Here is a 90,523-nt window from a genome sequence, read left to right on the forward strand (position 1 = left end):
GGGCGGCGAGGCCTGATCCCGCGCGCGGCGTGCCTCAGACGGGGCGCGTCTCCGCGTCGATGAGGATCTCGGCGGCGCGACGCGCGTGCAGGGCGGCCTCCGGGGTTCCGGCGATGGCCGCGGTGGTCTGGGCGCCCTCGGCGAGGATCGCGAGCTGCGCGGCGAGCTCGGCGCCGCCTCCCGCCTCCTCAGCAAGGGTCGCGAGGAAGCGCTGGAACGTCTCCTTGTGGTCGCGCGCCATCTCGGCGACCATCGGGTTCGACGAGCCGAGCTCCCCGAAGGCGTTGATGAAGCCGCAGCCGCGGAACGAGTCCTCGGAGAACCAGTCGAAGAGGAAGTCGTAGATCGCGAGCAGCTTGCCGCGAGGTCCGTCCGCCGCGGCGACCCGGGTGGTCACGCCGAGGGTCCACTGCTCGTGCCGGCCGTGCAGGACGGCGACCACCACCGACTCCTTGCTCGGGAACTCCGAGTAGAGGCGCTTCAGCGAGACGCCCGCGGCCGTGCGGAGCTCGTCCATCCCCACGGACTGGATGCCGCGCTCGTAGTAGAGCCGGTCGGCGGCCGCGAGGATCGCCTCGCGGGGAGGGCGCTCGTCGAGGATCGGGGACATCCCTCCATGGTAGGCGGTACCAGAACGGGCGTTCTCGGTCGGCTGCCGCGCTCTCCGCAGGGTGTCGGGGGGTCGGACGCTGCTGCTAGCGTCGCGCTCGGGTGCGCAGGCGCCCGGGGACGGGAGGCGGACGCATGGTCGTCGCGATGCAGGCCGAGGGATTCGACGGGCCGGAGGCGCTGCGCGCCGTCGAGGTCGATCCAGGGGAGCCGGCGCCCGGCAGGGTGCGGATCGCGGTGCGCGCAGCGGGCGTGAACCCGGCCGACGCGAAGCTCCTGCGCGGGATGTTCGGGCGCGGACGGGTGCCGGTCCGGCCGGGCAGCGAGGTCTCCGGAGTCGTGACCGCGGTCGGCGAGGGGGCCGAGGGGCCGCTCGGCCCGATCCGGGTGGGCGACGAGGTCGTGGCGTTCCGGGTCTCCGGCGGCTACTCCGCCGAGCTGGTCGCGCCCGCGAGCGCGGTCCTGCCCAAGCCCGCCGGGCTCGGCTGGGCGGCGGCCGCGGGCCTGCTGCTGGCCGGGACGACCGCCGAGCACCTCGTCGAGGCCACCCGCGTCTCCTCCGGGGACACCGTCCTGGTGCACGGGGCGAGCGGGGCCGTCGGCTCGCTCGCGGTGCAGCTCGCGGTCGCCCGCGGAGCACGGGTGCTGGGCACCACGAGCGAGCGCGGCGAGGAGGTCGTCCGCCGCTTCGGCGCGGAGCCGGTCCGCTACGGCGCCGGGCTGGAGGAGCGCGTGCGCGCCCTGGCCCCCGGCGGCGTCGACGTCGCGCTGGACACGGCGGGCACCGACGAGGCGCTGGACGCCTCGGTGGCTCTGGTCGCCGACCGCTCGCGCATCGCCACTGTGGCCGGCTTCGAGCACGCCGCCCGCCTCGGCGGCATCCTGCTGCTCGGCGGCGGACCGGGAGCCGATCCCGGCACCGCGCTCCGCGACGCCGCCCGGCCGGGCCTGCTCGACCGCGCCGGTCGCGGGGAGCTCGAGGTCGTGCTCGGGCCCTCCTTCCCGCTGACCGAGGCGGCCGCCGCGCTCGCCCTCGTCGAGTCGGGCCGCGCGCGCGGCAAGACGGTCCTGCTCCCCTGAACGAGACGTCCTCCCTCGACCTGCCGGCCCTCGGGCCCTTCGACTCAGCCGGCGCCGCGAGCCTCCTCCGCAACCACGCCCTCCCCGGAGTGGAGCGGGTCTCGGCCGACGGCCGACGCCTGGAGCGCCTGCTCACCCTCGACGGGGCGCCGCGGCCGATCGTGCTCGAGGTGACGGAGACCGGGCTGCGGGTGGAGGCGGAGCCGGACGTGCTGACGCCGGCGGCCGCGGTCGTCCGAGCCTGGTTCGACCTCGACTCCGACGTGGTGGCGATCGGCGCCGAGCTCTCGCGGGACCCGCTGCTCGCCCGCTCCGTCGCGGCCCGGCCGGGGCTGCGCGCGACGCAGTACCCGGAGGCGTTCGAGGCGGCGGTCATGGCGGTCCTCGGCCAGCAGGTGTCCGTCGCCGCGGCCCGGACCTTCGGCGGACGCACCGCCGCGGCCTTCGGCGCCCCGGGGGAGCGCGGTCTCCTGGCCTTCCCCGCACCCGCCGCCCTGCTCGCCCCGGAGTTCGAGGCGCTGCGCTCGGCGATCGGGATCACCAACGCCCGGGCGCGGACGGTCCGGGCCGTCGCCGAGGCCTTCGCCGCCGGACCCGTGCTCGACCGCGCGGGCGACCTGCCGGAGCAGCGGCGCGCGCTCCTCGCGATCCCGGGCATCGGGCCGTGGACGGCCGACTACCTCGCGCTCCGGTTCCTCGGCGATCCGGACGCCTTCCCCGCCGGCGACCTGGTGCTGCGGAAGGCGCTCGGCCGGGTGAGCACGGCGGAGGCGGAGGCGGCGTCGCAGGCGTGGCGGCCGCACCGGGCGCACGCGGCGTTCCACCTGTGGGCGAGCACCGGAGCGGTCTGAGCGGGTGGACGACCCGAGTCGAGAGCCGCGCCCGGACCGGCGGCCGGGACCGGCCGCCGACGGATCAGGTCAGGTACTCGACGTCGTCGTACAGGATCGGCGCGTCCTCGGCATCCGGATCCTCGACCGGGACGTCCTCGTGCTCGAGGATGACCGCGACGCCCGGGGAGACCAGCACGCAGACCTCGCGCTCGCCGGCGACCGTGAAGCTCACCATGTCGCCGCGGTTGCGCACGGCCTCGACCAGGCGCTTCTCGAGCTCCTCGGTGTCGAGGGAGACGGCGAGGAGGAAGCGGCGGCCGTCGATGCTGAGCGTGGTGCGCCGCATCGTCGCCTCGGGCTCGGGAGGCGTGCCGCGTCCGCCGCGGCCCGGCGTGACCGCCTTGACCCGCAGCGACGAGGCGTGCATCCGGATGACGGCGTTCACGAGCCCGCCTCCGGGCGCGACTCGTGGTGGCGGCGGCCGCCGGAGCGGCGGTCCTCCTTCATCTCGGACTCGAAGAGGTGGCGGCGTCCGCCGGCGAGCTCGTCGCGCGCGGCGCGCTCCTGCTCCCGGAACGCGGCGTAGTAGGTGTCGTCGTAGTCCTCGACGATCTGGAAGGTCCAGCGCCCCTCGATGACGTTGCGGCCGACGAGCTCGGCCTCGATCCGCTCGGCGGTCGCGGCGTGGCCGGCCTCGCGCAGCGCGTCGACGGCCTCGCCCAGAGCGAGGTCGGCCGCACCGGTGAGCCGGTGGAAGCCGTAGAGCAGACCGCGGGCGTGCTCGACCGTCTCGAGCGCCTCCGAGAGCTTCCCGAGCGCCGCCACGGTGGCGTCGTCGAGACCCTCCGGGCGCAGGTGCGCGGAGTCGGGGTGGTCGTGTGAGCTGCTCATCCAGGTGAGCTTAGGCCGACCTAAATGCTCTGTGACCCCCTTGCGCCGCCGCCGGGAAAGGTTCGTGCCCGGAGCGGCAGGGCGGTCAGGTGCACGTCGCGGAGCCCTCCGTCGTCGGCGACGGCGGTCAGGAAGGTGCAGGCCGGCTGGCGCCTCCGATCCGTCGGGGAGCCCGGATTGAGCAGGCGGAGACCCGCCGGGGAGACGGTGTCCCAGGGGATGTGGCTGTGCCCGAAGACGAGCACGTCGGCACCCGGATGAGCGGCGTCGGCGCGGGTCTCGCGGCCGGTCGCCGCTCCGGTCTCGTGCACCACGCGGACGTCGAGGCCGGCGACGCGGGCGCGCGCGACCTCGGGCAGGCGGGCGCGCAGCGGCTCCGGATCGTTGTTGCCCCACACGGCCAGCAGGAGCGCCGCCCGCTCCTCCAGCGCGTCCAGCGTCGCCTCGTCGACCCAGTCGCCCGCGTGCACGACCAGGTCGGCCTCGTCGACCGCGCGCCACACCTCGTCCGGGAGGGCCTTCGCCCGCTTCGGGAGGTGCGTGTCGGCGAGCAGGAGGAGGCGGACCGGACCGTCGACCTCGGGTGGAGAGCCGTCGGGGCCGGGCTGGAGCAGGGGCATCAGCGGGCGGGGCCGGGCGTCGGCTCCACTCCGCCGTCGGCGCCGGGCTCGTTCGCGGTCCCGGAGCTGCGGAGGCGGGCGTCGAGCGCCTCGAGGTCGGCGGCGAACCAGAGGTGGTCGCCGCGGTTCGACTCGATGACGAAGGCCTGCAGCGCGCTCGACTCCGCCACCGGCCCGCTGACGTCGCCGAGGATCACCAGCCGCTTGCCGTACGAGACGAACTTCTGCACGAACTCGCCGGCGATGCCGGAGCGCAGGCGGAGGAACTCGGGGTCGAGCCGGCCGACGGGCGCCACGATCGTCTCGACGTCGCCGCCGTAGGTCTCGCCGATCAGCGCGATCGCGTCGTCCGGGGTCGAGAGCGCGCCTCCGTCGTCGTCGACGAGCAGGAGGGGGACGCCCTGGCGGGTCTCGGTTCTCATCGGGCCAGCCAATCACGTCGGCCGGGGAGAGGCGAGCAGTGCCGTCCGGGCCTCCGCTCGGGGCGTCCCCTCCTGCGCCGGTCGTGCTTGCGGGGACACGCCGATCAGGCGTCCGGACGGGCTGCCCGCACCGCCGCTACGAGCCCGGCAGCTCGACGCGGCGCTTGAAGCCCACGTGCGAGTCGACGAAGCCCAGGCGCAGGTAGAAGCGGTGGGCGTCGGTGCGGGCGGCGTCCGAGGTCAGCTGGACGAGCGGCGTGCGGAGCTCGATCGCAGCGACGTCCAGCACCCAGCGCATCAGGGCCGTGCCGATCCCCGCCGACCGCTCGGCGCTCGCCACCCGGACCGCTTCGACGAGCAGGCGGGAGCTGCCGCGGCGCGCCATCCCGGGGATCACGGTCAGCTGCAGCGTGCCGACCACGGCTCCGGCGCCGTCCACCGCGACCACGAGATCGTTGCCCGGGTCCTGCGCGATGCTCCGGAAGGCGGCCTCGTAGGCGGCCCCGTCCTCCTCGGCGGCGACGTCTCCGCGCCCGGCGCTGATCGGGTCGTCGGAGAGGAGCCGGACGATCGCGGGGAGGTCGTGGAGCACCGCGCGGCGGAGGAGGAGGCTCCTCTCCCCGGGGCCGGCGTCGCAGGGGAGGGTCAGGTCGGCGATCATGCCCTCATCCTCCCTCTGCTCCACGGCGGGAGCGGTCGTCGGAGGCGGGCAGGACGCGGCTGAGAGCGGCAGGGGGATCCTGGTGCCCGGTCCGCACGTCCACGCGCCGCGTGCCGCAGCCGGCGCAGCGGACGTACACGACGACGCCCTCGCTGGTCCGGTGGGCCGACTCGGTCGTCCAGCCGTGCTCGTGCGGATCGACGGCGGGGGCGAGCGGCTCGGAGGGGTGCGGGGAGGGTGTGGAGGTGCGCATGGGAGCCACTGTGCTGTCATGGTCTTATGCAGCTCAACCCTTACGGCGAGTACGCGGTCCTGCTCGCCGCCTCCCTCGCGAACGACTGGCCGTCCGACCGCGCGGGCATCGAGGCTCGAACGCGCGAATACGGCATGACGATGGCCTTCGAGTCCGGCCCGGACGACCACGCCCGGACGCGCGACGTGATCGACGAGTGGCTGGAAGTGGTCGACGCGCCGACTCCGAGCGGCCGGGCGACGTCGCTGAACCGCCAGATGGCCGCGATCGCCGCGTATCCGCGCCTGACCGACCACGACGACGAGGGCTGGCACCTGCACTACCGCGACCAGGACCAGTCCCTGGCGCACGTCCTCCACGCCGTCATCGCGGTCGGCACGGCGCTGCACCTGACGACCCGGGGGATGAGCCGCCTCCTGCGGTGCGAGGCCGGTCGGGCGCCGGGCGACCACTGCAGGAACCTCGTCGTCGACGTGACGCGGAACGGCCGGCAGCGGTACTGCTCCGTCCGCTGCGCGAACCGGGCCGCGGTCCGGCGGCACCGCCTGCGGCACGCGGAGTGAGTCCGTGCGGCCCCGTCACTCCGCCGCGTCGCCGCCCGGCTTCATCCAGAACGGGGAGTAGTGGTAGCCGTCGAGGTCGTCGAACTGGCGCTGGTACATGAAGGAGTAGTCGTCGGTGTCGCCGATCCGGCCTCCCGCGGCGGCGGCCCGCTCGACGAGCTCGTCGACGGCCTCGCGGCTGTCGAGGTCGAACGAGACGGTCACCTTCGAGGGGGTGCCGGGGGCGCCGATCAGCTCCTCGGTGGCGCCGACGCTCTCGTACATCGCGCGGCTCGCCAGCATGACGGACGTGTCGGGACCGATCCCGAAGCAGGAGACGTCCTCGCGGGACATCTCGGAGTTCAGGGTCCAGCCGAGCGCGGTGTAGAAGGCGGTGGCGCGCTCGACGTCGTCGACCGGGCAGGTGATGAAGAGGCTCATGCGCTCACCCTCGCCACCTGCGGGCGGGCCGTCAAGAGCTCCGCGAGGGAACTCCGGACGGCCCGCCGGGACTCAGCGGAACGACCGCAGCCGCAGGCTGTTCAGCACGACGAAGACGCTCGAGAACGCCATCGCGGCGCCGGCCACGAGCGGCCCCAGGAGTCCGGCCATCGCGAGCGGGATCGCGGCCACGTTGTAGGCGAAGGCCCAGAAGAGGTTGCCCCGGATGACCGCGAGGGTGCGGCGCCCGAGGCGCAGGGCGTCGGGCACCCGGCCGAGGTCGTCGCCGACGAGGGTGATGTCGCTCGCCTCGATCGCCGCGTCCGATCCGGCGCCCATCGCGATCCCCACGTCCGCGGCGGCCAGCGCGGCGGCGTCGTTCACACCGTCGCCGACGAAGGCGACGTGGCGGCCCTCCGCACGGAGGCGCTCGATCACGGCGAGCTTCTCCTCCGGCAGCACCTCGGCGACGACCTCGTCGATGCCGACGGCCGAGGCGACGGCCTGCGCCGCCCGCCGGTTGTCGCCGGTCAGCACCATCACCCGCAGGCCCCGCTCGCGCAGGGCGCGGACGGTGCGGGACGCCTCCGGCCTCGGCTCGTCGCGGAGGACCGCGAAGCCGCGCAGCGCCCCCTCCCAGCCGACGCCGACGACGGTGCCGCCCTCGGCGGTCGCTCGCTCGGCGCGCTCGGCGAGACCGCCCGGCGCGAAGCCCCACTGCTCCTCCAGCCAGCGCAGCCGGCCGGCGACGACCAGGCGGCCCTCGACCCGGGCGCGCACGCCGAACCCGGTGCTGGAGCGGAATCCGGTCGCCTCGGGGACGTCGAGGTGCGCGGCCCCGGCCACGATCGCTGCGGCGAGCGGATGCTCCGACCCGCGCTCGACGGCGGCGAGCATCCGCAGGCTCTCGTCGCCGCTGGACTCGACGACCTGGAACGCGCCCGTGGTGAGCGTGCCGGTCTTGTCGAGCACGACCGTGTCGATCCGGCGCCCGGCCTCGAGCACCTCCGGCCCGCGGAGGAGGATCCCGAGCTGGGAGCCGCGGCCGGTGCCGACGAGGACGGCGGTCGGGGTGGCCAGGCCCAGCGCGCACGGGCACGCGACGACGAGGACGGCGACGGCGGGAGAGACGGCGGCGGCGAGGTCGGCGCCGGCGATCAGCCAGCCGGCGAGAGTTGCCAGGGCGAGAACCACCACGACCGGCACGAAGACGGAGGAGACGCGGTCGGCGAGCCGCTGGACGCGCGCCTTGCCGGCCTGCGCGTCCGAGACGAGGCGGCCCATCCGCGCGAGCGTGGTCTCGGAGCCGACGCGGTCGACGCGGACGGTGAGCAGGCCGTGCGCGTTGAGCACTCCGCCGGTCACGGTCGAGCCGGGGCCGACCTCGACCGGCACGCTCTCGCCGGTGAGCATGCTCGCGTCGATCGCGCTCGAGCCCTCGAGCACGGTGCCGTCGGCGGCGACGGTCTCGCCGGGGCGCACGCGGAGGAGGTCGCCGACGGCGAGCGAGGACGCGGGCACGCGCTCCTCCTGCCCGTCGGCGGCGATGCGCACGGCGTCCTTCGCGCCGAGGCGGAGGAGCGCCCGGAGCGCCGCACCTGCGTCGCGCTTCGACCGCGCCTCCAGGTAGCGGCCGGCCAGCACGAGGACGGGGACGGCGGCGGCGACCTCGAGGTAGATCTCGTCGTGGCCGGAGCGGCTGCCCAGCAGCTCGAACGGCATGCTCATGCCGGGCCGCCCGGCGTCGCCGAGGAACAGAGCCCAGACCGACCAGGCGAAGGAGGCGCTGACCCCGAGGCTGATCAGGGTGTCCATGGTGGTGGAGCCGTGCCGCAGCGCCCGCCAAGCGTTGCGGTGGAAGGGCAGCGCGCCCCAGACCGCGACCGGTGAGGCGAGGGCGAGGCACAGCCACTGCCAGTTCGCGAACTGCAGCGGCGGGATCATCGAGAGCAGGACCACCGGCACGGCGAGCAGCGCGGAGACGCGGAGCCGCGTGCGCAGGGCGCGCCGCTCGCGGTCGTCGTCGCTCTGCTCCTCCTGCTCCTCCGCGGGAGCCGCCTCGCCGGTGGAGGGGACCGTCGCGCTGTAGCCCGCGGCCTCGACGGCGGCGATCGCGTCGGCCGGAGTCGTGCCGGGCGGGAGGGTCAGCGTCGCGCGCTCGAGGGCGAGGTTGACGGTCGCGTGGACTCCGGGGAGCGCGTCGAGGCGCTTCTCGACCCGCGCGACGCAGGAGGCGCAGGTCATCCCTCCGATGGCGAGCTCGAGCGGGGTGCCGGTGGTCTCGGCCACGTCAGCTCAGGGGAGCGAGGCGGTAGCCCGCGTCGGCGACGGCGGCGGCGATCTCCTCGCGGCCGAGCGGCCGGGAGGAGCCGACCGTGACGGTCGAGACCCCGTCGGGGGCGAGGGACACGTCGACCGCCGAGACCTCGGGGTAGGCGGCGAGCTCCTCGGTGACGCTGCGGACGCAGTGCTCGCAGGTCATGCCCGCGACGCCGAAGCTCTGCACGGACGCGGCCGACAGGGAGCCCTGCGTCGCGTGGCCGGCATCGGAGCGGCCGGCGTCGCCGTGGCCGCCGCACGCGCAGGCGCCGCCTCCGCCGCAGCCGCACCCTCCCGTCGATCCGCTCGCGGTCAGGCCGAGGTCGATCCTGGTGCTCATGGGTCCTCCTGTGTGGTGCGTCCGGTCCGATCCGGTCGATCGGCCCGGTGGGCGTCCGGTCGGCACGCCGGTCGCGGCATACCCCCGGGGGGTACTCCATGGTAAGCCCGCCGAGCCCTCTCGGCAAGGCGGGAGGGCGGAGGAGGGATGATCTCAGGGGCGGCTCGGAGCCGCGCGAGGAGGGAGGGGCGCATGGATCCCGCATCGACGCCGCACTGGGGCGAGCCCCCGCCGCGCACGCCGCCGGCGGTCCCGCTGCCCCCGCGCACGCGGTTCGAGCCGACCGCGCTGCTCGCCGCGCCCCTGCCCGCCCCGGCCGCCGTCCGGGCCCGGGTCCGTCAGGCCGCCCCGGAGCGGCAGCGCCGGCTGGCGGCGCTCGCCGCCGTCACCGAGGGGTTCGCCGTCCTGCGCACTCCCGAGCTCGCCCGGGCGCTGCGCCGGATCGCGGCACCCGCCTCCGCCGCGCCGGCCGCCGCCGCCGCGGTGCTGGCCGTCGGCCGCGACGGACTCGAGCTCGCCGCCGAGCGCGCAGACGCCCTGCGCATCGCCGAGTGGGATCGGATCGTGTCGGTGGGCGTCGGCACCTCGCCCTCGGGTGCCCACCGGGTCCGCGCGCTGGTCCTGGCGGTCCTCGCCCCGCCGCCCGCCTCCGCCGTCCTGCGTGCGGCGAGGCGGCGCCCGCGCACCGTCCTCGTGCCCCTGGTCGTCGCCGCCCCGGCCGCCCTCGGCTGGCGCGTGGCCGACGACCGCACGTTCCTCCTCGCTCTCGACCGCCTCCAGCGCGCCCTCGAGGAGCGTGCCCGGTGAAGGCGCGGTTCCGCTTCGCCCTCGCGGCCGTCGCCGTGCTCGGCCTGGGCCTGGCGCTGCGGTTCGTGCTCACGGGGCTGCTCGCCGACCTCGCCGGCGGAGTGGCCTACGTCGTGCTGGTGGCGCTGCTGATCGCGGTGCTCCTGCCGCGCATCCCGGGCGTGACGGCTGCCGGGATCGCGCTGGCCTGGTCGATCGCGATGGAGCAGCTGCAGGCGATCGGAGTCGCGGCGCGCCTGGTCGAGCTGTGGGCGCCGCTCCGCCTCGTCGTCGGCACCACCTTCTCCTGGCTCGACATCGCGGCCTACGTCCTCGGCGCGGTCGTCGCCGCGGCCGTGCACCTCGCCGTCGCTCCGCGCGAGCAGTCCGCCTGACGGGAGGCCGCGCCCCCCGTCTTCCGTTCGCCCGTCGGCCGGGCTGCCGCGGGGCGTCCCGGCGTCCGCCGAGGCGCCGGCCTCGCCCACCGGACCGCCGAGGTGTTCGTGCGCTCCCCGAGGCGCCGCCGTCCCCGCGGTGCCTCGCCGGCGGACGCGGTGTCTCGCCGGAGGAGCGACGCCGGCCGCCGGAGCGGCGCGGTCCCTCCGCCCCCGCGCCCCTGATTAGGGTGAAGCCATGAGCGAGCCGGCACTCCCCGAGACGACGGCCCCGCGGGCCTCGGCCCCGCACGACCACCGCCGCGACCGGCGCATCCCCGAGCCGGTCGACCGGTTCGCCACCGGCGAGGAGTACCCCGAGTACCGCGTCGACCTGGAGCGGATCCGCTTCTCGCCGTACTTCGCCCGACTCTCCGCGGTGACCCAGGTCATCTCGCCCTCGGGCGTCGGCCAGGTCGTGCACAACCGGCTCACGCACTCGATCAAGGTCACCGCGGTCGCCCGCGCGATCGCGATGCAGCTGACCACCACCGATCCCGCCCAGCGCGAGCTGGTCGAGCGGCTCGGCGGCTGCGACCCGGTGGTCGTGCAGGCCGCGGCCAGCGCGCACGACCTCGGCCACCCTCCGTTCGGCCACCTCGGCGAGCAGGCGCTCGACCGCCTCGCGCGCGAGCGGCTGGGGCTCGCGGAGGGTTTCGAGGGCAACGCGCAGTCGTTCCGGATCCTCTCCGAGCTCGACGTCTGCGAGACGGTGGAGGTGGGGCTGAACCTCACCGCCGCCTCCCGAGCCGCCGTGCTCAAGTACCCGTGGGGGCGGACGGTCCACCGCCCCGGCATCGACTCCGCCGACCCGACCGAGCTGCCCCGCGGCTCGACCGCCAGCCGGTGGGAGACCGCGCCGCCGAAGTTCTCGGCGTACACCCTCGACCTCGACGACCTGCTCGACGCCCGCTCCGGCTTCGCCGCGATCGCCCCCTGGCAGCAGACCCTCGAGTGCTCGGTGATGGACGTCGCCGACGACATCGCCTACTCGCTGCACGACCTCGACGACTTCTACCGCGCGGGAGTGCTGCAGCAGGCGGCCGTCGCCGTGGAGTTCCGCGCGTTCCTCCGCGAGCAGAACGCGCTCGCCGCCCTCGACGCCGAGGAGCTGTGGGCGCGCGCCCCCGGGCACTCGCTCGAGATGCTCCGCCGGAGGCTCGTGGCCCGCGACCCGTGGATCGCGAGCGACGAGCACTTCCGCGCCTCCGTGGAGCGGGTGTCGACCGAGCTGGTCGAGGGGCTCCTCGCGCTCCCGTTCGACGGATCGACGCGCACCGAGCGCGCGATCGAGGCGTTCGTCTCCTCCTGGATCGGCCGTCTGCAGCGCTCCGTGGTGGTGCTCGCCGAGCCGAACGTGCGCTCGGGCCACCTCTCCCTCCTCCCGGACGCCTGGCACGACGTGGCCGTGCTGAAGTTCGTGCACACCCGCTTCGTGATCGACCGGCCGGACTTCGCCACCTACCAGCGCGGCCAGTCGCAGGTGCTCGAGACGCTGGTGACCCACCTCGACGCCTGGCTGGAGGATCCGCGCGACGGCTCGCGGGCTCCGCAGAAGCTGCTCGACCTGATCGAGCTCGCGACCGACGGCTACTTCCGCCTGCGCGCCGACCATCCCGACTGGCTCCCGTCGGACGAGCGCGGCCGGCCGACCTCCGACCCGGCCGCGCTGCAGCGGCTCGGCCGGGGGCGCGGTGTGGTCGACTACGTCGCGACCCTGACCGACGAGCAGGCGATGGCGCTCGCCGCCCGCCTCCGCGGCGATCGCGAGCCGTGGGCGATGGGGACCTGACGCCCCGGCGGGTGGGTTGACACCGCGCGTCGCGTGTGGCCTCGGCGGCTCCCCACCCGTCGTTCCGGGGGAGGAGCCTCCGCCGGGCCGCCGAGGACGCGTTCCGCGACCGCCCAGCGGGCGTCCAGGAAGCGCAGCCTGAACGACAGCGTAAAATCACGGAGGCACATGCCAGGATCGACAACTCGACAGGGAGTTCCGTTGGACGGAAACGCAACGACCACGCACCGCAACGTCGCATTGCTGTCCGTCGCGACCACGCTGGCTCCGCGCGTGACCACCTCGGCCGAGATCGAGGCGCGGCTCGCTCCGGCGCTCAAGCGCCTGCGGCTCCCCACCGGGCTCCTCCAGCGCGTCGCCGGAGTGCACGAGCGCCGCAACTGGGGCTCCGAGCAGGGCTTCGACGGAGCGGCGATCGACGCGGGCAAGCGCGCTCTCGCCGAGGCCGGCGTCCGCGCCGACCAGATCGGCCTGATCATCAACACGTCGGTGACCCGCAAGCACCTCGAGCCCTCGGTCGCCGTGCGCCTGCACCACGGGCTCGGCCTGCCCTCGTCGGCCATCAACTTCGACATCGCGAACGCGTGCCTCGGCTTCGTCAACGGCATGACCCTCGCCGCGCAGCTGATCGACTCCGGACAGATCCGCTACGCGCTCATCATCGACGGCGAGGACGCCGACGAGATCCAGGTCAACACCATCGAGCGCCTGAGCCGCGAGGGCGTCAAGCGCAAGGACTTCATGAGCGAGTTCGCGAGCCTGACCCTCGGCTCCGGCGCCGCCGCGGCCGTCCTCGGCCCGGCCGACGAGCACCCCAAGGGCCACCGCATCCTCGGCGGCATCACCCGCGCGGCCACGCAGTTCAACGAGCTCTGCGTCGGCAGCGTCGACGGCATGTTCACGGACGCGAAGGCGCTGCTCAAGGGCGGCATGGAGCTCGTCCTCTCGGCGTGGAAGGAGGCCACCCGCGACTGGAACTGGAGCGGGATGGACCGCTACATCACGCACCAGGTGTCGGACGTGCACACCGACGCCCTGGTGAAGGCCGTCGGCATCGACCGCAGACGCGTCCCCACGACCTACCCCACCCTCGGCAACGTCGGCCCGGCGTCGATCCCGATCACCCTGGCCCAGGAGGCCGAGACCCTGCAGCCCGGCAACCGGGTGCTGCTCATCGGAGTGGGCTCGGGCATCAACACCGCGATGCTCGAGATCGCCTGGTGACCGCGCCCCACCCGGCCGAGCGGATCCGCGGAGCGCTCGGCTCCACGGCCGCGGCGCAGCTGCCCCCGGCCGGGCTCGACGGGCTCGATCCTGCGTGGTCGCGCCTCGTTGACGCTCCGGACGCCCAGGGCGTTCCGCGCCGCTGGCACCTGCTCGACACGGGTGAGGCCCTCGGCACGGAGCCCGTCGGCACCGTCCTCTGCGTGCACGGCAACCCCACCTGGTCCTACCTCTGGCGCCGCCTCGCGGCCGCCACGCTCGAGTCGGCCCGCAGCGGAGGCCCCGCCTGGCGGGTGGTCGCTGTCGACCAGCTCGAGATGGGCTTCTCCGAGCGGACCGGCGCCCTGCACACGCTCGCCGACCGCGTGCGCGAGCTCTCGAACCTCACCGACGTGCTCGGCCTCGACGACGTGGTCACCCTCGGCCACGACTGGGGCGGAGTCGTCTCGCTGGGCTGGGCGGTCGACCACCCGGAGCAGCTGCGCGCCACGATGCTCCTGAACACCGCGATCCACCAGAGCGCCGACGAGCCGATCCCGGCCCCGCTCCGGCTCGCGCTCGCCTCGGGTGTGCTCGGCGCCTCGACGGTCGGCACGCCGGCCTTCCTCGAGACGACCCTCGCGCTGGGGCACCCGGCGCTGCCCTCCGCGGTGAAGGAGGGGTACCGCGCGCCCTACCGGTCCGCGTCGCGCCGCGGCGGAGTGGGCGGCTTCGTCGCCGACATCCCGGTCGACTCCGCCCACCCGAGCGACCCGGAGCTGCAGCGCATCGCCGAGGGCGTCAGCGCCCTGACGACGCCGGCCCTGATGCTCTGGGGCCCGCTGGACCCGATCTTCTCCGACCGCTACCTCGACGACCTCGTCGACCGCCTCCCGCACGCGCAGGTCCACCGCTACGAGGGAGCGGGCCACCTGGTGGCCGAGGACGTCGACTACTCGTCCGCCGTCCTCACCTGGCTGGGCGACCTCTCCGACGGCGAGGAGCCGTTCGGCGGCGACCCCGCCCCCGACGTCCGCCGCCCGACCGCGCCGGTCGAGCCGCTCTGGGCGCACCTCGACCGCAACGCGCAGGACGACTCGCTCGCTCTGGTCGAGATGGCGCCTCCCGGAGGCGGCGGGCCCCGCTCGGTCTCGTGGCGCCTGCTCTCGCAGCGGGTCCGCGAGCTCGCCGCCGGGCTCCGCGCCTCCGGCGTCTCCCCGGGCGACCGCGTCTCGCTCCTCGTGCCGCCCGGTGCCGACCTGACGGCGCTGCTCTACGCGTGCCTGCGCATCGGAGCCGTCGTGGTCGTCGCCGACGCGGGCCTGGGCCTGCGCGGTCTCACCCGCGCGGTCCGCGGTGCCTGGCCGGATCTGGTGGTCGGCGCCCTGCCCGGCCTCACCGTCGCGCGGGCCCTCCGCTGGCCCGGCGGCCGGGTCTCGACGCAGACCCTGCCCCGCGCCTCCGCCTCGGCCCTCGGGGTCGACACCTCGCTCGGGCAGCTGATCGAGCTCGGCCGCGCCGAGCTGGCCGCCGACCCGGAGGCGCTGGGCGAGGCTCCCGCCGCCGACGCCGTAGCCGCGATCCTGTTCACCTCCGGCTCGACCGGCCCCGCCAAGGGCGTCGTCTACACGCACCGCCAGCTCGCCGGCGTCCGCGACGCGCTCGCCCGCCAGTACGGGATCGGACCGGGCACAGGGCTCGTCGCGGGCTTCGCGCCGTTCGCTCTGCTGGGCCCCGCGCTGGGCACGCGCTCCGCGACTCCGGACATGGACGTCACCGCGCCCCGAACGCTCACCGCGGCCGCCGTCGCCGCGGCCGCCGCCCGGGTCGACGCGACCGTGCTGTTCCTCTCGCCGGCCGCACTGGCCAACGTCGTGGCCACCGCCGACGCGCTCGACGCCGACGACCACCGCGCCCTCGCCGGCGTTCGAACCTTCCTCTCGGCCGGCGCCCCCGTCTCGGCGGGACTGCTCGGCGAGGCGCAGGCGCTCATGCCGAACGCCTCCGCCCGCACTCCCTACGGCATGACCGAGGGGCTGCTGCTCACCGACGCGTCGCTGGAGGGTATCCGCGAGGCCGCCGCCGACGACGATCCGCGCGGAGGCGTCTGCGTGGGCGTGCCCGCCGCGGGCGTCCGGCTGCGGATCGCCCCGCTCGACGCCGACGGCCGCGCCGCGGACGAGCCGGAGGAGATCGCCGGCACGACCGGCGAGATCGTCGTCTCGGCAGGTCACGTCGAGGACCACTACGAGCGCCTCTGGCTCACCGACCGTGCCGCCCGCGTCGGCGCCGTCCCGGGCGAGCGCTGGCACCGCACCGGGGACGTCGGGCGGATCGACTCCGCCGGCCGCCTCTGGGTCGAGGGCCGCATGCCGCACGTCGTCGTCACTCCCGACGGCGTGGTCACGCCGGTCGGACCGGAGCAGCGGATCGAGGCGCGCGTGGCCTCGGTCGCCCGCGCCGCGATCGTCGGAGCCGGCCCGCGCGGAGTCGCGCAGCTGGTTGCCGTGGTCGAGTTGCGCTCGGGCGCGCGCCGCGTGGTGCTGGCCGAGGAGGCCCTCGCCGCCGAGGTGCGCGCGGCCGTCGGCCGGCCCGTCGCCGCGGTGCTCGTCGTCCCGGCGCTGCCCACCGACATCCGCCACAACTCCAAGATCGACCGGGCCGCGCTCTCGCGCTGGGCCGAGGGCGTGCTCGCCGGCGGCCGGATGGTGGCGCCGTGAGGGTCCTGGTCACCGGCGCGAGCGGCCTGCTCGGCGGTGCGGTGGCCGCGGGCCTCGTCGCCCAGGGGCACGAGGTCCGCACCTTCCAGCGCCGGCCCTCCGGGGTCGCGGGCGTCGAGGAGGCGCGGGGCTCGCTGACGGATCCGCGCGCGGTCGAGGAGGCCGTCGACGCGGCCGAGGGCGTCGTGCACCTCGCCGCGAAGGTCTCGCTCGCCGGCGATCCGGGCGACTTCGACCGCGTGAACGTCGACGGCACCCGGCGTCTGCTCGCCGCCGCCGCCCGCGCCGGCGTGAGCCGCTTCGTCCAGATCTCGTCGCCCTCCGTCGCCCACTCCGGCTCCTCGATCACCGGCGACGACGCCGAGCCCGCCGATCCGGACCGGGCCCGCGGCGACTACGCGCGCACCAAGGCCCGGGCCGAGCTGCTGGCCCTCGCGGCCGACGCCCCCGGCTTCGCGGTGGTCGCCGTGCGCCCGCACCTGGTCTGGGGCCCGGGCGACACCCAGCTCGTCGCCCGCATCGTCGAGCGGGCGCGCGCCGGCCGGCTGCCGCTCCTCGGGCACGGCCAGGCGCTGATCGACTCCACATACATCGACAACGCCGCCTCGGCGATCGTCGCCGCTCTCGGGCGGGCGGAGGAGGTGCACGGCCGCTCCTACGTCGTCACCAACGGCGAGCCGCGCCCGGTCGCCGAGCTGCTCGCCGGGATCTGCCGCGCCTCGGGCGTCGAGCCGCCGCGCTGGTCCGTCCCCGCCTCCGTCGCCCGCGTCGCGGGCTCGCTCGTCGAGCGCGCGTGGGCCGTGCGGCCCGGCGCCGACGAGCCGCCGATGACCCGCTTCCTCGCCGAGCAGCTCTCGACCGCGCACTGGTTCGACCAGCGCCGCACTCGCGCCGATCTGCAGTGGAGCCCGTCGGTCACCCTCGACGAGGGCCTGGCCCGTCTGTCCGCCGCGCGCTGAGGCGCCGGCTCCCGAGACGGAGGAACGGACGGGACTCCGTCGCCGAGGCGAGGGGGTCCCGTCCGTCCGGGGCTCCCGCGACGGATCGCGGGAGGGGAGCCGAGGTCAGTCGGCGAGGATGAGGTACAGCGCGCGACGGGTCTCGTCGAGCTTGGCGGAGGCGGCGGCGCGCTGCGCCTCGGTCGCTCCGCGGAACTGCTGCACGACGCCCATCAGCTTGCCGACGTTCTCCATGAAGGCGCGATCGGCGTCGCTCGCGCCGGGAGTGGCCTCCCAGGCCGCGTCGAGCTCGTCGGCGTGCTCGCGCACGTAGGTGCCGCCCGCGTCCGTGAGCTGGTACTCGGTGCCGCGGCCCTCGCCGACGGCCGTGATGAGGCCCTCGTCGACGAGCTGCTGGAGGGTGGGGTAGACGGAGCCGGGGCTGGGACGCCACGATCCGTTCGTCTTCTCGGCGATGGCCTTGATCAGGCCGTAGCCGTTCGAGGACTTCTCGGAGAGGAGGGAGAGGAGGGCCGCGCGGACGTCACCGCGTCGGGCGCGTCCTCCGCCGCGGCCGAAGGGGCCGCCGATGCCGGGGCCGAAGCCCGGGCCGAAGCCGAAGCCGGGCCCGAAGCCGCGGCCGTGACCGCCGGGTCCGCGGCGCTGTCCGCGGCCGGGGTGCTCGTGGCGGGAGGAGTGGTCGCCGTCGCAGGAGTCGCGGCGGTCGTCGGAGAAGAAGGTCCTGGAGTTCATGGGTGTGCTGCTCTCTGTCGTGAGGGGATCCCTTTCGATCGGATCCGGTCGCCCGTCGGGAGCGGCTGCTTCCGATCTGTCGGCGATGCAGTAACGATATATCGGTGAAGGATCGGATGTCAACACCTGGATTGCCCGTAGCCTGGGAGCTCCCCGTCGATCGAGAGGTCCCGCATGCCGCTTCCCGACTCCGAGCTCGAGGCGTACCTCGACTCCTCCCTCCTCGCCGGGGACGTCCTCACCGGCCGCGCGAGCAACCTCGGCAACCTCCGCGGCCTCGCCGCCCGCGAGCCCGCGCACCTCTACGGGGTGGACGTGGCGGAGGACTGGACGTTCGAGAGACTGCTCGCGCTGATGGGGGAGCGCGTGGGGATCAGCACCGACCCCTCCTTCGAGAGCGGGCAGGACCGGATCGACGCCCGCCTGACGGTCGCGGGGCTCGCCCGCTACCGCGAGCGGTTCGCCGCCGCTGTCCGCGAGGGGGCGCTCCTCCTGTTCGCCACCGCGCACCCCGCGACCCTGATGGACGTCTACCGCCGCTTCGCTGCTGCCGCGACGGAGCGGGGCGCCCGCGTGATCGACGTGAACGCGCTCCCGTTCGCCGCCCCCGACGGCATCCGCGTGCCTCTCGCGGACGAGCACCAGGCCCTGTGGTGCACCGGCGGGGTCACCTGCGTCTACCGCGGGGGAGGGCTGCAGCACACGCACTCGCCGGAGCCGATGGACGCGCTGCTCGACCGCCTCGACGAGCTCGGCGTCCGCCCCGACCTGGTCGTCGCCGACCACGGCTTCGCGGGCGCGGCCGGCCGGCGGGGGCTGCCGGTCATCGCGATCGCCGACTGCAACGACCCGGCGGTGTTCGTCGCCGAGGCGCAGGGCTCGATCGAGGTGGTCGTCCCGATCGACGACGGGCTGGCCGTCCACCTCTACGAGCCGGTGATCGACTTCGTCCTCCGCGCCCTCTCGGAGCCCGCGCGCACCTGACGGCTCGTAGAATCGCCTTCGGCTCGTCGCGATCCCGGATCCGACGGGCCGACCGTTTTCCCGAGTCCCCGCACTCGCCACCACTGCAGACGGAGCATCCGTGACCCAGCCCCACGACGGCCTCCTCCCGCGCTTCGCCGTCGGCGTCGACATCGGGGGGACGTCGATCAAGGCGTCCCTCGTCGACGTCACCACAGGCGAGCGGGCGGCTCGGCGCTTCGCGGTCGCGAACCCGCTGGGCAAGGAGCCCGAGGACTTCGCTGAGGCGATCGCCGGCATCGTCCGGGACGTCTCGCCGATCGCGGGCACGCCCGTGGGCGTCGGCTTCCCCGGGATCGTCCGCGGCGGCGTCGTCCGCCAGACCACCCACGTCTCGCAGCGCTGGGTCGGGCTCGACGCGCAGGCCCTCCTCTCGGAGGCGACCGGGGTCGACGTCGTCGTCGTCAACGACGCGGACGCGGCAGGAGTCGCCGAGCGCGAGTTCGGGGCCATGCGCGGACGCGAGGGCCTCCTCCTGCTGACCACCCTCGGCACCGGCATCGGGACGGCGCTCGTCCACGAGGGCGTGGTGATCCCCAACTCCGAGCTCGGTCACCTGCACATCGACGGTCCCGACTTCGAGCCGCAGGTCGGCTTCTCGGCCGTCCGCCGCGAGGGCATCACCCTCGAGGAGTGGGCGGGTCGCCTCAGCGTCTACTACCGACACCTCGAGATGCTGCTCTCGCCGCAGCTGTTCGTGATCGGCGGCGCGGCGGCGCACGTCTTCGACGAGTTCGCCCGCTTCCTCGACATCGGCACCGAGATCGTCCCCGCCCGCTTCGGCAACGACGCCGGATTCACGGGCGCCGCGATGGTCGCCGTCTCGCCCGACCGCCTCGCGCCCTGGTACCGCTCCACCCGCGGCGCCCGCCTCGACCCCGGGGCCCCCGCCATCGCAGACTGACCCCCTCCCTGCACTGAGGGAATCCCGACCCGTCGTGGCATTCCGAAGGCGCTGGGTCCCCCGACGGTCCGGAGTTCCCTCAGCGGGCCGTCAGGCCGCGATAGACGGCGTCCAGCCGGGCGGCGGCGGCCGGCCAGGAGTGGGCGGCCGCCCAGTCGACGCCGCCGCGGCCGAGACGCGCCAGCTCACCGCGCGAGCCCAGCAGGGTCTGGATCGCCTCGGCCCACGCCGCGGGGGAGTCGGAGTCGAGCAGCACGCCGCTCCCGCCGTCGCGCACCGCGTCCACCAGGCCGGTCGTCCTGCGCGCGAGCACGGGAGTGCCGCTGCCGGCCGCCTCGAGCGCGATGAGCCCGAAGGTCTCGGCCGCCGAGGGCACGAGCGCCAGCCGCGCGCTCCGGAGCCGCTCCGCCACCCGGTCGCGGTCGGCTGCCCCCTCGATCAGCACTCGATCTCCCATCGGAGCCGCCGCGGCGCGCACCGCGTCGAGGTAGGACTCCCGGCCCGGTGCCGCCCCGCCCACCAGCCGCAGCACCGGCCGCTCCGCCGGCGCCATCGCCGCGAGCGCCTCGACCGCCAGCAGCTGGCCCTTGAGCGGCTGCACCCGGCCGACCAGGACGACTCCGGAGCGCTCGCCGCCGCCCGGGCGGAACCGCGCGTCGACTCCGGGCGGCACCACGACGACCCGGTGCGGATCCGCGCCGTACCCGCTGACGACGTCCTCCCGCTCCGAGGCGCCCGCCACCACGATCGCGTCGGCGGAGGCGAGCACGGAGCGCTCCGCGTCGATCCGCTGCTGCGGCTCCGCGACGTCGCCCGGGGCGAGGCGGGCGTTCTTCGCGAGCGAGCCCGAGTGCATCGAGTGCACGTGCGGCCGGCCGGTGAGCGCCCCCGCGAGGCCCGACACCCAGTAGTGCGAGTGCACGACGTCGGCCCCCTCCGCGGCGCGCGCGAACTCCGGCGCCGCGGCCGCCAGCGCGTACTTGTCGCCCGCAGGCACCGGCACGCCGACCACTCGCACACCCGGCGCGAGCCTCCGGACGCCCTCGCCGCGGGTCAGCACCTCGATCTCCCAGCCGAGCGCCGCCAGCTCCGGGAGCACCGCCGCGAGGTACACGTTCATCCCGCCCGCGTCGCCCGTCGACGGCTGCTCGAGCGGGGAGGTGTGCGCCGAGACGACGGCCAGACGGGGCATCCCTCCATCGTAGGGACGGCCGTGCGTCCTCCACGGATCCCGGCCCGCGGCTCGCAGCGCCTCCGGAATCGGGTTGAATAGACGGATGCGCTCGTTCGAGCGCGGAGAGCGTGAGGTCCATGGCCCGCCAGAGTCCCCCCGGTGAGGTGCTGCCGTCGGCCGCACCCGGGCCGGTGACCGCCGGCCACGAGCCCTTCTCCGAGCAGGACATCCGCGCCCTCGTCGGAACCGCCGCCGTCGAGAAGGGCACCGCGTACGCGGACGAGGGCCGTGTGCGCGAGCTGCAGTGGTTCGGCGGCCGCACCCGCCTCTTCGGCCAGGTCCGCGGATCCGGGCGCTCGCCGTACGCCGTGAGCGTGCAGCTCCGCGACGAGGGCGAGCACTGGACCCTCCTCGGCGGCGCCTGCAGCTGCCCGGTCAAGCACGAGTGCAAGCACGTCGCCGCCGTTCTCATCGAGGCCCTGCGCCGCGAGCGCGAGGGCGGAGTGGCCGGTCCCTTCCCGGGCGAGGCCGCTGTCGACGCCGTCCCCGAGTGGCGCAGCGCGCTCGCCCCGCTCCTCGCCGGCGCGGAGCGCTCGCACACCGGCATCCCGCTCGGCCTGCAGTTCGAGCTGCTGCCCGGCGAGCCCGTGCGTCGCCCGCCCGGTCGCTACAACTCCTACCGGCCGCCGCCCGAGCCGCGCCCGCGCCTGGGCGTGCGCCCGGTGCGGATGGGCGACCGCGATCGCTGGGTCCGCACCGGCACCAGCTGGCGCGACCTCGGCTACCTGCACTACAGCCACGACTACGACGAGCGCCAGATCGACGTGATCCGCGAGATGCAGGGCCTGCTGTCCGGGCACAGCGCCTCCAGCTACTACTCGCCCGACACCTGGCTCTACCTCGACCAGTGCCGAAGCGAGGCGATCTGGGCGGCCCTGCACGGAGCCGTCCGCGCGGGCATCGGCCTGGTGATGGGCGACCGCGACCAGACGCCGCTGAAGATCCTCGACACGACGGCCACCGCCTCCATCGACGTCACGCGCACCGCCGCCGGCCTCGAGCTGCGCTCGCTCGTCGCGATCGGCGACCACCCGGCGCCCGAGGAGTTCGGCTTCATCGGCGACCCGGCCGTCGGCCTCTACACGTGGGAGGGCGGCGACGAGATGCGCGCCCGCCCGGTCACGCTCATCCCGTTCGCCGCGCCGCTGCTGTCCTCCGCGCGCACGTTCCTCTGGAGCCGCGAGGCCATCCGCATCCCGGTGGCCGAGGAGTCGGCGTTCCTCACCGAGCACTACCAGCGGCTGCACCGGCTGTTCGACATCGTCTCCCGCGACGGCTCCTTCGAGGCGCCCGCGGTGCCCGAGCCGCGCCTCGGCCTCACCCTCGAGCACACCGACGGCGCGGGCCTGCGCGGCTCGTGGTGGTGGCGCTACGGAGTGGAGGGAGCGCGCGGCGGCGTGGACGCCGAGCGGCTCCCGCTGCGGGTCGGCGAGGACGCGGGCTACCGCGACCCCGAGGCCGAGCAGCGGATCCTCGACTCCCTCGTGGGAGCGGGTCTCGACCCGGAGTCGACGCCCGCCCTGGTGTCCCCGTCGAGCAGGCGCCTGCGCCCCACCTTCGACCTGCGCGGCATGCAGACCGTCGGCTTCCTCACCGGCGAGGTCGAGCGGCTCCGCGAGCTCGGCACCGTCGAGATCGAGGAGATCGGCGAGCGCGTCGAGTACCGCGAGGCGCAGACCGCGCCCGTGGTCGCCGTGCAGACCGTCGCCCAGCCCGACAGCCGCGACTGGTTCAACCTCGAGATCTCCGTCACCGTCAACGACGAGGCGGTCCCGCTGGCCGAGATCTTCCTCGCGCTCGCCCGCGGCGACGAGTACATGGTGCTGCCGAGCGGCGTCTACTTCGCCCTCGACGACGAGCGGTTCGGCCGCCTCCGCGAGCTGATCGCCGAGGCCCGCGAGCTCTCGGACGACCCCGGCGAGACCCTGCGGATCAGCCGGTTCCAGTCCTCCCTCTGGGACGAGCTGGTCGAGCTGGGCGTCGTGGAGGCCCAGGCCGCCGCGTGGCGCCGCTCCGTGGAGGGGCTCTCCGGCTTCACCGCGACCGGTGCGCTGGAGTCGCGGGTCCTGCCCGAGGGCTTCGCCGTGGAGCTGCGGCCCTACCAGCAGCTCGGCTACGACTGGCTCTCGTTCCTCTACGACAACCAGCTCGGCGGCGTGCTCGCCGACGACATGGGCCTGGGCAAGACCGTGCAGTCCCTCGCCCTGGTCACCCGGGTGATGCAGGAGCAGCGCGCCGCGGCCGCGGAGGCGGGCACCTCGCCGCGCCCGTTCCTCGTCGTCGCGCCCACCAGCGTGGTGCCCAACTGGGTCGGCGAGGCCAAGCGCTTCGCCCCGGACCTCCGCGTCGTCGGGATCGACGAGACGTCGAAGAAGAAGCGGAAGGCGCTCTCCAGCGTCATCGGCGAGGCCGAGCTGGTCGTCACCTCCTACGCCCTGTTCCGGCTCGACTACGAGTCGTACTCGGGCATCCAGTGGTCGGGGCTCCTCCTCGACGAGGCGCAGTTCGTCAAGAACCGCCAGTCGGCGACGCACCAGCTCGCGCGCCGGCTCGACGTGCCCTTCAAGCTCGCCATCACGGGAACGCCGATGGAGAACAACGTGATGGAGCTCTGGTCGCTGCTGTCGATCGTCGCTCCGGGCCTGTTCCCCTCGCCCGCCGGGTTCGTCGAGTTCTACCAGAAGCCGATCGAGCGCGAGGCCGACAGTGAGAAGCTCTCGCAGCTGCGGCGGCGCATCCGCCCGCTGATGCTGCGGCGCACCAAGGAGCTCGTCGCCAAGGAGCTGCCGCCCAAGCAGGAGCAGACCCTCGAGGTCGAGCTCGGCCCGAAGCAGCGGAAGGTCTACGACACGTACCTGGCGCGGGAGCGGCAGCGCGTGCTGGGCCTGATCGGCGACTTCGAGAAGAACCGCTTCGCGATTTTCCGCGCGCTGACCGTGCTGCGCCAGGTCGCGCTCGACGCGGCACTGGTCGACGAGGCGCACGAGAGCGTGCCCTCCACCAAGCTCGACCTGCTCGACGAGCTGCTGGGCGACGCACTCGGCGAGGGGCACCGCGTGCTGGTGTTCAGCCAGTTCACGCGGTTCCTCGGCCGGGTCCGCGGGCGGCTGGACGCGGCGGGCATCGAGTACGCCTACCTCGACGGAGCGACGAAGAAGCGCGACGAGGTCATCGAGCGGTTCCGCTCGGGCGCGGCGGGCGTGTTCCTGATCTCGCTCAAGGCCGGCGGCTTCGGGCTCAACCTCACCGAGGCCGACTACTGCATCCTGCTCGACCCGTGGTGGAACCCCGCCACCGAGTCGCAGGCGGTCGACCGCGCGCACCGCATCGGCCAGACCCGCTCGGTCATGGTCTACCGCCTGGTCGCGAAGGACACGATCGAGGAGAAGGTGATGGCCCTCAAGGAGGCGAAGGCCGCGCTCTTCGCCGCGGTCATGTCGGACGACGGCGCGGCGGCCACCGGCGGGATCACCGCCGAGGACGTGCGCGAGCTGCTGGGCTGAGCGCCGCCGCTACTCGCGCACCTGCTCCAGCAGGGTCGTGACGGCGGCGCGGGTGTCGGCGGCGAGCCGTCCGAGGCGGTGCGCGGCACGGATCGACACCGGCCGGTACGGGTGCACGAGCCGCCGGGCCGCCGTGCAGGGCAGCGCGAACGCCGCGACGACGCCCGCGTCGATCCCGTCGAGTCCGCCGTCGTCCCGGCCGAAGACGAGCTCCCGGCCCTCGCGCGCGAGAGCCTCCGGCAGGTCGGCCTCGCCGATCGGGAGGCGCAGCACGGCGAGCAGGCCGGCCGCCTGCACCCGGCGCGGCAGCGGGCGTCCGAGGCGTCCCGCCGCGTGCACCGTGAAGAAGTCGGCCTGCCGCTCGAGGATGCCCGTGACCGTCTCGGCGAGGCGCTCCATCTCGGGGTGCAGCGAGAGCCGGGCGAGCCGGCGGTAGCCGTGCACCGCGACCCGGGCGTCCACCGCGAGGGCCAGCGCGACGGGGCCGGCGAGGGAGGCCGCGGCGCGGTCGAGGAGCGGGCGCGACCTCACCGTCGGCTCCGGCGGGCGGACGCCGATGCCGCGGATCTGCGGCGAGGCCGCGAGCACCTCGCCCAGGGCGTCGGCGATCCGGTGCCGCTCGGCGGCCCAGACGGACGCGAACGCGCGGACCTGCTCGTCGGGGTGGGCGCGCGCGAGGGGGAGCACGCGGGCCACGGTGGCGTGCTCGATCGCCCGCAGGTACGCGGTGGCGACGATGGCCTCGCGGTCCAGCGGCACCTCCTCGAACTCGCGCACTGAGAAGTGCTCGCGCAGGGCGCCGTGCGCGCTGCGGTGGTGGTCCTCGAGGTCGAACGGTTCCGCGATGCCCACGTCGTGCTCCTCCGCTAGTCCGGTCCCTCCATCCTGGGCCCCCGGTGCGAGAGGCGGAAGAGCACGCGCCCATCCCTGGGACACTGGGAGCCGGTCATCAGGCGGCCGGGGGAGCAGGGCGGGATGAGCGGGGCCCGGACCTCGGCGATCGGCGCCGTCCTCCTCGCCGCCGTCTGCTTCGGCACGACGGGGACCGCCCAGGCCCTCGGAGCGGCGGGCGTGGATCCGCTCCTCCTCGGGGCGGCGCGCATCGTCCTCGGCGGCGCCCTGCTGGCCGCTCTCCTCGGCGTGGAGGCTCTGCGCCGGCGGAGCCGCTCCCGCCCGACCCGCGCCGTCGTGCTGCTCGTCGTGCTCGGAGCGGTCGGCGTCGCCGCGTACCAGCCCGCCTTCTTCACCGGCACCGCGCAGAACGGCGTCGCGGTCGGTACGATCGTCGCCCTCGGCTCCGCTCCCGCCTTCACCGGCCTGCTGGAGTGGCTCGTCCTGCGGACGACCCCGGGCCCGCGCTGGTTCGCCTCGACCGCGCTCGCCGCGGTCGGCGTGGTGCTCCTCAGCGGCGGCGGATCCGGCGGCGTGACGCTCCCCGGCCTCGCCGCCTCGGCCGGCGCCGGTGCCTCCTACGCGCTCTACGCCGTCTGCGGCAAGCTGCTGCTCGAGCGCGGGCTCAGCCCCGTCGCCGCCATGGGAGCCCAGTTCGGAGCCGCGGCGCTGCTCGCGCTCCCGTTCCTGCTGCTGGGCGATCCGTCGCGACTCTCCGGCTCGATCCCGGCCGTGCTCTGGCTCGGAGTGGTGACGGTCGCCGTGGCCTACACCTTCTTCGCGCGCGGCCTGCGAGCGCTGCCCGCGGCGACCGTCTCGACGCTCACCCTCCTGGAGCCGGCGACCGCGACCCTCCTCGGCGTGGCGGTGCTGGGCGAGCGGCTGACCGCGGGAGCTGTCCTGGGCATCGCGGTGCTGGTGGCGGCGGTGCTGCTGCTGGGGGTGCGGGGGCGCGGCCGTTCCGGTGCGCGGAGAGAGGCGCCGGCGCGCTCCGCGGAGTAGCGTCGACTCCCACCGACCCGACGACGAGGCGGAGCGCATGACCAACCCGTGGCTGGCCCGCCCTGGCAGCGGTCGGCGGCGCGCGCTGGTCGAGGAGTCGTGGGAGCGCGCGCGGCGGCGGCGCCTCGATCCGGACCGGCTGACGGCACCGCTCTCGTTCTCGGGAGACGACCTCCGCGAATACCGCACCGGGCATCCGCTCGCCTCGGTCCTCCCGGTGATCCGCCGCCTGCTGGTGCGCGACGCCGACGAGGACAGCGGCGTGCTGGTCGCGGTGGGCGACGCGCTCGGGCGGCTGCTCTGGATCGACGGGGACCAGCACCTCAAGAGCCTCGCCGAGGGGATGTCGTTCGTCGAGGGCGCCGCGTGGGCCGAGCCCGACGTCGGGACGTCCGCGCCGGGGACGGCCCTCGTGCTCGATCACGGCGTGCAGATCCACGGCGCCGAGCACTTCGCCTCGCTCGTGCACCCGTGGAGCTGCACCGCCGTCCCCGTGCACGACCCCGAGACGCACGAGATCCTCGGAGTGATCGACATCACCGGAGGCGCCGACGTCGTCGCCCCGCAGACCCTCCCGCTGATGGAGGCGACCGCCGCCGCCGTCGAGAGCGAGCTGATGGTGCAGCGGCTCCTCCGCCCGCGGCGGCCCGCTGCACGGAGCACGGCGGCGGCCCGGGCGCCGAGCCTGCGGGTCCTCGGGCGCGAGACGGGCCTGGTGACGGCCGCCGGAGCGACGCTCGAGCTCAGCAGCCGGCACGCCGAGATCCTGACCCTGCTCGCCTGGCACCGGGCCGGGCTCTCGGCCGAGCAGCTCGCCCTCCTGCTCCACGGCCGGGACGACGCGGTGGTCACCGTCCGCGCCGAGATGGTGCGGCTGCGCCGCGCGCTCGAGCCGACCCTCCCGCGCCTGGTGCCCCTCTCGCGCCCCTACCGCCTGGCGAGCCCGGTCGACCTCGACGCCCGCCAGGTGCTCGGCCTGCTCGACCGCGGCTCCCACCGCCTCGCCCTGGACGCCTACCGGGGTGCGCCGCTGCCCTCGTCCGAGGCGCCGGGGATCCGGGCGATCGCCGGCGAGCTGCGCCTGCGGGTGCGGGCGAGCGTCCTCGCCGATGCGGCGCCCGCGACCCTCCTCGCCTGGGCGGAGGGCCCGGACGGCCGCGACGACGCGGAGGTGTGGCGGGAGCTCCTGCGCGTCCTCCCGCCCCGCTCGCCGCGGCGTGCCGGTGTCGCCGCGCACCTCGAGACGATCGAGGCGGAGCAGCGCTGAGCCGTTCCGGTCGCTCCCGGGAGTGCCGCCGGAGCCGTGAGGCCGCGGAGCCGTCTCGCTAGCCTCGACGCATGAGCACCCTCGCACCACCTCCCCGGGCCCTCGCGAGCGGAGTCGCGGGGGGCCTGCTCCTGATGGCGGTCTTCACGATGTGGTGGGCGAGCGACACCACGGTCGGCTGGCCGGCACCGGCGGCGACGACCGCCGTGACCGTCTGCGCGCTCGCGGCCGTGGTCTTCGCCGTGCAGGCCGTCCGCCTCCTCGTCGCCCGGCGGAGGATGGCGGTGGAGCTCACCGACGCCGATCGCGCGGCGAAGCCGAATGGCGTGCTCTTCGGGGCGGTCTTCGCCGCGGAGGGCGTGCTGATCGGTGTCGCGGTGGGAGTCCTCACCGGCACCGGGCTCGACCGGTTCCTCGTGCCGGCCATCGCCGTGATCGTGGGCCTGCACTTCTACCCGATGGCGAGGATCTTCGGCCGGACCCTCGACCTCTGGCTCGCCACCTGGACGACGCTGGTCGGAGCGATCGGAGTCGTCGTGGTCCTCGTCGACGGCTCCGCCTGGCCGCAGGTGTGGTCCTGGGTCGGCGCGGGAGCCGCAGCGGCCACGGTGACCTACGGCGTCTACATGAGCCGGATCGCCCAGCGCCTGCTCGCGAGCGTCTGAGGTCCGGGCCGCGGGGCCCTCCTCCTCGGGCGGCCGCGTCTCCGCCCGGCCGGTCCGGTCTCCGTCCTCGCCGCTCCCGCCGGTGCGTCGACCCGTGCAACGTCGTGCAACCCCCCGCGACGTAGCGTCAGGACCGGGCGCCCACCCCGCGCCCACGACAACGACGTCGATGGAGGTCCACATGACGCTGTACGCCGACCAGGTCGCCGAGCAGGCACCGCAGGAGCCGGGTTCCACGGTCTACGCGAATCCAGGCACGGAGGGATCCGTCGCCTCCTTCCGCTCGCGCTACGACCACTACATCGGAGGCGAGTACGTCGCCCCCGCGAGCGGCCAGTACTTCGAGAACATCACCCCGATCACCGGGAAGCCCTTCTGCGAGATCGCCCGCGGCACCGCCGCCGACGTCGACCGCGCCGTCGAGGCGGGCTGGAAGGCGTTCGCGAGCTGGGGGAAGACCAGCCCCGCCGAGCGCTCGAACATGCTCCTGAAGATCGCCGACCGCATGGAGGCGAACCTCGAGCTGCTCGCCGTCGCCGAGACGTGGGAGAACGGCAAGCCCGTGCGCGAGACCCTCGCCGCCGACATCCCCCTCGCGATCGACCACTTCCGCTACTTCGCCGGAGCGATCCGCGCGCAGGAGGGAGGCGTCTCCGAGATCGACCACGACACGATCGCGTACCACTTCCACGAGCCGCTGGGTGTGGTCGGGCAGATCATCCCCTGGAACTTCCCGATCCTGATGGCCGTGTGGAAGCTCGCGCCGGCGCTCGCCGCAGGCAACTGCGTAGTGCTGAAGCCGGCCGAGCAGACGCCGGCGTCCATCCACGTGCTGCTCGACCTGATCGGCGACCTCATCCCCGCCGGCGTGCTCAACGTCGTCAACGGATTCGGGTTCGAAGCGGGCGCCCCGCTCGCCTCCCAACCGCGCATCCGCAAGATCGCCTTCACCGGCGAGACGACCACCGGCCGCCTGATCATGCAGTACGCCAGCGAGAACCTCATCCCGGTGACGCTGGAGCTGGGCGGCAAGAGCCCCAACGTGTTCTTCGCCGACGTCGCCGCGGAACGCGACTCCTTCTACGACAAGGCGCTCGAGGGCTTCTCGTTCTTCGCCCTCAACCAGGGCGAGGTCTGCACCTGCCCGTCGCGGGCGCTCGTGCAGCGCTCGATCTACGACGACTTCGTCGGTGACGGCCTCGAGCGGGTCAAGCGGATCAAACAGGGCAACCCGCTCGACACCGCCACGATGATCGGCGCCCAGGCCTCGAACGACCAGCTCGAGAAGATCCTCTCCTACATGGACATCGGCAAGCAGGAGGGAGCGAAGCTGCTCATCGGCGGCGACCGCGCCGACCTCGGCGGCGAGCTCAGCGGCGGCTACTACGTCAACCCGACCGTGTTCGAGGGCCGCAACTCGATGCGCATCTTCCAGGAGGAGATCTTCGGACCCGTCCTCGCCCTCACCTCCTTCGACGACTTCGACGACGCGATCGGCATCGCCAACGACACCCTCTACGGCCTCGGCGCCGGCGTGTGGAGCCGCAACGGCGCCCAGCTCTACCGCGCCGGCCGGGCCATCGAAGCAGGCCGCGTCTGGTCGAACACCTACCACCAGTACCCCGCGCACGCGGCGTTCGGCGGCTACAAGCAGTCGGGCATCGGACGCGAGAACCACAAGGTGATGCTCGACCACTACCAGCAGACGAAGAACCTCCTCGTCTCCTACGCGGAAGGACCGATGGGCTTCTTCTGAGTCGGTTCGCACGGGCTCCTCGTTCCTCGTCGCCCGTGCCGCGGTCGGCTCGCCGACGTGGCCGGGTGGGGAGGAGCGGGGAGCGTCCGCACCGAGACGGATCCGCTGGCACGCGGATCCGCCGTTCGGTGCTCGGCCCTGCGGGCGAGGCACCTGGCGGCGCGCGGGAGGACGGTGCTCGGCCCTGCGGGCGAGGCACCTGACGGCGCGCGGGAGAACGGTGCTCGGCCCTTCGGGCGAGGCATCGGACGAGGGGGCGCCCCCTCATGTTGATCGAGTAGTCCGCGCAGCGGCGTATCGAGATGCCGCCCGGAGGAGCGTCCGCCGCCAGCGGTCGGGCGCATATAGACATTCCGCACAACGAGCGAAGGAGCACCACCCATGACCTCCACGAGGGTCGACGTCACTGCGGAGGCGGCAAGCATGCTCCACCGGATGACGGCGCTGCACGGGCCGCTCATGTTCCACCAGTCGGGCGGATGCTGCGACGGCAGCTCCCCGATGTGCTTCCCTGCCGGGATGTTCCGCACCGGCGCCTCGGACGTGCTCGTCGAATCGCTCCGGCTCGACGGCCTGGACCCGATCGACTTCTGGATGTCCCGCTCCCAGTTCGAGTACTGGAAGCACACCCACCTCACCGTCGACCTCGTCGACGGGCGGGGCAGCGGATTCAGCGTCGAAGCCCCCGAGGGAAAGCGCTTCATGATCTGCAGCCGACTGCTCACCGACGACGAGCTCGTCGAGTTCGGACTCCTCCCCGCCGGAGCCGTCGGGCCCTGAGCCGGCTTCCCTGACCCGTTCCCCCTGACCCGTTCCCCCTGACCCGTTCCCGTCGCAGATCCTCGCCGACCGGCGACATCCCGGTCCAGCGGTGTCAGCCGCCCGGAGCAGGAGCGGGCGGCGCCTTCCCCGTGCTCAGCTGCACGCCCACCACCGATCCCTTGTCCACGCGGGTGCCCACGGCCGGACCGGTGCCGGCCACGGTGTTCATCGGCTGCGTCGAGTCGACCTGCGACGTCGCTCCGGGAGTGAGCCCTGCTGCGGTCAGCGCCTGTGCGGCGGAGTCGCTGGTCCGGCCCGACAGGTCCGGCACGGTGACCTGCGGCGCCGCGACGAGCGACTGGTCGGCCTGCGGGAAGTCGGAGCCGCCGTAGCGGGAGTCGATCGCCGTCATCAACGGCTTCCAGATCCGGTGGCGTGCCGAGGGCGCCCAGCCGCTGTCGAAGTCGATCGAGTCGAGGTTCACCCTCGACCCGTCCGCGCGTGCCGAGATGCTGCCGACCCAGACCGCGAGGGAGGTCTCGGTCGAGGCCCCGATGGCCCAGGTGTCGGCGGAGTTGTCGGTGGTGCCCGTCTTGGTGATGTGCTGGATGCCGTTCTTCGGATCGTCCTCGACGCCCGTGCCCTCGGCGGTCACCTTGAGCATCGTGTACTGCATCGCCGAGGCGACCCTCGACGACACCGCCCGGCTGCAGGTCGTCTCCACCGGCTCGATCTCGCGGCCGTCGGCTCCGACGATCGCCGTGATCGCGACGGGGGTGCAGGTCGTGCCGTTCTCGGCGATGCCGGAGTAGGCGGTCGCCATGGTGAGCGGTGCGATCTCGTTGGTGCCGAGGACCGCTCCCGGCGACTGCACGAGCGCGGTCCCGTCCGCGCGGTGCACTCCGAAGGCCTCGGCCTGCTTGCGGATCTCGCACTGGTCGAGCAGGTGCGACATCCCGGTGAAGCCCGTGTTCAGCGAGTAGATCGTCGAGTACAGCGCCGTCTGGGTGTCGGTGTAGCCGCCGTCGCCGGCGTTCTTGGGGTTGTAGGAGTCGTAGTCCCAGGTGCCCTCGCAGCTGTCGGCGAAGCCGGTCCAGTTCTTCTGCTTCGAGTCGAACTGCTCGAGCAGGGTGTGCCCGCGGTCGAGCCACTCGGCGAGCGTGAACACCTTGTAGGCGGAGCCGGTCTGGAAGCCGTTGCCGCCGCCCGCGGACGCGTCGACGTTGAGGTTGATCGCCGAGAACTCCGGCCCGCTCGCGATCACGTCCGGGTCCTGGCTGTAGCGCTTGTTCTGCACCATCGTGAGGATGCGCCCGGTGCCGTTCTGGACGGCGACCGCCGTCGCCCCGACGTCGAAGCGCGGATCGGAGGAGGGGACCTGCTCGTCCATCAGCTCCTGCGCGGTCCTCTGCAGGTCGAGATCGATCGTCGTGTAGACCTTGATGCCGCCCTGCTTGATCGCCGCGTAGCGCTCGTCATCGGTCGCTCCGAGCGCCGGGTCGTCGCGGAGGACGTGGGTCACGTAGTCGCAGAAGTAGGCCGCGCTGCCGGCCGTCTGGCAGCCGGTGGACGGCGGGGTGATGTCGGGGGTGATCGCCTCGGCGGCCGCGGCGTCGTGCGCGGCCTGGTCGATGCTCCCCGTCTCGAGCATCCGGTCGAGGATGTAGTCGCGCCGCTCCCGGGTCTGCGCGTAGCCGTTCGCCTCGCCGTTGGCAGTGTCGTCCGGCCGGTCGAAGCGGAACTTCTCGGGGTTGTTCACGATCGCCAGGAGCGAGGCGGACTGCGCGAGGGAGAGGTCGGCCGCCGGGATGCCGTAGTAGTACTCCGCCGCGGCCTCGATGCCGTAGACGGTGCCTCCGAACAGCGCGATGTTGAGGTAGCCGAGGAGGATGTCGTCCTTCGAGGACACCTTCTCGAGCCCGATCGCGAGCCGCATCTCCTTGAGCTTGCGCTCGGCCGTGGTCGCCGTCGCCTCCGCGTACGCGCGGTCGCGGTCCGCCTCGTCCGGGATCGATTCGGCCTTCTGCACCAGCACGTTCTTCACGTACTGCTGCGTGATCGACGAGCCGCCCTGGGTGTCGCCGTCGAGGAGGTAGGTGCTGGCGATGGCGCGGAGGGTGCCCTGCAGGTCGATCCCGCCGTGGTCGTAGAAGCGCGGGTCCTCGCTCGCGACGAGCGCGTCCTTCACGGAGTCGGCGATCCGGTCGGCCGGCACCTCGATCCGGTTTTGGTCGTAGAAGGAGGCCAGCAGCGTCGGATCGTCCGGGTCGCCCGCGTAGACGTCGCTCTTCTGCATCAGGCGCCCGACCTCGAGGTAGCTCGGGAGGGACTGGAACGCCGAGATGGTGCCGGAGGTCGCCGCGCCGGTGAGCGCGGCGGCGGGGGCGACCACGAGCGAGGCGAGCAGACCCGCCAGGACGCTGACGATCACGAATCCGAACAGCGCGCCGAGAGCCCCGTGGACGGTTCGACGGGGCTGGAAGACGGGGACGTTCGGTCGCTTCAGGATGGATCCTCTCGCTGCACCAGCACCCTAGGCGAGGCCTGCGACATCCCCGACGAGGCGCGCCACGGCCGCGCCGGACGCCCGTCCGCCCGGAGTCGGCGCGACGGCGCCCGCGCACGCTCGGCGCCACGACAGCAGAGGGGGCCGACCCCCGGAGGGATCGGCCCCTTCACGGAACGGGCGACGTCTCTACTCGATCAGGTCGCCGTTCAGGTCCGAGATGTCGTTCGGATTGGCCGGAGCCTTGCCCGTGCTCACCTGGAGGGGGATCACCCCGCCGGCGACCGCCGTCTCCTCCGCGCTCGGCGTCGTCGACACGACGGAGCCCTCCGGGATCGTCGCGGAGTCGACCGACTCGTGCATCCCGACGACGAAACCGGCGGCGGTGAGGATCGCCGTGGCGCTCTCGACCGTCTCGCCCGTGACGTCGGGGACCTCGGAGTTCGCCGCCGATCGGGGCGAGTACGCGAGCATCGAGGCCGGCGGTGCCGTGAAGTCGTCGCCGCCGTACTTCTCGTCGAGCGCCGTCATGATCGGCTTCCAGATGGCGTGCCGGGCGTTGGAGGCGCGGATGGTGCCCTTCTCGCCCGTCAGGCTGATGAAGCGCAGGTTCTGCTTGGTGTTGTCGGCGAAGCCGTTGATGCTGCCGACCCAGACCGCCAGGGAGGCGGCCTTGCTGGCGCCCGCCGTCCACACGTCGGCGGCCTCGTCGGTGGTGCCCGTCTTGCCGATGTGCTCGATCCCGTCGAAGGGGTTCGAGGCGTAGGCCGTTCCGGAGGTCATCACCCGCTGCATCGCGTACTGCATCCCTCGGGCGACCTCGGGCGACACGGAGGGCGTGCACGCCGATGCCGGGGCGGCGACGGCGTTGCCCTCGCTGTCGGTGATCCGGTCGATGACGATCGCCGAGCAGGTCGTGCCGTCGTTCGCGATCCCCGCGTAGGCGTTGGCCACCGTCAGCGGCGCGATCTCGTTCGTCCCGAGGACCGAGGCCGGCCCGTTGGCGAGCTCGCGGCCGTCGGCGCGGTGCATCCCGAACGACTCGGCGGTGGTGCGGATGTCGCAGAGGTCGAGCTGCTGCGCCATTCCCATGAAGCCGGTGTTGATCGAGTTCGTGGTCGCGCCGAGCGCGCTCATCGAGCTCGCGTCCTCCGACGGGTCGTCGTTGCGAGGCGAGAACCTGCCGTAGTAGCCGCCGTCGCCCTCGACGTTGCACTTCTGGGGGTAGGAGCTGAAGCCGGAGGTGGGGGAGGCGAACGACTCGTTGACGGTGTGCCCCGCCTTCAGCCACTGCGCCAGCGTGAACACCTTGTAGGTCGATCCGGTCTGCACGCCGGAGCCGCCGCCCATGCTGAGGTCGACGTTGAGGTTGATCGCGCTGTAGCCGGGGTTCGCGGCGAGGAACTGCTCGTCCTGGCTGTACTGCGTGTTCTGCACCATGGAGAGCACGCGGCCCGTCTTCGCCTCGACGGAGGCGGCCGTCGCGCCGACCTGGAAGCGCGGGTCGACGGAGGGGATGTAGGCGTTGAGCGCCGCCTGCGAGACCTGCTGGATGTCGAGGTCGAGGGTCGTCACGACGTCGAAGCCGCCCTGGCGGATGCGCTGATAGCGCTCGTCGTCGGTCGCCCCGAAGACGGAGTCGTTGCGGAGGACGTTCAGCACGTAGTCGCAGAAGTACGCGGCGTTGCCGGCGGTGGTGCAGCCGGTCGAGGGCTCCGTGATGTTCGGGGTGATCGGCTCGGCGACGGCGGCGTCGTGCGCGGCCTGGTCGATCCGGCCGTGCTTGAGCTCCTCCGAGAGGATGTAGTCGCGGCGCTCCTTGGTGGCGGCGTAGCCGTTGGCGGCGCCGTTCGCCTCGTCGCCCGGGTTGTCGAAGCGGAACTTCGCCGGGTTGTTCACGATCGCCAGCAGCGCGGCCGCCTGCGAGGTCGAGAGCTGGCTCGCGGGGATGCCGTAGTAGTAGTTCGCCGCGGCCTCGATGCCGTAGACGGTGCCCCCGAAGAGGGCGATGTTGAGGTAGCCGAGCAGGATGTCGTCCTTCGACGCCTCCTTCTCGAGTCCGATCGCGAGGCGCATCTCCTTGAGCTTGCGCTCGGGGGTCGGGTCCGTCGCCTCCTGGTAGGCCTTGTCGCGCGCGGCCTCGTCGGTGATCGACTCCGCCTTCTGCACCAGGACGTTCTTGACGTACTGCTGCGTGATCGACGACCCGCCCTGCAGGTCGTCGCCCGTCAGCGTGACGGCGATGGCCCGGAGCGTGCCCTGGAGGTCGATGCCGCCGTGCTCGTAGAAGCGCGGGTCCTCGCCGGCGACGGCGGCGTCCTTCGCGGACTGCGCGACGTCGTCCCAGCCGACCTCCACGCGGTTCTGGTCGTAGACGGAGGCGAGGAGGGTCGTCCCGTCGCTCGCGTAGACGTTGGTGCGCTGCATCAGCTGGCCCACGTCGAGGTAGCCCGGCAGGTTCTGGAACATGCCGATCGTGTTGCTCGTCGCCAGGCCCGTCAGCGCGAGAGCCGGCGTGACGCCGACGGTGATCAGGACGCCCGCCACGGCGCTCATCCCGATGAACCCCATGACCGCCCGCAGCGACATCCCGAGCGGCCGGACGGAGCGGCGGGATGCAGTGGGAAGTGCCATGGAGCGGTCGTCCTTTCGACGCGGCGCCGGGCCGCGGAGATGTGAGGGAGGGTGGCGAGAAGCCTCGCGAGCAGTCGCGCGATCCCCCGAGTTCATGGTACGTGACGGGTGCGCCCGCGGGGCGTCCTCCTCCCGGTGGAGATGAGGAGCTGGCGGGTGATGCGCAGGAGCGGGCGCGTCCGGGGTGCTGACCTCGGGTCGATGCATCCGTATCGTGGGGGGAGCGCCGCTCCGAGGGGCGCTGCAGCACCCGTTCCACCCACCGCTCCGGGGCCCCGGGCGGCCGGCCCCGGCAGAAAGCGCACACCATGGCACGCATCCACGACGACGTGACCCAGCTCGTCGGCAGGACCCCTCTCGTCCGCATCAACCGGCTGGAGGGCGCCGACCAGGCGACGGTCCTCGCCAAGCTCGAGTTCTACAACCCTGCGAACAGCGTGAAGGACCGCATCGGCGTCGCCATCATCGACGCGGCCGAGGCCTCCGGCGAGCTGCACCCCGGCGGGACGATCGTCGAGGGCACGAGCGGCAACACCGGCATCGCGCTCGCGATGGTGGGTGCCGCCCGCGGCTACAAGGTCGTCCTCACGATGCCCGAGACGATGTCCGCCGAGCGCCGGGTCCTCCTCCGCGCCTACGGAGCCGAGATCGTGCTCACCCCCGGCAGCGAGGGCATGCGCGGAGCGGTCGAGCGCGCCCGCGCGATCGTCGACGAGACCCCCGGCGCGATCCTCGCCCGCCAGTTCGAGAACGCCGCCAACCCCGAGGTGCACCGCCGCACCACCGCGGAGGAGGTCTGGGAGGACACCGACGGCGAGGTCGACGTCTTCGTGGCCGGCATCGGCACCGGCGGCACCATCACCGGAGTCGGCCAGGTGCTCAAGGAGCGCAGGCCCGGTGTGCAGATCATCGGAGTGGAGCCGATCGACTCCCCGCTCCTCACCCAGGGCACCGCCGGTCCGCACAAGATCCAGGGCATCGGCGCCAACTTCGTCCCCGCGATCCTCGACCGCGAGGTCTACGACGAGATCATCGACGTGACGCTCGACGACTCCGTGCGGGTGGCCCGCGAGATGGCCGCGCAGGAGGGGATCCTCGGCGGCATCTCCTCCGGCTCGATCATGTGGGCCGCGCTCGAGGTCGCGAAGCGCCCCGAGAACGCGGGGAAGACCATCGTCGCCATCGTCTGCGACTTCGGCGAGCGGTACATCTCGACCGTCCTGTACGAGGACCTCCGCAGCTGAGCCCCTCGAGACGAGGCGGGACGCCCCGCTCCGGACGCGACGGTCGGCCGGAGCGCCGCGTCCCGTCCGGACCGGAGCGTCCCGGGCTCCTCGCCCTGCTCCGCGAGGACGTCCGCACCGCCCGGGAGCGCGACCCCGCCGCCCGGAGCGTGGTGGAGGTCGTCCTCTCCTACCCGGGAGTGCACGCGGTCTGGGTGCACCGCGTCGCGCACGCCTGGTGGCGGCGCGGCCTCCGCCTGCCCGCCCGGCTGCTCAGCCAGGCGGCGCGCGCGGCGACCGGAGTGGAGATCCACCCCGGTGCGACCATCGGCCGGCGCCTGTTCATCGACCACGGCATGGGCGTCGTCATCGGCGAGACCGCGAAGATCGGCGACGACTGCATGCTCTACCACTCCGTCACGCTGGGCGGGAGGTCGGCCAGGCGCGAGCGTCGGCACCCCACGCTCGGCGACCGGGTGGTCGTCGGCGCCGGCGCGGTCGTCCTGGGCCCGCTCGTGCTCGGATCCGACGTCAGCGTGGGCGCGAACGCCGTCGTGGTGAAGGACGCGCCCGACGGAGCGGTGCTCGTCGGCATCCCGGCCCGCGATCTGCGCGATCAGGGCGGGGAGGAGTACCCGCTCGCCGGGTCCGGCCGCTCCACCGGACCGGCGGGACGCGTCTAGCCGGCGACGCTCAGTCGTCGCCCCGTGGCGAGATGTCGCGCGGGGCGCTCTTGATCTGCGCGAAGGCGTCCAGTGCGTGCGCCCGCGTCTCCTTGAGGTCGACGAGGGGCGCCGGGTAGCCGTCCGCGCCTCCGGTCAGCGTGTCCCCGAGCGTCCACGGCTCGTGCACGGCGGCGCCCTCGACTCCGCCGAGCTCCGGCACGTTGTGGCGGATGTACTCGCCGGCCGGGTCGAACTTCCTCGACTGCGTGACCGGGTTGAAGACCCGGAAGAACGGCGACGCATCGGCTCCCGAGCCCGCGACCCACTGCCAGTTCGCGGCGTTGCTCGCCGGGTCCGCGTCGACCAGGGTGTCCCAGAACCACTCCTCGCCCACCCGCCAGTCGACCAGCAGGTTCTTGATCAGGAACGACGCGGTCACCATCCGGACCCGGTTGTGCATGTAGCCGGTGCTCCAGAGCTCGCGCATGCCTGCGTCCACCAGGGGGTAGCCGGTGCGCCCCTGGTGCCAGGCGTCGATCGCCTCCTGGCCGGGGCGTCCCCACGGGAAGGAGTCGAACCGGGTGTCGAAGTTCGCGGTCGCCAGATCCGGCCAGTGGAACAGCAGGTGGTAGCAGAACTCGCGCCAGAGCACCTCGGAGAGGAACCGGTCGCTGCCGTCGCCGCGGTGCAGGCCCTTCGCGTGCGCCTCCTCCAGGGCGTGCCACACCTGGAAGGGGCTGATCTCGCCCCACCTCAGGTGCGGGGAGAGGTTCGAGGTGGCGTCCTCCGCCGGCCGGTCGCGACCGTCGGCGTAGTCGTCGAGCTGCTCCGCGAGGAACGCGCGCAGCCGGTCGGCCGCCGCCTTCTCGCCGGGGACCCAGCGCTCGCGCAGCCCTCCCGCCCAGTCGGGACGCGTGGGCAGCAGCTCCCAGTCGTCGAGGGAGTCGGAGGCGATCTCTCCCGTGACGCCGTCGAGCGAGCGGGGGCGGGGGAGCGGCGTGCGCGGCGTCGGCTTGGCGCGGCAGGCGCGGGCGAAGGGCGTGTAGACGGAGTAGGGGCCGCCGGCGCCGGTCTGCACGGTCCACGGCTCGAACATCAGCGAGCCCTGGTGGCTCTCGGCCTCGAGGCCGCCGTTGCGGAGCGATTCCTTCACCGCCGCGTCGACGGTGCGCTCGGCCCTCCCGTAGCGGCGGTTCCAGTGCACGGCTCCGGCGCCGATCTCCTCGGCGAGCTGGAGGACGACGGCCTCGGCCGGCCCGCGGCGCAGGATCAGCGGGGCGCCGTGCTCGCGCAGGTCGGCGGCGAGGGCTGCGAGGCTGCCGTGCAGCCACCAGCGGGAGGCGCCCCCGAGCGGACGGATGCCCGCCGACTCCTCGTCGAGCACGTAGCAGACTGCGACGGGGCCGCCACGGTCGATCGCGGCGCGCAGAGCGGGGTTGTCGGCCAGGCGCAGGTCGTCGCGGAGCCAGACGAGGGTGGGGGAGGTGTCACTCATGGTGACCCCCATGATCCGCGAGTCCCGCGCCGCGGCGAAGACCTGGCCGGTCGCTGCGGCCCGTGCTAGCGGGGACGGATCAGGCGGAGGCGATGCCGTCGCGGAGCTTGTCGCAGAGCGCGGTCAGCTGCTTCAGCTCGTCCTCGTCGAGGACGCCGCCGACCTGCTCCGAGATGGTCCTCATGTGGGTGAGCGCGACGCGGCGGAAGAGCGCGTAGCCCTCGTCGGTGATCGCGATGATCGTGCCGCGGGCGTCCGCCGGATCCTCACTCTTCTCGACGCAGCCGCGGGCGGCGAGCCGGTCGATCAGCCTGCTGACGCTGGGCTGCGTCAGGAGGACGTGCCGGTTGAGGTCGCGCAGCCGCGCGCGCCGACCGGGCTGCCGGGTGAGGTTGAAGAGCACGTCGTACTCGTTCATCGAGATCTCCCGCGAGGGGAACTCGGTGCTCAGGGTGCGCATCACCTGGACCTGGGCGCGGAAGAGCGACTCCCAGGCGGCGACGGCCTCTCTCGACCCCACTGGTCCTCCTTCACGGCACTCAGGAAGCGGTTCCCTGACATCCAGACGCCGTACAGCCTACGCCGGGGTGCTGGGAGGAGGGGAGTCGGAGGAGGGGGGCCGGGGGAACGACAGAAGGCCGGCCGCTGAGGCGAGCGGCCGGCCTTCATTCCCTTGCACCAAGAGTGTCCTGCAATCACTTCTCGCGCTTCCCGCCACAGCAAACGGTCGACGCACTTGAACTATATAACGACCCGGTAACGACGCAACCCTCTCTTTCCTGAATCCTCCCTGAGCCGCCCCGCCCCGCCCGTCGCCGCGCCCGCCCGCGCTCTGCACGACTCTCTCCTGACCCAGGACGCCCCGTCTGCTGCCTCCGACGTCCGCACCGAACCGCAGCCCATCCCTGACCGCTGACGGACACGACGAGCACCCCCTGCCCTCGTCCCCCGCCGACGCGGCCCGGCCCCGTCGTCCTGCCCCGCGAGGCGCGCCCCGCCCCGCCACGGCTTCGACCACGCAGCGGGCCGTCGAGCAGCCCTCCACCTGTGAGGAGCGGTCGCGCACATCCGTCGAGGCCGAGAGGACGTCCCGCCCTCGAGGCGAACGCGGGAAACGCGTGTCAGCGCTTCCCGCTAGCCGGTCGCGACCCGCTCTCCGAATCGAGACAACGGGTGAAGCCGACCGCGGCGAGGAGAACGCAAGCGTTCTCCTCGCAATTCAGAACAGATCCGGCGACGGCGTCGACGCGTAGCGGATGGCGACGTCGGCGTGGCGGTCGAAGCGGTAGCCGACTCCGCGGACGGTGCGCACGATCTCCTCGTAGCGGCCGAGCTTGGCGCGGAGGCGGCGGACGTGGACGTCGATGGTGCGCTCGTTCGGCGCGTCGTCGTCCGCGGCGCCCCAGAGCGAGGCGATGAGCTCGGCGCGCTCGATGGTGCGGCCCTCGCGGAGCACGAGGTACTGGAGGAGCTCGAACTCCTTGTAGGTGAGGGGGGTGGTCTCCTCGTCGAGGATGACGCGCTTGCGGGAGATGTCGATGACGACGCCGCCGGGTGCACGGTCGGGGTCGGGCTCGGCGTCGGAGCGGCGCTTGGCGACGGCGGCCGGGTCCTGCAGCGCGAGGCGCACCACGTCCACGTCGCGGCCGCCGGCGCCCTGCGGGGCGAGGGCGACGGAGGCGTAGGTCTCGGCGTCGGGGGCGAGCTGCGCCGTGACGCGCTTGAGCTCCTCGACCAGGCGGCCGAGGTCGACTCCGGCGGCGCGGGCCTTGGCCTCGTCGATGCCGACGTAGAGGGCGAAGCCGCGGGCCTCGGTGCCCTGGGGGACGGCGCGGAGGCGGGGTGCTGCGGGCGCGGCGTCGGCGACCGGCTGGAGGCGGGGCGCCTCGGTGGAGGTGGCGGCGGTGACGGTGCGGGTGTGGAGGAGGGTCATGACGAGTCCTTGGCTGGTCGGATCCGGGACGAGTGTCCGAGGGAGCGGATCCGGGTGTGCGCGATCGAGCCGGCCCGCGGTGCACGGTGGCGGCAGAGACGGATGCGGGGCATCCAGGGGATCGTCCGCGCCTCGGACGCTCAGCCGATCGTGACGATCAGCGGGCGGAGGCGGTGCGGGGATCCGGCGAGGTCAGTTCCTCATGCACACATTCGACAGCACATGACGGGGCCACCGGCCATCATCATGCCGGCATTCCCGATGGCCTCGGGGGAGGTCGGGGCGTGCAGGGTGTCACTCATGTCCGTCAGTAAAGCGGAGGCCGGTGCACGGCGTCAACACTTCCGTGGGGATGGACGGCGCGTCGGGGGTGGTTCCGGTGCTCGGGAGGAGGCGCGCGCCGTGATTGGGGACCTCGATGCGCCCGCTGCGCGGGCTGCTCGATCCGCAGGACGGGCTTTGCCGGACGGTCGCGGTGGGGGCTGTCGAGACCCTCGCTGCGCCGGCCGACCGGCACGGCTCAGCGGGGCTCCCTGTTCCGGGGTGCGACGCGAGGCCCGCTCGTCCGGGGGCCGGCGGGCTCAGCCCGCGAGGCCGTAGAGGCGGTCGCCCGCGTCGCCGAGGCCGGGGACGATGTAGCCGAGCTCGTTGAGCTTCTCGTCGAGGGAGCCGAGGACGATGGTCACGTCGCGGTCGCCGAAGGCCTTCTCGACGGCGGCCAGGCCCTCGGGGGCGGCGAGCAGGCAGACGGCGGTGACGTCGACCGCTCCCCGGTCGAAGAGGAACTGGATGGCCGCGACGAGCGAGCCGCCGGTCGCGAGCATCGGGTCGAGGACGAAGCACTGGCGGTTCGACAGGTCGTCGGGCAGGCGCTCCGCGTACGTGGTCGGCTCGAGCGTCTCCTCGTTGCGTGCCATGCCCAGGAAGCCGACCTCGGCGGTCGGGATGAGCTTGACCATGCCCTCGAGCATCCCGAGGCCGGCCCGGAGGATCGGGACGACCAGCGGCTGCGGGTCGCTGAGCGCGAGGCCGGTGGTCTGCGTCACGGGGGTCTCGATGGTGACGGTGCGGGTGCGGACGCCGCGGGTGGCCTCGTAGGCGAGGAGCGTCATCAGCTCCTCGGCGAGCTGCCGGAAGGTGGGGGAGGGGGTGCGCTTGTCACGCAGCACGGTGAGCTTGTGGGTGATCAGCGGGTGGTCGGCTACGTGGACGCGCATAAGCTCAATCTACTGGCCGGAGCGGCGCCCCACCGGCCGCAGCGGGTCACCGCAGGAGGGGGAGCGATGCGCGACAGCGATCTCCGCGTCCCCCGCCGCTCCGAGGAGTGGATGGGCCTGGCGCTCGACGAGGCGCGGCGGGCCGCGGGCTGGGGCGACGTCCCCGTGGGCGCGGTGGTCCTCGACTCGGAGGGGGTCGTGCTCGGGCTCGGGCGCAACGAGCGCGAGCTGCGGCGGGATCCGACGGCGCACGCCGAGGTGGTCGCGATCCGCGCGGCGGCCGAGGCCCGCGGCGACTGGCATCTCGAGGGCTGCACGCTGGTGGTCACGCTCGAGCCGTGCGTGCTCTGCGCCGGAGCGATCCTGGCGGCGCGGATCGACCGCGTCGTCTTCGGCGCGTGGGACGAGAAGGCGGGCGCCTCCGGATCCGTGCACGACCTCCTCCGCGACCGCCGGCACAACCACGTGGTCGAGGTGTACCCCGGGGTCCGCGCCGCGGAGTGCTCGCGGCTCCTGCTCGACTTCTTCGCCGACCGCCGCTGACGCCGACCGCCGCTGACGCCGAGCGCCGCCGAACCCCTCAGCTCGGAGCGCCCAGCCACTCCGTCAGCGCGAGCCGCGTCGCCGCGTGCATCCGCTCGAAGCGCTCCGCCGCGACGTCGTCGGCGAGCACGGCGGCGTCGTAGCCCGCCGCTCCTGCCCACTCCCCGTCGCCCTCGAGCCACTGCGCGGCCATCGTGCCGGTCAGCTCGGGGTGGAACTGCACGCCGAGGAGCCAGTCCTCCACGGCGAACGCCTGCACCTCGCCCGCCGGCGACGACGCCAGCAGCGCCGCTCCGCTCGGCAGCGCGAAGGTGTCGCCGTGCCACTGCATCACGTCGACGCCGGCGAGGTGCCGGAGCGGGGAGCCGGCGCCCTCCTCCGTGAGCACGACCGGGCGGAAGCCGACCTCGCGGGCCGATCCGGGATGGACGGACTCGCCCAGGGCGGTCGCGATCAGCTGCGCTCCGAAGCAGACGCCGAGCGTGGGACGGCGGTGGTGCATCCGGTCCTGCAGGAGCGCGATCTCGGGGCTGATGAAGGGGTGCCGCGAGGTCTCGTAGACGCCGGCGCTGGAGCCGAGCGTGACGACGAGGTCGGGGGCGAGGATGTCGATCGCGTCGAGGTCCGTCCCTGCGACGGCGTCGACGGCGAACCCCCGCTCGGTCAGCATCGGCTCGAGCGCGCCGAGCCCGGCACCGCGCTCGTTGACGATCGCCAGGGCCCGGCGCATCTCAGGCGCTCCCGTGCGGCGCGGCCGGCGGGGAGGCGGCGGGCGGAGCGGAGGCGGCCGGAGCGACCGCAGCGGCCGTCCCTTCCGCCTCCGTCACGGCCGGACGGGCCGCCGCCGATCCCGCGCGTCCGCGGTCGACGTCGGGCTCGAGGTAGATCGTGGTGGCGGCCGGGACGGCCTCGCGGATCCGCTTCTCCGCGGCGTCGATCCCGGCGGCCACGTGCTCGAGGGTCTCGGCGGCCGGGAAGGCGAGCTTCGCGGCCACGAGGATCTCGTCCGGCCCGAGGTAGAGGGTGCGCATGTGGATGACGCGCTCGACGTCGCGCCCGGCCTCGAGCGCGGCGCGGATCGAGGCGGCGTCGGCGGGGGTCGCCCCCTCGCCGACCAGCAGGCTCTTCGTCTCGACGCCCAGCACGATCGCCACCACGATCAGCAGGGTGCCGATCATGATCGTTCCGATCGCGTCGTAGACCGAGTCGCCGGTGATCACGGTCAGCCCGACTCCGAGCAGCGCGAACGTCAGACCGGTGAGCGCGGCGACGTCCTCGAGGAGCACGACCGGCAGCTCCGGCGCCTTCGCCCGGCGGATGAACTGCAACCAGGACTGCGAGCCGCGGACCCGGTTCGACTCCTTCACTCCGGTGCGCAGCGAGTAGCCCTCGAGGCAGATCGAGATCACGAGGACCAGGATCGGCAGCCAGGCGTTCTCGAGCTCGTGCGGCTCGGCGATCTTCTCGATGCCCTCGTAGAGCGAGAAGACGCCGCCGACGGAGAACAGGATGATCGACACCACGAAGGCGTAGACGTAACGCTCTCGCCCGTAGCCGAACGGGTGCTCCTCGTCGGCGGCCTTCCGCGACTTGCGGCCGCCGAGCAGCAGGAGCAGCTGATTGCCGGAGTCGGCGAGCGAGTGCACGCCCTCGGCGAGCATGGAGGCGGATCCGGAGAAGAACCAGGCGACGAACTTCGTCAGGGCGATGCCGAGGTTGGCCGCGAGCGCCGCGATGATCGCGGTGCCGCCTCCGGATGCGCTCACGTGGTCTCCTCGGGCTCGCCGCTGGATGGTCGGGCCATCCTACGAGGCGCCGGACCGCACCCGGACCCCCTTGCCGCGGGCTCTTCGTAGGATGAGCGGCGTGACCGATGCGCCCGTCCTGCTCCCGTCCATCGCCGTCCTCGGCCTCGGCTCGATGGGGGGTGCGATCCTCCAGGGCCTGCTGGCTCCCGGCGTGCGCGTCGAGGGGGGCGTGCGGGTGACCAACCGCGACTCCGCGAAGGCCGCCGCGTGGGACGGCCACCCGGTGGTCACCGCCTTCGCCACCGCGGACGACCCGGAGGGCAACCGGCGCGCGGTCGAGGGCGCGGCGATCGTGCTCGTGGCCGTCAAGCCGCACATGGTGCCGGACCTGCTCGACGAGATCGCCGACGCGCTCGCCCCGGGCGCGGTCGTCGTCTCCGTCGCCGCCGGCGTGACCGCGGCCACGTTCGAGCGGCACCTGCCCGCGTCCGTCGCCGTGCTCCGCTCGATGCCGAACACTCCCGCGGTCGTGGGCCGCGCCGTCACCGGCCTCAGCGCGGGCACGCGGTCCGGCGACGAGGACCTGGCGCTCGTGCGCCGCCTGTTCGAGACGGTCGGCGAGGTGGTCGAGGTGCCGGAGTCGCAGCTCGACGCGCTCTCGACGATCTCCGGCTCGGGGCCCGCCTACGTGTTCCTGCTGATCGAGGAGCTCATCGCGGCCGCTGTCGCGAAGGGCTTCACTCCGGAGCAGGCGTCGACGATGGTGGTCGGCACGTTCCGCGGCGCGGCCGAGCTGCTCGCGGACTCCGGCGAGGAGCCCGCGGAGCTGCGCCGGCGGGTCACGAGCCCGAAGGGCACCACCGAGCGGGCCGTCGCGGTCCTGCAGGAGGCCGACCTCGCCGCCCTCTTCACGCGGGCGACCGACGCCGCGCTGGCCCGCGCCCGCGAGCTCGCCGCCTCCTGACTCCGCCCTCCTCTCCGCGAGACGCCGCTCGGGTACGCGACACGCCGGAGCGGGCGTACCGGAGCGGCATCCCGCAGAGGAGGAGGAGGGAGGGGGCGCGGGTCAGGAGCCGAGGGCCGCGAAGCGCTCGATGTCGCTGGGGGTGCCGCTGACCACGATGAGGTCGTGGTTCGAGACGACGGTCTGCTCGGTCGCGTAGGTGAAGGGCTTGCCCGGGCTCTTGACGCCGACGACGGTCACGCGGTGCTTGCGGCGCACGCCCGACTCCGTGAGCGTCAGCCCCCGGATCGGCTTGGGCGGGTACATCTTCGCGAGCACGAAGTCGTCGTCGAACTCGATGAAGTCGAGCATGCGGCCCGAGACCAGGTGCGCGACGCGCTCGCCCGCCTCCGCCTCGGGGTAGATCACGTGGTTCGCGCCGATCCGCTCGAGGATCTTGCCGTGCGAGCGCGAGATCGCCTTCGCCCAGATCTGCGGGATCTTGAGGTCGACGAGGTTCGCGGTGATCAGCACGGACGCCTCGATGGAGGAGCCGACCGCGACGACGGCGACCTGGAAGTCCTGCGCGCCGATCTGCGCGAGGGCGTCGAGCGAGCGGGCGTCGGCCTGCACCGCGTGGGTGACCCGCTCCGACCACTTCTGCACGAGACCGGCGTCGGCGTCGATGGCGAGGACCTCGCGGTCGAGGCGGTCGAGCTGGCCGGCCGTGGCGGCTCCGAAGCGCCCGAGGCCGATCACCAGCACCGGGGCGTCGTACCTGATGCGGTCAACCAACGATGGGCCTCTCTTCCGGTCGTCTGAACAACTGCCTCCGCTGGCTCGCGGCGAGCGCGGCGGCGAGAGTCACGGTACCAACGCGGCCCATGAACATCGTCAGCGCCAGGATGTAGACCCCGGACGGCGGCAGCTCCGCGGTGAGCCCCGTCGAGAGCCCGGAGGTCGCGAAGGCCGAGATCACGTCGAAGAGCACGTGGTCGAGCGAGGCCTTGGTGATGTGCAGGATCAGGACGCTCGACACGGCGACCGTCGTCGCGCCCCACAGCACGACCGAGACGGCCAGGCGCAGGACGTCGTTCGGGATCCGGCGGCCGAACGCCTCCATGTCGTTGTTGCCTCGGGCCTCGGCGAAGGCGGCCAGGAACAGGATCGCGAGGGTCGTGACCTTGATCCCGCCGGCCGTGGAGGCCGATCCTCCGCCGATGAACATCAGCATGTCCGTCACGAGCAGGCTCGAGCCGTTGAGGTCGGGGACCGAGATCGTCGAGAAGCCGCCCGACCGCGTCATCGTCGAGAGGAAGAAGGACTGGAAGACGGTGTCTCCCGCATCGAGGCTGCCGAAGGTCCTCGGATTGTCGAACTCGAGCACGATGTAGAGGACGGCCCCGGCGACGAGCAGGATCACGGAGGTGACCAGCGTCAGCTTCACGTGCACCGACCACTTGCGCGGGCGCCGCCAGCCGCGGGAGAAGGCGTAGATGACGGGGAAGCCGATCGAGCCGAGGAAGACGCCGAGCATCAGGATGCCGAGGAACCAGTAGTCGTCCTCGAACGGGGTGAGTCCCGCGGCGTTCGGGGCGAAGCCGGTGTTCGTGAACGCCATCGCGGAGTAGTAGAAGGAGTGCCAGACGGCCTCGCCGATCGGGATCCCGTCGATCAGCATCCGCGGGAACAGCAGCAGCGCGACGATGATCTCGATCGCGGCGGCGCTGATCGCGACGGTGGCGAGCAGTCCGCCGATCTCGCCCAGGCGCACGGCCTGGCCCTCGGCGACGGGGCCGGAGTGGATCCGCAGCGGATTCGAGTCGCTGGCGACCATGAGCTTCGCCCGGAGGCCGAGGCGGCGCGAGATCGCCAGGCCCATGATCGAGGCGAGCGTCAGCACTCCCAGAGCGCCGATGTTCACGCCGACGAAGATGATCGAGTGGCCGAACGCCGACCAGTGCGTCGCCATGTCGACCGTCGCGAGGCCGGTCACGCAGATCACCGACATCGCGGTGAAGAAGGCGTCGTGCAGCGGAGTGACGGTGCCCGTGGTGCTCGACACCGGCAGCGAGAACAGCAGGGTGAAGACGAGCACGAGCGCCGAGAAGATGAGGATCGCGAAGCGGGACGGCGAGCGTCCGGCGAAGTCGTCGATGAGGTCGCGGGCCCGCTCGAACCCCGACCAGGGGGAGACGGGCGAGACGCCCACGGGGCTGCGGAACTGCTGCCGAACCACCACGGCGGATCCTCCACTCGATCGCGGCCATGCTACCCGCTCGGTGCCGGGCCCCCGGGGCGCTGACTAGCCTGGGCGCATGGCTGACATCTTCGGGGTGATCGCGGACGGGACCCGCCGGGACATCCTCGCCCTGCTGCTCGAGCAGCGGCGGGACGGCTCGGCCGAGGGCATGAGCGTGTCGCGGATCGTGGCGCGCCTCGAGCTGAGCCAGCCGACCGTCTCCAAGCACCTCAAGGTGCTGCGCGAGACCGGCCTCGTCACGGTGCGCGAGAGCGGACAGCACCGCTTCTACGCGCTCGAGTACGCGCCGCTGGCGGAGGTCGAGGACTGGCTGCTGCCCTTCCTCGCCGAGGACGAGGCCGCCGGCGCCCTGCTCGACGCTCCGACCGCGGCCCGGGCGGAGTCGCTGGGCCGGGCGCTCGCCGAGCGCACCCACCAGGTGAGCACCGTGGTGCAGGACATCCAGCGGGGCGTCAGCGAAGGAGCGACGAAGGTGGCGGAGGCGCTGCGCATCCGCAAGTGAGGGGCGCCGAGGAGCCGGAACCGGTGGAGCCCCGGGTCGTGTAAGCTCGCGGGAGCCAGTTTTTCGTAAGCGGCCGCCCGTCGGGCGGTCGACCCCCTGAACGTTGTGAGGTCTTCGTGGGTTCTGTCATCAAGAAGCGTCGCAAGCGTATGGCGAAGAAGAAGCACCGCAAGCTGCTTCGCAAGACTCGCCACCAGCGTCGCAACAAGAAGTAGGCTCGCGCCTCTTCCCACTCGAGCGTCCGCCCTTCCGGGGTCGGGCGCTCGTCTGCGTTCACGGATGATCCCGGCGGCGCTCGCCGTCTCGGCGCCCGTCGCCGGGGCCGCCGTACACTGACCGCATGGTGGACGTGGAGCTGACGCTCGTGGGCAAGCCGGGCTGTCATCTCTGCGACGACGCGCGGACCGTGGTCGAGCAGGTGGTCGCCGACCTGGGCGCCGAGGCGTCGGTCGCCGTCTCGGAGGTGTCGATCCTCGACGATCCCGAGCTGCACGAGCGCTTCGTCGAGGAGATCCCGGTGGTGCTGATCGACGGGCGCGTGCACACCTTCTGGCGGGTCGATCCCGCGCGGCTCCGGCGGGCCCTCCTCGATCGCGGGTGAGCCTCGACCGGGCCGTCCGGACGGAAGCACGACCGCGACGTCCCTCTGACGGGGGACAGGACGGCTCGCGATAGCTCGCCTCTCGCCCTTACCCTCGTGAGGGGGGAGTGCGCTCCTCCGTGCGCGGACGCAGATCGTCGCCCGTGGAGGAAGGAACCGCCATGCCGTCATCCCGCCGACTCGCCCTGCCCGCCGCCGCTCTCGCGGCGCTCGTGCTCGGCCTGGCCCTCCCCGGAGCGGCCGTCGCGGCCCCCTCCGCCTCGACGGTCTCGACCACGGTCGAGCAGCCGGCCGCGACGACCATCCCCGGCGTGCCGGAGGATCCCGAGCAGCCGGGCGACGGCGGCTCCGACCCCGTTCCCGGCGTCCCCGAGGAGCCGTCCGTTCCCGGAGTGCCCGAAGAGCCGGCAGAACCCGAGCAGCCCGCTCCCGTCGACCCCGCGCCCGTGGACCCCGCGCCGGTCGATCCGGCACCGGTCGACCCCGCGCCCCAGCAGCCGAGCCAGCCCTCCACCGGCGGCGGATCCACCGGCGGTGGATCGACCGGCGGCGGCTCGACCGGCGGCGGCCAGCAGGGCGGCTCCGGCGGCGGTCAGCCCTCCACCGGCGGCGGATCGTCCTCCGGCGGCTCCGGCTCCGGCTCCGGCGGCGGCACCACCGGCGGAGCGACGTCCGGCGGCACCTCCGGCGGCGGCACCACCTCCGGCACCACCACGTCCGGCACCGCCGGCTCCTCCGGTGCGGGCGCCGTCACTCCGGCGGCGTCGGCCCCCGGACGCACCGAGCTCGGCACCTCGACCGAGGGCGCGAAGCCGGCGGCCGGTGCCGCGACCGCGGACGTCTTCCTCACCCGGGAGCTCGCCGTGCAGCCGGAGGCGCTCACCGTCGAGCTCGCCCGCTTCTACGGCGTCGGCTTCTCGTACACCGGCTTCGCGAGCGGCGAGGCCGTCTCCGCGGTCCTCCGCGACCCGAACGGCACCAAGACCCCGCTGACCCTCGAGGCGGGGAGCGGCACCGCGACCGTGCCGACCGCGCTGATCACCAAGTCGGGCGCCTTCACGGTTGACCTCACGGGCGACCAGGGCTCCGCCGCCAAGGTCGTCTTCCGGCTCGCGCCCTCCACCGGCAACGGCCTCCTGCTCGAGCCGCGCGAGCTCGGCGACGGCAGCACCGAGGCGCCCCGCGGCGCCGTCTGGGGCTTCGACGCCGACGAGGAGGTCGCCGTGGGCGCCTTCGAGACCTCCGGGGCCCGCGCCGACCTGGCCGCCGGCGACGTCGCCGTGCAGTCCGACTCCATCGGCTGGGCAGAGCTGGCGCTGGGCGACGCGGTCATCGCCGACCCCGACCCCTCCGTCTACTGCGTCGTCGCCTTCGGCCGCGAGTCGCACCGCACGGCAGCCGTGACCGTCTCCTACCGTGACAGCGACACCACGGCCGCACCGTGGGAGGCGCAGCAGGTCTGCGGCACCGCGATCAGCGCCGCGCGCACCGCCTTCATCAGCACGGCCGCCTCGGCGGGACCGGCCGGCATCACGCCGACCACCGCGCTGATGATCGGCGGCGGTGCGGTCGCCGCGTCGCTCGTCGCCTGCGCGGCCGTCCTGGTCGTGATGCGCCGCCGGCGCATGAACACGGACCTCTTCATCGGCGGACCGCTGCCGCGCACGCAGAGCGACTGACGCGTCCGGAGGACGAGGGAAGGCCCGCGGGACGCGATCCCGCGGGCCTTCCCTCGTCCTCTCCCGGCGCTCAGCCGGCCGCGGTGAAGCGGAGGAGGATCGTCCGCGCCTCCGGCCGCAGCTGGAAGTCGGGCCACACGTCCGGACCGCACGCGCGGGAGCCCAGGCCGTGCTGGGCGGCGTCGATCACGAGGACCGCGCGCTCCGATTCCGGCAGCTCGTGCGGGTGCGCGGCGGCCGTGATCTCCTGCGGCGTGTGCCGCGCCAGGGTGAAGCCGGGGAGGCGCCCGTGCAGGTCGCGCGCGGCTTCGATGCGGAGGCGGGGCGAGCCCGCCTCCGTCAGCGTCAGCTCGCGCACGCTGCTGCGGTGACCGCTCTCCTGCGGGCGGGCGTACGGAGTCGTCAGCCGGTCCATCTCCGCCGTGAAGCGCCCCACCCGCGCGGCCCGGAGGCTGTCGGGGTAGGACTCGAGCGGGCCGGTGCCGAACCACTCCGCGCCGTCGATCGACGCGGGCAGGTCGATCCGGATGCCCAGCCGCGGCCAGACGGAGTCCCAGCCCCGGGTCGGCACGAGGTCGACGCGGAGGACCGTGCTCTCCCCGTCGACGCTCCAGCGCTCCTCCATCAGGAGTCCCGCATCGAGGTCCGCGGCCGAGAAGCGGGTCACGCGGCGGAGCCCGGCGGAGGCGTCCACCTCCTGCACGCGGCCGACCAGGCGGTCGAGTCCGGCCTCGCGCCAGCGGGCGGCGGAGGAGGGGGCCGGCGTCCCGCGGCCGTCGCCGTCGTACGGGTCGCCGGTGACGTAGCCGGGGAAGCCCGCGCCCTCGTCGTTGTCGGTCGGGGCGCGCCAGAGCTCGGCGCGCGGTCCGTCGACGGGCAGGCCGGCGAGGGAGGCGAGCCGGCCGTCGCGGAACCGCGCGACTCCGAGCGCGCCGCCTTCGAGGGGCGGAGCGGCGCGGACGGCGCGGGTCCACGCGGGCACCGCCGACGGCGCGGCGAGGAGGTGCTGACCGGTGGAGAGCACGTGGCCCTCCTCCGCCCAGGCGGTCGGGGCGTCGAGGACCGCGTCGACGGTGAGCCAGGTCTCGCCGCCGGGGCGCACGTCGAGCGGGGGGAGCTCCACGTGCACGGCGTCGCCGGCCGCGATGACCGGGGCGTCGAGCCTTCCCTCCGCGGTGACCCGCCCGTCCCGCTCGACCCGCCACGCGAAGCGCAGATCGGCGGTGGAGGCGTCGTGTCGGCGGTTCTCGATGACGACGCCGTCGCCGCGGACCGTGAGGCGCACCGGAGCGACGATCTGCTTCCACTCGAACAGGCCCGGGCTGGGCGTGCCGTCGGAGAGCACCATGCCGTCCATCACGAAGTTGCCGTCGTGCACCACCTCGCCGAAGTCGCCGCCGTACGCGTAGTACTCGACGCCCTCCGGCGTGCGCGCCCGCAGGCCGTGGTCGCGCCACTCCCAGACGAAGCCGCCGTGCAGCCGCGGGAAGCGGTCGACGAGGTCCTCGTACTGGTCGATCGCTCCCGGGCCGTTGCCCATCGCGTGCACGTACTCGCAGAGCAGGAAGGGCTTGGAGCGCTGCCGAGCGGACTCGCCGGGGGAGCAGCCGAGCAGCGGAGTGAGCGAGCCGTCGGTGCCGATCCGCTCGGTCTCGGGGATCGAGGAGTACATCCGCGAGTACACGTCGGTGTACGCGCCGGGGTAGTCGCCCTCGTAGTGGACGGGGCGCTCGGGGTCGCGGCCGTGCACCCAGGCGGACATCGCGGCGAGGTTCGCGCCGGTGCCCGCCTCGTTGCCGAGGGACCAGAGCACGATGCTCGGGTGGTTCTTGTCGCGCTCGACGGTCCGCTCGATGCGGTCGAGGTAGGCCTCTCGCCAGGCGGGGTCGTCGCTGGGGTTGCCCGCCCAGCCGACCCGCTCGAAGCCGTGGGTCTCGAGATCGCACTCGAGGACCACCCAGAAGCCGAGCTCGTCGGCGAGGTCGAGCAGACGGGGATGCGGCGGGTAGTGGCTGGTGCGGATGGCGTTCACGTTGAAGCGCTTCATCATCGCGAGGTCCTCGCGGGCGGAGTCCTCGTCGAACGCTCGACCGCGGTCGGGGTGCGTCTCGTGGCGGTTGACTCCATGGAAGACGACGCGCTCGCCGTTGACCAGGAAGCGGTCGCCGCGGATCTCGACCGTGCGGAAGCCGAGCCGCAGCGAGACCGTCTCGCCGGCGGAGGCGAGCGTCGCGTCGTAGAGGCGCGGAGCCTCCGCCGACCACGACTCGACCTCGGGGACCTCGATCGCGGCGATCTCCTCCGCCGAGGCCCAGACCGTCTCGATCCCGAGCCCGGGCACGCGCAGCGTCAGCGGGAACGCGTCGGCCGCGGCGGTCACCTCCGCCTCGATGCGGCCCGCGCCGCCGACGAAGGAGGAGCGCAGCCACACGTCCTCGATCCCGCCGACGGGGCGCGCGAGCAGGTGCACCGAGCGGAAGATCCCCGGCAGCCACCACTGGTCCTGGTCCTCCACGTAGCTCGAGGCCGACCACTGGTGCACGCGGACCACGACGAGGTTCTCGCCCGGGCGGACGACGCCGGTGACGTCGAACTCCTGCGCGAGCCGGCTGCCGGAGCCGATCCCGATCTCGACGCCGTTGACCCAGACGCGGTAGCGGGACTCGACCCCGTCGAAGCGCAGGACGACCGCCTCGGCGGAGTCCCACTCCTCCGGGACCACGACAGTGCGGCGGTAGTCGCCCGTCGGGTTCGCGTCCGGCACGAACGGCGGCTCGGTCGGGAACGGGAACTGCACGTTCGTGTAGACCGGCAGTCCGTAGCGCCCGTCGCCCTGCAGCACCCAGTGCGAGGGCACCGGCATCAGGTCCCAGCCGGAGTCGTCGAACGACTCGTCCCCGACGGCGTCCACGCCCTCGCCCTCCGGCAGCACGCCGTCGCCGCCCGGGGTCCCCGGAGCGGCGGGGAGCAGGCGGAAGCGCCACTCCCCGTCCAGCGGGAGCGCCGGGGCGTCGGTGTGCAGCCACGAGCGGGGGGCCCGGCGGCGGCCGGAGCCCGGTCCGGTGTCCGTCAGGTAGTGGGAGGTCGTCGGGGGAGTCGTCACTTCACGGAGCCTTCCGTCAGGCCGCCGCGCCAGAAGCGCTGCAGCACGATCATGGCGATGGCGAGCGGGATGATCGACAGCAGGACGCCGCCGGTCGTCAGCTCGTAGAACTCGGGCAGGCGGTCGACCTGTCCGAGCCAGTTGTTCAGTCCCAGTGTGATCGGGAACAGGTTCGTGTCCGAGAGCATCACCAGGGGCAGGAAGTAGTTGTTCCAGATCCCGACCAGCTGGAAGAGGAACACGGTGACCAGCGCGGGAGTCAGGATGCGCAGCCCGAGCGTGTGGAAGATCCGCAGCTCCCCGGCGCCGTCGATGCGCGCCGCCTCGATGATCGCGGTGTCCACGGTCGCCTGAGCGTAGATCCGGCAGAGGAACAGCCCGAACGGCGAGACGAGCGAGGGGATCAGCACGCTCCAGTAGGTGTTCGCGATGCCCATCTGGCTGAAGAGCAGGAACAGCGGCAGAGCGGTCGCGGTGCCCGGCACCAGGACGCCCGCGAGGATCGTCCCGAACACGAGCCTGCTGCCGCGGAACTCGTACTTGGCCAGCGCGTAGCCGCCCGCCGCGGCGAGGTAGGTCGCGAGCAGGGCGCCCACTCCGGCGTAGAGGACGGAGTTGAGGAACCAGCGGACGAAGATGCCGTCGCCGTAGGTCAGCACCTGCGTCAGGTTGTCCCAGAGCGCGAACGTCGGGGCGAACCAGAAGCCGTAGGTGGCGAAGAGGTCCTCGGTCGTCTTGGTCGCCGCGACGACGACCCAGTAGACGGGGATGAGGAAGTAGACCGCCACGACGACGAGGATCGCGGTGACGATGATGGTCGCGGCGCGGTTGCGGCCGGCCGAGCGGTCGGGCCCGCGTCCGGCCTTCACCGGGCGGTCGGCGGTGACGACTCCGGTGGTCGTGGTCGGCGGGGTCTCGGTGCGGCTCATGACGACCTCCTGTTCGAGATCGAGAGGAACGTGAAGGAGAGCAGGAACGCGACCAGCGCGATCAGGACGGCCTGGGCGGCGGCGACGTTGTAGTCGTTGTAGGCGAAGGCCGTGGTGTACGCGCTGAGGTTCGGCGTGTACTGGCTGTCGATCGCCGGAGCGACCGTCTTCAGCACCTGCGCCTCGGCGAACAGCTGGAGCGTTCCGATGATCGAGAAGATCGTCGTCAGCACCAGCGCGGGGCGGATGAGCGGCAGCTGGATGCTGCGGGCGACGCGCCAGGTGGAGGCGCCGTCGACCTTCGCCGCCTCGTAGAGCTCGACCGGGATCGCCTTGAGCTGGGCGACGATGATCAGCATGTTGTAGCCGGTGTAGCTCCAGAGCGAGATGTTCGCGATCGACCAGAGCACCGTGTCCGCACCGAGGAAGTCGGGCTGGAGCCCGACCACGTTCGCCGCGTCGATGAGCGGGCTGAGGCCGGGCACGTAGAGGAACGACCACAGGATCGTCGCGATCACTCCGGGCACTCCGTAGGGGAGGAAGTAGGCCGCCCGGAAGAAGCCGGGGAACTTCGCCGACGCCGACTCGAGCATCAGCGCGAGGACGGTGCAGAGGGCGATCATCACCGGCACCTGGACGATGCCGAAGAGGAACATCCGCCCGATGGAGGCGATGAAGTTGCCGTCGGCGAGGGCCTGCGCGTAGTTGTCGAAGCCCGCGAACCCGCTGGTGACCCCGGCCTCGCCGAAGAGGCCGGAGCGCGTCACCTTCGTGAAGCTGGAGCCGACGGCGACGACGATCGGGACGATGAACGTGAGGACGAACAGGGCCAGGAAGGGGCCGAGGAGGATCCACGGGGCGCGGGCGACCGCGCGGCTGCGCCGGGGCGCGCCCGGCGTCCGCGTGGTGGCCGCGACCGCGGCGGCGGCGGGGGAGGTCGTGGTGGTCATGCGGAGGCCCTCCTGATGCTCAGGCCCTTGTTCTCGAAGACCGTGATGATCTGCTGCTCCGCCTCGGCGACCGCGTCCACGAGCGAGAGCCCGGACGCCTTCTTCCGGAAGCCGTCGCTGAGGATGTTGAAGGACTGCTGCGTGACGGGCCACCAGGACCAGTCCGGGTTCTGCTCCTTCGATGCGGGCACGAGGACGTCCTCGTTGTAGTTCTGCCCGCTGAAGAAGTCGCTCGGACCCTTGCGGGCCGTGCCGATCTCGCCGACCGCGGGAGACCAGCCGATGCCGCTGTTGGCGATCATCGCGTCGATGCCCTCCTGCGTGGTGGTCATCCAGACGGCGAACTCGATCGCCTCCTCCGGGTGCTTGCTGCTCGAGAACACCGCCGCGGTCGATCCGCCGAGGAAGCTCGAGCCGAAGCCGGTGTCGCTCCAGACGGGCATGGGAGCCGCGCGCCACTTGCCCGAGCCTCCGCTGACCCCCTCGATCAGGGCGTCGCCCCAGCTGCCGGTGGCGCAGGAGGCGATCCCGCCCTTCGCCGCGGCCGCGAACCACGCGGGGGAGTAGGCGCCGTAGCCGGTCTGCACCAGGTCCTGGTCGATGGCCGTGTCGAAGAAGGAGGCGACGCGCGTCGTGGCGTCGTCGGTCATGTCGATGACCCAGCCGTCCTCCTCCGGGCGCAGCCACTGCGCACCGGCCTGCGTCGCGAACGCGGCGAAGACCGAGGCGTCGGCGAGCGGGAAGCAGTCGATGTAGGAGCCGGCTCCGCGCAGCTCCGTCGCCACCGCGGCCCAGTCGTCCCAGGTCGTCGGCGGCTCCGCACCCACCTTCCCGAACACCTCGGGCTGGTAGAAGAGCGCCATCGGGCCGCTGTCCTGCGGGATGCCGTAGACGCCGCCCGTGTAGCTGACCTGGCCCCAGAGCGTGGGGTCGTACAGGTCGCGGTACTGCTCGACGCCGTACCGGGTGAGGTCGACCAGGCCGTTGACGAGCATGAACTCGGGGACGGAGCGGATCTCGACCTGGCCGAGGTCCGGCCCGCCGCCCGCGGCGAGGGCCGAGTAGAGCTTCTGGTACCCGCCCGCGTTGCCGCCGGGGATCCAGACGGCCTCGACCTGGATCTCGGGGTGCGAGGCGTTCCAGACGTCGCAGACCTTCTGCAGGTCCTTCAGCCAGCCCCAGTACTGCAGGCGGACCGGGCCGGTGGCCGGGGCGATCGTCGGCGCCGTGTTGACCGAGACGGTGCCCGGTGTCGCGCAGGCCGTCAGGCTCCCGAGTGCCGCGGTGCCGAGACCGGCGGCGATGAGCTGTCTCCGGGTGAACGGATGCATCTTCCCTCACTTCGTCGTGGTGGAGAGCCGGGGAGTCTCACCCGGCGATGATCGGGACGCTACCACGAATTCGAGTAGGTACTCGAAATTGGCGGCACTGCTCCTCCGCCGCCGCTACGCTGGCCGTTCGAGGGGCACGGCGAGGCGCCTCCAGTGCGGAGGAGGGGTCGATGGCGGAGGCGACGAGGCGACGCGGCCCGTACGCGAAGTCGGCCGAGCGCCGCCGCGCCATCATCGAGGCCGCCCACCAGGTCTTCGCCGCGCGGGGCTACGCCCGCGGCTCCCTCCAGGAGGTCGCCGACCGCGTCGGGCTCAGCCAGACGAGCCTCCTGCACTACTTCCCGTCGAAGACCGACCTGCTCTTCGCGGTCCTCGAGCACCGCGACCTGATCACGGGCGACGGTTCCTCGCCGCCGGACCCGGAGGAGGGGCTGGTCGCCGGCATCCTGCGGCAGACCCGCTACAACGAGACGGCGCCCGGAGTGATCGAGCTGTACGCCGTGCTCTGCGGCGAGTCGACGACGCAGGAGCACCCGGGGCGCGACTTCTTCGCCGCGCGGTTCCGCCGCCTCCGCAGCGAGTACACGGCCGAGCTGCGCGAGCTCCAGGCCGCCGGGCGCCTGCGCGAGGGGTCCGATCCGGAGCGGGTGGCGGCGTCGATCATCGCGCTCTGGGACGGCGTGCAGCTGCAGTGGCTGCTCGAGCGCGACGCGGTGGACATGGTGGCGTGCCTGGCCGACTACCTCGACCTCGTGGTGCTGCCGGCTCCCTAGCCGCCGGCGCGAGGGAACCCCGGCCCGTCGAGGGGACCCGCCGTCCGCGGCGGTCTCGATGGTCCGGGGTTCCCGCGACCGTGGTGCGCGCCTAGGGCAGCAGGCGGGTCGGGCCGCGGAACAGGTAGGTGACCTCGCGGAGGTTCGCCTGGTTCAGCATCAGCATGATCACGCGCGAGAGGCCCATGCCGAAGCCGCCGTGCGGCGGGACGCCGTAGCGGAAGAAGTCGAGGTAGAACTCGAGCTCCTCCGGGTCGAGGCCCTTCTCGCGGGCCTGCTCGACGAGGACGTCGACGCGGTGCTCGCGCTGCGCTCCGGTCGAGATCTCGACGCCGTTGTAGATGAGGTCGTAGCTGTTGGTGATCGTCCCGTCGCCCTCGCGGCGCATGTGGTAGAACGGCCGGATGCTCGACGCGTAGTCGGTGAGGAACACGAAGTCGTGCCCGAACTCCTCCTGCACGTAGGCCGCGATGCGGCGCTCGCCCTCGGGGTCCATGTCGTCGTCGGCGCGGGGCACCTCGTAGCCGCGCTCGGCGACGATGCGCTTGGCCTCGGCGAGCGGGATGCGCGGGAACGGCGTGGTCGGGACGGTCAGGTCGATGTCGAAGAGCGCCTTGACCTCGGCGCCGTGCTTCTCGACGACGGCGGTGAGGCCGGCGACCATCAGCTGCTCGTGCAGCTCCATGACGTCCTCGTGCGAGTCGATCCAGGAGACCTCGGCGTCGACGCTCGTGAACTCGGTCGCGTGACGCGAGGTGAAGCTGGGGTCGGCGCGGAAGGCGGGGCCGACCTCGAAGACCTTGCCGAAGCCGGCGGGCTGCGCCATCTGCTTGAAGAACTGGGGGCTCTGCGCCAGGTAGGCCTTCGTCTCGAAGTACTCGACCTCGAAGAGCTCGGCCCGCGACTCCGAGGCGCTCGCCATGAGCTTCGGGGTGTGGATCTCGATGAAGTCGTGCTCGATCCAGTACGTGCGCAGCGCGTGCTCGAACGTGGTCTGCACACGGGCGATGAGGTTCTGCTCGGGACGGCGCAGGTCGAGGAAGCGCCAGTCCATGCGCTTGTCGATGCCGGAGTCGGGCGCGATCGGCGCCTCCGGGATCGACGCGGCGACGACCTCGAGCGTCTCGAGCTTGACCTCGATGCCGCCGAGCTTCACGCGCTCGTCGTGCTTGAGCGCGCCGGTGACGGTGATGAAGGAGCCCTGGGCGAGGCCGGAGATCTCCTCGGTGATCGCGAGGCGCGCAGCCGACGCGTCGTCGCCCTCGACGGCCTCGCGCACGGCCGGGTTCACCAGCTGCACGGCACCCGACTCGTCGCGCAGGACGACGAACTGCACCTTCTTCTGGTCGCGCACGGTCTCGACCCAGCCGGACACGCGGACGGGTCCGTCCTCGAGCGCGGCGAGCTTCTTGACAGTGGTTCGGGGGAGGCGGGTCTCGTCGGTCACGGTAGGGGAGTCTACTCGGGGGCCGCCGGGCGGCGACGGGTAGCGTCGGAGCATGAGCACCGCACTGATCACCGGCGCGTCCTCCGGCATCGGCCTCGCCTTCGCCCGGGCGTTCGCGCGCCGAGGCTGGAGCCTCGTCCTCGTCGCCCGCAGCGAGCAGCGCCTCCAGGAGGCGGCGGCCGGACTGCGCGGCCTCGGCGCCGCGGCGGTCGAGGTCCTGCCCGCGGACCTCGGCGACCGCGAGCAGGTCGAGCGCGTGCGCGCGCGGCTCGTCGATCCGGCTCGTCCGGTCCGCGTCCTCGTCAACAACGCCGGCTTCGGGATCGACGGGACCTTCGCCGAGCCGGACGTCGCCGCCCAGGACCGTGCCTTCGAGGTGATGGTGCGCTCGGTCGCCGTGCTCTCGGGCGCGGCGGCCGAGGCGATGACCACCCGCAGCCGCGGCGCGATCCTCACGGTCTCGAGCGTCGCGGGCTTCGTGCACCTCGGCCCCTACTCCGCGGTGAAGGCGTGGGCGACCGCCTTCGCGCAGTCGCTGGCCGTCGAGCTGCGCGGCACCGGCGTCCGCTCGGCCGCGCTCTGCCCGGGCTGGGTGCGCACCGAGTTCCACGAGCGGGCGGCGATGGACACCTCCTCCATCCCCTCCTTCCTCTGGCTCGATGCGGACGCGGTGGTGGAGGAGTTCCTCCGCGACGTCGCGCGCGGCTCCGTCGTCTCGGTGCCGTCGGTGCGCTTCGGGGTCCCGATGGCCGTGGTACGGCACCTGCCCGGACCGCTCGTGCGGCGGCTGTCGGCGGCGGTCTCGGCGCGCCGCTGAGGCTCCGCTCAGGTCCGGCTCAGGCGACCCTTTCCCGGCGTTCCCCCACGCCGCGTTCCGTACACTTGACGCTCGTGGTTGCCGATCAGATCCATCTCGTGCGGCACGGCGAGGTGTTCAACCCCGACCGGGTCCTCTACGGACGACTCCCGAACTTCCGGCTCTCGGATCTGGGCCACCGCATGGCCCGCTCCGCCGCCGACGACCTGCTCGAGCGCCGGCGCCACGTCACGGCGCTGATCGCGTCGCCGCTCCAGCGCACGCAGGAGTCCGCGCAGCCCATCTCGCAGGCGTTCGAGCTCGAGATCCGCACCGATGAGCGGGTGATCGAGCCGAGCAATCGCTTCGAGGGGAAGTCCCTCGCCGCGCGCAGCTCCGCCCTGCGGAACCCCAAGCACTGGCCCTGGCTCCGCAACCCCTTCGAGCCCAGCTGGGGCGAGCCGTACCTCTCCATCTCGGCGCGGATGTACGCGGCGATCGAGTCGGCGTGGGAGAGCACGGAGGAGGGCGACGCCGCGATCGTCAGCCACCAGCTCCCCATCTGGACGGTCCACCGCGCCCTCGCCGGCGAGCGCCTCTTCCACGATCCGCGCAAGCGCCGCTGCGCGCTCTCGAGCATCACGACCCTCGAGCGGCGCGGGGACGGCTTCGTCGAGGTCGGCTACTCCGACCCGGCCGCCGGCCTGCAGGGCCTGGCCACCGACGTGGGAGCGGTCTGATGCGCCGGACGGGGCGGCTCCGCGCAGCGGGCGTCCTCGCGCTGGCCGCCGCGCTCGCGCTGACGGGCTGCTCCGAGGATCCGCTCGCCGACCAGTACCGCAACGGCAGCAACAAGGGCTACATCTCGGGGGACGGCACCGTCACCGAGATCGCCGCCGCCGACCGGGACGACCCCATCGTCTTCTCCGGCACCGACGAGACCGGCGCCACCATCGACTCCGCCGACCTCGCCGGGCAGGTCGTCGTCGTCAACTTCTGGTACGCCAGCTGCGCCCCGTGCCGCGCCGAGGCCGCGGACCTCGAGACGGTGAACACGGAGTTCGCCGACAAGGGCGTGTCGTTCGTCGGCGTCAACGTGCGCGACCAGGCCCCCACCGCAGCCGCCTTCGCCGAGACCTTCGGGCTCGGCTACCCCTCCATCGTCGACACCGACTCGTCGGTGCAGCTCGCCTTCACCGGCACCGTCCCGCCGAACGCTGTGCCCACGACGCTCGTCCTCGACAGGGAGGGGCGCGTCGCGTCGCGCATCCTCGGCCAGCTCCAGGAGGCGTCGATCCTCTCGACCCTCGTGGGCGACACGCTCGCCGAGGAGGAGTAGCGGCGTGGGCGACATCGTCGTCAGCGGTCAGCTCCTGCTGGCCGTGCCGATCGCGCTCCTGGCCGGGCTCGTGTCCTTCGCGTCGCCCTGCGTGCTCCCGCTGGTGCCCGGCTACCTCGCCTACGTCGGCGGATTCACCGACGCCGACGAGCGTGCGGCCCGCGGACGCCGCCGGGTCGTGCTGGGCGTCCTCCTCTTCGTGCTCGGATTCTCGCTGGTGTTCGTCCTCTACGGTGCGGCGGCGGGCACGATCGGCTTCTGGCTGCGCCAGTACACCGACCTGATCACCCGCGTCCTCGGGCTCGTCGTGATCGCGATGGGGCTCGTCTTCATCGGCCAGTTCTCGTTCCTCCAGCGCACGCTCAGGCCCGGGGTCCGTCCCGCCACCGGGCTGATCGGAGCGCCGCTGCTCGGCATCGTCTTCGGCGTCGGCTGGACGCCCTGCCTCGGCCCGACGCTGAGCTCGATCCTCGCCCTCAGCTACGGCGTGGGCTCGCCCTGGCGCGGCGCCCTCCTCGCCCTGGTCTACTGCCTCGGCCTCGGCATCCCCTTCCTCCTCGTCGCCTTCGGCTTCAGCTGGGTGACCAGCACGCTCGCCTTCGTGAAGCGCCACATCCGCGTGGTCAACATCCTCGGCGGCGCCGCCCTCGTCCTGATCGGAGTCCTGATGGTCACGGGCATCTGGAACACCCTCGTCTACGGATCCCTCTCGGCGGTGATCGATGGCTTCCAGCCGGCGATCTGAGCCCGAGGAGAGCACGCGCCGCCCCGACGAGGCCGCGCAGCGGAGGACGGACGCCTCCTTCCGCCCCGCCGACCACTACGACTCCGACGGCACCGTCACGCAGCCGGCGCTCGGGTTCACCGGCTGGCTCCGCTGGATGTGGCGGCAGCTCACCAGCATGCGCACGGCACTGTTCCTGCTGCTGCTGCTGGCGATCGCGGCGGTCCCCGGATCGCTCGTGCCGCAGCGCTCCTCCGACCCCAACGGCGTGACCCAGTACTTCGTCGACAACCCCGACCTCGCGCCCCTGCTCGACAGGGTGCAGGCGTTCGACACCTACACCTCCGCCTGGTTCTCGAGCATCTACCTGCTGCTGTTCATCTCCCTGATCGGCTGCATCGTCCCGCGCACGCGCCACCACTTCCAGGCGATGCGGTCGCGCCCGCCGCGCACGCCCGCGCGCCTGCAGCGCCTCGCCGGCTACACCGTCCGCGAGGTCGAGGGCGCGACGGAGGAGGAGGCCGTCGCCTCCGCCCACTCCGTCCTGCGCCGGGCCGGCTACCGCGTCGAGCGCTACGACGACCCGCGCGGCCGCTGGTCGAGCGTCTCGGCCGAGCGCGGCTACCTCCGCGAGACCGGCAACCTGGTCTTCCACTCCGCCCTGGTCGGCATCCTCGTCGCAGTCGGAGTGGGCGGCGGGTTCGGCTACAGCGGGCAGCGCGTGCTGGTCGAGGGCTCCCAGGGGTTCGCGAACAACCTCGCGGCCTACGACTCCTTCAACCCCGGCCGCTTCTTCGACAGCAGCCGGCTCGACCCGTACCAGCTGACCCTCGACAGCCTCGACGTGAAGTACGAGGAGCAGAACCAGTCGGCGCTCGGCCAGCCCGTCGACTTCACCGCGAACGTCACGACCTCCGAGCGCGGCGGGGGCACCGAGGACCGCACGATCAAGGTCAACGACCCGCTGGCGATCGGCGGCACGAACGTCTACCTCCTCGGCAACGGCTACGCCCCGACGATCACGGTCCGCGACCCCTCCGGCCGGGCGATCTTCACCGACTCGGTGCCGTTCCTCCCGCAGGACGCGAACCTGACCTCCGTCGGCGTCGTGAAGGTGCCGGACGGGCTCTCGGAGCAGCTGGGCCTCACCGGCTTCTTCTACCCGACGCAGGACACGCTGGCCTCCGGGGCGTCGACCTCGATCTTCCCCGACCTGCAGTACCCCGTGCTCTCGCTGAACGTCTTCGCGGGCGACCTCGGCCTCGACGGGGGAGTGCCCACATCCGTCTACGTGCTCAACACCGACTCGCTGACCCGGCTCACCGGCGGCACCACCGGCGTCGCGCCGATCACCCTCAAGCCCGGCGACACGGCCCAGCTCCCGAACGGGCTCGGCAGCGTGACCTTCGACAACACGGGCGCCGACCCGACGCGGATCGGCACCGACAGCGTCAAGCGCTTCGCCTCGTTCGACATCCACCACGACGCGACCCAGGGCTGGGTGCTGCTCTTCGCGATCCTCGTGCTCGCCGGACTCCTCACCTCGCTGTTCGTCCCGCGGCGCCGCGTGTGGGTGAAGGCGACCGCCCAGGACGACGGCGGCCTCCTCCTCGAGTACGCGGGACTCGCCCGCGGCGAGGACCCCCAGCTGGTGCGCGCCGTGCGGACGATCGCCGACCGGCACGCCCCGCTCGACTGACCCGGCTCCCGGACGCGCCGGAGACCCCTCCACAGGCGCCGCCCGGCTGGGCAGGGGCCGAGTCTGTGCAAGCGCGAAGGGGCGGGCGGGGCGGCGAGCGATTACCCTGAGGAGGTGATCGCGACCCTCTCGCAGTACTCGGTGCTGTGCCTCTCCTCCGCCATGGGCATCTACGCCATGGCGTTCGTCTTCTTCGCGATCGACCTCGCCCGCCGCGCCTCCCTGGCCGACGGCGAGTCGATCGAGGTCGTGCAGGAGGCGGAGCGCGTCGCCTCCGCGGCCGCCGCCGACCGCGCGGCCAGCGGCAAGGCCACCGTCGCCGCCGCAGGCTCCGGACGCACCGCGACGCTCTCCCGCATCGGCAGCCGCGTCGAGGACGAGGTCTACCGCGCCCCCGCCCGCTCGAAGACCATGCGCATCGGGTTCTCGCTCACGCTCCTCGGCTTCGTGCTCCACCTCGCCGCGACCGTCCTCCGCGGCGTCGCCGCCGGCCGCGTCCCCTGGGCGAACATGTACGAGTTCTCGATGACCGGGACGCTCATCATCATCGGCGTCTTCCTCGCCGTCCAGCTGCGCTGGGACCTCCGCTTCCTCGGAGCGTTCATCACCGGCCTCGTCCTGGTGCTCCTCGGCATCGCGACCGTCAACTACTACGTCGCCGTCGTCCCGCTCCCGCCGGCACTCCAGTCCTACTGGCTGGTCATCCACGTGCTCGTCGCGATCCTCGGCACCGCGTTCTTCGCCCTCGGCTTCGCGCTCTCGGTCACCCAGCTCCTCCAGGCCCGCCGCGAATCCTCCGGCGACAGCCCCCGCTCGGTCCTCCGCTTCCTGCGCACCCTGCCCAGCTCCCTCACCCTCGAGAACCTCGCCTACCGCGTCACGATCCTCGGCTTCATCCTCTGGACCTTCACGCTCATCGCCGGCGCCGTCTGGGCCGAGAAGGCCTGGGGCCGCTACTGGGGCTGGGACACAAAGGAGGTCTGGACCTTCATCATCTGGACCATCTACGCCGGCTACATCCACGCCCGCGCCACCCGCGGCTGGCGCGGCACCCCCTCCGCCTGGCTCGCCATCGTCGGCTTCGCCGCCGTCATGTTCAACTTCGGTGTCGTCAACGTGTTCTTCAAGGGACTCCATGCCTACTCCGGCCTCGACACCGGCATGTAATCGGGTCGGCGGGGCCTGGTGGGGCCCCTCGCGGCGTTGTCGGCGACGAACGTAGCGCCGCTACGCCCGACGCCTCCGCCTTGCGATCGACCCCACCAGGCCCCGCCGACCGCCCACCAGGACACGCTTTGAGGACGGCTCCGCTTCGCGGTCGCCGCGGGGGGCCTCCGCGTCGCGGTCGGGTCTGGCCGGGCTCCGCTTCGCGGTCGGGTCCGGGTGGGCTCCGCTTCGCGGTCGGGTCCGGGTGGGCTCCGCTTCGCGGGAGGCCCGCGGAAACGGCGGTCGACGGAACATGCTGATCGGGTAGCGCGCGCATTGCGCGCATCGAGATCCCATGGCGCGAACGCGGGGAGCGGGCCGGTCGAGTTGCCGCAGACGGAAGCGCTGGGGGCGGTGCCTGCTGGTCGAGTAGTGCGCGGAGCGGGCGTGTCGCGCACAGGGGGCATGGACGGGCTGCGGGCGGATCCGTGCCTGTCGAGTGGCGGTGGTGGATGCCGGGGGCGACGGCGGACGGGTCAGACGGCGGTGACGATGTCGATGAGGTGGGGGGCGAAAGGGGCGTCGAGGGCGAGGACGATGCGGGTGCGGGCGTCGGAGGGATGGACGCCGCGGTAGATGCCGCGGAGGTCGGTGACGGTCTGGCCGCGGCCGGGGCCGTGGGTGGCGTCGACAGTGACGTGGACGCGCGGGGCGGAGGTGAGGGCGACGGCGTCGACGGCGATCGCGGCGGCCATCGGGTCGTGCATGGCAGCGGTGCGCTCGCCGAAGTGGCCGACGTAGAAGTCGAAGTAGAAGTCGAGCGCCTGCCCGATGGCCTGCGCGAGGGGATCGGGCGACGCGAGCAGGACGGCGCGATCCTCCTCCGTCAGCAGGTGCCGCATGGTCACGTCCAGGGGCACGAGCGTGAGATCCCAGTCGGCCGCGACGACCTCGGCGGCGGCCGCAGGGTCGTGCCAGATGTTGGCCTCCGCCACGGCGGTCACGTTGCCGGGGACCAGCGCGGCTCCGCCCATCACGGTCACCGAGTGGACGAGGGACGCGATCTCCGGGTGCGCACGGAGGGCGAGCGCGAGATTCGTCAGCGGGCCGATCGCGACCAGCCGCAGCTCGCCCTCGTGCTCACGAGCGAGACGGAGGAGGAGGTCGGCCGGATCCTCGTCGACCGGCTCGCCGCCCTCGGGCAGCGCGACCCCGCCGATGCCGTCGTCGCCGTGCACGTGCGGAGATCCGCCGGCGTAGTCCTCCTCGAGGAAGTGGTGCGCCCCCACGGCGACCGGCACGTCGTCGCGGCCTGCCAGCGCGAGCAGGCCGAGGCTGTTGACGGCGGCCCGGCGGGCGTCGGTGTTGCCGCTGACCGTGCTGATCCCGACGAGGCGGGCCCGGGGCGAGCGGAGGAGGTACGCCAGGGCGAGCGAGTCGTCGATGCCGGTGTCGCAGTCGAGGAAGACGGGGACGGTCGATGCGCTCACGGTGCTCCGATGCTCGAGGGTGGGGGACGCGTCGGGCACCGGCGGCCGACGCTCCCATTCTGCCGCCCCTCCGACACGGCGCCCGCCGCCGACGATCAGAGCAGCGCGTAGGAGTCGCGGAGCCGCGCCCGCCACCAGGCGAGCCGCTCCGGTGACACGGCGTGACGGGAGAGGAGCTCCTCCGAGACCTCCACGCGGCCGACGGGGATCCCGCCGTCGACCGGCCGCAGCGGCCGCTCCGTGACGTCCGCGGCGAGGAGGGACGCGGTGCCGAGTCCGCAGTCGAAGGGCAGCTCGGGGAGCGCCGCGGCCAGGGCGGCGCCCATGGCGAGTCCGACCGAGCTGTCGATCGCGCTCGAGACCACCGCCGGCAGCCCCGCCTCGGCGACGAGGGCCAGCGCCCGGCGCGTCCCCCCGAGCGGCTGGGCCTTCACGACCAGCAGGTCCGCGGCTCCGGCCCGGGCGACGGCGAGCGGATCGGCGGCCTTGCGGACGCTCTCGTCGGCGGCGATCGGGATGCCCATGTACTTCACCCGGTAGCGCAGCTCCGCCAGCTCGTCGACGCTCGCGCACGGCTGCTCGACGTACTCGAGGTCGGACTCCGCGAGGGCGTGGACGGCGTGCTCGGCCGCGTCGAGGTTCCAGCCGCCGTTCGCGTCCACGCGGATCCGGCCCTCCGGACCGAGCAGGCGGCGGACCTCGACGACCCGGGCCACGTCGTCGGCCAGCGTCTGGCCGCGCTCGGCGACCTTCACCTTCGCAGTGCGGCAGCCGTGGTAGCTCGCGAGCACGGCGGCGACCTCGTGCGGTGCCACGGCCGGGATGGTCGCGTTCACCGGGATGCGGTCGCGCAGCGGTGCCGGCTGCTCGCTCCAGCCGTAGTCGATCGCCGCCCGGAGCCACGCCGCCGACTCCTCTGCGCCGTACTCGAGGAAGGGCGAGAACTCGGTCCAGCCCTCGGGGCCGCGCACGAGCGCGATCTCGCGGTGGTCGACGCCGCGGAAGCGGGTGCGGAGCGGCAGAGCGACGACGCGGAGTCCCGCGTCGATCTCGCCGAGGGAGGGGAGCGGGGAGGCGGGCACGACGTCGTCCATCCGGCCATTGTCCACCGGCCGGGGCCACGCGGCGGCCACCCGCGCGCAGGAGGTCGGCGACGCGCGCGCAAGCCCCCGGGGTCCCTCCTCCGAGCGGCCGCCGAGGTGCCAGACTGACGAGGCTGCCGTTGGAGTCCGGAGGAGTGCGATGAGCCAGATGCCGATGAGCCCGCCGCCCGCGCCCGCCCCGGGCCCGACGCAGGGCTCCGTCCCCTCCCACCGCCCGCTCGGCAGGGGCGCCTGGATCGCGCTGGGCACGAGCCTCCTCGTGGGCGTCGTCTACACCGGCGTGCTCGGCACGCTCGTCGCCGTCGGAGTGGGCGGCGCGCTCGACTCCGCCGCCGGCAGCGCGTCGACGAGCGCTCCGTCCGAGCCGTTCGGCGACCCGACGGACGACCCGTTCGGCAGCGGGGACCCGTCCGATCCGCTCTACGACTACCCCGGCTACCAGGACGGCGACGCCGCGACGATACTCGGCCAGCCGTCCGCGGAGGACGTGCGCGCGAGTGCCGAGCAGGCCGTCGCGGCCGTCGAGGGCGCCGTCCCTGAGGAGTGGACCTCGGCCGACGACGAGTACTACGAGCAGTCGCAGAACGCCTACGGCGGGCCCTCCCTTCTGTACGACTACATCTCGGCGACCGAGTACGCCGCCGCCGACGTCTCGACCGACGCCGACAGGCAGGCGGCGGTCGACCGCTTCACCGCAGCGCTCGCGCCCCTCGGCTTCGACGACGTCGAGGTGGCCGACACCCCCGAGGAGTGGTCGGAGGCGGGCTACGAGCTCGACGGCGACCTCTCGGACGAGGAGGCCTCGGCCGCGCTCTGGATCGTCACCGCCCGCTCCTCCGCCGACCTCGTGCCCGCGATCGAGCTGGGCCTCGTCGACCTCGACGCCGATCCGACCGGCCTGGTCGCCGACATGCTGGACGGAGTCGGCCTCTCGCCGGACCCGCAGGGCGCGTTCCTCGCCGGGTACGCGAACGGGGTCCTGCAGGACGAGGACCGCGGCGAGTTCACCGACCGCCTCGAGGAGTACGGCGGAGTCGCCGCGACCTGACCGGGCGCTACAAGCAAGCCCGTCCGCCCGCAAGCCCGAATCGGCGCACCGCCCGCGCCCTACGGTGAGGGGATGGCTGCACCCCGCTCGACCAGGCCCCTGCGCGACTACGCCGCGATCGGAGACGGTCGCACGGTCGCCCTGATCGCGAAGGACGGCAGCGTCGACTGGATGCCCGTCCCGGACCTCGGCTCCACCCCCGCCTTCGCCGCCCTGATCGACGCCGAGTCCGGCGGCTGCGTCGAGCTCGCCCCCGAGGAGCCCGCCGAGGTCTCGCGCGCCTACATCCGCGACACGAACGTCCTCGAGACCACCTTCACCACCGAGTCGGGCACCGTCCGCGTGACGGACGCGCTCGTCACCGGGATCGCGGGCCGCCTCCCGTGGGCCGAGCTCGCGCGCCGCGTGGACGGTGTCGACGGCGAGGTGCGGATGCGGTGGGCCGTGCGTCCCGGAACGGGACTCGGCCGGTTCTCCCCGTGGATCCAGAACGCCGACGGCCGATCGCTCATCCGCGCCGGAGACATCACCATCGGCGTCACCGGGCAGGAGCACGGGCCCGACGGCGACGACGCGCCCTCCGGCGCCGGCGACGAGCTGACGGGCTCCTTCGTCGTGACCGCGGGGAAGGACGCCGTGCGGCACGTCCTGGTCGTGTCGGCCACGCACGACGAGCCGCTGCACTTCCCGGTCGCGAAGAACGTCGACCGCGGCATCGACCGCACCATCCGCAGCTGGCAGGACTGGTCGGAGGAGTTCTCCTACGACGGCCCGTGGTCCGAGGCCGTCCAGCGCAGCGCCCTCGCGCTCAAGCTGCTGATCTACTCGCCCACAGGAGCCATCGCCGCGGCCGCGACCACGTCGCTCCCGGAGTCGCCCAACGGCGGCAAGAACTGGGACTACCGCTTCGCCTGGGTGCGCGACGCCGCGTACACGATGCACGCGCTGGTGCGCTTCGGCCTGCGCGAGGAGACGCACGCCGCGCTGTCCTGGCTCCTCCGCACGATCAAGGAGCACGGGCCGGACCTGCACATCTTCTACGGACTCGACGGCTCCATGCCGACCGTCCTGGAGGAGTTCGACGTCCCGGGCTACGCCGGCATCGGCCCGGTCGTCGCCGGCAACGCAGCGCAGAGCCAGCTGCAGCTGGGCGTCTTCGGCGACCTCTTCGACATCTGCCGCATCTACGTCGACGAGGGCAACGTCCTCGACATCCAGACCGGTCGGCTCCTCGCCCGCGTCGCCGACACCACCTGCGACCTGTGGCGGAACCGCGATGCAGGAATGTGGGAGCTGGAGGAGGAGCAGCACTACACCTCCTCGAAGATGGGCTGCTGGCAGGCGCTCGACGCGGCCGTGCACCTGGCGGAGCTCGGCCAGGTCGCGGGCAGCCCCGACCGATGGCGCTTCGAGCGCGACCGCATCCGGGAGTGGATCGAGGAGCACTGCTGGTCCGAGGAGCTCGGCTCCTACGTGATGTACCCGGGCAGCGAGGAGCTGGACGCCTCGGTGCTCCTGCACGCGCCCAGCGGCTATGAGCGCGGCGAGCGGATGATCTCCACCATCGACGCCCTGGTGAAGGAGCTCGGCCGCGGCGCGCTGCTGTTCCGCTACTCCGGCATGGAGGGCGAGGAGCACCCGTTCGTGGCCTGCTCGTTCTGGCTCGCCTCCGCCCTGGCCTGCGTCGGTCGGCACGACGAGTCGGTCGCCCTGATGGACGAGCTCGTCGCCACGGTCCCGAACGACGTCGGGATCATGTCCGAGATGATCGCGGTCGACGACCTGGCCTTCTGGGGCAACCTGCCGCAGGGGCTCAGCCACCTCGCGTTGATCAACGCGGCCATCACCATCGAGGAGCTGGCGCCGGAGAAGGTCGGCCGCGCGTAACCCCGCCGACGGCGTCCGCGCAACCCGTTGAGGGCCGGCTCCGAGGGGCGTAGACCGGTACCACCCCCTCGCACCGCACCCACAAGGAGCACCTCAGCATGGATCTCGGGATCACCGGCCGCACCGCCCTCGTCACCGGAGGCGACTCCGGCATCGGCCTGGCCACGGCGCAGCTCCTCCTCGCCGAAGGCGCGACCGTCGTGATCACCGACAAGGACCAGGCGGAGCTGGACCGGGCCGCGGCCGGGCTCGACGCTCCGGAGGGCCGCCTGCACGCCTTCGCCGCCGACGTCACCAGCACGGAGCAGCTCGCCGAGCTGCACCGCCGCGTGGCCGGAGCGGTCGGCGCGATCGACATCCTCGTGCAGTGCGCCGGAGTCACGGGGGCGCAGGGCCTCTTCCACGAGATCGACGACGAGGGCTGGACCAGCACCCTCGAGGTCGATCTGCTCGGGCCTGTGCGGCTCGTGCGCGAGTTCCTCCCCGACCTCCGCACCGGAGGCTGGGGCCGGCTCGTGCTCACCGCCTCCGAGGACGCCGTGCAGCCCTACGACGACGAACTGCCCTACTGCGCCGCGAAGGCGGGCGTCCTCGCCTTCGCCAAGGGCCTCTCGCGCTCCTACGCGCAGGAGGGCCTGCTCGTGAACACGGTCTCGCCCGCGTTCATCCGCACTCCGATGACCGACGCGATGATGTCCAAGCGCGCCGAGCAGAGGGGCACCTCGGTCGACGAGGCGATCTCGTCCTTCCTCGACGAGGAGCGGCCGTACATGGAGCTGAAGCGCCGGGGCGAGGCCGAGGAGGTCGCAGCCGTGATCGCCTTCCTCTGCTCCGACCGCGCCTCGTTCGTGAACGGCTCGAACTACCGCGTCGACTCCGGATCCGTCGCCACGATCTGATCCCTGCAACCACGGGCCCCGCCCAGCGCGCGCACCCCGCGCGTGCGGGCGCCGTCCAGCCGAAGAAGCCAGACTCGGGGCGGGACACCGCACCCGGCACTGCAAGAGAAAGGAACGGTCCATGACCACCACCCTCGAACGCCACGTCGAAGCCCCCGCGGGCTCCGGTGCCAAGACCAGCCGCCGTCAGAACGCCGAGAAGGGCTTCAAGGCCTCCAAGGAGCTGCTCGACAGCCTCCAGATCGTCCTCGTCGACCTGATCGAGCTCCACGTCCAGGGCAAGCAGGCCCACTGGAACGTCGTCGGCAAGAACTTCCGCGACCTCCACCTGCAGCTCGACGAGATCATCGAAGCCGCGCGCGAGTTCAGCGACGACATCGCCGAGCGCATGCGCGCCCTCCACGGGATCCCGGACGGCCGCAGCGACACCGTCGCCGCGACCACCACCCTCCCCGAGTACCCGCACGGCGAGATCGACACGGCCGAGACCGTCGACCTGGTCACGATCCGCCTCGAGAACACCGCCGCCACCATGCGCGAGGTCCACGACCAGGTGGACGAGGAGGACCCGACCAGCGCGGACCTTCTCCACGCGATCATCCAGAGCCTCGAGCAGTACGCCTGGATGGTGTCGGCCGAGAACCGCACCACCTCCGCCGCCAAGTAGGGGCGAGCACCGGCAAGGGGACTCCGCGTCAGCGGGGTCCCCTTCCGTCTGCCCGAGCGGTGTCGAGTCGCCGTGCAGTCCGGATCAGTAGGGTCGTGACATGAGCACGCAGGTCTCCGAACTGTTCGACGCGCACCGCTGGGCGGCCGTCGACGGCTTCGACGCACTCGAGGACATCACCTACCACCACGACCGCTCCGGCCGCATCGCGCGGGTCGCGTTCGACCGGCCCGAGGTCCGCAACGCGTTCCGGCCGCGCACGGTCGACGAGCTGTTCCGCGCCCTCGAGGACGCCCGGACGAACCCGCGCATCGGCGTCGTCATCCTCACCGGCAACGGCCCGAGCCCGCGCGACGGAGGCTGGGCGTTCTGCTCGGGAGGAGACCAGCGGATCCGCGGCCGCGACGGCTACCGGTACTCCGACGGCGAGACCGCCGAGGGCATCGACTCCGCGCGGAACGGCCGCCTGCACATCCTCGAGGTGCAGCGCCTCATCCGCTTCATGCCGAAGGTCGTCATCGCGGCCGTCCCCGGCTGGGCCGCGGGAGGCGGGCACTCGCTGCACGTGGTCTGCGACCTCACCCTCGCCTCCGCCGAGCACGGGCGATTCAAGCAGACGGACGCCGACGTCGGCTCCTTCGACGCGGGCTACGGCTCGGCGTACTTCGCCCGCCAGATCGGGCAGAAGGCCGCGCGCGAGGTGTTCTTCCTCGCGCGGGAGTACTCCGCGCAGCGCGCCTACGAGATGGGCGCCGTGAACGCGGTCGTCCCGCACGCCGAGCTCGAGACGACCGCGGTGGAGTGGGCCGAGACGATCCTCACCAAGTCGCCCACGGCCATCCGGATGCTGAAGTACGCGTTCAACGCCGTGGACGACGGCCTCGTGGGCCAGCAGCTCTTCGCGGGCGAGACCACGCGCCTCGCCTACGGCACCGACGAGGCCGTCGAGGGACGAGACTCCTTCCTCGAGAAGCGCGAGCCCGACTGGTCGCCGTTCCCGTGGCAGTTCTGAGCCGGAGGGCACGCAGGTGACCCGCCCGCTCGCCGGTGTCGACGCGACGGTCGAGGCCGTCCTCCTCGCTCTTCGCGCGGCCCTGGACGGCAGCGGCCCGGCGATCCGCGTCTCCGCCCCCGGCGCTGCGACCGCCTCCGAGGATGCCGTCGTGCCGCAGCGCGTCGCCGCCGTCGTCGAGACCTCGGGGTCGTCGGGGCCGCCCAAGCGGGTCGCGCTCTCGACAGCGGCCCTGCTCACCAGCGCCTCCACGACCCTCGCCGAGCTCGGCGGGCCGGGACGCTGGCTGCTCTGCCTGCCGACGCACTACGTCGCGGGACTGCAGGTGCTCGTCCGCTCGCTGACCGCGGAGGCCGACCCGGTCGTCCTCCCGGCCGGCGGCTTCGACGCGGCGGCCTTCCTCGCTCTCGCTCGGACGATGCCGGCGGGGGAGCGGCGGTACTCCTCGCTGGTCCCCGTGCAGCTCGCGCGGCTGCTGGACCTCGCCGAGCGCGATCCGGCCGCGGCCGAGGCGCTCCGCTCGTTCGACGCGCTCCTGATCGGCGGCCAGGCGACGCCGCAGCCGTTGCGGGACCGCGCCGCCGCCCTCGGTGCGCGCATCCGCCTGACCTACGGATCGAGCGAGACGTCCGGCGGCTGCGTCTACGACGGCGTCCCGCTCCACGACGTGCGGATGCGCGTCGAGAACGGGCAGGTGCTGCTCGGCGGCCCGACCCTCGCGGAGGGCTACCTCGACGCCGACGGCGCGATCGACCACGAGCGCAGCGCCTCCGCCTTCCTCGAGCTCGACGGGGAGCGCTGGTACCGCACGGGCGACGCGGGGTCGATCGTCGACGGGCGCCTCCGGGTGACCGGTCGGCTCGACCGCGTGATCGTGTCGGGCGGGGAGAAGGTGTCGCTCGACGCCGTCGAGGCCGTGCTCCGCGAGGGGCCCGTCCCCGACGCGGTCGTCGTGCGGCGGGCGGACGAGCAGTGGGGCGAGGTCCCGGTCGTCGTCACGGCGGAGGAGGCTCCCGCGCTCACCGACCTGCGCACCCTGATCGCCGACCGCCTCGGGCGCGCCGCCGCTCCTGCGGTCGTGCTGCCCGTCGGCCGCATCCCCCTCCTCGCCTCCGGGAAGCCCGACCGCCGCGCCCTCGAGGTGCTCGCCGAGCAGGGCTGACCGGCTCCGAGCGTCGACGGGCCGGTGGGTAGGATTCCCTCCGTGTCGAGTACGAGTCGCAAGAAGAAGTCCTCCAGCGGCCGCCCCGGGGGCAGCCCGCGAACGATCGTCGTGAAGCCCGCCGGTCCCCGCGAGTGGATCGCCGGCGCCCGCCTCCGCACCCTCCCGCTGGCCGTCGCCCCCGTGCTCATCGGCACCGGAGCGACCCAGGTCGTCGACGAGGGCTGGCACTGGGTGCGCGCCCTGCTCTGCCTGGCCGTCTCGCTCGCCCTGCAGATCGCCGTCAACTACGCCAACGACTACTCCGACGGCGTGCGCGGCACCGACGCCAACCGCGTCGGACCCTCGCGGCTGACCGGCTCCGGAGCGGCGAAGCCCCGCCAGGTGCTCACCGTCGCCCTGGTCTTCTTCGGGATCGCGGCCGTCGCCGGCCTCGTGCTCACCGCCCTCTCGGGGCAGTGGTGGTTCCTGATCGTCGGCGCGGCGGCGATCGCGGCGGGCTGGTTCTACACCGGCGGACGCCGCCCCTACGGCTACCTCGGGCTCGGCGAGCTCTTCGTCTTCGTGTTCTTCGGCCTGGTCGCCACCGTCGGCACCACGTTCGTGCAGATCGGCCGCACCAACCAGGAGTCGTGGCTCGGCGCCGTGGCGGCGGGCCTGTTCGCCTGCGCCGTGCTCATGGTCAACAACATCCGCGACATCCCGACCGACCGCCTCTCGGGCAAGCGGACCCTCGCGGTGCTCGCAGGACCGGCCGTGTCCCGAGCGATCTACACGGGTTTCGTGCTGATCCCGTTCGGCATCGCGGTGATCCTCGCGCTGTTCTACCCGCTGGCGTGGCTGACGCTCTTCGTGCTTCTGATGATCCTGCCGGCCATCCTGATCACCCTGACGGCGAAGACGGCGAAGGAGCTCATCCTGGCGCTGCAGCTGACAAGCCTGGGCGGGCTCGCCTACGCGGTCATCCTCGGGGCGGCGCTGGCGTTCTAGAGCGGCGGCTCGCACGAGGCGGGCTCGGGTGGGCCGGATTCGGGTGATATCGGCTGTTGCGTGCCGGGCCTGGTGCGAGCGGGGTCAGCGCGTCCGAGGGGAGCCCTCGCCGGCGGGATCGCCCGGCTCAGCGGTCGTCGCGGGTCGCGTCGACCGCGGCGTCCTCGACGTCGTCGTCGGTCGGAGCGCGCGGGACGTCCTTGCGGCGCTCGTAGATCGCCTCCGCGATGCGCTCGCGGGGCTTCCTCAGCAGGATGTAGGAGAGGGACAGGCTCGCGATCGCGGCGACGAAGCCCGCGGTGACCGCTGCCGTCAGCTCCGAGTCGACGAAGGTGCGCGCCGGCAGGTACACCAGCACGAAGACGCCGGCGAACATCGCCAGGCGCAGGAGCGAGTAGACGACGACCGCGCGGCTCAGTTTCACCGGGACAGTGTACGTCGGCCCCTGCACGCGCTTCCGTGAGCACCGTGGGAGCCTCCTGTCCAGCGTCCGTGCGGACCCTCCCCGACGGGGGTGCCGGACGTAGACTCGTGTCCATGATCCGCCTCGTCATCGGCCTGCTCGTGGCCCTCGCCGTCTTCACGGTCTACACCGTGATCGACGTCGCGATGAGCAACCGTCACGCCGTGCGGGCGATCCCGAAGTGGTCCTGGCTCCTGGTGGTGCTGATCCTCCCGGTCATCGGTGCGGGACTGTGGTTCTGGATCGGCCGTCCCCGCAAGCAGCGCGCCGCCGGCCGCCGCTACACCGCTCCGGACGACGACCCCGACTTCCTCGGCACCCTCCGCACCGAGCGCGACCCCGAGGAGGAACGCCTGCAGGCCGAGCGCATCGCCCAGCTCGAGCGCGACCTCGCCGACATGGACGAGCAGGGCGAGGCCGACGGCCCCGGCCGCCGGGATGCCTGAGCACCGGCCGGTCGCCCCCTCCACCCGATTCGCGGTCGACCTCCTCACCCGCTTCGTCGCGCTCGGCGTCCGCGACGTCGTCGTCGCTCCGGGCTCCCGCTCGCAGGCGCTCGCCCTGGTGGCGGCCGAGCTCGAGACCCGCGGCGACGTCCGGCTGCACGTGCGGATCGATGAGCGCTCCGCTGGGTTCCTGGCGCTGGGCCTCGCCCTCGAATCCGGGATGCCGGCGCTCGTCATCACGACCTCCGGCACGGCGACCGCGAACCTGCACCCGGCCGTGCTCGAGGCGGACGCCTCGGACGTGCCGATGATCGTCCTGACCGCCGACCGGCCCGACGAGCTGCGCGGCATCCGCTCGAACCAGACGGCCGAGCAGCGCGAGCTGTACGGGCGAGCCGTGCGGCTGTTCGAGGACGTCGCTGCTCCGGACGACGCCTCCCGGCCCGAGGACGCGCGGGCGCTCGCCGATCGTGCCGTCACCGCGGCGCGCCGCGGGCCGGTCCACCTGAACCTCTCCTTCCGCGACCCGCTCTCCTCCGCTCTGCCCGACATGGAGGGGATCGAACCGGTCTCGTCGCCCGCTGTCGGATCCGGGATCCCGCGTGCCGTCGTGACCGCCGGTCCCGGTGAGCCGCTCACGGTCGTCATCGCCGGGGACAAGGCGGGCGCCGCGGCCGAGGAGATCGCTCGCGCCGGCGACTGGCCGCTGCTGGCCGAGGTCTCCTCCGGCGCCCGCTTCGGACCGCAGCTCGTCGTCGCCTGGCGTCGCCTGCTCGGCGAGCCCGACTTCGGCGGATGCATCCGCCGGGCGATCGTGCTCGGACACCCGACGCTCTCCCGCGAGGTCCCCGAGCTGCTGCGGCGCGAGGACGTCGAGGTGATCGTCGTGGACGCCGTGCGCGAGCAGTTCTACAATCCCGGCCGGCGCGCCCGCCGCGTCGGAGGCGTCGACGTGGTCCGCCCCGAGGGATCGCCGCGTCCCGAGCGCGGCGAGCGCGCCTGGGCCGGATCCTGGGTGTCCGCGAGCCGCGCCCTGACTGTCGACCCCGACGAGCTGGACGAGGTCCCCGACGCCGGGTCGATGTCGGTCGAGGACCGCCGCGGCTACGCGCGCAACGCCCTCGCCGCGATCAGGGCACCGCTCACCCGCGACTTCGTCGTCGCCGCGGTCTGGAAGGTCACCTGGCCGCACGACCGGCTGCTGTTCGGAGCGTCGCGGCTGATCCGCGTCGCCGACGGGACCCTGCCGGGCAAGCGGATATCCGTCCTGGCGAACCGCGGCCTCGCCGGCATCGACGGCACGATCTCGACGGCTCTCGGGATCGCGGTGGCTTCGCAGGCGACCGAGCAGGGAGCCGGCGGAGTCACCCGGGCGGTCCTCGGCGATCTCACTCTGCTCCACGAGGCCGGCGGCCTCCTCCTCCCGCCCGGAGAACGGCGCCCGCGCGTGCAGCTCGTCGTCGTGAACGACGGGGGCGGCACGATCTTCGACGGACTCGAGGTCGCATCGAGCTCGCATCCCGATGCGTTCGATCGCGTGCAGTTCACCCCGCAGAACGCCGATCTGGAGGCTCTCGCGCACGCCTACGGGTGGGGCCACCGTCGTGCGGCGACGCGCGGCGAGCTGGAGCAGGCGCTGACCTCGCCGGGCGACGGGCCGGGCATCGTGGAGATCCGGCTCGAGCGCTGAGTACGCCCGGGCCCGGTCGGACGGTCCTCCACAGGTCGTCGTCGGACGCTGTTCTCCCGGGGACGCCTCGTTCGAGCTCCGCAGCTCGTCTGCTGCTGCTTCGCTGGAGGCATGGCTGATGCGGAGACGGTGCGAGGAGAGGTCCTCGCCCTCGGCGACCGGGCGGCGGCGCTCGCGAGGAGCGCCTCCCCGGTGCTCCTGACCGCGGCGGAGGCGCTGCACGCGGGACACCGCGCGGCGCTGACCTGTCCCGACGCGTTCGCCCGAGGCTCCTCGACGGACAGCAAGGATGCGACGGACCTCGTCGAACGGTCGATCCGAGCGGAGTTCGCCGTCGCCCTCGGGGTCTCCGAGCGCACCGCCGCCAGGGAGCTGCTGCACGCCTCGCTCCTGATGGAGGAGCTGCCGCGGACCCGCTCCGCGCTCGCCGACGCCAGGATGCGCTGGGAGGCCGGCCAGCTCGTCTGCTCCGTCGCGGCGACCCTCCCGGCAGCGGCGCGCGCGGCCTACGACGACCGGGCCGTCGACCTCGCGGAGACGCTGACCCCGGGGCAGCTGCGCCACGCCCTCGCGCGGGTGCGGGAGGAGCTGCACGACGAGCCCCTCGCCGAGCGGCACGCTCGCGCCCGTGAGGACCGCCGGGTGTGGATGACAGCCGGGATCGACGGCATGGCGACGGTGTGCGCGCACGTCCCCGCGCCCGAGGCCGTCGGAGCGCTCGCCCGGCTCGACCGCATCGCGAGGGATCTGCGGGACGGCGCCGAAGGGGACCGCGATCTGCGGACGCTGGCGCAGCTCCGCGCCGACGCGTGGGCCGACCTGCTCTGCCACGGGGACGTGGCGGGGACCACTCCGGAGGGAGCCGCGGCGCCCTCGACCGGGCTGCGGGCCGAGGTGAGAGTCACCGTGGCGGCGAGCACCGCCGCAGGTGACGACGAGGCGGCCGCCGAGCTCGACGGCTACGGGCCGATCCCCGCCGAGGCGGTGCGAGCGCTCATCGACGACGACGCCGCCTTCACTCCCGTGCTGACCGACGAGGAGACCGGCGCGGTCGTCTCCGTCGGGCGCCGCCACCGGCTCCCACCGCCGAGGATGAGGCTGCTGGTCCGCCTCCGCGACCAGACCTGCCGCTTCCCGGGCTGCACCCGGCCGGCGTCCTCGACGGAGACCGACCACAGCGTCGAATGGCGGAACGGGGGAGAGACGACTCCCGACAACCTCGCCTCCCTGTGCGTCGCCCACCACCACGTGCGCCACGGCGACCGCTGGACGTATCTGCTCCATCCGGACGGCACAGCGGACTGGACCACACCGACCGGCCGCCGCGTGACGACCCGGCCGCCGGCGCTGCCCGGGCGTCCGCCGGTGGGTGCAGGACGACGGCCGGGTGCTCCCCGGCTCGACGGGGACCCGGCGGGGTAGGCGCCGGGTAGCCGACGGCTTCAACGACTCCCGACGTGCGTCAGGCCAGCGCGTCGGTGATCGGGCGGAACTTCATGCGGGTCTCGGCGAGCTCGGACTCGGGAACGCTGTCGGCCACGATGCCGGCGCCCGCCCAGGCCGTGACCGCGCCCTCGGCCGTGACCTCGGCGCTGCGGAGTCCGACGGCCCACTCGCCGTCGCCGTTGCCGTCGATCCAGCCGACGGGTCCTGCGTACCGACCGCGGTCGAAGGGCTCCAGGTGCTCGATGAGCGCAAGGGCGTCGGCGGTCGGAGTGCCGGCCACTGCGGCGGTCGGGTGAAGAGCATCGACGAGATCGAGCGCGCTGGAGGAGTCGTCCAGAATTCCTCGCACGTCCGTCGCGAGGTGCCAGAGATTCGGCAGGCGGAGCGTGAACGGGGCGGCGCCCGCCGTCAGCTCCCGTGTGTGGGGCTCGAGTTCCCGGACCAGACTGGCGAGAGCGAAAGCGTGCTCCGAGCGGTCCTTCGGACTCTCGAGCAGAGCGGCCTCCACGTCCGCGTCGGCGAGGGGATCCTCGCCTCGTGCGGCCGTGCCGGCCAACACCCTCGCCGAGATCTCGCCCCGATCGACCGCGACCAGCGTCTCCGGACTGGCGCCGAGGAATCCGTCCACGGCGAAGCCCCAGCAGTCCGGGTAGCGCTCGGTGAGCGCACCCAGCATCCGACGCAGGTCCGCCCCCGGCGGGAGCCGCCCCTGCAGATCGCGCGCGATCACGACCTTGGACAGCTCACCCGCCCGGATCGTCTCCACCGCGGCAGCGACCGCCGCGCGGTACCCGTCCGGCGGCAGCGCACCCGGCGAGAGCGGCACGTGGTACTCCGCCCCCAGCGGCTCCTCGCTCGGCGTATACGGTCTCTCCGCCTCGCCGATCGTGATCCGCGTCAGCCATGACCGGCCGTCGCGCGTCCCGATCACGGTGCGCGGCACGATCAGCACGCTCGTCGCCTCGGATCGGCTCGAGAAAGCGAAGGTCCCGAACGCGACCAGCCCCGTCCCGGGCAGTCCGACCCGGTCCTCCACCGTCGCCGCGTCGCAGAGCCGCCGCCAGGCCGCCGCCGCCTCCCGCAGCCGTTCCGGGCCCGAGAACTCGAGGCGCAGGGCCTCCCCGCGTCCGCTGAGCCCGGCGCCGTCGCGCTGCCAGAGGAGGGGCCGCCTCGGGTCGGAGTGGGAGAGGAGCGACGGCGGAGAGTCCAGTGGAGTCGTCTCCGCACGCAGCAGGGGGGTTCCAGCGCCGATGAGCGTCACCTCAGCAGGGTACGCCCGCGCCAGAGGATGGGACGTCCCATGCCGCGGGGCTCGGGGCGCAGGGCTCCGTTGCTACCGTGATCCGGTCCGGGGCCGCCGCGCGAGGCGGAGCGGGGCGGTCCCGGCGCTTCCCCAGGGGGGAGCGCGCCGACCGGGCGCGGGACGGCGGATGCACAGCCGCCGTCCCTCGTCTCGCCGTAGACTTGCGGATCGTGACGAAGGCAGACCTCACCAAACGGCCCGACGAGGTCGCCTCGATGTTCGACACCGTGGCTCCCGCCTACGACCTGGTGAACGGACTCCTCTCGGTGGGGAACGACCGGCTCTGGCGGATCGCGACGACTCGCGCCGTCAACCCTGCTCCCGGTGAGCGCATCCTCGACATCGCGGCCGGCACCGGAACGTCGAGCGCGTCGCTGGCGCGGTCGGGCGCCCAGGTCGTCGCAGCCGACTTCTCCCCGGGGATGATCGCCGTCGGCCGTCGCCGTCAGGCGGGCAACGACCGGATCGAGTTCGTCCAGGCCGACGCGATGGATCTCCCGTTCGAGGACGAGTCGTTCGACGCCGTGACCATCTCGTTCGGTCTGCGCAACGTGGCCGAGCCGAGGACGGCGCTCGCCGAGTTCCTGCGTGTGCTGAAGCCCGGCGGCCGGGTCGTGATCTGCGAGTTCTCGACTCCGCCGATCGCTCCGCTGGCCGCCGCGTACGACTTCTACCTGTCGACGGTCATGCCCGCCGTCGTGCGCCTCGCGTCGTCGAACAATCCTGCGTACGACTATCTCGGCGATTCCATCCGGGCCTGGCCGGAGCAGAGCGTCGTCGCCGCCTGGCTCCGCGCGGCGGGCTTCGAGCGCGTGGCCTACCGCGATCTGACCGCGGGCATCGTGGCGCTGCACCGCGGCGTCAAGCCGATCGCGCCGACCCGATGACGACCGGGGTCCGCACAGGCCGAGACGTTAGGGTTTCCCTGTGAACGCCACTGCGCCCGTCGCCCGTCGCAGCCCGTCTCTGACGGCGCAGCTCGGCCTCTCCGAGCGCATCTTCTCCTCCTCGTCGGACCGGGCTCTCGCCCGCACGATCGACGCGGGTCTGGAGCAGGTCGAGGAGGGTCTCGTCCGGCAGCTGTCCTTCGCGGACGCTGTGGCCGACGTCTCCACCCGGTACCTCCTCGAGGCGGGCGGCAAGCGCGTGCGCCCGATGCTCACCCTCCTGGCCGCGTCGCTGGGCCGCGGCAACACGCCGCAGGTCCTGCTCGGTGCGCAGGCGATCGAGATCACGCATCTCGCATCGCTCTACCACGACGACGTCATGGACGAGGCGGAGAAGCGCCGCGGCGTCCCGTCGGCGCAGACCGTGTGGGGCAACAACGTGGCCATCCTGACGGGCGATCTGCTCTTCGCCCGCGCGAACCAGCTGATGGTCGAGCTCGGCGACAAGGCGATCCGGCTCCAGGCCGACACGTTCGAGCGTCTCGTCCTCGGGCAGCTGCACGAGACGGTCGGCCCGACCGACGGCGAGGACCCGGTCGAGCACTACCTGTCCGTCCTGGCCGACAAGACCGGGTCCCTGATCGCCGCGGCGGGCCGCACGGGAGTCGCGTTCTCGGAGGCTCCGGAGGAGTACGAGGAGGCCATGCGCGTCTTCGGCGAGAAGATCGGCGTCGCCTTCCAGATCGTCGACGACGTCATCGACCTCTCTCCCCAGCCGGAGGAGACCGGCAAGAACCCCGGCACGGACATCCGCGCCGGCGTGTCGACGCTGCCGATCCTGCGCCTGCGCGAGCGCGCCTCCTCCGATAGGGAGGCCGCGGCTCTCCTCGCCCGCATCGAGAGCTATGTGAGCCGCTCGAACGACGCCATCGCGCACACGGAGGAGCAGAGCGCCGACATCTCGGACGCCATCGCTCAGCTGCGCGATCACGACGTCACCGCGCAGACCCTCGCCGAGGCCCACCGGTGGGCCGACGAGGCCGTCGCCGCCCTCGCTCCGCTGCCCGACGGCTCCGTCCGCAAGGCGCTGACGCGCTTCGCCGACACCGTCGTCGAGCGCAACGGCTGACCCCGATCGTCGCGGCGCGCCCTGCGCCGCAGGAATGAGACCGGTTGTGCGCTGCGGCGCCCCGGCAGGAGGAACGCAATGACCAAGCTCAGGCTGGCCATCGTCGGCGCGGGTCCCGCGGGCATCTACGCCGCCGACCTCATGATCAAGGCCGAGAAGAAGTACGACGTCTCGATCGATCTGTTCGAGCACCTGCCCGCGCCCTACGGCCTGGTCCGCTACGGCGTCGCGCCCGATCACCCGCGCATCAAGGGGATCATCACCGCGCTGCGGGAGGTGCTCGACCGGGGCGACATCCGCATCTTCGGCAACGTGCACTTCGGGACCGACATCACGCTCGAGGATCTCAAGCGGCACTACCACGCCGTGATCTTCGCGACCGGCGCCGTCCGCGACGCTCCGCTCGACGTCCCGGGTGTCGAGCTCCAGGGCTCCTACGGTGCGGCCGACTTCGTCAGCTGGTTCGACGGCCACCCCGACGTGTCGCGCACCTGGCCGCTGGAGGCGTCCTCCGTCGCCGTCATCGGCAACGGCAACGTGGCGCTCGACGTCTCGCGGATGCTGGCGAAGCACGCCGAGGACCTCCTGCCCACCGAGGTCCCGCCGAACGTCTACGAGGGGCTGAAGGCGTCTCCTGTCACCGACGTGCACGTCTTCGGGCGCCGCGGTCCCGCTCAGGTGAAGTTCACGCCGCTGGAGCTGCGCGAGCTGGGCGAGCTGCGCGACGTCGACATGATCGTCGCCGACGAGGACTTCGACCTCGATCCCGCTTCGGAGGCCGCCATCGCGACCAACAAGCAGGTCATGGTCATCAACCGGGTGCTCAACCAGTGGCGCACCCGCGAGGTCGGGAGCGCCTCGCGTCGTCTCCACCTGCACTTCTGGGCGAAGCCGCTCGAGTTCGTGGACGACGGATCCGGTCGGGTCGGCGCGATCCGGTACGAGCGCACCGAGCCGGACGGCGAGGGCGGAGTGCGCGGCACGGGTGAGATCCGCGAGGTCCCGGTCCAGGCCGTGTACCGCGCGGTCGGCTACTTCGGCTCGCCGCTCGACGGCCTCCCGTTCGACGAGATGCGCGGCGTGATCCCGAACCGCGAGGGCCAGGTCCTGGACGACGAGGACCAGCAGGTCCACGGCGTGTACGCGACCGGCTGGATCAAGCGCGGACCGGTGGGCCTCATCGGGCACACCAAGTCCGACGCCATGGAGACCGTCGCGCACGTGCTCAACGACCAGGCGTCCTGGTGGACGCCCGAGCACCCCGAGGAGGCGGCCGTGGTCGCCCTGCTCGAGGAGCGGGAGATCGCCTACACGGATCTCGACGGCTGGCACCGGCTGGACGAGCACGAGATGGCGCTCGGCGAGCCCGAGGGCCGTGCGCGCGTGAAGGTCGTTCCTCGCGAGGACATGATCGCGATCTCGCGGGCGGAGCCGGTCGCGCTCTGACGCGTGCTCTCCGAACGGCCCTCCGGTGCACTCCGGGGGGCCGTTCGTCGTTCCGGCGCGGACGCCGCGCACCTCCTCTAGGATTCGGGCACCGCTCTGGACGGAGACAGCATGACCACGGCCTCGCCCCACGACGTCATCCGGGTGCGCGGTGCGCGCCAGAACAACCTCCGGGGGATCGACGTCGACATCCCGAAGCGGAGGATCACCGTGTTCACCGGGGTCTCGGGCTCCGGCAAGTCGTCGCTCGTCTTCGGCACCATCGCGGCCGAGTCCCAGCGCCTCATCAACGAGACCTACTCCGCCTTCGTGCAGCAGTTCATGGGGTCGCCGGCCCGCCCGGACGTGGAGTCGCTCGACGGACTGTCGGCCACGATCGTCGTCGACCAGGAGCGGATGGGGTCGAACGGCCGGTCCACGGTCGGCACGGCGACCGACGCGTACACGATGCTGCGGATCCTCTTCAGCCGGATCGGCGATCCGCACGCGGGCACGAGCGGTGCGTTCTCCTTCAACCTGCCGGAGGGGATGTGCCCGCGGTGCGAGGGGACGGGCCGGGTGTCGAGCATCGACCTCGACGCGCTGATCGACCGCTCGAAGTCGCTCGAGGGCGGCGCTCTCGACGCGATCCCCAACTTCGTCGTCGGCGGCTGGTACTGGAAGGGCCTCGCCGAGTCGGGCCTCTATCCGGCCGATGTGCCGATCGCCGACTTCACGCCCGAGCAGATGGACGCGTTCCTCCACCGTCCGGCCACGAAGATGGCCATCGCCGGGATGACGATGACCTACGAGGGCCTCCTGGTGAAGGTCACCCGCCTCTACCTGGCGAAGGAGGCGGCCCAGCCGCACATCCGCGCCTTCGCCGAGCGGGTGGCCACCTTCGCCGCCTGTCCCGAGTGCGGAGGCGGCCGGCTCACCCGCGCGGCACTGGAGTCGCGCATCGGGGGCCGGAACATCGCCGAGTGCGCCGCGCTGCAGGCGACCGACCTCGCCGCGTGGCTCCGCGGGCTGCAGGCGCCGTCCGTCGCTCCTATCGTCGAGACCCTCCTCGGGACGCTCGACGCCCTCGTCCAGGTCGGGCTGGGCTACCTGTCGCTCGATCGGGAGTCGGGCACCCTCTCGGGCGGTGAGGCGCAGCGGGTCAAGATGGTGCGGCATCTGGGATCGAGCCTCACGGACGTCACGTACGTCTTCGACGAGCCGACGGCGGGTCTGCATCCGCACGACGTCTCGCGGATGATCGAGCTGCTGCGCCGCCTGCGGGACAAGGGCAACACCGTCCTGGTGGTCGAGCACAAGCCGGAGATCATCGAGATCGCCGATCACGTGGTCGACCTCGGTCCGAGGGCCGGCGCGCACGGCGGCGAGCTGCGGTTCGAGGGGACGGTGGCGCAGCTGCGCACGTCCGACACCCTGACGGGCCGTCATCTCGGTCACCGCGTCCCGCTGAAGGAGGCCGTGCGCCGTCCGACCGGGGCGGTGGAGATCCGCGGGGCCTCCACGCACAACCTCCGCGGCGTCGACGTGGACGTCCCGCTGGGCGTGCTGACCGTCGTCACCGGAGTCGCAGGGTCGGGGAAGTCGTCGCTCCTGCACGGCTCGCTCGCGGGTCGGCCCGGCGTGGTGGTGGCCGACCAGTCGCCGATCCGCGGCTCGCGGCGCAGCAATCCGGCGACCTACACCGGGGTCCTCGACGCGATCCGGGCGGCCTTCGCGAAGGCGAACGGTGTGAGACCGGCGCTCTTCAGCGCGAACTCGGCAGGCGCCTGCCCCGTCTGCAAGGGGGCCGGGATGATCTTCACCGAGCTGGGCCCCGCCGCGACGGTCTCGTCGGTCTGCGAGGAGTGCGACGGCAAGCGGTTCACCGCTGAGGTGCTCGAGTACCGCCTCCGCGGGAGGAACATCCACGAGGTGCTCTCGATGCCGATCGTCGACGCCGCGGAGTTCTTCGCGAGCGGACCGGCGCACACGGTGCTCGCCCGTCTCGTCGACGTCGGTCTCGGCTACCTCACGCTCGGACAGCCGTTGAACACGCTGTCCGGGGGCGAGCGCCAGCGCCTCAAGCTCGCGATCAACATGGCCTCGTCCGGATCCGTCTACCTGCTCGACGAGCCGACCACGGGCCTGCACCTCGCGGACGTCGACACACTGCTCGGACTGCTCGACCGGCTGGTCGACTCCGGGAACTCGGTCGTGGTGATCGAGCACCACCGCGCCCTGATGGCGCACGCGGACTGGATCATCGACGTGGGGCCCGGAGCCGGGCACGACGGAGGGACGATCGTCTTCGAGGGGACTCCGGTCGGGCTCGCGGCGGCGGACACGCTGACCGGACGCGCCCTCGCCGAGTACGCGCGCTGAGGCGCACGGAGCCGCGACGTCCGCGGGTCAGCGCGAGAACGGGCCGGACAGGGCCGCCCACTGCAGGAGCATGATCGTCTTCGCGTCGACGATCTGCACGCCGATCTGGGTCAGCGCCTCGTCGAACGAGAGCTCGAGGACCTCGATGTCCTCGCCCTCGTCGGCGAGTCCCGCGAACGCTCCGCTGCGGGTCCCCGCGCGGTAGCGCCCGGCGTAGAAGTGCAGCTTCTCGGTGACCGAGCCGGGGCTCATGAACGCGTCGAACACGTGCTCGAGCCGGCCGACCTCGAGTCCGGTCTCCTCGGACGCCTCGCGGCGGGCGCCCTCCTCGGGCCCGTCCTCGTCCAGGAGACCGGCGGGCACTTCGAGGAGCATCCCGTCGAGGTCGCCGTTCACGTACGCGGGGTAGCGGAACTGCCGGATCAGGACGACGGTGCGCGCGTCGGCGTCGTAGAGCAGGACCGCCGCGCCGTTACCCCGGTCGTAGGTCTCGCGCTGCTCGCTCGTCCAGCTGCCGTCGCGGTGCCGGTAGTCGAAGCGGGTGGTGCGGAGGACGTACCAGTCGCTCGAGAGGAGGGTGACCTCCTTCACGACCACGTCGGGGTTCCCGACGAGGTCGAGCCCGTCCCTGTCGAGTCCGGTGCGGCCCCGCCGGTCGGGCTCGTCGATGCCGGCGGTCACGCGCGTGCTCCCGTGTGCGTCATTCCTCAGCGGAAGTTGACGAACTGGAGGTCGAGCTCGAGGTCGGCTCCGCGCAGGAGCGCCATGGTCGCCTGGAGGTCGTCGCGGCTCTTCGAGGAGACGCGGAGCTCGTCGCCCTGGATCTGCGACTTGACCGACTTCGGCGCCTCGTCGCGGATGAGCTTGTTGATCTTCTTCGCGTGCTCCTGGTCGATGCCCTCCTTGAGGGTGGCCTCGATCCGGTACTCCTTTCCGGACGCGAAGGGCTCGCCCGCGTCGAGGCTCTTGAGGCTGATGCCGCGCTTGATCAGCTTCGACTGGAAGACGTCGAGGATGGCGTTCGCCCGCTCCTCGGTGTTGGCCTTGATCAGGATCTTCTCGCCGCTCCAGGCGATCGAGGCGCCGACGTTCTTGAAGTCGTAGCGCTGCTCGACCTCCTTGTGGGCCTGGTTCAGGGCGTTGTCCGCCTCCATCTTGTCGATCTTGCTGACGACGTCGAACGTTGAATCTGCCATGGCTCCGAGTTTAGCTTTCAGGCGTGGCGGAGCCCGGCCCCAGGCGCGGCTGGTACCTCTGAGGGGTGCGCCGCCTCCCCGTTCTCGTCCTCGTCCCGCTCGCCGGCCTCCTCCTGGCCGGCTGCGGCCAGCGGCCGCCCGCGCTGACGGTCGAGGAGGGCCTGTCCACCGTCCCTCCCGCGGCGACCGCTCCCGTCGCGGCCGACCCCGTCGTGCTGGAGGATCCCGAGCAGGCCGCGGCGACGCCGGTGCGACTGCTCGCCGACGAGGCGTGGCTGGGCACGGCGTCCGAGGGGAGCGGCATCCCGCTGCGTGCGCTCACCGCCTACGCGGGCACGGCCCTCCTCACGGCGTCGGTCGACCCCGACTGCCGGTTGGACTGGGCGACCCTGGCCGGCATCGGCTACGTCGAGAGCAGGCACGGCACGATCGACGGCGGCGAGCTGGGCGAGGACGGGCGGCCGACGGAGCCGATCTACGGTCCGCGCCTGGACGGAACGCGCTTCGACCGGGTCCCCGACAACGACGGCGGGGCTCTGGACGGCGACGCCGAGGTCGACCGGGCGATGGGTCCGCTGCAGATCATCCCGGCGACGTGGATGGCGTGGGCGTCGAGCGGATGGGATCCGCAGAACGTGGACCAGCAGGCGGTGACCGCCGCCCGGTACCTCTGCGACGCCGGCGGCGACCTCTCGACGGAGTCGGGATGGCGGGCGGCGATCGCGGCCTACAACCCGGCCGGGAGCTACGCGGGGAAGGTCGCGGAGGCGGCGTCCCGCTACGCGGCGGAGGCGGACTGAGGCCGCGCGGCACCGATTTCCGATCCGCCGGTCGCGTGGGTATCCTTGCTGAGCGCCTCCGGTTGTGAACACGCGGTCGGGTGCGCCACGGCGAGTTACCCTAGCGGCCAAAGGGATCTGACTGTAAATCAGACGGCGTAGCCTTCGGGGGTTCGAATCCCTCACTCGCCACCGAGCAGGAACATCCAGCAGACGCCCCGGCATCACGAGATGCGCGGGGCGTTCCGCATGTCGGGGGATCGCCCTTCCGGCGGAGCGCCTTTCCGGGGGAGCGCCTTTCCGGCCCGCGCCGTCGCCTCAGCCCCGCGCCTCCTGCTCCAGGAACGCTGCGAGGGAGAGCGGCGGCCGTCCGGTCAGCCGCTCGACGTCGCCCGAGACGTGCTCCAGCTGTCCGGCGGCGATCGCGGAGTAGGTGCTGACCCAGGCGTCCAGCTGCCAGTCCGGTGCGTTCCACCGGCGGCGAGATGCGTACGCCTCCTCGAGGGTCTCGTCGACGTACACGGCGGGGCGGCCCGCCGCCGTCAGGGTCGCCGCGACCTCGTCGAGGGTGAGGGCCTCGGGCCCGGTCAGCTCGTAGGCGGCTCCGCGGTGCTCGGAGGGGGAGCGGAGGACCGCGGCGGCGGCGCGGGCCACGTCCTCGCGCGCGACGACGGCGGCACGGCCCGATCCCGCGGGTCCGCGGATCGCGCCGTCGTCGCCGAGCATCGCGGGCAGGAAGTCGAGGTAGAGGTTGTCGCGGAGGAACGTCCAGCCCATGCCGGAGCGGCGGATCGCGTCCTCGGTGGCCGCGTGGTCTCGGGCGAGGGTGAAGATCGCGTCGGGTGCGGCTCCGGCGAAGGAGGTGTAGACGACGTGCTCGACACCCGCGGCGGCGGCTGCGTCGACGAATGCGAGGTGCTCGGCGCGGCGCTCCTCGTTCTCGGAGGCGGAGACCATCAGGAGGAGGCGCACGCCCTCGAGCGAGTCGCCCGCGTCGGCGAAGGAGGAGCGCACCACCTCGGCCCCGGGGAGCTCGGGCGCGCGGGACGGGTCGCGGACCAGCAGGCGGAGGGCGTGACCGGCATCGGCGAGCTCGCGCGCGACGCGACCGCCCACGGCTCCGGTGGCTCCCGTGAGGGCGATAGGGGTGCTCATCCCCCCATGATGGGCCCGATCCCTAGGCTGGGGCCATGAGCGACAACGCCCCCCTCCTCGCCATCGCCCGCTCGATCGCCGTCGAGGCGGCGCACCTCGCCCGCCAGCGGCGGCAGGACGGTGTCGAGATCGCCGCGTCGAAGTCGTCCCCGGAGGACGTGGTGACGGCCGCGGACCGGGAGGTCGAGGAGCTGATCCGCCGGCGCCTGGCCGAGGCGCGTCCGGACGACGGCTTCCTCGGCGAGGAGTCGGGGTCGGGGGGCGGCACGAGCGGGCTGACCTGGGTCGTCGATCCGATCGACGGGACCGTCAACTACCTCTACGGCATCCCCTCCTACGCGGTCAGCATCGCTGTGGTGGAGGGGGAGCCGGATCCCGCGACCTGGACCGCGCTCGCCGGCGCGGTCGTGAACGGAGCGACGGGCGAGGTGACCACGGCCAGCCGAGGCGGGGGAGCCGAGCGGGACGGAGTCGTGCTGCAGGTCTCGGCTCCCTCCTCCCTCTCGCTCGCGCTGGTGGGCACCGGCTTCGGCTACGACGCGGGCCGCCGGATGCGTCAGGGCGCCGTGGTGCAGGAGCTCCTGGGCTCGGTCCGCGACATCCGCCGCATCGGCTCGGCGGCGCTCGACCTGTGCTCGGTGGCCACCGGGCAGCTGAATGCGTACTACGAGCGGGGCCTGAACCCGTGGGACCTCGCTGCGGGCGCCCTCATCGCCGAGGAGGCGGGTGCGCGGGTCGCGGGACTCGACGGCGCACCCTTCGGCTCCGGGCTGCTCATCGCGGCACCGGATCCTCTCTTCGCCGAGCTGGAGGATCTGCTGCGCCGCCTGCGCGCGGACGAGGTGTAACCGCTCTCCCAGGCCGAGCCGACACGGATTCCGTGCGCCAAGAGGCGGATCGGCGCAGGATCCCGCCGGGGCTCGCCGCGCGTCGTGCCCCGATCGCGCCTGTGCGCGGCGGCCTCTGGCCGGATCCCGTCGGCCGTGGTTATCCTTTATGAATTCGTGATGTTCGCACAGGCTGCGCTCACGGAGCCGAGCGGTGCCTCTCCCTGGAGGCCCGCTCGTCCCCTGCCCCCGACGGAAGACATCGATTTCGTGAGCCCCGATTCGCCGGGGGTCGATGCAGGGG

General features: G+C 73.1%; 84 protein-coding genes and 1 tRNA gene (1 of these 85 only partly in view). 50 read left to right on the plus strand and 35 right to left on the minus strand.

The window, feature by feature from the left end; translation table 11 throughout:
- A protein-coding gene (locus C5C95_RS00990; RefSeq protein WP_104225947.1) for a DUF3817 domain-containing protein crosses the window boundary here: on the plus strand, positions 1 to 16 show its end. Its footprint begins 449 nt before the window's first position; 16 of the gene's 465 nt are visible here — the last part of the coding sequence; its start codon lies beyond the left edge, outside the window; it ends in the stop codon at positions 14 to 16.
- 18 nt (positions 17 to 34) lie between these two features.
- Here C5C95_RS00990 and C5C95_RS00995 read toward each other — a convergent pair whose 3' ends face one another.
- A complete protein-coding gene (locus tag C5C95_RS00995; RefSeq protein ID WP_104224170.1) occupies positions 35 to 610 on the minus strand; it encodes a TetR/AcrR family transcriptional regulator in 576 nt (191 codons plus the stop codon).
- Positions 611 to 744: 134 nt separating this feature from the next.
- On the opposite strand from C5C95_RS00995, the gene C5C95_RS01000 reads away from it, so the two are divergent.
- Both C5C95_RS01000 and C5C95_RS17745 read left to right on the plus strand, forming a co-directional pair.
- Positions 745 to 1,689, plus strand: coding sequence for an NADP-dependent oxidoreductase (locus C5C95_RS01000; protein ID WP_258072602.1), 945 nt, complete (start codon positions 745 to 747; stop codon positions 1,687 to 1,689).
- 20 nt (positions 1,690 to 1,709) lie between these two features.
- Positions 1,710 to 2,540, plus strand: a complete 831-nt coding sequence (locus C5C95_RS17745) for a DNA-3-methyladenine glycosylase (protein ID WP_258059774.1) — start codon at positions 1,710 to 1,712, stop codon at positions 2,538 to 2,540.
- 64 nt (positions 2,541 to 2,604) lie between these two features.
- On the opposite strand, the gene C5C95_RS01015 is transcribed toward C5C95_RS17745, so the two are convergent.
- From C5C95_RS01015 to C5C95_RS01040, 6 genes are all read right to left on the minus strand, one after another.
- A complete protein-coding gene (locus tag C5C95_RS01015; RefSeq protein WP_104224172.1) occupies positions 2,605 to 2,967 on the minus strand; it encodes a hypothetical protein in 363 nt (120 codons plus the stop codon).
- Positions 2,964 to 3,413 carry a hypothetical protein gene (locus tag C5C95_RS01020; RefSeq protein ID WP_104224173.1) on the minus strand — a complete coding sequence of 150 codons (450 nt, stop codon included), beginning with the start codon at positions 3,411 to 3,413 and terminating at the stop codon, positions 2,964 to 2,966. The genes C5C95_RS01015 and C5C95_RS01020 overlap by 4 nt, the downstream gene beginning before the upstream one ends.
- Positions 3,414 to 3,433: 20 nt before the next feature.
- On the minus strand, positions 3,434 to 4,033 hold the full coding sequence (locus tag C5C95_RS01025) for a metallophosphoesterase (protein ID WP_104323604.1): 600 nt from the start codon (positions 4,031 to 4,033) through the stop codon (positions 3,434 to 3,436).
- Positions 4,033 to 4,455, minus strand: coding sequence for a DUF4180 domain-containing protein (locus C5C95_RS01030; RefSeq protein ID WP_104323605.1), 423 nt, complete (start codon positions 4,453 to 4,455; stop codon positions 4,033 to 4,035). The genes C5C95_RS01025 and C5C95_RS01030 overlap by 1 nt, the downstream gene beginning before the upstream one ends.
- A 136-nt stretch (positions 4,456 to 4,591) precedes the next feature.
- The gene (locus C5C95_RS01035) at positions 4,592 to 5,116 is read right to left on the minus strand and encodes a GNAT family N-acetyltransferase (RefSeq protein ID WP_104225943.1); all 525 of its coding nucleotides are present in this window, start codon (positions 5,114 to 5,116) and stop codon (positions 4,592 to 4,594) included.
- Positions 5,117 to 5,120: 4 nt separating this feature from the next.
- Positions 5,121 to 5,369: a hypothetical protein gene (locus tag C5C95_RS01040; protein ID WP_104224177.1), complete on the minus strand. Its 249-nt coding sequence runs from the start codon at positions 5,367 to 5,369 to the stop codon at positions 5,121 to 5,123.
- A 26-nt stretch (positions 5,370 to 5,395) separates the two neighbouring features.
- Here C5C95_RS01040 and C5C95_RS01045 point away from each other — a divergent pair, with 26 nt between their 5' ends.
- Positions 5,396 to 5,932: a CGNR zinc finger domain-containing protein gene (locus C5C95_RS01045; RefSeq protein ID WP_104323606.1), complete on the plus strand. Its 537-nt coding sequence runs from the start codon at positions 5,396 to 5,398 to the stop codon at positions 5,930 to 5,932.
- Positions 5,933 to 5,947: 15 nt separating this feature from the next.
- Here C5C95_RS01045 and C5C95_RS01050 read toward each other — a convergent pair whose 3' ends face one another.
- From C5C95_RS01050 to C5C95_RS17750, 3 genes are all read right to left on the minus strand, one after another.
- Positions 5,948 to 6,352: a VOC family protein gene (locus C5C95_RS01050; RefSeq protein WP_104224179.1), complete on the minus strand. Its 405-nt coding sequence runs from the start codon at positions 6,350 to 6,352 to the stop codon at positions 5,948 to 5,950.
- Between the two features lie 72 nt (positions 6,353 to 6,424).
- Complete coding sequence (locus C5C95_RS01055) at positions 6,425 to 8,641, minus strand: cation-translocating P-type ATPase (protein WP_258072603.1); 2,217 nt, start codon at positions 8,639 to 8,641, stop codon at positions 6,425 to 6,427.
- Between the two features lies 1 nt (position 8,642).
- Positions 8,643 to 9,011, minus strand: a complete 369-nt coding sequence (locus tag C5C95_RS17750) for a heavy-metal-associated domain-containing protein (RefSeq protein ID WP_104323607.1) — start codon at positions 9,009 to 9,011, stop codon at positions 8,643 to 8,645.
- 192 nt (positions 9,012 to 9,203) lie between these two features.
- On the opposite strand from C5C95_RS17750, the gene C5C95_RS17260 reads away from it, so the two are divergent.
- The 6 genes from C5C95_RS17260 to C5C95_RS01085 all read left to right on the plus strand — a co-directional run bounded on the left by C5C95_RS17260 (position 9,204) and on the right by C5C95_RS01085 (position 16,905).
- Positions 9,204 to 9,818, plus strand: a complete 615-nt coding sequence (locus C5C95_RS17260) for a hypothetical protein (protein ID WP_181067801.1) — start codon at positions 9,204 to 9,206, stop codon at positions 9,816 to 9,818.
- The gene (locus C5C95_RS17265; RefSeq protein WP_104262387.1) at positions 9,815 to 10,192 is read left to right on the plus strand and encodes a DUF2809 domain-containing protein; all 378 of its coding nucleotides are present in this window, start codon (positions 9,815 to 9,817) and stop codon (positions 10,190 to 10,192) included. The genes C5C95_RS17260 and C5C95_RS17265 overlap by 4 nt, the downstream gene beginning before the upstream one ends.
- A 238-nt stretch (positions 10,193 to 10,430) precedes the next feature.
- Positions 10,431 to 12,023, plus strand: coding sequence for a deoxyguanosinetriphosphate triphosphohydrolase family protein (locus C5C95_RS01070; RefSeq protein WP_104224182.1), 1,593 nt, complete (start codon positions 10,431 to 10,433; stop codon positions 12,021 to 12,023).
- Between the two features lie 168 nt (positions 12,024 to 12,191).
- Complete coding sequence (locus C5C95_RS01075; protein WP_104323609.1) at positions 12,192 to 13,247, plus strand: 3-oxoacyl-ACP synthase III; 1,056 nt, start codon at positions 12,192 to 12,194, stop codon at positions 13,245 to 13,247.
- Positions 13,244 to 15,946 (plus strand): alpha/beta fold hydrolase, encoded by a 2,703-nt coding sequence (locus tag C5C95_RS01080; protein WP_258072604.1) that lies wholly within the window; start codon positions 13,244 to 13,246, stop codon positions 15,944 to 15,946. The genes C5C95_RS01075 and C5C95_RS01080 overlap by 4 nt, the downstream gene beginning before the upstream one ends.
- Positions 15,943 to 16,905 (plus strand): NAD(P)-dependent oxidoreductase, encoded by a 963-nt coding sequence (locus C5C95_RS01085; protein ID WP_104323610.1) that lies wholly within the window; start codon positions 15,943 to 15,945, stop codon positions 16,903 to 16,905. The genes C5C95_RS01080 and C5C95_RS01085 overlap by 4 nt, the downstream gene beginning before the upstream one ends.
- Before the next feature lie 105 nt (positions 16,906 to 17,010).
- Here the strand turns inward: C5C95_RS01085 and C5C95_RS01090 are convergent, their stop codons facing one another.
- Positions 17,011 to 17,637 carry a PadR family transcriptional regulator gene (locus C5C95_RS01090; protein WP_104287704.1) on the minus strand — a complete coding sequence of 209 codons (627 nt, stop codon included), beginning with the start codon at positions 17,635 to 17,637 and terminating at the stop codon, positions 17,011 to 17,013.
- A gap of 174 nt (positions 17,638 to 17,811) precedes the next feature.
- Here C5C95_RS01090 and C5C95_RS01095 point away from each other — a divergent pair, with 174 nt between their 5' ends.
- Both C5C95_RS01095 and C5C95_RS01100 read left to right on the plus strand, forming a co-directional pair.
- A complete protein-coding gene (locus C5C95_RS01095) occupies positions 17,812 to 18,621 on the plus strand; it encodes a phosphatase (RefSeq protein WP_104261467.1) in 810 nt (269 codons plus the stop codon).
- 100 nt (positions 18,622 to 18,721) lie between these two features.
- Entirely contained in the window at positions 18,722 to 19,564 is an 843-nt protein-coding gene (locus C5C95_RS01100; RefSeq protein WP_244229583.1) for an ROK family protein, read from the plus strand.
- 79 nt (positions 19,565 to 19,643) lie between these two features.
- Here the strand turns inward: C5C95_RS01100 and C5C95_RS01105 are convergent, their stop codons facing one another.
- Complete coding sequence (locus C5C95_RS01105) at positions 19,644 to 20,756, minus strand: glycosyltransferase (RefSeq protein ID WP_146087032.1); 1,113 nt, start codon at positions 20,754 to 20,756, stop codon at positions 19,644 to 19,646.
- A gap of 119 nt (positions 20,757 to 20,875) precedes the next feature.
- Here C5C95_RS01105 and C5C95_RS01110 point away from each other — a divergent pair, with 119 nt between their 5' ends.
- Positions 20,876 to 24,301, plus strand: coding sequence for a DEAD/DEAH box helicase (locus tag C5C95_RS01110; protein WP_104224188.1), 3,426 nt, complete (start codon positions 20,876 to 20,878; stop codon positions 24,299 to 24,301).
- Positions 24,302 to 24,310: 9 nt separating this feature from the next.
- Here C5C95_RS01110 and C5C95_RS01115 read toward each other — a convergent pair whose 3' ends face one another.
- The gene (locus C5C95_RS01115; RefSeq protein ID WP_104323612.1) at positions 24,311 to 25,153 is read right to left on the minus strand and encodes a hypothetical protein; all 843 of its coding nucleotides are present in this window, start codon (positions 25,151 to 25,153) and stop codon (positions 24,311 to 24,313) included.
- A 123-nt stretch (positions 25,154 to 25,276) separates the two neighbouring features.
- On the opposite strand from C5C95_RS01115, the gene C5C95_RS01120 reads away from it, so the two are divergent.
- The 5 genes from C5C95_RS01120 (at position 25,277) to C5C95_RS01140 (ending at position 30,662) form a co-directional block, all read left to right on the plus strand.
- Positions 25,277 to 26,194: a DMT family transporter gene (locus C5C95_RS01120; RefSeq protein ID WP_104323613.1), complete on the plus strand. Its 918-nt coding sequence runs from the start codon at positions 25,277 to 25,279 to the stop codon at positions 26,192 to 26,194.
- Positions 26,195 to 26,231: 37 nt separating this feature from the next.
- On the plus strand, positions 26,232 to 27,461 hold the full coding sequence (locus tag C5C95_RS01125) for a GAF domain-containing protein (RefSeq protein ID WP_104233439.1): 1,230 nt from the start codon (positions 26,232 to 26,234) through the stop codon (positions 27,459 to 27,461).
- A 71-nt stretch (positions 27,462 to 27,532) separates the two neighbouring features.
- Positions 27,533 to 28,126 carry a hypothetical protein gene (locus tag C5C95_RS01130; RefSeq protein ID WP_104233438.1) on the plus strand — a complete coding sequence of 198 codons (594 nt, stop codon included), beginning with the start codon at positions 27,533 to 27,535 and terminating at the stop codon, positions 28,124 to 28,126.
- Positions 28,127 to 28,307: 181 nt separating this feature from the next.
- The gene (locus tag C5C95_RS01135; protein ID WP_104323614.1) at positions 28,308 to 29,882 is read left to right on the plus strand and encodes an aldehyde dehydrogenase family protein; all 1,575 of its coding nucleotides are present in this window, start codon (positions 28,308 to 28,310) and stop codon (positions 29,880 to 29,882) included.
- A 381-nt stretch (positions 29,883 to 30,263) separates the two neighbouring features.
- Positions 30,264 to 30,662: a DUF779 domain-containing protein gene (locus tag C5C95_RS01140; protein ID WP_104323615.1), complete on the plus strand. Its 399-nt coding sequence runs from the start codon at positions 30,264 to 30,266 to the stop codon at positions 30,660 to 30,662.
- A 94-nt stretch (positions 30,663 to 30,756) separates the two neighbouring features.
- Here C5C95_RS01140 and C5C95_RS01145 read toward each other — a convergent pair whose 3' ends face one another.
- On the minus strand, positions 30,757 to 33,075 hold the full coding sequence (locus C5C95_RS01145; protein ID WP_104323616.1) for a transglycosylase domain-containing protein: 2,319 nt from the start codon (positions 33,073 to 33,075) through the stop codon (positions 30,757 to 30,759).
- Positions 33,076 to 33,339: 264 nt separating this feature from the next.
- On the minus strand, positions 33,340 to 35,784 hold the full coding sequence (locus tag C5C95_RS01150; RefSeq protein WP_181028729.1) for a penicillin-binding protein: 2,445 nt from the start codon (positions 35,782 to 35,784) through the stop codon (positions 33,340 to 33,342).
- Positions 35,785 to 36,092: 308 nt separating this feature from the next.
- On the opposite strand from C5C95_RS01150, the gene cysK reads away from it, so the two are divergent.
- Together cysK and epsC are read left to right on the plus strand one after the other, a co-directional pair.
- Complete coding sequence (cysK, locus tag C5C95_RS01155; RefSeq protein WP_104323617.1) at positions 36,093 to 37,028, plus strand: cysteine synthase A; 936 nt, start codon at positions 36,093 to 36,095, stop codon at positions 37,026 to 37,028.
- Between the two features lie 95 nt (positions 37,029 to 37,123).
- The gene (epsC, locus tag C5C95_RS01160; protein WP_104323639.1) at positions 37,124 to 37,690 is read left to right on the plus strand and encodes a serine O-acetyltransferase EpsC; all 567 of its coding nucleotides are present in this window, start codon (positions 37,124 to 37,126) and stop codon (positions 37,688 to 37,690) included.
- A gap of 10 nt (positions 37,691 to 37,700) precedes the next feature.
- Here the strand turns inward: epsC and C5C95_RS01165 are convergent, their stop codons facing one another.
- The 4 genes from C5C95_RS01165 to upp form a co-directional block, all read right to left on the minus strand.
- A complete protein-coding gene (locus C5C95_RS01165) occupies positions 37,701 to 39,167 on the minus strand; it encodes a deoxyribodipyrimidine photo-lyase (protein ID WP_104323640.1) in 1,467 nt (488 codons plus the stop codon).
- Positions 39,168 to 39,246: 79 nt separating this feature from the next.
- The gene (locus tag C5C95_RS01170) at positions 39,247 to 39,627 is read right to left on the minus strand and encodes a MarR family winged helix-turn-helix transcriptional regulator (RefSeq protein WP_104226067.1); all 381 of its coding nucleotides are present in this window, start codon (positions 39,625 to 39,627) and stop codon (positions 39,247 to 39,249) included.
- A gap of 759 nt (positions 39,628 to 40,386) precedes the next feature.
- On the minus strand, positions 40,387 to 41,100 hold the full coding sequence (locus tag C5C95_RS01175) for a winged helix-turn-helix domain-containing protein (RefSeq protein ID WP_104224849.1): 714 nt from the start codon (positions 41,098 to 41,100) through the stop codon (positions 40,387 to 40,389).
- A gap of 581 nt (positions 41,101 to 41,681) precedes the next feature.
- A complete protein-coding gene (gene upp / locus C5C95_RS01180) occupies positions 41,682 to 42,317 on the minus strand; it encodes a uracil phosphoribosyltransferase (RefSeq protein WP_104224850.1) in 636 nt (211 codons plus the stop codon).
- A gap of 66 nt (positions 42,318 to 42,383) precedes the next feature.
- On the opposite strand from upp, the gene C5C95_RS01185 reads away from it, so the two are divergent.
- On the plus strand, positions 42,384 to 42,860 hold the full coding sequence (locus C5C95_RS01185; RefSeq protein WP_258068435.1) for a nucleoside deaminase: 477 nt from the start codon (positions 42,384 to 42,386) through the stop codon (positions 42,858 to 42,860).
- 37 nt (positions 42,861 to 42,897) lie between these two features.
- Here C5C95_RS01185 and C5C95_RS01190 read toward each other — a convergent pair whose 3' ends face one another.
- A complete protein-coding gene (locus C5C95_RS01190) occupies positions 42,898 to 43,590 on the minus strand; it encodes a gamma-glutamyl-gamma-aminobutyrate hydrolase family protein (RefSeq protein WP_104261460.1) in 693 nt (230 codons plus the stop codon).
- Between the two features lies 1 nt (position 43,591).
- Entirely contained in the window at positions 43,592 to 44,626 is a 1,035-nt protein-coding gene (locus C5C95_RS01195; protein WP_104249769.1) for a cation diffusion facilitator family transporter, read from the minus strand.
- Positions 44,627 to 44,717: 91 nt separating this feature from the next.
- On the opposite strand from C5C95_RS01195, the gene proC reads away from it, so the two are divergent.
- Positions 44,718 to 45,572 carry a pyrroline-5-carboxylate reductase gene (gene proC / locus C5C95_RS01200; protein ID WP_104225922.1) on the plus strand — a complete coding sequence of 285 codons (855 nt, stop codon included), beginning with the start codon at positions 44,718 to 44,720 and terminating at the stop codon, positions 45,570 to 45,572.
- A gap of 102 nt (positions 45,573 to 45,674) precedes the next feature.
- Here the strand turns inward: proC and C5C95_RS01205 are convergent, their stop codons facing one another.
- The gene (locus C5C95_RS01205) at positions 45,675 to 46,346 is read right to left on the minus strand and encodes a TrkA family potassium uptake protein (protein WP_068255410.1); all 672 of its coding nucleotides are present in this window, start codon (positions 46,344 to 46,346) and stop codon (positions 45,675 to 45,677) included.
- On the minus strand, positions 46,339 to 47,709 hold the full coding sequence (locus C5C95_RS01210) for a TrkH family potassium uptake protein (protein ID WP_244229642.1): 1,371 nt from the start codon (positions 47,707 to 47,709) through the stop codon (positions 46,339 to 46,341). Before C5C95_RS01210 ends, C5C95_RS01205 begins: the two co-directional genes overlap by 8 nt.
- Before the next feature lie 160 nt (positions 47,710 to 47,869).
- Between C5C95_RS01210 and C5C95_RS01215 the strand changes: the two genes are divergently transcribed.
- The 4 genes from C5C95_RS01215 to C5C95_RS01230 all read left to right on the plus strand — a co-directional run bounded on the left by C5C95_RS01215 (position 47,870) and on the right by C5C95_RS01230 (position 50,596).
- Positions 47,870 to 48,316 (plus strand): helix-turn-helix transcriptional regulator, encoded by a 447-nt coding sequence (locus C5C95_RS01215; RefSeq protein WP_104224854.1) that lies wholly within the window; start codon positions 47,870 to 47,872, stop codon positions 48,314 to 48,316.
- Between the two features lie 116 nt (positions 48,317 to 48,432).
- A complete protein-coding gene (locus tag C5C95_RS01220; protein WP_003792170.1) occupies positions 48,433 to 48,531 on the plus strand; it encodes a 30S ribosomal protein bS22 in 99 nt (32 codons plus the stop codon).
- Between the two features lie 125 nt (positions 48,532 to 48,656).
- Positions 48,657 to 48,917 carry a glutaredoxin family protein gene (locus C5C95_RS01225; RefSeq protein ID WP_104282435.1) on the plus strand — a complete coding sequence of 87 codons (261 nt, stop codon included), beginning with the start codon at positions 48,657 to 48,659 and terminating at the stop codon, positions 48,915 to 48,917.
- Between the two features lie 161 nt (positions 48,918 to 49,078).
- Positions 49,079 to 50,596: a hypothetical protein gene (locus C5C95_RS01230; protein ID WP_104323618.1), complete on the plus strand. Its 1,518-nt coding sequence runs from the start codon at positions 49,079 to 49,081 to the stop codon at positions 50,594 to 50,596.
- Positions 50,597 to 50,666: 70 nt separating this feature from the next.
- Here C5C95_RS01230 and C5C95_RS01235 read toward each other — a convergent pair whose 3' ends face one another.
- The 4 genes from C5C95_RS01235 to C5C95_RS01250 are packed head-to-tail and all read right to left on the minus strand — an operon-like array spanning position 50,667 to position 56,909.
- Complete coding sequence (locus C5C95_RS01235; RefSeq protein ID WP_219814732.1) at positions 50,667 to 53,699, minus strand: glycoside hydrolase family 2 TIM barrel-domain containing protein; 3,033 nt, start codon at positions 53,697 to 53,699, stop codon at positions 50,667 to 50,669.
- Positions 53,696 to 54,628 (minus strand): carbohydrate ABC transporter permease, encoded by a 933-nt coding sequence (locus C5C95_RS01240; protein ID WP_104323619.1) that lies wholly within the window; start codon positions 54,626 to 54,628, stop codon positions 53,696 to 53,698. Before C5C95_RS01240 ends, C5C95_RS01235 begins: the two co-directional genes overlap by 4 nt.
- The gene (locus tag C5C95_RS01245) at positions 54,625 to 55,578 is read right to left on the minus strand and encodes a carbohydrate ABC transporter permease (protein ID WP_104225918.1); all 954 of its coding nucleotides are present in this window, start codon (positions 55,576 to 55,578) and stop codon (positions 54,625 to 54,627) included. The genes C5C95_RS01240 and C5C95_RS01245 overlap by 4 nt, the downstream gene beginning before the upstream one ends.
- Entirely contained in the window at positions 55,575 to 56,909 is a 1,335-nt protein-coding gene (locus C5C95_RS01250) for an ABC transporter substrate-binding protein (RefSeq protein WP_104323620.1), read from the minus strand. The genes C5C95_RS01245 and C5C95_RS01250 overlap by 4 nt, the downstream gene beginning before the upstream one ends.
- A 170-nt stretch (positions 56,910 to 57,079) precedes the next feature.
- Here C5C95_RS01250 and C5C95_RS01255 point away from each other — a divergent pair, with 170 nt between their 5' ends.
- Positions 57,080 to 57,682 carry a TetR/AcrR family transcriptional regulator gene (locus C5C95_RS01255; RefSeq protein WP_244230513.1) on the plus strand — a complete coding sequence of 201 codons (603 nt, stop codon included), beginning with the start codon at positions 57,080 to 57,082 and terminating at the stop codon, positions 57,680 to 57,682.
- Positions 57,683 to 57,773: 91 nt separating this feature from the next.
- Here C5C95_RS01255 and aspS read toward each other — a convergent pair whose 3' ends face one another.
- The gene (gene aspS / locus C5C95_RS01260; RefSeq protein ID WP_244229585.1) at positions 57,774 to 59,129 is read right to left on the minus strand and encodes an aspartate--tRNA(Asn) ligase; all 1,356 of its coding nucleotides are present in this window, start codon (positions 59,127 to 59,129) and stop codon (positions 57,774 to 57,776) included.
- 52 nt (positions 59,130 to 59,181) lie between these two features.
- Between aspS and C5C95_RS01265 the strand changes: the two genes are divergently transcribed.
- The 6 genes from C5C95_RS01265 (at position 59,182) to ccsB (ending at position 64,854) form a co-directional block, all read left to right on the plus strand.
- Positions 59,182 to 59,946, plus strand: a complete 765-nt coding sequence (locus C5C95_RS01265; protein ID WP_104323621.1) for an SDR family oxidoreductase — start codon at positions 59,182 to 59,184, stop codon at positions 59,944 to 59,946.
- Positions 59,947 to 60,020: 74 nt separating this feature from the next.
- Positions 60,021 to 60,665 carry a histidine phosphatase family protein gene (locus C5C95_RS01270; RefSeq protein WP_104224864.1) on the plus strand — a complete coding sequence of 215 codons (645 nt, stop codon included), beginning with the start codon at positions 60,021 to 60,023 and terminating at the stop codon, positions 60,663 to 60,665.
- Entirely contained in the window at positions 60,665 to 61,264 is a 600-nt protein-coding gene (locus C5C95_RS01275; protein WP_104224865.1) for a TlpA disulfide reductase family protein, read from the plus strand. The genes C5C95_RS01270 and C5C95_RS01275 overlap by 1 nt, the downstream gene beginning before the upstream one ends.
- 4 nt (positions 61,265 to 61,268) lie before the next feature.
- The gene (locus C5C95_RS01280; protein WP_258072605.1) at positions 61,269 to 62,009 is read left to right on the plus strand and encodes a cytochrome c biogenesis CcdA family protein; all 741 of its coding nucleotides are present in this window, start codon (positions 61,269 to 61,271) and stop codon (positions 62,007 to 62,009) included.
- Positions 61,987 to 63,687 (plus strand): cytochrome c biogenesis protein ResB, encoded by a 1,701-nt coding sequence (locus tag C5C95_RS01285; RefSeq protein ID WP_104323622.1) that lies wholly within the window; start codon positions 61,987 to 61,989, stop codon positions 63,685 to 63,687. The genes C5C95_RS01280 and C5C95_RS01285 overlap by 23 nt, the downstream gene beginning before the upstream one ends.
- Before the next feature lie 162 nt (positions 63,688 to 63,849).
- A complete protein-coding gene (gene ccsB, locus C5C95_RS01290) occupies positions 63,850 to 64,854 on the plus strand; it encodes a c-type cytochrome biogenesis protein CcsB (RefSeq protein ID WP_104249832.1) in 1,005 nt (334 codons plus the stop codon).
- Between the two features lie 515 nt (positions 64,855 to 65,369).
- Here the strand turns inward: ccsB and C5C95_RS01295 are convergent.
- Both C5C95_RS01295 and C5C95_RS01300 read right to left on the minus strand, forming a co-directional pair.
- On the minus strand, positions 65,370 to 66,323 hold the full coding sequence (locus tag C5C95_RS01295) for a nucleoside hydrolase (protein WP_104323644.1): 954 nt from the start codon (positions 66,321 to 66,323) through the stop codon (positions 65,370 to 65,372).
- Positions 66,324 to 66,418: 95 nt separating this feature from the next.
- Entirely contained in the window at positions 66,419 to 67,417 is a 999-nt protein-coding gene (locus C5C95_RS01300; protein WP_104323623.1) for an o-succinylbenzoate synthase, read from the minus strand.
- A gap of 148 nt (positions 67,418 to 67,565) precedes the next feature.
- Here C5C95_RS01300 and C5C95_RS01305 point away from each other — a divergent pair, with 148 nt between their 5' ends.
- The 7 genes from C5C95_RS01305 to C5C95_RS01335 all read left to right on the plus strand — a co-directional run bounded on the left by C5C95_RS01305 (position 67,566) and on the right by C5C95_RS01335 (position 75,091).
- On the plus strand, positions 67,566 to 68,474 hold the full coding sequence (locus tag C5C95_RS01305) for a hypothetical protein (RefSeq protein ID WP_104323624.1): 909 nt from the start codon (positions 67,566 to 67,568) through the stop codon (positions 68,472 to 68,474).
- Between the two features lie 72 nt (positions 68,475 to 68,546).
- The gene (locus C5C95_RS01310) at positions 68,547 to 70,361 is read left to right on the plus strand and encodes a glycoside hydrolase family 15 protein (RefSeq protein ID WP_104247930.1); all 1,815 of its coding nucleotides are present in this window, start codon (positions 68,547 to 68,549) and stop codon (positions 70,359 to 70,361) included.
- Between the two features lie 98 nt (positions 70,362 to 70,459).
- On the plus strand, positions 70,460 to 71,260 hold the full coding sequence (locus C5C95_RS01315; protein ID WP_104266734.1) for an SDR family NAD(P)-dependent oxidoreductase: 801 nt from the start codon (positions 70,460 to 70,462) through the stop codon (positions 71,258 to 71,260).
- A gap of 121 nt (positions 71,261 to 71,381) precedes the next feature.
- A complete protein-coding gene (locus C5C95_RS01320; protein ID WP_104223596.1) occupies positions 71,382 to 71,927 on the plus strand; it encodes a Dps family protein in 546 nt (181 codons plus the stop codon).
- A gap of 100 nt (positions 71,928 to 72,027) precedes the next feature.
- On the plus strand, positions 72,028 to 72,939 hold the full coding sequence (locus tag C5C95_RS01325) for a 1,4-dihydroxy-2-naphthoyl-CoA synthase (RefSeq protein WP_068255374.1): 912 nt from the start codon (positions 72,028 to 72,030) through the stop codon (positions 72,937 to 72,939).
- Between the two features lie 16 nt (positions 72,940 to 72,955).
- The gene (locus C5C95_RS01330; protein ID WP_104323625.1) at positions 72,956 to 74,101 is read left to right on the plus strand and encodes an AMP-binding protein; all 1,146 of its coding nucleotides are present in this window, start codon (positions 72,956 to 72,958) and stop codon (positions 74,099 to 74,101) included.
- A 42-nt stretch (positions 74,102 to 74,143) separates the two neighbouring features.
- Complete coding sequence (locus C5C95_RS01335) at positions 74,144 to 75,091, plus strand: 1,4-dihydroxy-2-naphthoate polyprenyltransferase (RefSeq protein ID WP_374953057.1); 948 nt, start codon at positions 74,144 to 74,146, stop codon at positions 75,089 to 75,091.
- Positions 75,092 to 75,218: 127 nt separating this feature from the next.
- Here C5C95_RS01335 and C5C95_RS01340 read toward each other — a convergent pair whose 3' ends face one another.
- Positions 75,219 to 75,515: a DUF4229 domain-containing protein gene (locus tag C5C95_RS01340; RefSeq protein WP_104239140.1), complete on the minus strand. Its 297-nt coding sequence runs from the start codon at positions 75,513 to 75,515 to the stop codon at positions 75,219 to 75,221.
- A gap of 113 nt (positions 75,516 to 75,628) precedes the next feature.
- Here C5C95_RS01340 and C5C95_RS01345 point away from each other — a divergent pair, with 113 nt between their 5' ends.
- The 3 genes from C5C95_RS01345 to C5C95_RS01355 all read left to right on the plus strand — a co-directional run bounded on the left by C5C95_RS01345 (position 75,629) and on the right by C5C95_RS01355 (position 79,112).
- The gene (locus C5C95_RS01345) at positions 75,629 to 76,000 is read left to right on the plus strand and encodes a PLD nuclease N-terminal domain-containing protein (RefSeq protein ID WP_104225908.1); all 372 of its coding nucleotides are present in this window, start codon (positions 75,629 to 75,631) and stop codon (positions 75,998 to 76,000) included.
- Entirely contained in the window at positions 75,993 to 77,690 is a 1,698-nt protein-coding gene (gene menD, locus C5C95_RS01350) for a 2-succinyl-5-enolpyruvyl-6-hydroxy-3-cyclohexene-1-carboxylic-acid synthase (RefSeq protein ID WP_104323626.1), read from the plus strand. The genes C5C95_RS01345 and menD overlap by 8 nt, the downstream gene beginning before the upstream one ends.
- Before the next feature lie 111 nt (positions 77,691 to 77,801).
- Positions 77,802 to 79,112, plus strand: coding sequence for an HNH endonuclease signature motif containing protein (locus C5C95_RS01355; RefSeq protein WP_104323627.1), 1,311 nt, complete (start codon positions 77,802 to 77,804; stop codon positions 79,110 to 79,112).
- Between the two features lie 40 nt (positions 79,113 to 79,152).
- On the opposite strand, the gene C5C95_RS01360 is transcribed toward C5C95_RS01355, so the two are convergent.
- A complete protein-coding gene (locus tag C5C95_RS01360) occupies positions 79,153 to 80,397 on the minus strand; it encodes an isochorismate synthase MenF (protein WP_374953719.1) in 1,245 nt (414 codons plus the stop codon).
- Positions 80,398 to 80,609: 212 nt separating this feature from the next.
- On the opposite strand from C5C95_RS01360, the gene ubiE reads away from it, so the two are divergent.
- From ubiE to C5C95_RS01380, 4 genes are all read left to right on the plus strand, one after another.
- Positions 80,610 to 81,326 carry a bifunctional demethylmenaquinone methyltransferase/2-methoxy-6-polyprenyl-1,4-benzoquinol methylase UbiE gene (ubiE, locus tag C5C95_RS01365; RefSeq protein ID WP_104323645.1) on the plus strand — a complete coding sequence of 239 codons (717 nt, stop codon included), beginning with the start codon at positions 80,610 to 80,612 and terminating at the stop codon, positions 81,324 to 81,326.
- Between the two features lie 40 nt (positions 81,327 to 81,366).
- Complete coding sequence (locus C5C95_RS01370) at positions 81,367 to 82,455, plus strand: polyprenyl synthetase family protein (RefSeq protein WP_104249782.1); 1,089 nt, start codon at positions 81,367 to 81,369, stop codon at positions 82,453 to 82,455.
- 78 nt (positions 82,456 to 82,533) lie between these two features.
- Positions 82,534 to 83,901: an FAD-dependent oxidoreductase gene (locus C5C95_RS01375; RefSeq protein WP_104257164.1), complete on the plus strand. Its 1,368-nt coding sequence runs from the start codon at positions 82,534 to 82,536 to the stop codon at positions 83,899 to 83,901.
- 111 nt (positions 83,902 to 84,012) lie between these two features.
- Positions 84,013 to 86,262 (plus strand): excinuclease ABC subunit UvrA, encoded by a 2,250-nt coding sequence (locus tag C5C95_RS01380; protein WP_104262959.1) that lies wholly within the window; start codon positions 84,013 to 84,015, stop codon positions 86,260 to 86,262.
- Positions 86,263 to 86,289: 27 nt separating this feature from the next.
- On the opposite strand, the gene C5C95_RS01385 is transcribed toward C5C95_RS01380, so the two are convergent.
- Entirely contained in the window at positions 86,290 to 86,943 is a 654-nt protein-coding gene (locus C5C95_RS01385; RefSeq protein ID WP_104223605.1) for an NUDIX domain-containing protein, read from the minus strand.
- Between the two features lie 26 nt (positions 86,944 to 86,969).
- Positions 86,970 to 87,458 (minus strand): YajQ family cyclic di-GMP-binding protein, encoded by a 489-nt coding sequence (locus C5C95_RS01390; protein WP_104223606.1) that lies wholly within the window; start codon positions 87,456 to 87,458, stop codon positions 86,970 to 86,972.
- A gap of 65 nt (positions 87,459 to 87,523) precedes the next feature.
- On the opposite strand from C5C95_RS01390, the gene C5C95_RS01395 reads away from it, so the two are divergent.
- Entirely contained in the window at positions 87,524 to 88,258 is a 735-nt protein-coding gene (locus C5C95_RS01395) for a hypothetical protein (protein ID WP_104247936.1), read from the plus strand.
- An 89-nt stretch (positions 88,259 to 88,347) separates the two neighbouring features.
- Positions 88,348 to 88,429 (plus strand) — tRNA-Tyr (locus tag C5C95_RS01400).
- A 126-nt stretch (positions 88,430 to 88,555) separates the two neighbouring features.
- Here C5C95_RS01400 and C5C95_RS01405 read toward each other — a convergent pair.
- Positions 88,556 to 89,392, minus strand: a complete 837-nt coding sequence (locus C5C95_RS01405; RefSeq protein ID WP_104323628.1) for an SDR family oxidoreductase — start codon at positions 89,390 to 89,392, stop codon at positions 88,556 to 88,558.
- A gap of 35 nt (positions 89,393 to 89,427) precedes the next feature.
- Between C5C95_RS01405 and C5C95_RS01410 the strand changes: the two genes are divergently transcribed.
- The gene (locus tag C5C95_RS01410) at positions 89,428 to 90,240 is read left to right on the plus strand and encodes an inositol monophosphatase family protein (RefSeq protein WP_104247938.1); all 813 of its coding nucleotides are present in this window, start codon (positions 89,428 to 89,430) and stop codon (positions 90,238 to 90,240) included.
- Positions 90,241 to 90,523: the final 283 nt, after the last annotated feature.

The sequence above is a fragment of the Rathayibacter sp. AY1B7 genome (assembly GCF_002932735.1).
In the GTDB taxonomy this organism is placed as follows: Bacteria; Actinomycetota; Actinomycetes; order Actinomycetales; family Microbacteriaceae; genus Rathayibacter.

What these genes read in the sequence shown, in the direction of transcription:
- C5C95_RS00995 (WP_104224170.1), bottom strand. Translation starts at nt 610, where the DNA reads ATGTCCCCGATCCTCGACGAGCGCCCTCCCCGCGAGGCGATCCTCGCG.
- C5C95_RS01000 (WP_258072602.1), top strand. Translation starts at nt 745, where the DNA reads ATGGTCGTCGCGATGCAGGCCGAGGGATTCGACGGGCCGGAGGCGCTG.
- C5C95_RS01020 (WP_104224173.1), bottom strand. Translation starts at nt 3,413, where the DNA reads ATGAGCAGCTCACACGACCACCCCGACTCCGCGCACCTGCGCCCGGAG.
- C5C95_RS01025 (WP_104323604.1), bottom strand. Translation starts at nt 4,033, where the DNA reads ATGCCCCTGCTCCAGCCCGGCCCCGACGGCTCTCCACCCGAGGTCGAC.
- C5C95_RS01030 (WP_104323605.1), bottom strand. Translation starts at nt 4,455, where the DNA reads ATGAGAACCGAGACCCGCCAGGGCGTCCCCCTCCTGCTCGTCGACGAC.
- C5C95_RS01035 (WP_104225943.1), bottom strand. Translation starts at nt 5,116, where the DNA reads ATGATCGCCGACCTGACCCTCCCCTGCGACGCCGGCCCCGGGGAGAGG.
- C5C95_RS01040 (WP_104224177.1), bottom strand. Translation starts at nt 5,369, where the DNA reads ATGCGCACCTCCACACCCTCCCCGCACCCCTCCGAGCCGCTCGCCCCC.
- C5C95_RS01045 (WP_104323606.1), top strand. Translation starts at nt 5,396, where the DNA reads ATGCAGCTCAACCCTTACGGCGAGTACGCGGTCCTGCTCGCCGCCTCC.
- C5C95_RS01050 (WP_104224179.1), bottom strand. Translation starts at nt 6,352, where the DNA reads ATGAGCCTCTTCATCACCTGCCCGGTCGACGACGTCGAGCGCGCCACC.
- C5C95_RS17750 (WP_104323607.1), bottom strand. Translation starts at nt 9,011, where the DNA reads ATGAGCACCAGGATCGACCTCGGCCTGACCGCGAGCGGATCGACGGGA.
- C5C95_RS17260 (WP_181067801.1), top strand. Translation starts at nt 9,204, where the DNA reads ATGGATCCCGCATCGACGCCGCACTGGGGCGAGCCCCCGCCGCGCACG.
- C5C95_RS01070 (WP_104224182.1), top strand. Translation starts at nt 10,431, where the DNA reads ATGAGCGAGCCGGCACTCCCCGAGACGACGGCCCCGCGGGCCTCGGCC.
- C5C95_RS01075 (WP_104323609.1), top strand. Translation starts at nt 12,192, where the DNA reads ATGCCAGGATCGACAACTCGACAGGGAGTTCCGTTGGACGGAAACGCA.
- C5C95_RS01090 (WP_104287704.1), bottom strand. Translation starts at nt 17,637, where the DNA reads ATGAACTCCAGGACCTTCTTCTCCGACGACCGCCGCGACTCCTGCGAC.
- C5C95_RS01095 (WP_104261467.1), top strand. Translation starts at nt 17,812, where the DNA reads ATGCCGCTTCCCGACTCCGAGCTCGAGGCGTACCTCGACTCCTCCCTC.
- C5C95_RS01105 (WP_146087032.1), bottom strand. Translation starts at nt 20,756, where the DNA reads ATGCCCCGTCTGGCCGTCGTCTCGGCGCACACCTCCCCGCTCGAGCAG.
- C5C95_RS01110 (WP_104224188.1), top strand. Translation starts at nt 20,876, where the DNA reads ATGGCCCGCCAGAGTCCCCCCGGTGAGGTGCTGCCGTCGGCCGCACCC.
- C5C95_RS01120 (WP_104323613.1), top strand. Translation starts at nt 25,277, where the DNA reads ATGAGCGGGGCCCGGACCTCGGCGATCGGCGCCGTCCTCCTCGCCGCC.
- C5C95_RS01125 (WP_104233439.1), top strand. Translation starts at nt 26,232, where the DNA reads ATGACCAACCCGTGGCTGGCCCGCCCTGGCAGCGGTCGGCGGCGCGCG.
- C5C95_RS01130 (WP_104233438.1), top strand. Translation starts at nt 27,533, where the DNA reads ATGAGCACCCTCGCACCACCTCCCCGGGCCCTCGCGAGCGGAGTCGCG.
- C5C95_RS01135 (WP_104323614.1), top strand. Translation starts at nt 28,308, where the DNA reads ATGACGCTGTACGCCGACCAGGTCGCCGAGCAGGCACCGCAGGAGCCG.
- C5C95_RS01140 (WP_104323615.1), top strand. Translation starts at nt 30,264, where the DNA reads ATGACCTCCACGAGGGTCGACGTCACTGCGGAGGCGGCAAGCATGCTC.
- C5C95_RS01150 (WP_181028729.1), bottom strand. Translation starts at nt 35,784, where the DNA reads ATGGCACTTCCCACTGCATCCCGCCGCTCCGTCCGGCCGCTCGGGATG.
- cysK (WP_104323617.1), top strand. Translation starts at nt 36,093, where the DNA reads ATGGCACGCATCCACGACGACGTGACCCAGCTCGTCGGCAGGACCCCT.
- C5C95_RS01165 (WP_104323640.1), bottom strand. Translation starts at nt 39,167, where the DNA reads ATGAGTGACACCTCCCCCACCCTCGTCTGGCTCCGCGACGACCTGCGC.
- C5C95_RS01170 (WP_104226067.1), bottom strand. Translation starts at nt 39,627, where the DNA reads ATGCGCACCCTGAGCACCGAGTTCCCCTCGCGGGAGATCTCGATGAAC.
- C5C95_RS01175 (WP_104224849.1), bottom strand. Translation starts at nt 41,100, where the DNA reads ATGACCCTCCTCCACACCCGCACCGTCACCGCCGCCACCTCCACCGAG.
- upp (WP_104224850.1), bottom strand. Translation starts at nt 42,317, where the DNA reads ATGCGCGTCCACGTAGCCGACCACCCGCTGATCACCCACAAGCTCACC.
- C5C95_RS01185 (WP_258068435.1), top strand. Translation starts at nt 42,384, where the DNA reads ATGCGCGACAGCGATCTCCGCGTCCCCCGCCGCTCCGAGGAGTGGATG.
- C5C95_RS01190 (WP_104261460.1), bottom strand. Translation starts at nt 43,590, where the DNA reads ATGCGCCGGGCCCTGGCGATCGTCAACGAGCGCGGTGCCGGGCTCGGC.
- proC (WP_104225922.1), top strand. Translation starts at nt 44,718, where the DNA reads ATGAGCGGCGTGACCGATGCGCCCGTCCTGCTCCCGTCCATCGCCGTC.
- C5C95_RS01215 (WP_104224854.1), top strand. Translation starts at nt 47,870, where the DNA reads ATGGCTGACATCTTCGGGGTGATCGCGGACGGGACCCGCCGGGACATC.
- C5C95_RS01225 (WP_104282435.1), top strand. Translation starts at nt 48,657, where the DNA reads ATGGTGGACGTGGAGCTGACGCTCGTGGGCAAGCCGGGCTGTCATCTC.
- C5C95_RS01230 (WP_104323618.1), top strand. Translation starts at nt 49,079, where the DNA reads ATGCCGTCATCCCGCCGACTCGCCCTGCCCGCCGCCGCTCTCGCGGCG.
- C5C95_RS01240 (WP_104323619.1), bottom strand. Translation starts at nt 54,628, where the DNA reads ATGAGCCGCACCGAGACCCCGCCGACCACGACCACCGGAGTCGTCACC.
- C5C95_RS01245 (WP_104225918.1), bottom strand. Translation starts at nt 55,578, where the DNA reads ATGACCACCACGACCTCCCCCGCCGCCGCCGCGGTCGCGGCCACCACG.
- C5C95_RS01250 (WP_104323620.1), bottom strand. Translation starts at nt 56,909, where the DNA reads ATGCATCCGTTCACCCGGAGACAGCTCATCGCCGCCGGTCTCGGCACC.
- C5C95_RS01255 (WP_244230513.1), top strand. Translation starts at nt 57,080, where the DNA reads ATGGCGGAGGCGACGAGGCGACGCGGCCCGTACGCGAAGTCGGCCGAG.
- C5C95_RS01265 (WP_104323621.1), top strand. Translation starts at nt 59,182, where the DNA reads ATGAGCACCGCACTGATCACCGGCGCGTCCTCCGGCATCGGCCTCGCC.
- C5C95_RS01275 (WP_104224865.1), top strand. Translation starts at nt 60,665, where the DNA reads ATGCGCCGGACGGGGCGGCTCCGCGCAGCGGGCGTCCTCGCGCTGGCC.
- C5C95_RS01285 (WP_104323622.1), top strand. Translation starts at nt 61,987, where the DNA reads ATGGCTTCCAGCCGGCGATCTGAGCCCGAGGAGAGCACGCGCCGCCCC.
- ccsB (WP_104249832.1), top strand. Translation starts at nt 63,850, where the DNA reads ATGGGCATCTACGCCATGGCGTTCGTCTTCTTCGCGATCGACCTCGCC.
- C5C95_RS01300 (WP_104323623.1), bottom strand. Translation starts at nt 67,417, where the DNA reads ATGGACGACGTCGTGCCCGCCTCCCCGCTCCCCTCCCTCGGCGAGATC.
- C5C95_RS01305 (WP_104323624.1), top strand. Translation starts at nt 67,566, where the DNA reads ATGAGCCAGATGCCGATGAGCCCGCCGCCCGCGCCCGCCCCGGGCCCG.
- C5C95_RS01310 (WP_104247930.1), top strand. Translation starts at nt 68,547, where the DNA reads ATGGCTGCACCCCGCTCGACCAGGCCCCTGCGCGACTACGCCGCGATC.
- C5C95_RS01315 (WP_104266734.1), top strand. Translation starts at nt 70,460, where the DNA reads ATGGATCTCGGGATCACCGGCCGCACCGCCCTCGTCACCGGAGGCGAC.
- C5C95_RS01320 (WP_104223596.1), top strand. Translation starts at nt 71,382, where the DNA reads ATGACCACCACCCTCGAACGCCACGTCGAAGCCCCCGCGGGCTCCGGT.
- C5C95_RS01325 (WP_068255374.1), top strand. Translation starts at nt 72,028, where the DNA reads ATGAGCACGCAGGTCTCCGAACTGTTCGACGCGCACCGCTGGGCGGCC.
- C5C95_RS01345 (WP_104225908.1), top strand. Translation starts at nt 75,629, where the DNA reads ATGATCCGCCTCGTCATCGGCCTGCTCGTGGCCCTCGCCGTCTTCACG.
- menD (WP_104323626.1), top strand. Translation starts at nt 75,993, where the DNA reads ATGCCTGAGCACCGGCCGGTCGCCCCCTCCACCCGATTCGCGGTCGAC.
- C5C95_RS01355 (WP_104323627.1), top strand. Translation starts at nt 77,802, where the DNA reads ATGGCTGATGCGGAGACGGTGCGAGGAGAGGTCCTCGCCCTCGGCGAC.
- C5C95_RS01375 (WP_104257164.1), top strand. Translation starts at nt 82,534, where the DNA reads ATGACCAAGCTCAGGCTGGCCATCGTCGGCGCGGGTCCCGCGGGCATC.
- C5C95_RS01380 (WP_104262959.1), top strand. Translation starts at nt 84,013, where the DNA reads ATGACCACGGCCTCGCCCCACGACGTCATCCGGGTGCGCGGTGCGCGC.
- C5C95_RS01390 (WP_104223606.1), bottom strand. Translation starts at nt 87,458, where the DNA reads ATGGCAGATTCAACGTTCGACGTCGTCAGCAAGATCGACAAGATGGAG.
- C5C95_RS01405 (WP_104323628.1), bottom strand. Translation starts at nt 89,392, where the DNA reads ATGAGCACCCCTATCGCCCTCACGGGAGCCACCGGAGCCGTGGGCGGT.
- C5C95_RS01410 (WP_104247938.1), top strand. Translation starts at nt 89,428, where the DNA reads ATGAGCGACAACGCCCCCCTCCTCGCCATCGCCCGCTCGATCGCCGTC.